A 115,343-nucleotide genomic window follows, 5' to 3' on the forward strand; every position below is an offset into this window, starting at 1 on the left:
CGTGGGAGGCCGAATCTGAGTTTGGCGATCGCGTTGAAGCGCTCGATCAACAGTTCAATAATCGTCTCCGAATTCGCTACAACAACTTCACGGCTCCATTCAACTTTGCTCAACTAAACTGATGGCTGCTTCAGCCAAATTTAGCTGATCAATATATAGTTGCTGCCCTCCCTTTTTTTCCTTTGGGAGTATGTTTAATTCAAACGATTTCTCAACCTTAGTTGTTACTCTTATTTCCCAACTGCCCCATCGGAGCTGACGATCATGTTTTTAGATCTTCTCATCGCCCCATTGACTGCGCCGCTTTCTGGAATTGCCTGGATTGGTGAAAAAATTATGGAGCAAGCCGATACAGAGCTTGACGAAACCGAAAACCTGGGCAAGCGGCTGTTAGCATTACAGCTCTCGTTTGATATGGGTGAAATGTCGGAAGCAGAATTTGAACTGCAAGAAGAGGAATTATTGTTGGCTATTCAGGCTGCCAACGACCAGGCTAAAGCCGAGGCTACCCAGATCGTAGATGAATAAACGAACAACCCCGAACCACGCGCCGTTTCACTGCTGGTTCGGGGACTGTTGCTTCAACTAGGCTTCAATGACCACTCTCAGGTTGCCTCGCTTTCTGACAACCTGACATGAAGCAGGGCTGCTGAAGTTACCCTCAGTGGACTGACCTCGCACGAATTCTAAATCCAGTAGGGTTGTGCCTACTCTCAAGTTTTGAATCGAGAGACGGTTGATTGACTCTGGTAAGGCTGGATCAATCACCCGCAAGTGGTTGTTGGGCGCATCGGGTACAAGATTAATCATCATCCGCAAAAGCTGGAAAATGGTTCCTGTTGCCCATGCCTGGGGAGAACACGCCACTGGATATTGAATGGGTTTGCCTTCACTGTTGCGCTCGTAGCCACAAAATAGCTCTGGTGGGCGCTGATAAGGTTGCTGTAAGGTCATGTCAATCAACCCTTGTGCTACTTCTAGCGCTTGTTCAACCAAACCGATCGATCGCAATCCCAGCACAATCAAGCCGTTGTCGTGGGGCCACACCGAACCCGTATGGTAGCCCATGGGGTTGTAAGCCGGAGAAAGGCTGCTCAGGGTTCGAATGCCCCAACCGTTAAACATATCGGGTGCATGTAATCGCTCGGCAACACTTTGAGCTTTTTCGGGCGAGAGAATTCCTAACTGTAAACAGTGTCCAGGGTTAGAGGAAATGCCGTCTACTTGCTTTCCGTCTCCATCAAGCGCCAGAGCACAATAGTCTTGCTCTGGGAGCCAAAAGTCTCGGTTGAAGCGAAGTTTCAACTCTCTAGCTTCTTCTTGCCACCGATCGGCTAAGTCGAGACGCTTCTTCATACGGGCGATTTCGCTGAGCCGCACCTTGGCAGCATAGACATAGGCTTGGACTTCACACAAAGCGATCGAGCCAGTTGCTAATTTGCCAAAGCGATCAACAATGCAGTCGTCGGAATCCTTCCACCCCTGATTCGCTAACCCGCCACTGGAGAGGCGATAGTAGCTGAGATATCCGGTCTGCTGGCAGTTGCGATCGACCCACTCCATCGCAGCCAGAGCATTGTCCCACAGCTTTTCCAAGGTTTCGTAGTCGTGCGTCCAGGCATAATATTCGGCATAGAGCATTAACCACAGCGGCGTGGCATCAATGGTGCCGTAATAGGGGGTATGCGGTACCTCCTGGCAACGTGCCATTTCACCCAAGCGCAGTTCGTGTAAGATTTTGCCTGGTTCCTCCTCGCGCCATTCATCGTAGGTTTTGCCCTGATAGTGAGCCAGGATGATCAGCGTTTGACGGGCAATCGATGGGTCTAAAATCAGCGTTTGCGCTGCTGCAATGATAGAGTCGCGCCCAAACAAAGCTGAAAACCACGGTACCCCGGCAGAAAGAGCTTTATCTTTGCCGAACGTTTGGCGCAGCAAGTAAACATCCTGCTCGGCTCGCTCAAGTACTTCGTTGATGGCTTTGTTGTCTGTGCGAATCTTGGTGGCGGTTGATTGCCATGCCTGCTCCTCCATCAGTTCCGCTGCTTTCGCCTGCATCAATGTGGTTGGAGCGCTGACGGTAGAGGCAGGACGGTTATTGCTCAACGGCTGCAACCGATATCCAACACGCTGCGTCTCGTGAGAACCCAACTCTATCTGCCAAATGGCGGTATGGCCCTTCAAAAAGTCAGGCAATTGATGCAGAAATTGGATGTGGGATTCCATCAACACATTGTCCACCCCTAAATAGGCCATGAGTAGCTCAGTTGGGGCGGATAAGGTGTCCACTTCTGGTGCTTCTAAGACCGTGGCTCCTTCTGAACCTTCCGTCTCTGTTTCTCCGGTAGCTTCGGTCTGCTTGTTCGGCAGTGGGCGAAGCAGCTTACCTCGTCGCGATCGCTTAGCTCCCCTGACTTCAAACAGATCGATAAAGTCAGCATCGAAACTAAGCGTCATTTCAAAGCGGATCGGGCTGGTGCTGTAATTGGTAATGGTCAGCTCTTCAAACAGACCGCCGTTGATGACAATCTCTCGTTCAATGCCGATCGTATCCGCAGCAATATGGTCAATACGAGGATTGGTACACAAAACGGACAGGACAAATCCTCTACGAGCATCACTGCTTAGCAAGACAGGCGATCGCCCTTCGAGTTGTAATTCCAGTCGGCTCAAGAATCGGGTATCCCGGCAAAATAGACCCAAGCTGGCTGCCGTATCTCCATCGGAACAAGAAATATTGCCGAGCGTATCAGCAATAAAAAACAGGTCGTCGTCTTTGAGGGTAAGCGTCGGTAGAGGACGTTCTGCGTTAACACAGGGCCACTCTGGTATTGGAAGTTGCTCTGCCGGAGCAAACGTTTTACCGTCCAGTTCAATCGTCTCTGGCATGGTTAAATAAGATCCGTCATGGTCTTCAAAACAGTTGAGCCGCTTGCATTATGAACAACAAGCCTTGAATGAGTCTAGCTACCCGATCGCCCCTACGAATTGTATTTAAGGTTTAACCCTGTTTTGGAAGGGCGATTGCTAGAAGAGCGCTCAGTATCTAGCCACCAAGAACCGAATGTTCGGCGATGAGCGGTGCTAAGCGGAGCAAAATATCAGTTAGATATTTCTCACATTATCTGATTTTATAAACCCTGACATCCACCACTGACTAGGGCTGTTCACCCTGATTCTCTGAGTTGTCCCAGGGCGAGAGTAAGGAGTTCTCACTCTTTGCTTGCCGCTATCGTTACGGCCACCCTCAGTACAATTTTGCAGGAATAACCCGCCCCCAGCCTTCTCAGGAAACCCTGGTAAAGCCCTTCGCTGTAACTGGTTGCCGATGTGGCTCAATCAGGGTGATTGCCTCTCGTGAGCGGGATGGGCGATCGCCCCACAACGATTCCTGGCTCAGGGATTGCGCTAACAAATACCGATATAAGTCGCTGAGCTGTGCGGCTACACCCATCCAGCTAAAGTTTTGTTGCACTCTCACCGATGCCTGTCGTCTCAGTTTTCTAGCCCATAGCTCATCAGCCAGAATGCGGTTAATAGCATTAGCGAAGGCATTAACATCCTGGGGTGGTGCCAGTAACCCAGTTTCTTCAGGGACGACCGTAAACTTCAATCCACCTACAGCAGAGGCAACGACGGGGGTGCCGCACGCCATCGCTTCAATCGCAACTAAGCCAAATGGCTCGTAGTGGCTGGGAATAACACAAACATCAGCCGCCGTGTAGTACAGTGGCAGGCGATCGTGCCCGATCCGACCAGCGAAAACGGTTTGCTTGCCCAAGTCTAGCGCTTGCACAAGCTGTTCAATGCGTTGCCGTTCTTGACCGTCCGCTTGATCGGGGTCGCTGCCGCCTACAATGACTAACCGGAAGTCGGCAGGATCAGATGTAGAGTCAACCTGGCTCGTTTTAATTTGAGCGCACGCTCGTACCAGCGTTTCAATTCCCTTGCGTGGATCAAACCGTCCTACGTACAGCACAACTGGCACATTCGGCTTCAATCCAAGTATTGCTTTGGCTTCTGCTTTGGGCATGACGCGAAAATTTTCGATATCGGTGCCACAGGGAATAATTTCGAGGTTGCCCTTGGTTGAGACGAGCGATCGCAGATGCTCTTGTTCCTGCGGGCTTGTTGCGACAACGCAATCCGCTTGCTCCAAAATTTGCTGCTCTACAGCCAGTCGGGTTGGGGCGATCGGTGGGCGTTTGGCGATCGCTCGATATTTAATGGCACCTAGAGAATGATAGGTATGAACAAGCTGAATGTTGCTTAACGCTTTGATTTGTAACCCAACCCAGCCTGACATCCAATAATTGGTATGAATCAGAGGGTAGTTGGAGCCATCTTGACTCTGAAATTTAAGAAAAGCCTGGACAAACTGCGGCATGTATTGATACAGCTCGTCGCGGGGCACAAACGTTTCTGGCCCAGCGATTAAGCGAATGGTGCGGCAATGGGGCGAATGTTCAACGATCGCCGCCTCATCAGGATGGGTCTTACGGGTGAACATATCCACCTGCCACCCAAGCTTTGCCAGGGCTTCACCCACTTGACGCACATAAACATTCTGCCCCCCTGCCTCTTCTTTGCCAATCTCAGCGGCTGGATCGCCATGTTCAGAAATGAGAGCGATCGCTTGTCTTCCAGGAACAAGTGGACGCGAGGATGCAAACGGAGACATTGGTTGATTGGCTGGAAGCGCAACCGATTTCAAGGTGGGGTGGGACATACTTTCACCTCATCAAATTTTAGAAGTTGGTGGCTCCCGGTTGTGGTTGGAAGGGATGGCAGCCGAGAGCCATAAAAGAACAGAAAAAAAAGGTGGAACGCTACTCGCTCCACCTAGCCACGCTCGGCAAGCGTTTTAGCTACTCCAGACATATGACCATTCTGCATAAATCGCTCTGCTAGAAGCGCTTGATAGGCTGACTCGTAGCCATTTACCATTGTTTGAACGCTGAAATGCTGGGTAACATGCTCTCGACACGCCGCTCGATCGATCTGTTCGACCTGGCCTAATGCCGTAATGCACTCATCCACGCTGTGGCACAAAAACCCTGTTTGATTGTGAACAATGATCTCTGGAGCCGCCCCCATTTCGATCGCAATCACTGGGGTTCCTGCCGCCATCGATTCCACCATGACTAAGCCAAACGGTTCCCGCCAGGTAATAGGAAATAAAGTGGCAACTGCACGTCCCATCAGCTCATTTTTTTGCTGGTGGTTCGCTTCACCCAGATACTCGATTTGCTTGCCATCGATGTGAGGCAAGATTTCTTGCTCGTAGTAGTTGCGATCGACCACATCGATCTTACCGGCAATTTTTAAGTGCCATCCTGTTTGCTTGGCGATTTGAATAGCTAAATGCGTTCCTTTCTCTGGAGAAATCCGACCTAAAAAGGCTAAGTAAGGAGGTTCATCCGGTTCAGGAAAAAACGTGTAGCTGTCTACATCAATACCGTTGTAAACGGTTGCAACACAGTTCAAACCCAGCCTGGGTTCACGCTGGGAATGAGAAATACTGACAAACGGCAGGTGACGTGCGTGGGTAAACAGCTTTTCGTTGTCTGGGGTGAAAATCCCGTGAAGCGTGCTGATGGTTGGGGTTTTCACTAGCCTGGCGTAGGGCAACGCTGAACAACCCATGTGAGAGTGAATGATATCAAACTCGTCTGCCCGCTCGTAAACTTGAGCCAGTTGCAGCATTTCGTAGATACCATACTCCTTGACGGTAGAGTCCAGGCGCAGAGCGCGAGGATGCACTGATTCCAGCTTAGCCAGCGTGATTGAGTCTCCTGATGCGAATAGCGTTACGTCGTGGCCGCGTCGGACGAGTTCGTCGGATAGCAACCCTACTACCAGCTCAACGCCACCATAGGCGGGCGGCGGCACTCTCTCCCACAGTGGGGCAATTTGAGCAATCCGCATATAGACCTCCTACTAAATGAAGAAAATAGATGTCGGATGAATCGATCGCCTTCTCAGCGCAGCGATCGCTCAGGCGATTTAACTTGCTTGAAATATAAAATTCTTAAACAGAATGTAACGAACATAGTATTTTTATAACAACCGAAATTCTTCTACCTGGCGGAGTAGAAAAATCCGAACTTCGCTAACCGATAAAATTTGTTTCTATTAGCTGAAATCTTTGATAAAGCAGATCCGTGCTGACATTCGCTCAGTGAATCGTGTCGAAAGAGTTACACAGTATACAAAGTGGCATCTCAGCTATGACAAGGTTTTGCTGCTGAAGCACATCCAGTCAACGGTGGCATCCTCTGGGAAATAACTAATACTTATATACGAAATAGTCGAACCCAATAATTGAGTTCGACTACGGATACTAAGGTGTCAAATTGTTGTTAATGCTGACTTGGCCTGGCTTAAAACGGCCTCATTCCGGGCAATTAGTCTTCACCTAAAACACCCTTAATCAACTGTTAGTACTCCAGAAAAAGAGTCTCAAAGTTTTCAGGCACAGACGGCAGAAAAGACCCTGGCGTTTCTGCATTTGTAGGGCGGTTCGCTTCGGTCTGGCGGATGGTTTGTACGGTGTGTTCCAGGTTCGCTACCTGCTGATCCAACAAAGCCATGCGCTTGCAGATTTGATTGCGACGCTGGTCGAGTTGGTGCAATTCTTCCTGGAGCCGTTTTTGTTCAACGACCAGTTTGTAAATATCTAAAAAGGCAGATGCTTCGGTTTGCGGTCGGGGCATCGTGCTGATTTTGGGGCGGATCTCGCTTTTGTTTGAAATACGGCGCATAGGGATATGGCTCGCTAGATTGCTCCTATTGTTCCCAGTTTTAGTTCCTCTTATCTTTTCCTGTGAGGGAGGCGCGATCGCAACTTAACGCAACCCTCACACAAACCTGTCCTTTACCCCTTGGCAAACCCGCTTGGGCATTGGAGATAATAGGGGAGCTAGAAGGTCATCTTCCACATGTTTTGCAGCTTGAAAGATGGAGAAGACTTAATGAGCAATCAGATTTCATCACAGGCCGCTCAGTTGTGGCGCACGATTTCAGCCCAGGAAACAGGGCACACGTATCAGCAGACATTGGCCGTTACATGGACGATTCTCAAGGAAACGGTGGTGTTAGTCTGGCTGGTGATGTGCCTTGCTGTTGTTGCGGTGGATTGGTTCTGGAACGGTTCCATTGCTGCGGGTCAGCAAGCTCGAACATGGTTCAACCATTTTGAGCAGCCCGATACCCGGTTGATGGCATCTGAAGCAGGTCGAGCAGTACTTTCGGCAGGTAAATCCGGCGTGGCATTCACCCTGTCGCAGGCGCGAGAACAGCTTGGCTTGCCGGATAAGAAGGCAGCACCAATGCTGCCTGACCGCCAAGAACTCAATCACTTAAAGCCGGTCGCCACATCTGCTGTCTCGTCGCCAGCGGTGGTTCAAGGCTCGGCTCAAGAAACAGAACGACCCGCTCCAGCACCCGCTCAGGCTCCTGATCCTTCCGAGGTGAGCGACGGCAACTCTCAGTAGTTGGAGGACGCACGATCGACCTATATCGACCTATGGGGCTGACTTTTTCACTCGAAGGCGAATAAAGTATTCTTCATTTTGCTGATGCGAAGGAGAGTCAGGCACAAGGGATAGAGACCGGATATCGAAACCTGGTGAAAACTGTTGACGAAGCTCATCCAGGCTGGTGCCAAATGGTGGGCCACCCGGTCTGTCATGTGCCCAAAAGACGGCGATTAGCTCGCCCTGGGGACGCAGCAGGGTGTGTACTAGCTGGACATAGGCAGGACGTTGTGCAGGGGCGATCGCACAAAAGCAGGTGTGTTCCAGCACGTAATCGAAGCGATTGGCAAATTCTGGCTCTAGAGCAAAAATGTCGCGCTGCAAAAACTGAGCCGACAGACCTTGTGCCTGGGCGTTTGCTGTGGCAACAGCGATCGCCGACGCCGCAAAGTCAAAACCAGTGACCTCAAACCCATGAGCGGCAAACAACAACGCATCGTGCCCACGTCCGGCACCCAGAACCGCAATGGTTCCCGGTTTGGGCGCATCGGGCGATGTGAGCAAGTGGACGAAGGATGGAGCTGGCTGTCCTAAATCCCACCGGGTTGTTCCTTCCTGGTAGCGCTGTTCCCAAAACTCGGCGTTGAGGGTAGGGGGGTGTTCTGCTGGTTGATGCTCTGGCACCGTATCACTCTGGTTTAACGTCTTGAGGCTGTTGGCGGAGGCAATTCCTGGAGAATGGTAAATCTGACGTGGTTGATGGCTAAATCACCAATCGAAACATCTTCTGGCAAGTCCTCGGCTTTGATCGTTTCGAAGGAAATGCCCTTGCCAATTTCAGCATGATACCAGGGCAGCCCCATGAAGAATCGGGTGGGATAAGGCCCTCGTTCGATGACATCATCGACGTTTGACTCCATTGGTACCCAGCCATAGTCGGGAATATAAAATTCGATCCAGACATGGTTGAAGTCGGGCTGGAGCGGAAATCCCTGCTGTTCGGCATGGGGAGGACACTTGTATCGCCCTACTGTGCGGCAGGCGATGCCGTTCAACCGAGCCAGCGCCAGCAACACGCCAACATATTCGCCGCAGGAGCCAACCCCCCGCTCCAGGGCGACATCGGGAGTATCAATGTGGGGTTTAATGCCATAGGAGAGGCGATCGTACACATAATTCCGAATCTTCAGCATTTTGCGGAGAAGGTTGGTTTCGGTACCCTTGGCTTCCCGTGCGGCTTCCAGAATAACCGGAGTGTCCATTGCCAGATCGTCGTCATCGACCAGATACCGGGTTTGAAATTCTGGCGGCAAGTCTGGAATCGCTTCTAGCTGTTGTGGGGTGAACTGATACTTAATCCCTCGCACTTCGAGTAATGCTTTCCACCCAAAAATTCGGCCTTCGTGTGCCGCTAACGTGTCGAACCGGAAGCAGGCCACTCGCTGCCCATCTTTGATCTCTTCTGTAAACGGCACTCCAATCCAATCTACCTGGCGTACCTTTTGCCGTGGCGTTTCGGTGGGCAGTGCAACTCGCCATTCCAAATGAGTTAACGGTACTTCTTCTAAGGGTGAGATTTCTTCCACATACGACATTTCAATCAGGTAGCCGTTTGAGGTGGTGTAGCGATCGCCTTCATAATAGTGAAAATGCAGGGGGTGAATAAAGGTGCGATCGCGGAACGTCAATTGGTACGGATCTTCTATGTTGTTTGGATCGTCTCGAATGTAGGGTTCTTCCCCGGCGTAGGAGACGTAGAGGATATCTTCGCCGGTGGTTGGATCGGGTCGAAAGGCTAAACCGCTCGGAGAGCTAAACGGAGTGAGTATACTGAAGCGAATCTCTCCTGTAGCGCGATCGATGCAGTAGACGGTTTGTTCCAGGCGATCGCTCACCCACAGTTCTTCCTCCCGCACCGTCAAATTTTCTTCCCCCACGCCAGGTGCGTAGAACCGAGTGATTAAGCGCGCAGACTCACGTTCGTAAACAAAGATAGAGCCAGATTTTTGGCAGGTAACGTAAATCGTCGATCGCCACACAGCTACCCCATTCGCCGGATAGGGCAACGTCACAAACAGTTGCGGTATGAAATCGGTGGTGCTGCACCAGTAAACGTTGTGCTCCTTGACAAACCAAACCGTGTCTTCCCATATGGACAACCCCACTGCGTCGATAAAGTCTGCAACCCGGTAGGGGTTGAGAATTGTGGTGTTGTCGGTAGCCCAATCAATTTCTAGCAAGTAGCCCCGCACCGAATCGAGCGTTACCAGCGTGTCGTTAGCATAGGCAACACCCTGCAATGCATAAACCCCAATGGGACGAATGGTACGATGTTGGGGATTTGGGGAAGGCAGGACGAGATCGGACTCGCCTGGGTTGGAGGCAGAAACACTCGAATCTAGCAACATGAATCGAAAGCCGTGGGGGAAGTCACCCTCATGATAAACAAAACTCTTCGTCGCTACTGTATCAATGAGCCAATCATCTCAAAATCCCTATCTTTGGGTTGAGCGATCGCTGCAAACGATTCATCAGGCAAACTGGTATCGCTCCGTGCAAACGATACAAAGCGCCCCAGGCTCACACATCCGGCTAGACGGGCACGATCTTCTCAATTTTGCCAGCAATGACTACCTGGGATTAGCGGGTGACCATCGCCTGATTCAAGCGGCGGTCGAGGCTGCCCAAAGCTTTGGTACGGGCAGCACTGGCTCGCGGCTACTGTCGGGACATCGGCAGTTACACCATCAGCTAGAAACGGCAATCGCTACTCTGAAACAAACCGAAGATGCTCTAGTGTTTAGCTCCGGCTATTTAGCTAACCTGGGTGCGATCGCTGCTCTGGTGGATCGGCGTGACCTGGTTTTGACCGATGAATATAACCACTCCAGTTTGAGAAATGGGGCAATTCTGAGCAAGGCCACCGTTATGCCCTATTCCCACTGCAATCTAAACGACTTGCAGGTGAAACTGGCTCAGCACCGTTCCCAGCATCGCCGTAGCTTGATTGTGACCGACAGCGTTTTTAGCATGGATGGAGATTTGTGTCCCCTGCCTCAACTGTTGGATCTGGCCGAACAGTACGAGTGCATGGTTCTAGTGGACGAAGCCCACGCCACCGGGGTATTGGGGCAAACAGGCGCAGGCAGTGTTGAACACCTGGGTTGCACCGGGCGACCGCTGGTTCAGGTGGGCACCCTTAGCAAGGCGTTGGGTAGCCTGGGAGGGTATGTGGCTGGCAGTAAAGTGATAATTGACTGGTTGCGAAACCGTTCACCCACCTGGATCTACACCACCGGGTTATCGCCTGCCGATACAGCTGCTGCTTTAGCCGCGATCGCTGTCATTCGGCAAGAACCTGAGCGGCGGGCGAACCTGTGGCAAAACGTTGCCTACCTGCATCAACAGCTTGACCAGCACCCGATTTTTAATCAGGCTACCTCACCCTATCGACCGCTGCCCTCTGCTTCTCCTATTCTCTGCCTTCAAATGGCGCACCCCTCGGCGGTAATGGCCGCAAGTCAACAATTGAGAACGGCTGGAATTTGGGTAGCTGCCATTCGGCCTCCTACAGTTCCTACCAGCCGTCTCCGCATCACTGTTATGGCAACCCATCAGCAGAGCGATCTCGATCAGTTGCTAAAGTCATTAACTGCCATAGCCGCATAACTCTATAGCCGCATGACTCAGCGCATCGTTCTATTCAAACTGCAATTAAACTGCAATCAGTAGCGATCGACTGACCCTACACGCCGATCGCCCGGAGTTCCTGGAATGCCAAAAATATCCCAATCCCGAATACCGCGATCGCTCAAAACGGCCTGAGCTGAATTGATTTCGGCCTCCGTACCTTCGAGCATCACCAGATAACTACCTTGCTCAACCTGGGTGTTGTAGTACGCCGCTTGCTCTTCGGGCACACCCCAGCCCACCAGGGCACCGATGAGGCTACCGCCCGCCGCGCCGATACCGCTACCCAACAAGGTATTAGCCAGCACAATGCCCACTTCGGCAACTGGGCCAACGCCAGGGATAGCCAACACGCCCAAGCTCCCCACCAGCCCAAGCAGTCCGCCTGTTGCTGTTCCAGCCACGGCTCCGGCTCCGGCACCTCCTCGAATTTGTTCGCCTTTATCGAGGCTGGCACCCGCCATATGGTCACTACTTCCTGTATTTTTAGCAACTACAGAGACATTGTCCATGTTGAAACCGGCATCTCTCAAGCGATACAGGGCTTGTTCGGCATCTTGACGGTTGGCGAACAGCCCCACAGCACGCCTGTTTTGGCTTGAATTCATAACCATAGATTCCTCCTAACTGAGGATGACTTCAATACTGCATCTGGGTTGATGATCAATTCCTGCACTGACCGCTCTGAACCCCACTTTCTAGAATCATTTCAAACGATTCATACAAAACAATGCAGTAATGCCTCCATCCTGTTTAGCAGATGGGTTAGCTACATCGATCTGCAGAGGTAGGAGAATCTCTTTATGTAGGTAGAGGATGTAGGCAGAGGGCTGGTAGAGTGGGCAACCGAGGCAAGTAGAAGAACCATGTACCCATGAACTTAATTCTGTACCTGAAATTGACTGGCAATGTAGTTGAAGAGCGGATAGTACTCTGAAAATTGGTCACTTGGCGATTGTCCTTCCCAGTTATATTCCACTCCGTTTAGCGTCAGGGTTAGGCGCATCAGGCTCACCTCTTCCCCCACATCCACCTGAAGCAGAGCCGCTAATCCTTGGGCAGTGGTGAAGTTCACACCGGACGCGGGTGGACGTGCTGATGGAGAAGTTAACCCCTCGGTGTCGAGGGGCAGGCGAAGTTGACTGGCCCACCCTCGAATTTGCACATCAGGGTTGCGCGGATCCACAAATGCCTCCCCATCCCGGTTTGTTGGCATCAAGACAGGCTCCCAGTTTTCAGGACGTGGAAACTGAAAGTTGTAGCGCTCGTTTTGGTAAACGATCCAGCCAACGTTCTGCTGTGGCAAAAGGGGGCGATCGCAACCCGTTATCAGCGTCAGTCCAACCATTCCTATCAACAGCCACCCTGTTACCAGCCACACGGCTCTAAACCGCCATTTCATGCGCTTTTTCAAGGGTCGCACCATAAAACGCCGAATTCTGCCTGTAAAGAAGTGTAACAATATTGCCGTCATAGCGTCATGCTGTCTTGACAGCTACCCAACTTGGCAACTATTCTGACATCCATACCCGGGTATTAATCATGTAGTTGTTATATGCAAGACAAGCACAAGGTTACGCTGTATCTCCCCCCAGAACTGCACCGCCAGTTAAAGATTCGCTCAGCGGTAGATGCAGAACCAATGTCAGCCATTGCTGAACGCGCAATTGTTTTTTATCTGTCCCATCCGGATATGGTAGATGAGGTGGAAATGTCACAGCATGGTCAGGTCTATCAAGTCTATCGTTGTCCAGATTGTTCCAGTTCGGTTGTGCTACAAGATGGGGATATGATCTCCCTGCGAGACCAGCCCAGCATTCTCTCCGACGAGGAAATTCCGGTCGGCAGCAGGGTACCAGAGGAACGCCCCGGTTCCAGTCAGCAAGGAGAAGAGGAGTTAGTTCCCTGTTAAGTCAGGTCACCGTTTAACTCCCGTTGAGCTGGTGCTTATTGGTTACAAAAAATTGTTGGTTTGTAGCGTTAAGATTCAGCAAGATTCAGCGATGTCTGCACCGTTTTTAGTAGGTCGATGATCATGAAAGAAGAGCTAAGTGTATTAGTTCAAGCTCAATATCCTCTGATCTATCTCGTGACCTCCGAGGAGGAGCGGACTGAGCAGGCTATTGCAGCTCTGGCTCAGGTCAAACCCCAAAAACGAGTTTTCGTATGGACAGTAACCCACGGCATTGTTGAGTACGGTCAGCCTCGCAACATCACACAGCATAATACCGTTTCTCCAGAAGCGGCGGTTGAATGGGTCATTCGTCAACGGGAATCTGGCATCTTCGTTTTCAAGGATCTTCATCCGTTTATTGATTCTCCAGCCGTAACGCGATGGCTGCGAGATGCGATCGCTAGCTTTAAAGAGTCCAATAAGCGAGACTCTTTGAAAACGATTGTTTTAATGTCTCCGGTGCAGCAAATTCCAATTGAGCTTGAGAAAGAAATTGCTGTTTTAGACTATCCGTTGCCCGACATGACAGAGTTAAACGATGTCTTGTCTCAGCAGCTCGACTCGATGCGAGGTCGTCGCATTACAACCGAAACCCGTGAAAAGTTGTTGAAAGCCGCCTTGGGCTTGACGCGGGATGAAGCAGAAAAGGTGTATCGCAAGGCTCAGGTAACCGCTGGTCGCTTGACTGAGACAGAAGTCGATATTGTCCTCTCAGAAAAGAAGCAGCTTATTCGCCGTAACGGAATTTTAGAGTATCTTGAAGAAGATGGAACGCTAAACGATGTGGGCGGTTCCGAAGACTTAAAGCAATGGCTCTCACAGCGATCGGCAGCTTTTACCGAGCGAGCCAGAGAGTATGGGCTTCCCCAACCCAAGGGTTTGCTTCTTCTGGGGGTTCCAGGTTGCGGTAAGTCACTCATTGCCAAGGTGACCTCGCGCCTCTGGAGCTTGCCTCTGCTCCGGTTAGATTTAGGTCGCGTGTACGACGGTTCAACCGTTGGGCGATCGGAAGCAAACTTAAGAAACGCCCTAAAAACGGCTGAGTCGATTTCTCCGGCTATTCTCTTCATTGATGAGCTAGACAAAGCGTTTGCAGGCAGTGCAGGTTCCGCCGATTCCGATGCAGGCACCTCAAGCCGGATCTTTGGTACTTTTCTTACCTGGATGCAGGAAAAGCGATCGCCTGTATTTGTAATGGCTACCGCTAACCGGGTCGAACGGCTTCCTGGAGAGTTTCTACGAAAAGGGCGTTTCGACGAGATCTTCTTTGTTGATCTCCCCAACGAAGACGAGCGTAAGCAAATTTTCTCAATTCACCTCGCGAAGCGGCGGAAAGAAATTGACCGCTTTGACATCGATCAGCTATCCAAAATGTCAGATGGTTATTCTGGCGCAGAGATAGAACAGGCCGTCATTGCTGCAATGTATGACGCGTTTGCTCAAGATAGAGAGTTTACGCAGCTAGACATTATTGCAGCGATTAAGGCCACGTTCCCACTCTCCAGAACCATGACAGAGCAGGTCGCAGCCCTTAGGGATTGGGCTCGGCAGCGTGCGCGACCTGCATCGGACACCGGCGCTGAATATCAGCGACTGGAGTTCTAACAGGCTTTCTTTCCTGCTCCCAACAGGAAGAAAGGCTAGCTTCACGGCTAGCAGTATGACAAAAAGTCGCCTTGAGCGGCATTATCCAATAGATCACAACCGTTGTCGTTTCTCTCAACTTCTCTACAGGAGGAAATCCGAAATGTCTCACTTTAGCACTCTGCGTACCAAGATCACCGATGCTGAAATTCTAAAGTCTTCTCTTCGTGATCTCGGTATCAACGTTAAGTCCGAAGCTGATGTTCGCGGTTACAACGGCCAGCGTGTTCGCGCCGACCTGGTAGCTGTTCTCGAAGGTGAGTATGATCTCGGTTGGTCTCGCAATGCTGATGGTTCCTTTGACCTGATTGCTGACCTCTGGGGTGTTGCTAAGAAGCACAACCAAACCGAATTAATCAACTCCATTAACCAAAAGTACGCTGTTAACAAGACTCTGGCAGAAGTTAAGCGCCCTGGCCTACAGAACGCTAACGTTAAGCTGGTTCTTCAAAAGTAGTTTCCTTGAGCGTTCCCAAATTAATGGGCTAATCCGAACAAAACGGGTTAGCCCGTTTTTTAGTTTCAACTTTTGTTTGCAAGAATAGGGAGTGATATCCGTGTATTACCGTTGAGTTCAGAATGGAGCTAGAAGCAGTGGGTTCTACGTTCATTCTGTTTGTCCTTACTCGGTGTTCTGTTCCCTATGCTTTAAACCCTCATGACCCATTTATCGACTGATCAACTGCTCAAGATTCAGTGGCTCCTACATGATTGTGGTAATCAAGTTCATCAAATGACCAATGAGCAGTTGCAGGTGTTTGAGAAGGGGCGAGATGATTATGTCACAAATGTCGATCGCGCCTTGGATCGACGCCTCACCTCCACCTTTTCGACACTGTTTCCTCAAGATGGAGTCATCACTGAAGAAAACGTTCAGTCCAGACAAGAGTTTTTTTCCAACTATCAACGACTCTGGCTCATAGATCCTCTGGATGGAACCGATGCCTTTATTCAGGGCGGTTCGCACTATGCCATCATGGTAGGCTTGCTAGAAGCGAACCAACCTGTTGCCGGATGGATTTATGCTCCTGCCCTCAGCCAGGGGTATTATGGCAGCGCCGAACGGGGACTGTTTCAGTCGGTGGAACCTCCGTTTGGTTCAGTGAACCCACCGCGATCGTCGCAGCCTTTAGCCGTAAAAGAACCTGAACCGCCGTCTCTTCAGTTCTGCCCTATTTTAATTGGTTACAAGGATCGACAGCGCTATGGTGAGCTGATCGCCGATCTGATTCCAGGAGTGCAGTTTAGCAATATCGGTAGCTTTGGCTTGAAAGTGATGCAGGTGGTAACAGGTCGTGCGGGTCTGTATGTGTACCTGAACCGTCGAGTGAAGCTGTGGGATACCGTTGGGCCTGTGGCGTTGGCCAAAGCGGCAGGGCTAGTGTGTTGCGATTTAGACGGTGAACCGTTACGATTTACGCTTGATGTTCTTAACCCTGAAACATTGGCACACTCTCAGCCAATTGTGATCGGTTGGCCTCGTTATGTTGAGCTGTTGCGATCGCGCCTGCAATGGGCTGTTGCACTAAAAGACGGGATGCGATCGCAACTGAAATAAGTCACTGGCTAGTGGAAACAGGCCGCAGGTGCACGTTTAAAGTATGCAATTGGGTTGATGAGATCGGGGATAACCTTGATAGAGAATCAGTGGGCGCTCAAAAAATCACGCTTGGGTTTTAGACCTTATACAGTGAAGAGTTATGTTTGAAGTTGGTGCCTTGATTCTTTGGTTAACCTTGCTTACTCTGCTTCCTTCACCTCCGGAGCGTTAAGGACTCCAACAACTGCATAAGAACTGCCCTGCTAACGATCTGGCTGCCAACCTGAATCTTCGTCCTATCAATAACAGGTTTGGCGATCGAGGATAAACTCAGGCGTAGGTTACGCCGTTGGGCAAGATGGCTCCCGTCAGCTTGGCGTTGTGTAGGTTGGCCTGGTTGAGGCTGGCGTTGATCAAAACTGCTTCAGTGAGGTTGGCTTCACTCAAATTTGCCCAGCTAAACTTTGCTTTGTACAGGTTGGCTTTGTGCAAATTCACCCCTCGAAGTGATGTCCAGCAGAAGTTAGCGCTTCTGCCGCTAATGCGGCTAAGAACAGCATTCGTTAAGATAGCTCCAGTTAATTTGGCACGGCTGATGTCGGCCTCTCGTAAATCTGCTTCTTCCAGGTTGGTGCCGTGCAAAATCGCGTTCGTTAAATTGGCACTTTCTAGAATCGCTGCACTTAAGATTGCATTCGTTAAGTTGGCACTTTCCAGAATGGCTTTAGTTAGATCGGCCTCAATTAACTTGGCTCGAATCAAACTGGCCTCACCTAAATTGGCTTCAGACAAATTGGCTCGAATTAAACTGGCCTCACCTAGATTGGCTTCTAGCAAGATGGCGTGGCTCAGGTTGGCATGGGTGAGTTTGGCTCCCCTTAACCCGGCTTCACTTAAATCTGCTTTGCAAAGCTTTGCTTCACTTAAGTCTGCTCCAATCAGATTGGTTTCAATGAGAGTGGCCTGACTCAGATCGGCAGAGGCCAGTGTCGTTTCGCGCAAATTAGCAGAGCTTAAATCTATACCATGTAAGTTTGCTCCACGAAGATTAGCTCCCCGTAAATTGATTTGGCAAAGCGTTTTTCCAGCTAAATTGACACCTACCAAATTAGCTTCTCGAAAATCCCGCTCGCCTGCTGCGTATTTGCTGAGCAGTTCTTCAACTTGCATGGTGACGGCACTCTTGAATGGTTGATTCAATTCTGTCTGATTTAGGTTGCCCGAATCGGGTTGTGAATACCCATTGTTGGCTTTTATTACGTCTTACGGCTCGGTGACGGTGTGGTACCGTTAGCCAGCGTTGCAGGACAAAATGGAATGGCGATCGCCGCGTGCCCCTATCAACATGAAGTGAGGGCGTAGGCGCACAACGGCATAATCATTCATGCGGTTTGAGAAAATGATTGAGTAGCGTTTTGGAATTAGCGGTAGGTTGTTGGTAAAGGCAGAAAGGTGCAGTCGAGGTTGTCTGTAGAAGTAGCAAACCTTCTGCGTTAGCTCCCTCCATTTCCCAACCCCGGGCTTTGGCACTGCTCATCCTGCTCTCTTGCTGCAACAGCTCACTATATTGACTAGGGACGGTTTAGATGCCTGAAAATCTTAGAAGCCAGATTGTGACCCAGGGTGTACAGCGGACTCCCAACCGTGCCATGTTACGAGCCGTTGGGTTTGCTGACGGAGATTTTACTAAACCCATCGTGGGGATTGCTAATGGATTTAGCACCATTACCCCCTGTAATTTTGGTCTAAACGACCTGGCCAAACGAGCTGAAGGCGGTATTCGTGTTGCCGGGGCAATGCCACAACTGTTTGGCACGATTACAATCAGCGATGGAATTTCAATGGGTACAGAAGGGATGAAGTACTCGTTGGTGTCGCGTGAGGTGATCGCTGATTCGATTGAGACGGTCTGTAATGGTCAAAGCATGGATGGCGTGTTGGCGATCGGTGGCTGTGATAAGAATATGCCGGGAGCGATGCTGGCGATCGCTCGTATGAATATTCCAGCCGTGTTTGTCTACGGTGGCACGATCAAGCCCGGTCATCACAATGGACAAGATTTGACGGTAGTTAGCGCTTTTGAAGCGGTTGGGCAACACAGTGCGGGCAAAATCGATGCAGCGGAACTGTTAGAAGTCGAGCGCAAATCTTGTCCAGGAGCGGGTTCCTGTGGCGGCATGTATACAGCAAACACTATGTCGTCTGCATTTGAAGCGATGGGCATGAGCCTGATGTATTCGTCCACAATGGCCGCAGAAGACGCAGAAAAGGCAGACAGCGCTGAAACATCGGCGCAGGTGTTGGTTGCTGCCATTCGTAGACAAATTTTGCCCCGGCAAATTTTGACGCGCAAGGCTTTTGAAAATGCCATTTCGGTGATTATGGCGGTCGGTGGGTCTACCAATGCGGTACTGCATCTGTTGGCGATCGCCCATGCTGTTGGGGTTGATCTGACACTTGATGATTTTGAAATCATTCGCGATCGGGTGCCTGTCTTGTGTGACCTGAAACCATCAGGACGATACGTCGCTACGGATTTGCACCGAGCTGGTGGCATTCCGCAAGTGATGAAAATGCTGCTATCTCGTGGTTTGCTGCATGGAGATGCGTTGACCATAACCGGGCAAACCATTGCCGAACTGCTAGAAGGTGTTTCAGAGTTCCCTCGCGCCGATCAAGACGTGATTCGCCCCTGGGACAATCCACTCTATCCCCAGGGACATCTCGGCGTTTTGCGAGGCAACCTGGCGACCGAAGGCTCTGTGGCAAAGCTCACCGGAATCAAGCATCGCAAAATTACTGGGCCAGCGCGAGTCTTTGAATCTGAAGAAGCTTGCCTTGCGGCTATCCTGGCCAAAAAAATTCAAGCAGGCGATGTGATTGTTATCCGCTATGAGGGGCCTAAAGGTGGGCCGGGAATGCGCGAAATGCTGGCTCCCACTTCAGCCATTATTGGGGCGGGTTTGGGTGATTCCGTTGGGTTAATTACGGATGGACGATTTTCTGGTGGCACCTATGGCATGGTAGTGGGTCATGTTGCTCCGGAGGCGGCAGTGGGGGGGAATATTGCTCTTGTTCAAGAAGGAGACAGCATTACTATTGATGCCGACCAGCGGTTGCTGCAACTGTTGGTCGCGGATGAAGAACTGGCTCAGCGTCGTGCTCAATGGCACCCCCCTAAACCTCGATACACCAAAGGGGTGTTAGCAAAATATGCCAAATTGGTTTCATCCAGCAGTGTTGGTGCTGTCACTGATTTGAACCTGTAGGCTTCCGCTTTTGGCCGCTATTCGTCTGTCTTTATCACTGGGGCGATCGGGGGGCGATCGAGTCGATTGGAATGGCGCGATCGTTCCCTTTCACCTCAGGCATAGCGATGGATGCTCTGTTTGAACGCTACAAGGTGTAACCATTGTGCTGAATAACCTTGACCAAGGTATTGGCGATCGCTAATCGCTGCCGTGGTGCCCACTGGGAAAAATTGTAGTGATATCTGTCTCCGCATGATCGAGGTCGGCCAGGAGCGCACGGAACAACGTGCAGCCAAATAACTTGGTTTTAATAAGCTGTGCTTGCGCTAATTGAGCGTTGCTTAAGTTGGCATGGCTCAAATCGGCAAAGTTAAGGTTAGCATAACGAAAATCGGCACTGCGACAGTTGGCATAGGTCAAATGAGTGCCAACCAACTTGCAGTAGTATAAATCCGAGCGAGACAGACTAGCGTGCTGTAAATCGGCATTTGACAGGTTGGCAAACTGAAGATTGGCATTATTCAAGTCAGCCTCCTGAAGCTGAGCATCTTGCAGATTAGCTTCGCTCAAATTGGCATAGGGCAAGTAGGCCTGGTTGAGGTTGCTGCCTTGAAGATTGATTCCTTTGAGATTGCACTCAAACAAATCTGCTTGGCTCAAATCCACGTTGCTGAAGTCACGCCGACCCTGCGCGTATTCAGCCAATAACGTTTCAACACTGATCCTGTGCATATCTAGCGCGTTTCGTGCCGCTGAACGTTGCTATTCCCTGCTAAGAGTGCAAAATTCAGTGAGCATTTATACTTAAACTTCTAATAAGTTTACAAACAGGTGATGCATAGGCTTTGCAGTTTAACCTTCTCTTAGGAATTAGAACGGAGCAACGTTAGACTCAAGTGTGCTGGATGCAACGGTAGTGGGATACCTGGCCGCACCACCCGCCACCCCACGATCAGGATGTAGAGTGTCGGCTTCTAATCCTATATCCTTCAAGATGCTGAGAACTGCCGCCTCCGCCGTTTCACACGCGCCGTTGATATACCCCTGTGATGCAGTGGAACAGTGTTCTCCGGCAAACCAGAGATTTCCCACTCTTTCTGCCTCTGCCCCAGCGAGTTGTGTCCATTGGCCTGGGCGATAGCACGAGTAAGACCCTTTGGCGTGGGGATTGGCTGCCCAAAATGCCCGGAGCGATCGCCCCCGTTGCACCTGACCAATACCGGGTAGAAGCGGTTCCAGGCTGAGCGCCAGAGCCTGGGCATGGCGTTCCGGATCACCCACTCCCAAGGCTAACCCTTCAGTTCCACCTCGCAAGTTGGTTAACCAGCCGCCGTGCCCAGTTTGGTAACGAGCGCTCTCCCAGGTATTTTGAAAATCCCGATCGGTATAAATACTGGCGGTAGAGCCATAGCGCGATCGCCAAATTCGCTCCTGGTAAGGCATCACCAGTTTTGTGCTGTTGCCATAGCCCAAGGTATTAATGACCGTGCGCTTAATCGGCGGTAAGTCTACTGCAAACTCGACCTGCCGCAACACACCAAACGGCACGGTCAACAGAATGCGGTCATAACTGCGTTCAATACTGGTGGAGTCTGCTTGCAAACTGACGCGATAGTTGCCGCCCGGGGAAAAGCGAATCGACTCTAAGACGGTGCTGGTTTCGATCGCGCCCTCCAGGTGCGCGGCTAATCGGCGGGGAATTTGCTCATTTCCCCCAACTACGTGGTAGCGCTCATCGCTAATCCCATAGGTACTCCACTCGCCCGTTTCGGTACCAATTAAGAACAGCAAATTCAAGCAGGATTGCTCTTCCGCATCCAGGCCATACTCGGTGACATAGGCCACTCGCACCAGCGATTCAATGATTGGATCAACCGGAGTTTGGGCTAAATACTCCGCTAAGGAAAGGCGATCGAGGGCGATCGCATGGGGATTGTGATTGTGATAACTCAGGGACTGCTCACCGTCACGTAGCTGCTGCAAATCTGCCGCAATGCGCTTAGCTAATGGGGCAAAGGCTGCAATGACCTGCGTATGGCTGATGGTGTTGCCTTGAAAATAGAGAGTCTCTGGGATTAACCCTGCATCTGCCACTTTAAGGTCGGCGACGCTTAGCCCTAATTCTGCGGCTAACGATAGAACCGCCGTATGCCGAGTATCAATAAACTCGCCGCCAAGTTCTACGGTTCCAGGGGCATTGGGCACGTCAGTCAGGCTCAGCACTCGCCCCCCGATCCGCTGGCTGGCTTCAACCAGATCGACAGGGACACCTGCTTGTCGTAAACGATAGGCGGCTGTTAACCCTGCAACTCCAGCCCCAACTACCAGAACGGTAGAGTCGGTAGCCTGTCGTATGTTGCTTTGGGAGAAGGGCGTTTGGGCTAGACGATGGTGGGTAACGCTCGGGCGATCGCCCATTTCCCTCCTCAGTCCCAACCCACCCATCAGGGCAAACCCGCTCAATAACTGCCGACGTGAAACAGGTTCGCTCAGCAAACCGTAGACCTCGGCTGAGGGAATATCGGTTTTTACAGCAAGGGTAGAAATGGCACACGCTCGACGCAACAGGTCGAATAACACCGTTCTCGACATACATGAAAGAGTGAAGTTGAAAGGGAACGTATCCCCAGAGAGATTCCCAATGGTGAAAGATGCAACCGATTGAGACGACGCAATAGGGGCTTTATCCTAGCCCAACCATCGCCACCTGCTGCAAAATCTTCCACATCCCTACAGGTGCGATAAGACTGCTCGGCCATTTATCCTCTAACTGCCATTTATTCAGTTCATTCAGTCTGTAACGACCGATTCCTGAACCGCCTGCTGGGTCGGTTGAGTGCCATTGAAGTATGCGTCTAGCACCTGACGCACCATCGGTGCCGCAACTGACCCCCCACCCCCACCTGAGTTTTCGCCAAAGGCAACCACTACAATTTCAGGCGTATCGGCTGGAGCATAAGCTCCAAACCAGGTATGCGACTCACGAGGCGGGTCTTCTGCCGTACCGCTCTTGCCCGCAATAGGCGGCAGATTTGGCACGTTTAGAGCCGTTCCGGTTCCAGTTGTAATTACCTGCCGTAACCCCTGCTGTAATATGCGAAGGGTGGAGGGGCTGATGCCAATTGATTGCCGCCAACTTTCTGCTGGCTCATTATCTCGCAACAGATGAGGCTTAACGCGATCGCCACCGTTGGCGGCTACGGCAAACATGATGGCGACTTGTAGCGGTGAGCTTTGTAAATAACCCTGACCAATGGACATATTAATGGTGTCGCCCTGGTACCACGGTTCACTGAGTTCCTTCAGCTTCCAGGCTTCGTCTGGAACAAGACCACTCGCTTCTTCTGTCGATAGCTCGATGCCAGTTTTTTGGCCAAAACCGTATTTGCGGGTCCACTGAATGAGCGGACTTTCTCCCATTCGCATGGCCGTTTGGTAGAAAAATGTGTCGCTGCTCCACGCCATGGCTCCGGTAAAGCTGAGAGGTCCAAATCCAGCACGGTTCCAGTCCCAAAACTGAATTCCCCCTGCCGTAACGTAGGGATAGGTTGGTAACACAGTGCTGGGCGAAAAACGGCCAGATTCGATCGCGGCTGTTGTAGTGACAATTTTGAAGGTACTGGCGGGCGGATATCCTTGCAGCGCTCGGTTGACAAATGGAAACTCTAGCCCCTGAAGTTGTTGCCATTGGGCATCGGTGATGTAAGTTGAAAACAAATTGGGATCAAAGGCAGGACGGCTTACCATTGCTAACACCGCTCCATTGCGCGGGTCGATCGCCACAATGGCTCCTTTACGACTGCCTAGCGCCTGCTCTGCCGCCCGTTGCACATCTAAGTCAATTGTGAGCTGCACATCGTTTCCGGCTCGGGCGGTCTTCTCGCCCAGAATGCGTAAGACTCTTCCCGCTCCATCCACTTCAACCTGCTGCCCACCCCATTCGCCCCGGAGCTGGCGTTCAAACGATGCTTCTACACCCATTTGCCCAACGACATCACCCAGCCGATACCCCTGGTCTTTGCGTCGTTCTAAATCTTCATCACTCATTTCGCCGGTGTAACCCAGGACATGTGCCCCTAAATCGCCGTAGGGATAATTTCGCACGGCTTCCGCTTCGACCTGGACTCCTTTGAGTTCATGGCTAAATTCAGCCAGGGCGGTCACCTGTGCTGGGCTAATTCCCCGGGCAATGCGAACCAGAAGTGGAGAGGTATAGCCAGCTTGCTCTAACCGACTGGAAATTTCCTCAGCCGGAATGTTAAGAAGCTCTGAAAGCTGCGGTAGCAGTTGCGCCCATTCGTGTGGTTGATTGGCGATCGGCCACAGAAATACCGCATACGACAGACGGCTACCGGCCAAAATTCTGCCCTTGCGATCGAGAATTTTGCCACGTTCTGGCTGCCTCGGAATCAGCCGGATGCGGTTGTTATCTGCAAGCTGGCGGTTGCGATCGCCCTCAACGAGCTGTAGATATGCCAATCGACTGCCGATGCCACCCAACAAGGCGATCGTGATCATCAGCATCACCACTAGCGACTGATACCGCCGTCCTACCGTACGAGCATTACCACGAGCGTTATGCGATTGAGCGATCGGGGAATGTTGAGTTAAAGCCATAGCTAAATCAGTCAACCCTCAACGGCTTGAACTGAAAAAATACCTCCTTAGTTTACCGTTACCATTGCCCGTTCAACAGCCAATCCCATCGTTGGCATCATGGATTGGGGATCGCTCAGCAGTATCCGTTCATTATGCGTACGTTTATGCTTTAAAGCCAAGCTATACATAAAGCCATCTATGCGCTCAAGCCGCATAGCATCATAATAGTGTTCAGCGGCTAGCTCATTGGCGAATCGGGCTGGCCAACTCTAACCTCTCGACGGACGATCACTCTAAAGCAATTTGGTAATCTTAATCTCATTCAATTCGTCAAAAATTGAGTCGTGGCATCATGCTATAACCACAATCCTGCCACTGGTGAGTGGTTCAGGGTGCCTGGGGAGTGTAAGGACCGTTCAAGGACAACGAACGCCTCTTGTCCTGCGATCGCCAAAGTGTCACTATTTCGAGTCTATTTGAAGTCTGTGAACTGTTTGAATCGTTCGATGTTTCTGACCAAAATTAATGTGTATCGTACTTAACGATTGATTTTTAGTAACTGCCCAAAGATAAGCTAAGTCGAGCCTTTGTTGGAACTCTAAAGAACTGCGCTATGTCTCAGACTGTCATCCAAGATCCATCCGCTGCTATAGACATCAAAGTTGATGTAGAACTCAGAAACGTGTTTAAGGTATTCAATGGAGACACGGCAGTCCGAGGGATTGACATCAGCATTTGCCAGGGTGAATTTTTTAGCATTCTGGGGCCTTCTGGTTGCGGCAAGACGACAACCTTGCGGCTGATTGCTGGATTTGAGGAACCCACCGGCGGAGAGATTCTAATTCGAGGAAAGTCGGTTGCCCATGTTCCTCCCTACTTACGCCCGGTTAATACGGTCTTCCAAAGCTACGCGCTGTTTAATCACATGACCGTTTTAGACAACATTGCGTTTGGGTTGCGGATCAAACGATTGGGAAAAGCCGAGATTCAGCAGCGAGTTTCAGAGGCGTTGCGGTTAGTCAAAATGGAATCATTTGCCCGTCGCTTTCCTTCGCAGTTGTCGGGGGGGCAACAGCAACGGGTTGCCCTTGCTCGGGCATTGGTTAATCGGCCTGCCGTCGTTCTGCTGGATGAACCGCTAGGGGCACTCGATTTGAAGCTGCGTAAGGAAATGCAGGTCGAGCTTTCCAACCTGCATCAAACCCTGGGCGTGACATTTATTATGGTGACTCACGACCAGGAAGAAGCCTTGAGCTTGTCCGACCGAATTGCAGTTATGCATGAGGGGCGAATCGAGCAAATTGGTACACCAAGCGACATCTACGAAAATCCCCAAACTCCTTTTGTGGCCGATTTCATCGGAGACACCAACCTGTTTCAGGGCTATGTTGAAGCGTCTGACCCAGCCGCGTTACAGATTACAACGGATAAGGGGTTGAAGATGGTGGTTCAACCGCAAGAAACATGGAACGGTGCGACCTCTCAACCTGTTGTTGTCAGTGTTCGCCCCGAAAAAATTCAGGTCAGTCTCAACGAGTTGGACAATCAGCCGAACTGCTACTCCGGACGCTTGAAGCATGTTATGTACCTTGGAACTCACGTTCACTATCTGGTCGAGCTGTCGTCGGGTGATTGCCTGACTGTGCTTCAGCCGAATCGCGCCGAAAGTCTGCCCGCACTACACACGCCCATCCATGTGTACTGGTCTGCAACTGATTGTCTGGCACTGACGGCTTAACACCGATCGTGTAAACTGCGGTTGGAATCTGGAATATGAAATCTTAATAGCGGCTGACGCTAACTTCTTGAACCGTTTTACTTCATAGTATTTAGAAGTGTTTTATCGCGCTGTCAGCAGGTTGACCGCTGACCCTGTCCAGCAACATTAGGAGAGAATGATGCCTCCGACAAACTTCCGCAACTCCCGGTTTCTAAAGCGATCGCCTCAATTTTCGATGACAACCAGACGGCGATTTCTGCAAGCGTCAGCGGCGGCGACCACTGGAGTCATTCTCGCAAACTGCCAGCGGAACCTGAGCGATGTTGGTTCTTCTGATGGGGGTAATACGGCTTCGCCTACCAGTGGCAGCACAGACACTCTGCACGTCTATACATGGGCAGACTACACCGATCAGGAATTGGCCGATAGCTTCACTCAAAAAACCGGTATTCGGGTGGTTTCTGACACGTATGACTCCAACGAAACCATGCTGGCAAAACTGCAAGCAGGTGGTGGCAACATCTATAGCGTCATCTACCCGTCCGATTACATGGTGCAGAAGATGATCGGCATGGGAATGCTAACCGAGTTAGACAAGTCGCAAATTGAAGGGGTCGATAATTTACGCGATAAGTGGTCTAACCCAGGGTATGACCCTGGTAATGCCCACAGTATTCCAACGACCTGGGGCACCACAGGTTTAATCTACAATTCCACTGTTCTCAATCCTAATCCCGAAGACTGGGCTTATCTCTGGGATGAGCAGCGCCAAATTTCTCGAAAAATGACGCTGCTGGATGATGTGCGCGAAGTGATGGGTGCGTCGCTGCGATCGCTGGGTTATTCCTACAACTCAGTCGATCCAGCCGAAATTGAAGCTGCACATCAGCGGCTGGTTGAGTTAAAGCCAGCGATCGCCTCCTTCAAATCGTTTGGTTGGGAAGACCAGCTAATGACAGGGGATACGGTGCTATCGATGGTTTATTCCGTTGATGCGATCTCGGCTACATTGGAAAATCCTGACCTGAATTACATCATTCCCGCCAGCGGCTCGTCAGTTTGGACAGACACGATGGCAATTCCCACAACGGCTCCCAACCCAGAAGCTGCCTATGCCTGGATCAACTTCTTGCTGGAACCGGAAAATGCGGCTAGAGCGGTAGAGCGACTCAAATTTGCCACTCCCAATCAGCCAGCATTTGAGCTGTTGTCTAATGAACTCAAGGAAAACACCGATCTATTTCCTCCCGACGACGTTTTGAAAAACTGTGAGGGAATTGCGCCTATTTCCCAGGAAATTAGCGAACTGTACGATCGCTACTGGACTGAATTGCGTAGCGCTTAAGTGTGCCTGTCCATCTTCCTCTGGTTCGCAGGGCTTTAGTGTAATTGAATGGGTAACCGTATGCCTGCCTCAACGTCAGCGCCTTCTTCTATTTCAGGCCGGCTAAAACCTGGTTCAGAATGGAAGCGTAAATTGAAGCGTTCACTAGAGCCGCTGATGTTGCTGGTACCTGCCGGTGCCTGGCTGCTGCTGCTGTTAGTAGCGCCTTCTTTAATGATTTTGGAATTTAGCCTGCATCCAGGATTGCGTCCTGGTCAAGCGTTTGGAGCCTATGGGTTAGGCAACTACCTGCAAATTTTTCAGCCAATTTACCTGCAAGTCATTGGGCGATCGCTCTATTTTGCGATCAGTAGCACCCTGACATGCTTGCTGTTAGGGTTTCCAGTGGCCTACTGGATTGCGGTCATGGCTCCTAAACGCTGGCAAAATTTGCTGCTGGTTGGGTTCGTTTTGCCGTTGTGGACATCATCTCTGCTCCGCTCTTACGCCTGGATTACGATCCTTCGACCAACGGGTGTACTCAATACTCTCCTGAGTACGATCGGGCTACCCACGCTGGATCTGCTCAATCAGCAGAGTGCGGTTTTGATTGGGCTGAGCTATAACTTCTTGCCCTACATGGTTTTAATTCTCTATGCCTCATTAGAAAAGCTGGACAAGCGGTTGTTAGAAGCTGCTGCCGATTTAGGAGCCAACCCGCAACAGGTCTTCTGGAAGGTTACAGTTCCCCAAACGTTACCCGGCATTGCGGCTGGGTGTTTGCTTGTCTTTATTACCAGCCTGGGCGATTTTGTGGTTCCGGAACTGTTGGGCGGAGCCTCTAGTATGACCGCTGCCCGCTTAATCTATAACCAGTTTCTGGGGGCAACCCGCAACTGGGGCTTTGGTTCGAGCTTGAGTATGCTGCTAATTTTGGCCGTTAGCGTTTCGATCGCTCTACTGATTAAATACGGCGACCAAGAGCCTGAACGGTACTGATGGTGCTTTTGCAAGCAAGACTGTGCAGCAAGATTTTGCAGCAAACCAATGGCTCTTTAATGCGGTCGCTTTGGCGTTACGGTCTGACGGCTGATGCACGTTTCCCCTCTCTTTCGACGTTGACATTTTATGAATAAGCCTCAACTCAGTCAAAAACGCCCGTCGTGGCAGCTCATGCTGACGCTGCTGATGTTTGGGTTTATGTACTTGCCCATTCTGGTGCTGGCGTTCTATAGCTTCAACGAATCGCGTTACAGTGCGGGTTGGGGTGGGTTTAGCCTGCGGTGGTACAAGAGCTTATTCAACGATTCGCGGATTTTAGCAGCATTGCAAGACAGTTTAACGGTGGCGATCGGTGCTGTTGCGGTTTCGGCCGTTTTAGGAACGCTTATGGCGGTTGGCTTAGCCCGATACGAGTTTTTTGGGAAAGGGTTGTACCGAGGGGTTTCCTATCTGCCGCTGATCATTCCAGATATTGCGATCGCCGTTGCTACCCTGGTATTTCTGGCCTCCTTTGCCATTCCCTTGAGCCTGTGGACGGTCATTGCCGCTCACATCGTTTTCTGTCTAGCCTACATTGCTCTTGTGGTCTCGACCCGGTTAGCCGGTTTGAACCCGCATCTAGAAGAAGCCGCTCTGGATCTGGGTGCCAACCCACGGCAGGCTTTTGTTCAAGTATTAATGCCTGAATTAATGCCTGCGGTTATTTCGGGATGTTTGCTGGCGTTTGTCCTCAGTATGGATGACTTCTTGATCTCCAGCTTCACCGCTGGCGGTGGTACCAACACGTTGCCAATGGAAATTTTTAGCCGGGTTCGTACTGGAGTCAAACCGGATATTAATGCGCTCAGCGTTGTTTTGATCCTGGCATCCGGCACGATCGCTTTTATCGCTGAGTATATTCGCTTTCGCAGCAGTCAAAGACGGCTGAATCAATGATCGGTTTAACAGTTGGCTCAAGGATTTTGCTCTAACCGCGACCACGGGATCAGAGGTTCTGCCGCAATTGCCTGTGCTACGGCACGGGCACCCTCCTGATTGAGATGGCTAGGATCGGCAAAGTAATCATTTTGGTCGAGCCATCGCAGGCTCAAGTCATAAAAGACAAAATTCTCCTGCGCGGCCAGTTGCCGCATGTATCGCTGGAACTGTTGCTCATAGTTACGACGGTCTGCATCCAGGTAATCTTGAGTCAGGGGCAAACTAACAAAGACTAAGGGAATTGTTTGGGCGTTTGCAAAGCGGGCGATCGACACGGTGGCAGCAGTCTGGGTTCCATTGAGGCGAAAGGAACTGTAGTTTGTGTCGTACTGCCCTGAAACCCTCGGACGTTGCTGATAATACGTGGTCGGATCAAACCGCTCTGCTACAGACTGAAACCCAACTGCACTCAGATCGCTAACCCCCCGGAGACGGCCAGCTAAACGCACCTCAGGCGTTTCTACGGTAGGCAAGGGACGATCGCCTGTTTCTAAGCGCTTGTACCCTTCCGATGCGACGATGCCGTTATAGGTCACATCCAACCGACCACTGTTGAAGGCGCGAGAACCATCTGCCCAAATCAGCAGTTTTGGTAAATGGTCTGGTAACAAAATCCGTTGCAGCACCAGATCGATCACCTGAGCTGTTGCGCCGTTGATGCTAAAGTTGTAGACCCTTGACTCCGGGTAACCGCGATCGCCCAATGCCTGCTGTAATACCACTGGATCAACGCCTTGCAACGCACGGGAACTGCCCACCACCAGAACATCTGGTGCCCCAACAGCATTAAGGTAGCTGGCATAAATTTGCAGTTGCTGATCGAGCCGCTGGCTGTTGAACGAGGGGTAAACCGGAACATCGGGCAGGAAGCGATCGGCTGGCAGCAAGGGCGGCAGCGGGCTATTTAACCCTGAGCGAACCGTTGGCGATCGCTTCATTCCTGTTGCTTCAGCCAGCCCACTGCTGCCAACGAACCCTACTAGGATCAAGACGCTGGTGGGTAGAACTATGAGACGTTTCATCATGTCTTACACCCTCACAACTGGCGCACTGACATGCTCCAATGGCAGTGTGCCAGCTCTCTTTGCGGTTTGAGAACTGGTTTTTAAACTAGCTACCACCCGTCATTCAGGCTACTGATGCCGATTTAGGAAACCGAAGGGTTTTCCTTTGGCCCCACTACCATTTGCAGAATGAACGGAAACCCACCAACTTTATGATAACGGTCAGCCCAAGCTCGAATCACTTCATCCAATTCCTCAAGCGCCTGCTCCAGGCGTTCGGGCGGAATGTCTAATTCCTCTAAGATCCGAACGGCTGTAGATTGCCGCTCTGCCCAGTCTCTCATTAAGCGGAAATAACGAGCCGTATCTTCCACCATGATATAGGTGCGCTCTTCTTCATCGGCTGGAGAGTACGATGCACGGGTCAGCGCGTAAAAGGGCATTCCCCAGGGAGAATCAATCCGAGTGACTGTACCAGAGTAAATCAAGCGACGTTTGATGTGTTCTGCTAACGCCTCGCTCAGGGGCATCTGCCGTTCGGTGGGCAAGTCTTCCTGAGAACGAGCGTGCAAAAACTCAATGATGTCCATGAACTGAAACGAGTTGATCAGCTGGGCATCGGGCAGATTGGGGGGCAGTTTTTCCTCGATTTGCCGCTTCTCTTCAGAGGTAAGGCTAGAACTGGAAATGCGCGATCGCCCCGGTTGCCACGAAAATTGTTCAAGCCAAACATAGGGTAGCTGAATCAGATAGCGTGGTTCCTGCGACCCCAGCATCTTCATCAATTTGCCTTCAGTCAGCGCCTGGCGCACTTCTTCGACAATGACTTTGACCCGTTTAGGCTCAATGTGGTGCAGGTGCCCCGTCATACGCAAATTTTGATCCTGCTCCAGATACGTCATGTAAATGGCGCACTTTGCAGCCGTTGCAGCCGCATCCAAGAATGCACCATGTCGATGCCCACCAGTACGCATGGCACTAAAAGCCAGATAAAGCATGATCTGATCCATTGCACTGGGACTAAGGCGTTTGATCAGATCGACGTCGTTGGTCATTTTGATGACAATCGTGAGGAGTGTATGGACAAAGAAAATTTGCTACAGGGAACAGCTTAATCTTACGGCTTCTTCTGCGGATTAGAGAGACTACCAGTAAAGATCACTCGACTACTTCGGCTACTGAAACCCCTTTTAATTAGTTTTCCCAGAAGGAAATCAGAGCCAAGGGTCAAATCGTATGATTCAGCCAAAAAGCTGAGTTTTGTTCTAAAATTGCTCTAATTCTACCCTAACGTGTGATTGACAGCCTAAGCACACTGTGACAGGTCACGACGGCCGCTGCCTCGATGCGAGTACTGATTATCCATAGATGTTTCAGACGCGAGTTCCACGGGCGACGAATTGGATGCAAGGGCAGCCACAACATTGGTAGAAGATGTACAAGAACTTCCCTGGGGGCTGATAGAAATTGAAGAAACTAGCAAACTTGCTGCAATAATAGAAAAGTAGGTAGGCATGAAAGGTTTCCGTGTCAGCATTACTACTTCTTGATACGGAACCTCCAAGGGTGGATCAGGAAAACCAAATAATATTTGCCAGGGCAGGCTCGCAAAAGGGCTTGTGTCCTGGATTTTAGGCTCTAAATTAGAGGTTTAGAATTGTTTCTAGCGGCTTAACTTGCAGAAGCTAGAGTAGATCTGTTCGCATTCCTGTTTCCTAATGGATTCAGGATGTATCAACTTACGGCAGGTCTCAACCGAGTCAGCCACAGTCTCGCCAAGATGGATGTGGGGTGTAGGGTTTGAGGCGTGGCGAATGCAACTGAAAATGGCTGTATGTGCTGTTCTAGAGCGCGGCTGCATTGTCCGCGAACTCTCTGCTTCCGCGAGGCGTTGAGTGGTATCCGGGCTGTCCAACCGCGGAGGTTGAGGAAGCGTCTGAAGTTACTCAAAAGCCAGGGCGGTCATTCGACGCAGCTATCAACTCGGTTCATAGCACAGGACTGATTCTGGAGAACTAATTGGCTCAATTCGGTTGACGACGATCCACTTACCGGAGCGACTTAGGTTTCCCCATGCCCGAACGGGTTGGGATGTTACACATCTTTGCAGTTGTTGATCAATCTCTGCATCCAGTGTGACTAAAGCAAAGGATTGCTCTCTGAACGGTTCAGGCTCGGCCAGAATGAGTTGATAGGTTTGCTCCCCTTGTCGCTGAAAAAGACCTGAAAAGACCTGACATCGGGGCGTTGGAGCGATCGCCTTCTGTTGAACGGGCTGTAAGTTAGCGCAATATCCATTGCTGGGGTACTGATCTGGATGGTGCAAATAATGCTGCTGCCAGCTCGCCCAATCGGGATGGTTTGGCGGCAGGTTGAATAGAGGCACCACGGCGGCGGGCGCAGTTGGTTCTGCCAGCAGAGCAGCCTGCAAGGCAGTCACAGATAATTCTCTTGGTTGGCAACCCTGTTCGACACATAACGCTGCTGCCATGCCTGCGGCTTGACCCACTCCCAAAACAACAGGCTGAAGCCGAGTGGCACCGTTGGCGATGTGAGACACCGATATATTTTTGTCGCACGCCAGCAACCCATCTATGTGGGCAGGAACTAAACTGCCGTAGGGAATGGTGAACGGTGTTCCTGTCCAGCGTCCTCCCCAACGGATGGACTTCGCGGCTAAGGCAAAGCTAAACCCTGGATAGTGATGGTCGTTGGGATAGTTGCCAATGGCGATCGCCGTTACCTGGTCTTTGGTGAATGGTAGGGGCGCTATATTCGTTTCCGGTAATGGCAGGATGTGCGGCTCTGTGACGGTTGTTAATCCTTGCAGACGGCGGCTTTCTCGATAGTAGGGGTGTAGCGCATAGGCTCCTCCCCCCAGTGCCGATGGCGTTGGAAAGGTGCTACTGGCTAAACCATACCGTTGCCCCAGTTGGGCTTGAATAAACCGGGCAAAGCTTTGGGAGTGCCAGCGAGCCTCTTGCAGAAATTCGTGTCGTGCCGTGGCCGATCGCACCAATCGGTCTAACTCAACGCCGTAGTCGTTGCCGTGTTGAGGCCAGTTCAGCATGAAGCGATCGCCCGGTAGCCGCCCATAGTTGAGAAACTGCTCAGGGCTATACCCTTGCCACGCGGCTGTAAATTGCTCTGGACAGTCGGTTGGTGGGGCTGAGATGGTCGGCACAGCCGCTGCTTCACCAAAATCTTGCAGCACGACGACCCAGGTGGGAGCCTGAACCGGGTAGCGCTCAGTCATGGGAGTGGGCTGTGGTGGAGCGCTCGGCTCTTCCCATTCTGGCTGCCATTCCCATCCCCAGCGGTAGGGAACATCCGCTAGAGCCAGTAAATCCCCCAATTCCGTGCCATCGAGTGTAATGGCTGCTTCTACAGTGAGATTGGCGAAACGAACTCCGGTGACGCGATCGCCCCGCTTTAGAACCTCTAATGGTGCCTGTCCAGCAATCCAATGCAGGTTGGGCAGCGCTTGCACCCAATCGGCAAAAATCTCGGCACCCATTTGGGGATCGTAGGTGAAAAAGCTTACCCAGGCGTGATCCAATCCCTGGGGCTGTCGTCGCTGCAATTCGTGCAAAAACGCGCCCCAAATCCCGGTTTGAAACGCAAGTAACTCATTACCATCGGGGGCACTGACCCCTGCGGCGGTCAGCATTCCGCCTAACCACGCAAATTCGCTAACCAACACGGTATTTGCGCCGCGCCGTGCGGCTTGAATGGCCGCTGCCGTTCCTCCGGTGCCGCCCCCCACCACTAAAACGTCTGCCTTAAGAATCTCGCTGCTTCCCATGCTGACTCCCTACACCCCACTGCTTAACAGTGGTACAGTCTATCGCAGGAGGGTAAAGGAGCAGTATGAAAGCGCAGGTTTTTAGAGGGGTTAATCAACTGAGCTATGAGGAGATCCCCACTCCAGAAATTGGCTCAGACGAAGTGCTGGTGCAGGTGCAGGTTGTCGGGCTGTGTCAGTCAGATATTAAAAAGATTCGCTACCCGCTATATGAACCGCCTCGCATTTTTGGGCATGAGACCGCCGGGGTTATTGCAGCCGTTGGCGCAGATGTTAAACACTGGCACGTAGGGCAACGGGTGGTTGTGCTGCATCATATACCGTGTATGCACTGCGGCTATTGTCTGAACGACAACTTCTCGATGTGTGACGTGTACAAAACGATTACAACAACAGCAGGGTTTGCACCCAGCGGCGGCGGATTTGCCGAGTACGTCAAGGTGCCGGGGCATATTGTTCAGCATGGTGGCTTGCTCTCTATTCCCGATCACATTAGTTTTGAGCAGGCCAGTTTTGTGGAACCCACAAACTGCTGCCTGAAAGCGGTTAAAAAAGCAGACATTACTCCGGGGCAAACGGTTCTGGTGACGGGAGCAGGGCCAATTGGGCTGATGTTTATTATGCTGGTGAAGTATTTTGGGGCGAAGGCGATCGCCACTGACCTGCTGCCGTCGCGAATTGAGAAAGCGCTCAACGTGGGTGCCGATGCCGCCTTTGATGCCCGTGACCCTGATCTGTCTGCCAAGGTGCAAGACCTGACCCAGGGCATGGGAGTCGATACCAGCTTACTGGCTGTTCCCAGTGAAAAAGCATTCTTTCAAGCGCTGGACTGCACCCGCAAAGGCGGCAAGATCCTATTCTTTGCCGAGTTTCCAGACGAAGTTGAAATTCCGATCAATCCCAATATCCTCTACCGTCGAGAAATTGACTTGATGGGAAGCTACAGCTCATCCTATCGGGTGCAAGCCCTGGCGGCTGATATTGTGTTTAGCCAAAAGATTGATGTAGACGCACTGGTGAGCGATCGCTACCCGCTGCGAGAATTGGCGGCTGCGGTTGAACGAGCGGTGACTCCAACTCCAGAAACACTGAAGATTTTAATCTATCCTCATGAGTCGTCGGCTGTGAGCCTGGACTAGCAGTGGGAGTGAGAGCATTCAGTTGCTTGAATGCTCTCGCTGCTGCACTCTGGCTAAATTACACTCTGGCTAAATTAAATATAGGGAGAGACATCTTCCTGGCACTCATCGGCCAGGTAAGACAACGCGCGGAACCGCAAGCCTACCAACTGTTCATACAGCGGGTTGAGTTTACACAGGGGTGGAATGTGAACCACCTTGCGACCAAATAGCTTAATGTTCCGTTCAAACGGGCACTGAGACGGAATCATTTTGCAGAGAAAGCGGGCAACGCGGGGATCTTGCACTTCTAGTTCGTCCAGCCAATCCTTCACGGGATGGAGCGGATTGGGAGAAAGGGGCGGCCTGAATAAGGCTGGCGATGCCACTCTGGTTTCAGTCGTCGTAGACGCGGTTCCTGTCGGTTGTTGCAGGGTTGAGCGCAGCGACTCTAAAATAGCGGGACTTTGCCCCAGTGCATGACAGAACTGCTGAATCACTTGATCTTCGGCAGCGGTGTAGATTCCGTCTGCGATCGCCACCATGACGGCCGTTCTAAAAAAGTTTTCGACTAGCGTGGCATCGCTGCCTAAATCGGCTACTAGATCCTCAGGTGAGATGGGTTCTAGTGTCCCCAGATCGGTTTTGGGCGCGAGTTCATCCTGTGTCAGATCGGCAATCAAGCGTTGCTCAGTTTCATCAAAATCTCCGTCTGCCCAAGCAATGGTCAAGAGACCTCTTAGCCAAGCTGCAACTTGCTCGCTTGTGTAGGGAGATTGAATAGTAGTAGCCATGAATTTCCTACCTGACTAAACTTCTCTTAATTGCACCTCAGTTAAATTCTAGCCTTCGTCTCAACTTAACTTGTTGTAACACGATGCACATTACAAAAATTGCCGCAAGACTTCAGCCGTCTGTTGCCCGGTTTTTCTCCAGCTAAATTGGCTGGCTCTGGCTAAACCAGCGGCATGAAGCTGCGCTCGTACTCCGCTATCCTCTACTAGCGATCGCATTGCGGCTGTGATCTCAGTCGTGTTGTACGGATCGATCAGGATGGCAGCATCCCCTACCACTTCGGGCAGGGAGGAAAGATTGGACGTGATGACGGGAGTGCCACAGGCCATTGCTTCGAGAGCCGGAAAGCCAAACCCTTCCCACAGGCTGGGAAAGACTAGCGCGATCGCCCGGTTCAGCAAAACGGGCAGTTGGTCATAGGCCACGTAATTTAAGAACTTAACCCGCTGATTCACCCCTAACTCGTCTGCCTGAGCTGCCAGCGTTGGCGTGTAGCGTGGGTCGGCAGGGCCAGCCAGCCACAGTTCACAATCCTGGTGGGGGAGATGGGCAAAGGCTGTGAGCAAACGCTGTACATTTTTGTAGGGATCGTGGCGACCAATGTAGAGGAAATAGGGGGTAACGGCGGCATCATCCGGTTGATCGAGGTTGAGCGATCGAAAGTTTTGCTCATCGTATGCCAGCAAAATTGGAGTGATTTGGCTATGGCTTAAACCGAAGTGGTTTTTAACATCTTGCGCGGTCGATTCGGAATTGCAAATAACATGTTCAGCCTGCGCTAATACCTGAGGAATGTAATAGCGACAGTAATAGGTTAACGGTGATTTCCAGTTAGGAAACCGCAGCGGAATTAAATCGTGCATCATGACAACATAGCGGCATGATGAGGCGATCGGTGCTTCTGGTACAGGTGAGAAAATCAGGCGCGATCGCAGCTCACGGTAAATGTTCGGCAGTTGAAACTGAGTCCAGAGCAAGCGCCGCAGGTGCCCTGCCCGGCCATGTTCTGCACTGAGGTGAGTGGGAATCAAATATGGGTTGTGTTGCGCTAACGTCGGCTGTGGAGTCAGGAACGTTGTTTCTGGAATGTGCCAGTGGGCAACGAGATTTTGAGCATAGGTTGCTATGCCTGTTGGCTTCGTGCCCACCACTGACAAATTGACAAGTAAAGAATTTGTCACATCACTCGCTGCCGTTGCGCCGTTAATCGCGTCTGCTTACTTCGACTTTTTCAACCGTTGTTTTACGGCTTGTCGCTCTTTTTGCTGCTTGATAGAGGCTCGGCGAGCAAAATATCTGGCGTAGATTGGTTTGACTCGCTTCTCTAAATAGAATTTGAGGCGATCGACATACACCGAGCGAACGTGAGCAGAGAGATACGATAATCGCGGTAAATCTTGACGATTGGAGAAAACAACAAAGACTTCGTTCGCAAAAACGGGCGTAAACCGACGCAAAATCAGCTTGAGCAGAATGGAACTAATTTTGTCCATCATGCCCTTGTGTAGAACAACCCAGTCAAAATCCATCTTGCCGTTGAAGATGGCGCTATAGTCTTCTACTGGGTTCGGCACCGCCATACTAAAGGCCAGAGGCGCCAGGACTTGCTCCTGGGGTTTGAGGTTGTTTTTGATGAAACTGGCAACGTCTTGCCAGGGACCGTTGTTAAACAGATGAGCCAGGATGCTTTTTTCTCGCTCTTGCCCCACTGGGAAAACATTGACGCTGTTAATCGCTAAACCGACTAAACGAGCGTCATTTCCAAGTGGATTGGCATCTTTTAGGGAGATAACGCGATCGATTTGAAACTTGAATTCGGTAAAGACCTTGCCCGTATCCAGCAGCGTTTGGGATAGCTTGCCCCGCAGAATTCGTTCGCCCAAATCGCTGTGTAAAACGCCTAGCTCAATGGGATGACCATTCACTTCCAGGGTCAGACCGTCTAAAACATCAGCGCCCGTTACCCAGGTGCAAATGACGCGAAATTCCACAATCCGATCGCCTGTAGTGGTCACGGGCAAATCGAGCGTTGATACTGTACCTGGCCCCATCCAGCGATAGGCTAACCCGTCGCGGGGACACTCGCGGCGATGCCATCCGGTTCCTTTTAGCGGCTCGCAAAAGTCGTAACATACCGCATCTGCAACGGGGACTTGCTGCTCCAGGTACCGTTGCTCGTAGTGGTTTTCTAGCAGATGGCGCAGCGTTTCAAAAGGCAAGGGTTCAGCAGGCGGTTCAGCAGATGTGGCGATCGCATTCAACACCAGCGAATCATCGGACGGGCTGGCATATCGACTCAGCAAATTCTGCGTCATGTCAGTGAATCGCTCGTTGAAGATCTCCTTGGCATACTCGTAGATTTGAATATCTAACTGAGAATGCTCCTGGATCACTTCAAGCGTGCCGGCGGGAAGCTGCTCACGGGGCGTTTTAGACTTCGCGGCATTTTCTTTGCGGCTGTTTAAAATAGGTTTCCAGCCAAAGATATAAGACAGTAAGAATAGTGAATCCTGGAACCGCTCCAGCAACCCCACATAGGCAAACTTTTTCAGGCTCTCTTTGGCAATTTCGAATGCCTCGTCGGGCGGCACTCGCTCAATATCAAACTTCGCAGTTTTTGCTAAATAGTAGGTTTGAATATTTTTGCCAACCCGTCCGGCGGTCATCTTGGTGGTGTACTCTTCTAGCGTCATATTCTTGACTGCCGCATAGTGAGGATCACCTGGCGTTCTACGAATGTATTCGTAGTGCGAAATCACTCTAGAAACGGGTTCTCTTAAGACCGTGACATTGACAAAGTTCTTATTGGGTAAGAGGCTATGCAAATCAACAAACGCTAAATGGCCTCTGAACAGTTTGTAGGTTTGTAATGCTTCTGGAGAAATATCAGCAACCTGAGCGGTGAGGGTGGCAGGGCAGATATCCTTACAGTCAAAATAGTCTTCAACGATCGTTCTAAATGTCATTCCGGCTGTTTTGGGGATATGACAAAAATAGAAGACATCTTCTTCTTTGAGATTGTATTGTGCCGGAAAGTCTTTCATATTCGCCAGCGCAGTTTGCCCTTTACACCAAAAGTTTGCGATTTTCAGTTAGCGTCTTCAACCCAACAGAACCAACAGTTATTAGCTACTGCTAAATTCAACGTTCTGGGGTATGTCGCCTAGATCAACTTCTACCCCTGCTGCCTTGCAATATTGTGCTGCAATTTCATAGGGATGACCCACCATTTTAACGGTGTGGTCTTCTATCCACATGGCGCGATCGCAAATACTGATCACGCTGGAAATAGAATGCGACACTAAAACCATAGTGATGCCACTTTCTTTGAATGCCATCATCTTGTCAAGGCACTTTTGCTGGAATTTGATATCTCCAACGCCTAGCACTTCATCGATTAAGAGAATTTCCGGATCGAGATGAGCGACGACAGAAAACCCTAACCTGGCAAGCATACCGCTGGAATAAATTCGGATCGGATGGTTGATAAAATCACCCAACTCTGAGAAGTCAATAATTTCATCGAGCTTACTCAGAACTTCTCGCCGAGTTAACCCCATTAAAATGCCGTTGAGTACAATGTTTTCGCGACCCGATAATTCAGGATTAAATCCGGCTCCGAGTGCCAATAAGGGAGAAATTCTCCCCCGCACAACGACCCTACCTTCATTAGGGCGAAGGACACCTGCAATTAAGCCCAACGTTGTACTTTTTCCCGCTCCATTGCGACCAATGATGCCAAACTTCTCGCCCCGGTACACATCAAAGGAAATGTCGCGAAGTGCTTCAAATCGCTGCGATCGCATTGCTCTCAAGTTTCGAGGAAAATTGAAGAGAACGTTCTTAATTCCTCTGACATTAGTGTAGAGCGGATAATGTTTACTAACGTTATCAAAACTAATCACCGGCTCTCTCATACTACTTCGGCAAATCTCCAAGAGAGTTTTCTATAAACAAAATAGCCCAACGCCAAAAAGGCGAGAGCGTAAGCAAAACTAATGGCTGTGTAAGCTAGATTGAACGTACCGAACAGAAACAGTTCTCTCCAGCTAATAATGAGGGGGGCAACTGGGTTAAGTGGAATAAACGCCTGAAAGCGCTCAGGAATTAATTCAATGGGGTAAATAATAGGCGTGAAGTAGAAAACGAAGCGCATGACAACATCGACCAGCCGTTCGATATCGCGCAAGAACAAATTTAATGAAGAGAGAACCAGAGATATACCATACACCATCATCAAATGAACGGCGAGCAGAATGGGAATACCAATGATCCAACTGAGGGTAGGTGCCCCACCGTAAATAAATACAAAAAGCAAAATAACGGGCAGTGATAGGATGAAATGAATCATATGATTCAAGATCATAGAAAGCGGAATAATAATTCGAGGAAATTTGACCTTTTTAATTAAAGGAGCATTGCCTAAAAACAACCTTGGAGATGACCCAACCGAGTTAGCAAACCACTGCCAGGGAAAGATACCGGAAATCAGCATTAATGGGTAGTTAGCTACATCTACCCGCATCACAATTCTGAAGGCAAAAAAATAAACGCAGGCAAAGGCTAAGGGGCTGGCGATCGACCACAAATACCCTAATATTTTGCTTTTATATCGAACCTTGATGTCTTTTTGAACAAGGACAAAGAGAAGGTCTCTATAGTTTTCAAGTTCTCTACGGCTTCCTAGATGTTTTACTCTACTCATGTTCAATAACTAGTCCGTTCTCATTCCTCATTCACTCGTCTCAGATATCATGCCCCGGTTGAGCCTGAACTAATCCGGAACTGAACCCAACCCTGCATTGATAGCAGCCATCTTGCCGAAATCAATTTCTACGAACGAACTGTAAACGGTTGATTGCAAGATGCCAATCCCCAAAGCCTGATAATACTCTACTCTGCCAAGATACAAAACAGTTCAAGCATGGAAGGGGTTTATCAGGAGGCGATCGCCCGCAACTCTGCTACTGCTCACTGGCTTTACTGCCCTGTTTGACGACCACTCCAGGAAGGAGTTCCGTGCTGCTCTTTGCCGAGAACTGCATCTGTTTTAGAGCCAGGAACCGTATCTATACTAAGAGGTTGCTTTAAAGGTGTTGATGGTCACTCGAACCGCTCTCTTTTCTGGCTGGCCGCAGGCGCTCTGTCCCCACTTTTGAAGGGCTTTGAAATAGAGCGGGTTCGCAAGTGAATTGGGGAATTTGGGGACGAGTGCAGCGCATTTACCACTTTGCAAACATCTACCACTTTGCAAACATCTTATAAATTGTCAGCTTGTCAGCCTGGATAAACCAGGATGCCCATTGGCTTTGCTCACACTATTTCGCTGCTGATTCGCCGCTGATATGGACTGTTAGCGGTTGTGCTTCAGGTTGAAAGCTGCGGCAATTCTTACCCGGAGGTGGCTCCAATCTCTGGGAGAATCAACTTGCTGCCAAAATCAGCGGTGCCAGTCGAGGTTGACTAAATTAGAGCGGGTGTTAGCAGAGAGGACTAAGTGCAGTGAAGACGGCGATCGTCCATGAGTGGTTGGTTACATACGCTGGTTCAGAGCGGGTGGTTGAGCAGTTGCTAGCCCTCTACCCGCACGCCGACCTTTTTAGCCTGGTTGATTTCCTGCCGCAGGAGGGTCGAGATTTTATTCAGCACAAGCCCGTTAGCACCTCGTTCATTCAAACTCTGCCGTTTGCCAGGAAGCACTTTCGCCAGTATTTGCCGCTGATGCCGCTGGCGATCGAACAATTGGATGTGTCTGGTTATGACCTTGTTCTGTCCAGCAATCATGCTGTTGCCAAGGGCGTGCTAACGCGTGCCGACCAGCTACACATCAGCTACATCCACACCCCCATTCGCTATGCCTGGGACTTGCAGCAGCAGTATCTTCAAGGAGCCAGCTTAACGCAAGGATTTCGTTCGGCACTGGCTAACCTTGTACTTCATTACCTGCGCCTGTGGGATTTGGCCTGTTCAAATCGAGTCGATTATTTCATTGCCAACTCGCAATTTGTTGCTCGACGCGTCTGGAAAACCTATCGGCGTAAGGCGCAAGTGATTTACCCACCTGTGGCGATCGATCGGTTCTATCCCAAACCGCAGCGAGACGACTTTTACTTCACCCTCTCCCGATTCGTACCCTACAAGCGTGTAGAACTAATTGTGGCCGCCTTTACCCGCATGGGCTTACCGCTCGTCGTGATTGGTGACGGCTCAAACCGAAGGCAGATTCAGCAGTTGGCTGGTTCAAATGTTCACCTGTTGGGGCAACAGCCCGATGCCGTTGTTGAAGACCACATGCAGCGCTGTAAAGCGTTTGTGTTTGCCGCCGCCGAGGATTTTGGCATTGCTCCGGTCGAAGCTCAAGCCGCAGGAGCGCCAGTCATTGCCTATGGCAAAGGGGGGGTCACTGAAACCGTTATCCCCGGTAAAACTGGTTTATTTTTCCCAGAACAAACTGTAGAAAGCCTGATTGAAGCCGTTCAACAATTTGAGTCCGGCCAACTTCTTGTTGATCCCGCCCGCTTAAGGGAACATGCCGAACGGTTTTCTCCCGATCGCTTTCGTCAGGAACTATTTCGCTTTATTGATCAAAAATGGACACTATTTCAGCGGAGGGATGGCATACAGTAATAGCGTGAGGAGTCATGAATTGAAATGCAGCTTAACCGAACGTTACGACCTGCCATTTCGGCGCTGAGCGTAACCACACGCTCTTGGCCAACTGTCGCCATTATGGTCGGGTCAGACCTGCTAGCGTTAGGGCTTGCGGGTGTATTAAGTGTCTACATCAGATTGTTTTTGGATGGTAAATATCACCCCATGTTGTACTGGCAACTGTATCCAGTGCTGGGGTTGTTCATTTTGGCGTATGCCACAGTAGGGCTATATCCCGGTGTTGCCCTTAGCCCCGTGGACGAACTGCGCTGGATTAGTTTGGCGAGCAGCTTGATCTATCTGGCGTTGGGGTCAGCGACGTTTTTACGGCGAGAAGGGGAAGTTTACTCCAGGGGTGTGTTTTTAATTGCCTGGGGGCTTTCGATTATTCTGGTGTTGCTGGGGCGAACGCTGATGCGTCGCCTGTTTGCCTCTAAACGATGGTGGGGCTATCCAGTCATGGTGCTTGGCGCAGGGCAAACGGGTGAAATGGTAATTCGAACCCTCAAGCGCCGCCCTGGTATTGGCTTGAAACCCGTGTTGGTGCTGGATGACGACCCGGCTAAACACGGAACGCTGTATGGAGTTCCGGTGGTAGGCGGGGTGGAACTGGCACCGGCTCTGGCGCGATCGCGCCACATTCCCTATGCCATTGTCGCTATGCCAGGTGTACCGCGCCATCGGCTGTTGATGCTGCTCGATCGCTACGGCCACAGCTTTGCTCACCTGCTCATCATCCCCGATCTGTTTGGCTTCTCCAGCCTGTGGGTGGCGGCAAAAGACATGGGCGGCATTTTGGGCTTAGAGGTGCGGCAGCAGCTATTACTGCCGGGGCCACGACTGGCTAAACTTCTGATGGACTTAACGTGTACGCTCATTGGCGGACTCCTCGTCTTACCTTTGATTGTGATCATTGCCGTGCTGATCCGGTTCGATTCTCCAGGCCCCGTTTTTTATGGACAAACCCGGATTGGCCAGAACGGCAAACCATTCAAGGCATGGAAGTTTCGCTCTATGGTGCGAGATGCCGACAAAAAACTGCATGACTATCTCCAGAGCCATCCCGAACTACGCGAGTCCTGGGAGAAGGAACACAAGCTGCGCTACGATCCGCGCGTTACAGGAATAGGGCGATTTTTGCGGCGAACCAGTTTAGATGAACTGCCTCAGCTCTGGAATATTTTGCGAGGAGAAATGAGTTTAGTGGGGCCGCGTCCCATTGTTGACGAAGAGATCTGGCGCTATGGCGAAAAATTTAACCTGTTTACCAAGGTCACTCCCGGATTAACGGGGCTGTGGCAGGTGTCAGGGCGCAATAATATTACCTATGAGGATCGGGTGAACCTGGATGCCTACTACGTGCAAAACTGGTCGGTTTGGCTCGATGTTTATATTCTGATTCGTACGGTTTGGGTCGTGATATCGGGAGAGGGAGCCTACTAAATGTGAATGGTTAAAGCTTCAAGTCCGTCTCAGCTTCCCTACCGCTTATTTCGGTTTAGTCTGGCAAGTCTCCCGTTTCTGTACTACGCCAGCCTGGTTGGATTGGCGATCGTGATTGCGGTTCTGTTCAGAAGGTTTAAGCACACGGCACTTGATCCAATCACCCGTAATGGGCTGTTGGCGATTAGCGTATTGCTCGTGTTGAGTGCCTCGGTTGCGTTTAATCGCGGTGAGGCGTTTTTGCAACTGACTAACTTTCTACCGTTTTTTGTCTTGTTTGGTGTCCTGCCGTTTGTGTTCAACAGCGTCAATCGCCTGGAGCGTGTGGCGATCGACCTCGTTTTAACGTCTATTCCCATTAACATCATTGCGTTTTTTGAATACCTGCTGAAGTTGCCGCACCTGTCGCCGTCGATTCGCCGCATTCCGTTCGTTCACTGGGTGCGATCGGCTCCCCATAAAGGTCGCGCTATGGTGATGTTTGATCACCCCAACGCCCTGGCTAGCTACTTAGTTCTGGTTTTTGGTTTAGGGTTGGGCTTAATTCTTGGGGGGTTAGCCGAGCAGCAAGCCAATGCCGAGGCGCAACCCTCCAGGCCACCCACACAACCCTGGACGATGCTGCTGTTCTGCGGTACCTTTCTCAATCTGGTGGGAATCTTCAGCTCTGGATCAAGGAACGGTATTCTGGTCGCTATTTCCCAGCTTGTGATTTTTACCCTGTGCGTTAAGGCAAGCCGCCATGTTTTACTCACTGCGCTGTTTAGCATTGCCAGTGTCTTAATTGGGGCTGCGCTGTTTGGCATTGGTGGCCGCGCCCTCTCCCTGGTTGGTTGGGCAGATGATCCAAGGGTTGGGGTATGGCGCGTGGCGCTTGGGTTGATCCACGATCGCCCCTGGCTGGGATGGGGGTTAGGCAATTACAAGTTTTTGTACCCCCTGCGTCGCTCAGCCTACGACTTTCCGCATGTGTTCCATCCCCACAATTTCTGGCTGTTGCTCAGCTCCGAAGCTGGACTGTTAGTTATGGTTGGGTTAACTGCCCTGGTGGGCTACATTTGCTGCAAAGCCGCCAGTTCTATCCTTTCAAGTACAACGCCACTGCCCCATCGGGGCGTTGGCATTGGCTATTTGCTGTCGTTCTGGGGCTGTATGGCGTTTGCTCTATTCGATGTCACGTTTTATGATGCGCGAATTAACGTGTTGAACTGGGCGATTTTAGCTGGACTTTACTCAATTGCAGTCAGGTCACTGTCTGCCAAATCAATTGCAGCCGAATCTACATCTGGCTGAGCGATCGCCCGTTTCATGGCTTGCTGAATCACCAACCGCTGCTCTGCATCGTAACCCCAGCGGTCTAAAAATGCTTGATAAGAGCCAACTCCAGTCACGGCGCTCTCAAGCAGTTTGCTGGCTTTTTCTGCGACGAGCGGCAGTTGGGTCAGTTGAATCAGGTTGAATGTGCGCGATCGCACCTGCTCAGACCCTTGTGCCATCTCTGCGTTTTGGTTGCGACGGTGAGTGATCGCCATTGCCGATGACATAGCCAGGTTCTTGACTAGCAGTTCGGCAACGGTTTCTGGAGCAGACTGCAAGGCTCGGATCACTGCCGGAGAAGGATGGTCGGCCAGCGATCGCTCCCCCGACAAGTAGGTGACAAAAAATCCGCGTGCCCCGTTTTGGCTGCTAACCAGGGCGGCGATCGCCTGTTCTATCTCCGCATCCGAACAGGCACCCTGCTCGATCTGCGCCAACAATGAGTCGGTGAGGGCGATCGCCTGTTCAAACGTTACAGATTCGGGAACATGAAACGTCGGTTCAGCCATAGATTAAACAGCACTCAAACGGTGATGATGTAGACTCTAACTGTAAAAACGGTTAATCAACCTTCCTCAAGAGGCAATCTGGTTGTAATTTTGCTGGGTTGCAACGGGCTGGTACTTTTATTAATACAGATGTTCAATAATACGGGTGTTTCATCTCTAAGTTGGGCTTTAATTTGAATAGCGTTTATGGCTGTTTTAGATAAGCAATTAAGAGGGTGTCTGAGAATGGCTCAACATTCTAAATTAGCCCCCTAAATCCCCCAAAAATGGGGGACTTTGAAACAGAATTGATTCGGAAGTACCCCAATTCTGGGGGATTAGGGGGCGGTTCGAGTTGGAGCTTAGCACTTTTAAGACATCCTCTAAGGCCGTTCATTGCTTGAGCGAGCCAGTTTGGACGGTTAAGAAGCCCCAATTCATTAATGCTGCATTTACCTTAGTAGTCTAAAGCGTAAAATCGCCCTATGTAAGGCTGGCTCATGGCAATTATTTCCTCAAAGCAACCGCCCTTAGATCCCGATAATCGGCCAGGTACCGATCGACCAGAGCGATCGGTACCTGGCCGCGAGTTTCGGCTGCCGCAAACCGAGGAGGCGTTACTGCAAGCAGAGGGCAACGTTGACGAATACGGCAAACAAGAGGAAAGCCTTCGGCCAAAGCGGCTGGCCGATTATGTGGGGCAAAAAGATTTAAAAGACGTATTGGATATTGCCATTCGTGCCGCTCAAGGCCGCAAAGAAACGCTAGATCATCTGCTGCTATATGGCCCTCCCGGTCTGGGAAAAACCACCATGTCTCTAATTTTGGCGGCAGAGATGCAGGTGAATTGCAAAATTACGTCGGCTCCGGCATTAGAGCGTCCCAGAGATATTGTGGGCTTACTCGTCAATTTGCAACCGGGCGATGTTTTGTTTATTGACGAAATTCACCGTTTGCCACGCGTGACTGAAGAGATTCTTTACCCGGCGATGGAAGACTTTCGGCTGGATGTCACCATTGGTAAAGGGCAAAGTGCCCGTACACGCAGCATTCCACTGCAACGATTTACCCTCGTTGGCGCAACGACAAGGGTAGGGGCGTTAACGTCGCCATTACGCGATCGCTTTGGGTTGATTCAGCGCTTGCGGTTCTACGAGTTGGATGAACTCACCCTGATTGTGCAGCGAACGGCAGAGATTTTGAACACGCCAACTACCCAGGAAGGAGCCGAAGAGATTGCCCGACGCGCCAGGGGCACCCCCCGAATTGCAAACCGCTTGCTGAAGCGAGTCCGAGACTATGTTGAGGTTAAGTTAACCGGAGCTAAAATCAGCCGCACGATCGCCGCTGAAGCGTTGGAATTGTTCAACGTCGATCCGTGTGGGCTGGATTGGACCGATCGCCGCATGTTAACGGTAATGATTGAGAATTTTGGCGGTGGCCCGGTTGGGCTAGATACGATCGCCGCTGCTACCGGGGAAGACTCGCAAACTATTGAGGAGGTATACGAACCGTATCTGCTGCAAATTGGCTACCTCCAGCGTACTCCCAGAGGCCGAATTGCCACCCCAGCCGCCTGGAACCATTTGGGATATCAGCATCCGGGGCGACAGCTACCGTTGTTGTCGAAAGAGGTCAACTAACGGAATTGTCCTCTGGCTTGAAACCTGTCATGATTGACTGATGTTAAGACATTTTCTGACGCTGTTACTGGCCGCCACCCTTGTGTTGAGTTGGGCGATCGCATCTCCAGCCTATGCTCAGTCGGAGGAACCTTCGTTTATCAACTGGGTTGAAGGTTTAGAGAGTGCGAGAGATCAAGCGTTTGAGGCCACGAATCGGGGTGATTTTGCCGCCGCAGAAACCTATTGGACTCAGTTGATTGAGCAATTGCCCGAAAACCCAGCATTCTGGAGCAATCGCGGTAATGTGCGGGTCAGCCAAAACAAGCTGGATGAAGCGATCGCAGATTACAACAAGGCGATTGAACTGGCTCCTACCGCTCCCGATCCCTATCTCAACCGGGGTACAGCGCTGGAAGGGTTGAAGCGCTGGGATGAGGCGATCGCAGATTACAACAAAGTTTTAGAGCTTGATCCAGACGATCCGGCCGCCTACAACAATCGCGGTAACGCCGAAGCAGGTCGGGGCAACTGGCAACAGGCCGTTGATGACTTCAAACGCGCCAGTGAATTAGTCCGAGATTATGCCTTTGCCCGTGCCAACTATGCGCTGGCACTGTACCAGATTGGCGAAACCGACGAGGCGATTCGCACCATGCGGAATCTGGTTCGCAAATATCCTCGGTTTGCTGATATGCGGGCGGCCTTGACAGCAGCATTGTGGGTGAACGGTCAACAGGGTGAAGCAGAGAGCAACTGGGTGGCCGCAGTCGGGTTAGATTCGCGCTACAAAGATTTAGATTGGGTGGCAAACGTCCGCCGCTGGTCGCCTGCAATGGTGGATGCGCTCGGTAAGTTTCTGAGTTTGTCGGGCTGATTATCTTCTAACCAGTCTTCTAAACCGCTCGCTTCTGTTTACCCTCCTGCATTGGCTGCGCTAGATGCCGTTTGCACTATCTCTAGAATTACAGTGGGCGTGAGCTGTTCTACATTGGCAAGGACGATCGCCGCTCCCGCTTCAATTAACGTGTTGCTATACGCCTGCCGATAGTCTTCTGGCGCTTGGGCATGGGGCGGCAAAATTCCAACTCCCACCCAGAGACGATCGGGCTGGTGCGATCGCGCCTTTTCAACAGTACTCATATCGGCAACCGTATCCCCCACATACAGCACGGGGGCGGGTGATGCTGCCGCCGTTGAGCTTGCTTCCAGTTGGCTTAGTACATCAAATAGTCCTGTTGGGTCTGGTTTGCCTGGTGCGTCCTCCATTGCCACCAACACAGGTGCAGACAACCCCAACCGCTTTTCCAGGGCGTAAGTAGCCGATCCTCTAGTCGCACCGCTAAAGAAGCCCCACGCAATGTTAGCCTCGGTTAACTGCTGCAAATAAGCAGGAGTTAGCAACAGGGGTTCTTCACAGATGTACCCCGTCCAATGGTGTGGATCGGGGCCACGATAACGGCTCTGGAAAAAAGCAACCATTGCTTCATAATCCAGGAACAACTGCGATCGCCCCTGCCCCTGGGTTTCAAAATAGCGATACACCAGCTCGCGCGATGCTTCCCAGTCGTTGTTCCAAATCCCTTCAGCTTTGAGAATATCAATGTCTGCCTGAGACGGACGGTACGCGCCAGCGGTAAACTGCTCGACCGTATCTGCCAGGGCGCGGCGGTAAGACCCACCAACATCCCGCACCACTCCGTCAATATCAAAAACGGCGATCGCAGAAATGGGTTGCTTAACTTGCGGCACAATTCCTCACAGGTATTCAATTTAGTTCAGCAATCAGCCGCGATGATCTGGACGCGGCTCTGGCTCTTGTGGCAGGAGAGATTTCCAGGTCAAATCATTGCCGTATAGTCTATAATCCATAGGCTAGATCTTGGTCGTTAGCCATCCTGCAAGCCTGTAGATTAATATAGAGGGTTGTAGCGTTTTGGGAAACAGACTAGGGCTGTTCTGGAGGGTTCATTGTCAAAGTTTATTTTGAAAGTTCTCTGGTTAGATGAGAACGTCGCGCTTGCCGTCGATCAAGTCGTCGGCAAAGGTACAAGTCCGTTGACTTCCTATTTCTTTTGGCCTCGCAATGATGCCTGGGAGCAGCTAAAAACTGAATTAGAAGGCAAGCACTGGATTGCAGAAGCCGATCGCATTGAGATTCTCAATCAGGCCACTGAGGTAATCAACTACTGGCAAGAGGAAGGTAAGAACCGTCCGATGTCGGAAGCTCAGGCAAAGTTTCCGGAAGTGGCGTTTACAGGTAGCGCCTGATGCCTGGGGCCTCATAACCTGTAAATCAACAAACAAAGGGACACGATAACCGTGTCCCTTTTGTTAGAAATAAGTTGGTTGGCAATCAATGCCGCGTTGCTTCACTTTCAACTAAAGTTAAACTTTCAACTGAAGTTAAACTGAAGCCGATCCACCTGATGCCTGGAACCGCGCCCTCGCCCGCTTCAGCGCTTGCGTTGCTTGAATTAGCTCTTGACGGCTGCCGCTGCCTTGCACCTGGTTCAGACGGGCTTCTGCGTCGGAATAAGCTTTACGGGCTGTTTCGCGGTCAATTTGATCGCCCCGCTCGGCACCATTCACCAGGATTGTCACTTCATTGTTTTCAACTTCGGCAAAGCCACCCAGAAGAGCGATCGCCACCCAATCTTTGCTCGATCGAACTCGCATCACCCCCGTATCTAACGCCGATAGCAGAGGTGCGTGACCGCTCAGAATTCCTAGCTGACCGGTAGTACTCGGAAGAATGACTTCTTCAGCTTCAGAGTCCCAGACTGTCTTGTCTGGTGCGATAACACGAACGGTTAATGCCATAGTTTTGGTTCAAATTACTAAAGGTTAAGGAACAGGGGGTCGGAAACAGAGGAATCTGCTGCCTGTTCCTGTTCCCTTGTTCCTTACTTACCTTCCGACTTCATCTTCTCGGCTTTGGCGATCGCCTCGTCAATGCCGCCCACCAGGTAGAAGGCTTGCTCCGGCAGATCGTCTAGCTCACCGTTCAAAATCATCTTGAAGCCTCGGATGGAGTCTTCCAGGGAGACGTACTTACCAGGAGAACCCGTAAACACCTCTGCCACAAAGAACGGCTGGGACAAGAAACGCTCAATCTTACGGGCGCGAGCCACAGTGAGGCGGTCATCTTCAGACAATTCATCCAGACCCAAGATGGCAATGATGTCTTGCAGTTCCTTATAGCGCTGGAGGGTCGCCTGGACTGCCCGTGCCGTGTTGTAATGGTCTTCGCCTACGATCGCAGGCTGCAACATGGTTGAGGTTGAATCTAGTGGGTCTACCGCAGGGTAAATCGCTTTAGCGGCCAACGCCCGCGACAGCACTGTTGTTGCATCCAGGTGAGCAAAAGTGGTTGCCGGAGCGGGGTCTGTCAAGTCATCCGCAGGAACGTAAACGGCCTGAATGGACGTAATCGATCCTTCCGTGGTGGATGTAATCCGCTCTTGCAGGTCGCCCATCTCGGTACCCAGGGTGGGCTGGTATCCTACCGCAGACGGCATCCGTCCCAGTAGTGCCGATACCTCTGAACCCGCCTGCACAAACCGGAAGATGTTATCGATAAACAGCAGCACGTCCTGCTTGTTCACATCCCGGAAGTATTCTGCCATGGTCAAAGCAGACAAACCCACCCGCATTCTGGCTCCGGGGGGTTCGTTCATCTGACCGTACACAAGAGCAACTTTGGACTCGCCAATGTTGTCAATGTTGATAACGCCAGATTCTTTAAATTCGTTGTAAAGGTCATTTCCTTCACGGGTGCGCTCGCCCACACCGCCGAACACAGATACACCACCGTGTTCCATGGCAATGTTGTGGATGAGCTCTTGAATTAGCACGGTTTTACCCACGCCAGCACCACCAAACAGGCCGACTTTACCCCCTCTCCGGTAAGGAGCCAGCAGGTCGATAACCTTAATTCCGGTTTCAAATACAGAAGGCTTGGTTTCCAGGTCGGTTAGCTTTGGCGCAGGACGGTGAATTGAGAACTTCTCGTCCGTATTCACTGGCCCCAACTCATCGATGGGTTCGCCTAACACGTTAAAGATGCGACCCAGGGTAGGAGCACCCACCGGGACGCTAATGGGCGCTCCGGTGTCTACCACTTCCATACCGCGCACTAGGCCGTCCGTGGAACTCATGGATACCGCACGAACTTGGCTGTCTCCCAGAAGTTGCTGAACTTCACAGGTGACAGAAACTTTTTGACCAGACGAATTTTCGCCTGAAACAACAATAGCGTTGTAGATCTGGGGCAGTTGGCCGCTGGGAAATCTCACATCCACAACCGGACCAATGACCTGGGTAATAAAACCGACGTTTGTTTTCTCTGCTGTGGTGACCATGCTTGCGCCTATCGTTTGATCAGCTTTTCTAGAGACGTAAAATTAAGACAGCCTGATACTGAGCCTGACGGTTAAGAAATCGTCATCTTTCAGATTATCACTGAATAAACCCTTTACAGAAATGGGTTTGCTCTATGGGCAGTAATTAATACTTAGCTCTAATCATGCCATCGCCATCATATCGGATAGTCTGGCTTAGATGATGCGATCGCTTCAGTTAAACTTCAACCCCACCACCAAAACCCATCCGGCAGGTCTGGCGTTAACGCAGGCAAAACCTATAATTGTAGATTGCGGAGCTAACCCAACCGCTGACCTTGTTGTTTCCACCGTCCGCTAAGTGTTTCAACTATGACTGACGCGCCGCGCCGCTACCACATTACGACCTTTGGTTGTCAGATGAATAAAGCTGACTCCGAACGGATGGCTGGCATTTTAGAAGAGATGGGATTTCAGTGGTCAGACACCCCCGACCAGGCTGAACTGATTCTCTACAACACCTGTACGATTCGAGACAATGCCGAGCAAAAGGTATATTCCTACTTGGGTCGGCAGGCACGGCGTAAGCATGAGCAGCCCGATCTGACCTTAATTGTGGCGGGCTGTGTGGCGCAGCAAGAAGGGGAAGCCTTACTGCGGCGGGTTCCCGAACTGGATTTAGTCATGGGGCCACAGCACGCCAACCGCTTACAGGAGTTGCTAGAGCAGGTTTTTAACGGGAATCAAATTGCGGCAACTGAACCCGTACATATTTTTGAAGACATCACCAAGCCCCGGCGCGACAGTACCGTTACGGCCTGGGTCAACGTGATTTACGGTTGCAACGAACGATGCACCTATTGTGTTGTGCCCAATGTGCGGGGAGTAGAGCAATCTCGATCGCCCGAAGCCATTCGAGCTGAAATGGAAGAGCTGGGGCGGCAGGGCTTCAAAGAAGTGACGTTGCTGGGGCAAAACATTGATGCCTATGGCCGTGACCTACCCGGAAGTACGGCGGATGGTCGCCATCTGCACACGCTGACCGATTTGCTGTATTTCGTTCATGATGTGCCTGGTATTGAACGAATCCGTTTTGCGACGAGCCATCCTCGCTATTTTACAGAGCGGCTAATTCGTGCCTGTGCGGAACTGCCCAAGGTATGTGAGCATTTCCACATTCCGTTTCAGTCGGGCAACAACGACATCCTCAAAGCCATGTCTCGCGGGTACACCCGTGAAAGATACCTCCGAATTATTGATACCGTTCGCCGTTACATGCCCGATGCCTCGATTAGTGCCGATGCGATCGTTGGTTTTCCAGGCGAAACCGAAGCCCAATTCGAAGACACAATGCAGTTGGTGGAGGCGATCGGGTTTGACCAGCTCAATACGGCAGCCTATTCGCCGCGTCCCGGCACGCCAGCCGCTCTTTGGGATAATCAACTCAGTGAGGACGTAAAGAGCGATCGCCTCCAGCGGTTGAATCATTTAGTCTCGATTAAAGCGGCTGAGCGATCGCAGCGGTATCACGGGCGAGTCGAAGAAGTGCTGATTGAACAGCAAAACTCCAAAGATCCACAGCAAGTGATGGGACGGACGCGCGGTAATCGCCTGACTTTCTGTACGGGGGCGATCGCAGAACTCCAGGGCAAGCTGTTACCCGTTCGGATCACTGACATCAGGGCCTTTAGTTTGACGGGCGAACGGGTTGACCAACCACCCACGATCGAGTCTGTGCATTTGGCCGGGGCGGGTGTTGATTGAAGCGCGGTTAACACTGGCCGATGGGGTGCGCTTACTCCATGATTTGTCGAAATGAACCAGTGTGGTAGGCTATCTGCGATAAGCGCGACGGGAGCAAGGGCAGATGGCACTGCGGGTTGGACTCTTATTTGGGGGCTGTTCTGGAGAGCATGATGTTTCCATTAGTTCTGCCAGGGCGATCGCTCAAGCCTTAGGCACAGGTGCCAATGCCGATACTTATCAGCTCATGCCGATTTACATTCAAAAAGATGGGTGTTGGCAAGTCGGCGAGGTTCCGCAGCAGATATTGGCAGGACAACAGCCCGCTCAGTTCGCCGCAGCGCAGCCTGCACCAGGGGGTGTTGAGTCTAACGTCAGCACCACTAAAACAACGGCTCTATCCGCTCCGGCTACCACTGCACAGCGGTTACAGCGCTGGCAATCGCCATCTCAGGTGGCTGAAGTAGATGTCTGGTTTCCTGTGTTGCACGGCCCTAACGGAGAAGACGGCACCGTTCAAGGATTGCTGAAATTGATGCAGGTGCCGTTTGTGGGGGCAGGCGTTTTAGGCTCGGCTGTGGGGATGGACAAAATTGCGATGAAGATGATCTTCTCCCAGGCTGGATTGCCTCAGGTGAACTACATTGCGGTTAACCGTTCCGAGATTTGGTCTAATCCCTGTGTGTTTCCCAAACTTTGCGATCGGATTGAATTAGAACTGGGATACCCTTGCTTCATTAAACCCGCGAACCTTGGTTCATCCGTTGGCATCTCCAAAGCCAGAACTCGCGCTCAGCTTGAAGCGGCACTGGATGAAGCGGCTAGCTACGATCGCCGCCTGGTGGTAGAAGCGGGCGTGGTAGCCCGTGAGCTAGAGTGTGCGGTGCTGGGAAATGACCATCCCCAGGCATCCGTAGTGGGGGAAATTACGTTTCAAAGCGATTTTTATGACTATGAGACAAAATACGCTGGCGGATTGGCCGACCTGCTCATTCCTGCACCTGTACCCGAGGCGATCGCTTCCCAGATCCAGGAGATGTCTATTCGAGCGTTCCAGGCCGTTGATGGGGCAGGGTTAGCGCGAGTTGATTTCTTTTATGTTGAAGCCACTGGAGAGGTGCTGATTAACGAGATCAACACCTTTCCCGGGTTTACGGCTACCAGTATGTATCCTCGTCTTTGGGGTGCCAGTGGCATTACGTTTCCAGAATTAGTCGATCGCCTCATTCAACTTGCCCTAGAACGCCATGCTGGTTAAAGATTAGAACCATTGCTGCCGCCCGTCGCTAACTCTTCGGTTCGTCCTCAGGTTGGCATGTTGCAGACTTGCCCTAGCCATGATCCTCGGCAGGTCATAAAATAGCGGGTAACATGAAACGATCGTCCTATCTCCCCAAAACCGAGGTTGGCTAATGGAGAGACTTCAAGGCACCAAACAGCAATCCGTTCATCCCTATCCTGCTGAACCTATCCCGTCTTCTGGCGAATCGCAGCGATCGGCTGTTTCGTTGAACTGCAACGTCGTAATGCAATTTCTGCAACGCTACCCGATGCTCTTTTGGAGCATCGTCTGGGTTGGAGTGCTGCTAACCGCAGGCATTGCCGTATCTAGCTTGATGAGTCCCGGCTTCATTAACCAGCCCGCCCCATCCCGAGTCGAGTCGCCTCGACCAACAGTGACAACAGATCAAGGCGGCGACCAAACGATACCTGTCTGGTCGCTCGTGGCAATTTCTGCTAGTTGCGCGTTTGGCTGCTACATGATTTCGCAACGGTTGCGATCGCAACCCCAGGTGCGCCACCTGCCCCGCACCCGCAAGCCTGTGAAGCCGCGATCGCCTCGTCCCACCGCCAGAGCAGCTCTAGTGTCTGGCCACTCGTCTGGCAATTCGTCTGGCCGCTCGCAGCAGACTATCGCTGCATCTATACCTCGTGTTGCTCGGCTCAGTCAGGCTAACTCTCAGCCAGCCCCTGCTGCACAGAGCCAACCATCAACGGTCGTTCCGGCGAAACCAGTGATCACGGTTTTGCCAACCGGGCAGAGCCATCCATTGGATTGGAATCAGCCCAGCCTGGCTGACGACCTGGATTTGCGGCGGCGGCAGCCTCTATCTCACTGGCTCCAGCGTTGAGTTGCCGCCGCAAACAACAGCACTATTGCAACAGCATTAGCGCTCCAGTTTCCTAAGGTTGTGCCGCTCCTAACGCTTGCCATTCGCTGATGGCCTGCTCTGTCCACAGCCAATTCTCTGGTCTGCTTAACCCTTCGATACTGAACCCAACTGGATCGTTTTCCATCACCATTTGATAGAGCTTGACGGCTTTGCTCTGCACGTCGCGCTGCTCGGTGGGGGTGCGATCGCCACTGGCACCGGCCAATGCCTCCTGGTACAGCACCAGAGCAATTCCTGCATAGGCCGTCAGTGTGTCTTTATCCATCGTCATCTGCTCGGCATTAGACTCTTCGGCATTAGCGGTATCGCTGGCGGTTTGATTCGCCGCTTGGACTTCCAGGAGCGCAAGAGCCTGATACCATGCCTGGGTAGCATCTCTCGATCGCCCTTCGTTGTAGTAGGCAAATCCAAGCGCGTTGTAGTGACGTGGAGAGGGGGAGCGAACTCGCGTTGCCGTTTCCCAGTAGCGGCGTGCATCATCAAAGCTATAGTCTGTGTCTCCCACCTGCACCGATTGCCATGCCAGCCTGCCGAGCAAGAAGCTGACGATGGGTTGATCGCGCTGATTACTGTCAATGCTGCCAATTGCCGCTTTCGCTTCACGCAAGGCACCCCGGTCAAGCAGGGCGCTGACGGCCTTTTGCCCGTCCGTCAAATCGGGCTGGTTCAGTTGGGAAATGGCGATCCGGGTCACGTCTGATGTGGATGCTGTTGCTAAATCAACGTTATCCGCACTGCGGTTAGGAACGGTTGAGTCGATTCCGGGCAGTTCTGCCCCTCGCAACAGTTGCTCAGGCGTTGGATTGCGGGGCAGCCTGGATAACAGCGAAAACCCTAAAACGGCGATCGCTGCTACTCCAACTATGCCCAGTAGCGGTATCAAACGCGGGTGGTTGACAATGGGTTGCCAGACGGAACGATGCAGCGCCAGGGCGGCTCCCGCTGGAGCCAACTGCCAGTTGGGTTGAGCCGCGGATGGAGCCACCGAGTTGGGTTGGGTGGCCATCTGGCTCACGGTGGCTGGCACCTTGGTCGTTGTCTTCTCTGCCGATGGTCGAGAGGTGGCTCCATCCGCAGAATAGCTGGATGGTTTTTCTGCTTCTGCTGCTCTCTGATTGTTTAAACCCAGGTCAGACGCGGCGGTAGACGGCAGACCTGTGGGAGGTGGAGCCGGATACGAAAGCTGCTGAATTAAATCCGAAACCACCACCGCATCATCGTCATAGCTCAACGATTCATCGTCGTTGAACGCATCGCTAAATTCGTCGTAATATTCGACATCGTCTACCAGTGCCCCTAAGTCATCTTCTGCCAGCACGGCTTCAGACAGCTCGATCCAGTCGTCGCCATCTAAAGCGGCAGCATTGGCATAGGTATCCTCTTCTCCCGACAGCACCGGCGAGGCATCGTAAACCTGGGGCAGCAGCAGCAACCGATCGGCTGGATTATCCAGGGTGCGATCGCCCATCGTCAAATAGCCGTCAAATTCGGGATGCAGATACAGAATCGGTAGCGCCCAATAAAGCTGATTGGAACCATAGGCCGAAATCAAGCCCTGTCTGGCACGGCTGAGACTGAGATCAATCGGATAGCCCTGCTTCAGGTTGCGGTAAAACAGCCGGGTCAGCGTTAGCGCTACATCGTCAGGAATTTGTTCTGCCATCGCCAGCACCGCCGGGATACCACGGCTCACCAGTGCTTCTGCCAGATTGCGTTCTTCTTCCACGCTTGGGTCAGAAGCGGCTGTATAGGCACCCCGGCAGGAGTTAAAGACGACCATGCGAACGCCGTTATTCACCAGCAGCCCAGCTAGGTCGTCGCCATTCAAAATCTCGGTTAAGCCCGTTTTATTGTTGACGAGGTAGAGGTTTCCGCCTGCTGCTCCTAAGTTGCTGTGACCGGCATAATGCAAGACATGGTAGCGTCCTTGCTCCAGAGCTTGAGTCAACTGCTCCCGTCCTGGCTGATCCAGAATGGTAAGTTGAATATCTGGAACGCTACTAGCCATTCCTTCGGGTAATGCTGCACTTTGGCGGCGCAGTTCTTGCTGCAACTGGCTGGCTTCTCGCCTTAGATCCAGCCGCTCTTGATCGGTTGGAGCCGCAATTACCATCAAAATTCGCAACGATTGTTCTGGCTCGATCGCCACTTGAGACCCAATCGGCACTAACCCTGTACTCAACTGATAGCGAGAGAACACGATATCTGTACCAGCCGCGATCGGACGAGGAGCAGGGCCTAATGCATCTCGCTGGCGCAATTTATCGGTGGTCGATGCGCCTCCGTGCAGCACCTCCCACGGCAACCGGGGGAGAGACAATCCCTTTAAGCCCAACCGCAGCCGCAGTACTTCTCCACGATGCTGGGCAATTCCTCGCGCTGTCATCCAGCTATCGCGCAGGGTGCCTTGAAACAGGCCGCTGTAGAAATGCTGGCCTAAATCGACCAGGCTTAAGGCTGGGGTGGATGTTGTGCCGTTGGGTCTGGCCGAACCGGGTAATCCCAATCCACCAATGCGGCTAACGCTATCGCCCTGAAGCAGCCCCATGAGTGGGTCATTCATCAATTGACGAGCCTGATCTAACCATTCTTCTATGGGCCAGCTCACCTGCTCTTCGGCTAGAGGAACACCCGGTGCCACTCGCTCAGTACGCACGAGGTACTCATCGTTTCGAATGGGGGTAACAGAAATGTGAAACTCTTGGGTCACCGCTCTTGTGTTCTCCTGATTCCTATGGTTTGAAGCTGCTTATGTCAGACTGCTTTCTGCTCCTGAAAGCCCCAAGAATGATTCTTCTACTCTCATCTCACATGCTTCAGAGTGAGTTTGAGGCGCTCAGGTTACTTTGAATAACTCCTCAGTCCGATAAAACCAGTCCGATAAAATGCTCTCGGTACGGATGCTAATCTCTGTTTGGACAAGTGGTTGGAGCCAATTTCAGTTGCTACCGAGTGGAGCTACCGTGGGGCTACTTTTAAGTAACCTCATTTCATTAAGACGAGTCTAGCCGCTGAAAAGTTACAGGGTTGGCAAACTTTCCTTCCTACTGCCAATGTGCCGCAAATTTGTCCGGATAGCACTAGCTCACCACCGAAACATGGATTGGTAGATGCACCCTGATTTGACTACCCCGGCTCAAGTTTTGAGTCCGGGGTTTTTACTGATCTTTACCAAGGCTTTACCAGAAGGGCTGAGGATTTGACTCAACTCTGATATTGCCAGCTTAATCGCTAGATAGGATGGTTGGGGTTAAGTGCTTCACCCCATTTGTGTAAGGTTATTTTTCGTAATGCAGTATCCGTTCGGCACCCTTATCCAGGCTTGCAAGAAACAGGTTCAGTCCTATCCCACTATCTTGTGGCTGAATGGTGCGGCGGTTGGGTTCTTTGTCTTGCTCACCGTATACGTCAAACTTTGGAGCGATGGCAAAGTGATTGAGCGGCTGTTTAGCCCACCGTTTAATCAGGAGTTTCCCTACTTTGGCATGTTGATTACGGCATCTAACCTACTGCTGTGCCTGTCGGCTTCTATCTGCACATTTAGTGTTGTGCTAATTAAAGACTCTCGTTCCAGGGGCAAAATCAACTGGTTTTTGGCCGGGTTTGCGTTAATTTTGAGCGTAATTTTGCTCGACCGCATGTTTCGGTTCACGGTCATTCTGGTGTCGCTTGGTAGTTTGCTGAAGCTGGCTATGTTTTTGCTGTATGGTGTTGCGGCAGTCGGTTATGCTTCAGTTTTCCGGCATAAACTGCTTTCAACTCCTTATGCTGTCTTGCTAGGAGCGGTGGCTCTGTTAGTTTTTGGGGCAATCGTAGACTTAACCCAGCTAGATGGCCACGGTCTCCCTGCCATGCTAGAGGAAGGAAGCACGCTACTGGCGATGATCAACATCGCTATTTATGTCTGGATCGTCTGTCGTAAAGAGGTGCTCAAGGGGCTGTGGCAGAAGAGCTAGCCTGTTTTGAATGCTGAAACGAGCCGAATCATGCCGTCATTAGTAGACCATCAGGGGACGATGACATGTTCTATCAGCATCAGGCTGCAATTTAGCGCCCGTGTTCAACTGGTTTTAACTGAGCCACTTTGTTTTAGTTGCCCGGTAAGACCACAGAGCGACACCGAGTAAAAGCAACTGAATTTGCCACGGAGCTGCAATGAGTGTCAGAAAAATGCCAGCCAGGGCAACGGCTAAACAAGCGATCGCTATCTCCTGAGAGGACTTTTCAGACCGTTCGTACAGGTAAGCTGCTCCAACCGTAGTCATTAGTGAAAAGATGAACCACATGGTTACAACCTGCTTTTAGCAAATCTTCACATACTTAGTAAAGTAAAACACGTTTTCCCTGGCTGACCTCACACATTCAGCTAACCCGCCTGGGGGATTTACAGATGCGGAAATCCCTGAACTGACGATGGGAAGGTTATTGAGCGGTTCTTAGAACCATTAGGAAAGTTTACAAAAATTAATTACCTGATCCGGAAGAAAGGATGTAGCGGTTGGCGATCGCTCTAGCCTGGTGCGGTACAACCAACGCCAACACAGGTGATTATCTGTTTGGTGGGTCATCACCCTGTCTACGGAAGCGGTCGAATCCGCTTCATCTGACCCTGGTAATTTCTGTGATGCAAGCCGTCGTTTTACATAGGCTTTGCTTAAGGATTCATCAGTAAGGCAGTTAGTTCCTGATCGGAGTGGACAATCCTCAAGCAAAATGAGAGTATTCAGTCCTCAGTCGTTGCAGGAGGAAACTCATGCTTGCACACTTTCTGGCATTAGCTGTTGGGTTTGGCAGCTTTGGCTTATATATGGCTGCGTTCTTCTTTCCAGAAGTTCACCGCAAGTATGACTTTATCTGGAGTGGAGTCGGACTATTTTATGCGTTGGTGCTGTGGGTTTGCGCCGGGCGAATTACGGGAGGCGTGCTGCTAGGGCAAACGGCTAGTGTGTCGTTGTTGGGGTGGTTTGGGTGGCAAACGTTGAAACTGCGTCGTGAAATGACCCCGTTGAACCAGCAAACTCAAGTTTCTGGGTCGGCAAAATCGGCGGGTGAGACCATTCAGACCCAGACGGCACGCCTTCAGGCTAACTTGCAACGACAACTCAAGACGGTATCGCTTCCTGCGCCTGTGAAGCAGGTGTTTGCCAACATTGCTGATGTGGTTCAAGGGATGACAAGCCGTGCCTCGAAATCGCCGCCTAAGCCGCCCCGATCGGGTGCCAGGGCTAGCGGCGTAAAAGCTAAGCCTGCTGTGCCAGAGTCATCAGACGCGACAGTTAGTGAGATGGTGGCGACGGAGTTCGATGAGGCGATCGAAACTGCCATTCAAACCGACTCCGCTCTATCCACGGAGCAGCCTACACCAGAGACAGCGCTTCCTCTGGACGAGCGCACCGCTACAGCAATCAACCGTTCAACTGCGGTTGAAGACGCGTTCGGGGTGAACCCCGACCAGCCGGAAACGGCTTCGTCGCCCAAGTTGGGTTCACCATCTGTCACTCCCAGGATGGCCGACCGCCGCTCCGCTAACCCGATGCTCGGCAGGTTAACCTCGCTGGGAGGACGGTTACAAACCGCTTTAGGACGGGGCAAACCGGTTCAGCCGTCGCAAGCTAGCGCTGAAACCAGAGAGATTGAGCCGATTACTAGCGACGCTGATGATTTTTTTGGGGAAGACGACGAACTGGAGCTTGAAAGCCTCTCAACTGCTGACTTTGGTGATAGTGAGGCGATCGCGCCTGATCGGTTAGCTGCTTCAGCTTCAGTGGATTCAGTGGATTTAGATTCAGTAGGTTCAAACTCGGTAGATTCAACTTCAGCCCATTCAGATTCAGATCCAGCAGATAGCATTGCTCCAGAGGTAGCTGGTGCAGCGGAGCCTGATTCAACAGAGGCACCTGATTTGGAGGAAGCGATCGCTATGGAAACAGATGATACATCAATCGAAACATTGACCGAAGATGTGGAAGCCACCCTGGCTGAATTGGAAGCAGTTTCTCCGATGACTGAAGCAGAACCAGACCAGAGCCAGGACGAGATGTCGGTGGATGAGGTGTCAGTGGATGAGGTGTCAGTGGATGACAGCGTTGCTGCATCCGCCGAGATCCTAAACGAGCGGGAAGCACCTGAAACTGCTGAGGTATCTGATGCTGCCGAGACGGTTGAATTGGACGACGGCAAGCCAGAGTAGCCAGGTGCAACCTATACGGCCTTGATGCCGCTACGAACTGAAGTTGATGTCAGAATGGTTTCAACCTGAGTTGGTGTCAGGTTAGGGTTGGCGCTGAGCATCAATGCCACCACCCCAGCAACATGGGGGGTCGCCATCGATGTACCACTGTAGCGATCGTATAGCCCGTTTGGAAGGGTTGATTCGACGTTAATGCCGGGAGCCACAACAAAGTCAAGCCGCTTGTTGCCAGCCGGGTTCGAGAAATCGGCGACGGTTTTGTTTTTGCCGACTGCTCCAACCGCAATTCCTAAATCTTTCATGGCATAGAATGCTGGCTCAATGGGTCGCCTTGTTCCCGATCGCCGTTCGTTGCCAGCCGCCATGACGGCGATCGCGCCTACCTGTCTGGCATATTTAAGAGCCGCTTCTGTCTGGCGCATAGGGGCATTGCCGGGATTGCTGCCAATGCTCATGCTGATGACGTTAGCCCCATTTTGCACCGCATAGCGAATGCCAGCCGCAACGTTAGCGTCAAATTTTGCTAATGAACGGTCATCCTTACCGCCAATGGCTCGAATGGGCATAATCTTGGCATCGTAGGCAATGCCAGTCACTCCAAAGCCGTTATTGGCTGCTGCGATCGTACCCGCGACATGGGTACCGTGGCTGTCCAGATCCATCGGGTTATTGCTATCTGTATCAACAAAACTCCAGCCGCGAACATCGTCGATGAAGCCATTGCTGTCGTCATCAATACCGTTATCGGGAATTTCGTTTCGGTTGACCCAGATATTGCTTTGGAGATCAGGATGCGTATAGTCGATGCCGCTGTCGATTACAGCCACAACAATGCCCTGACCCGTATATCCTTGTGCCCAAACTTCGGGAGCGTTGATCAGGTCTGCCCCCCAGTAGTTACCTCCCCGATCGGCCAGGTTAGCAAAGCGGGAAAGACCAATACTCTGAGCGACTGCTGCTGCCGCGTCTACTAAACCATATCCATAGCTGAACCCAAACGAGCGAGAGGCTCTCAACGTTGCCTTTTTGGACGCTTTGGGGGTTTGTTGGGCATAACCAGAGGCATTGCCGTTCGTTTGCTTGGCTGGGTACGTGTCTGCTTGAGGAGGACGCTCCAGCGCTAACGGAGCCGTTGTGTTGAACCTGCTGCTGTGGCGATCGCCCTGGGAGGTGCGGCTGAGAATTGCCAATTGCTCTCTGTCCAGGTTGCCCCATTGTTGAAAGTGAACTGGCTGCGCTGGAGTCGGCGTGAAGCGATAGCGGGATAGCCATCGGGGTGGTGTCGTCAGGAAGGGCGCGAGGGAGGATGACGCTGTTGCACGGGCTGCACGAATTGGGGCAAGGGAGTTCGTTTCCTCGCATGATGCAGAACGCTTTTCCTGGAGAGGGGATTTTAACCAAACAGAGAGATGGGGTTTTAGCGATGCAGCCATACCGTGGTGTTAGAGCAAGTTCTCTGGATCATTCCGATTTGTATCCCTAACCAGGATGGGCTGTCATCACGGGAAAAACGGAAACTGAACGAATGGCGGTTCCAGTGTTCTTAGGAATTACGGTGGTTTGGGAGGCAAGATGCTCGATCGCCCTCACCGCAACGAACGCCAGCCAAAAACACTACTGTTCCGGAACAGTAGTGTTTTCCAGGATTCAAGCCACTGTGTTCAGCGCTAGTTCGCTAATACTTCGACCGATTCATTTGCCGTTTCTGCTACCTGGAGCGTTGCCTCCTGCTCTAGGAAGTGAGCCAACTGTTTCTCAAGCTGGTCGCGCACGATGTAACGGTAGTCTGCAAAATGTTCGCCGTAGGCGCAGGTGACCAGGAAGCGTGTCCACAACGACGGCTTGTGCTTGATCACGCTGAACAAATGGTGCCAGAACTTCCAGCGAGTTTTGCGCTTGACCCCCTGTCGCCAAATTAAAATCATCAGCCCTCGGAGCTGCTTCAAATTAATGGGTTGCGCGGTTGACTTCGCGCGCGGCTCTCCCAGCAGCATAATGTGACGGTAGGAGCGATCGAGGTATTTTTCTGGATCGTATAGCTGCCAGAACGCCTCAATGTACTCGCGCGTAATGTCTTCAATCGGACGGGTTGGAATGAAGTTCATCAACGTCGTTTGGTTGATATCAGCATTTTTGGTGCGTAACCGTCCTTCTTTTTCCAGTCGATGCCAGAGAGCTGTGTCGGGCAGTGCTTGCAACATGCTGAAAATGGCTGTGGGAATCGTGCTTTGCTCCACAAACCGCAGGAGGCGATCGCCTGCCCCCGGCTTTTCACCGTCAAATCCAATAATGAAGCCTGCCATCACCCGCAATCCAGATGTAATGATTCTCTCAACGGAATCAGCAAGAGGACTGCGAGTATTCTGGAACTTTTTAGTCAGGGAGAGACTTTCTTCATCGGGAGTCTCAATCCCCAGGAAAACAGACCCAAAGTAGCAATCCAGCATTAGATCCATCAACTCTTGATCGTCTGCCAGGTCGATGGATGCTTCCGTGACAAAGCTAAAGGGATAACCGCGTTCTGCCTGCCAAACCTTTAATTCTTTGAGCAACAGCTTAACGTTCCGCTTGTTACCAATGAAGTTGTCATCCACCATGAAAACGCCGCCACGCCAGCCGAGTTCATAAATTCGGTCTAATTCAGCCAATAGCTGCTCTGGCGTTTTGGTGCGCGGCTTGCGACCGTATAGCACAATGATGTCGCAGAATTCGCACTGGAAGGGGCATCCCCGCGAAAACTGGACTGACATATTATCGTAGGCATTGAAGTCCAGCAAGTCGAACCGAGGCACAGGTGTGCTGGTTACATCTGGCTTAACACCGTCTGAGCGAAACACCCCACTGGTCTTCCCCTGCTGCACTGCTTCTATAAACAGCGGCAGAGTAATTTCGCCTTCGTCCAAAATTAAATAATCTGCGCCTGCTTCCCTGGCTTCGTCTGGTAAGGCCGTGGGATATGGCCCACCGACGGCAACCCGCTTGCCGCGCCGCTTGGCTGCTTGAATCTGGTCGGCGAAGTCTTTTTTCTGCACAATCATTGCAGAAAGCAGAACCAGATCAGCCCAGTGCCACTCTGCTTCAGTAATCTCCCGCACGTTGCGATCGACCAGCTTAAATTCCCATTCTTGTGGCAGCAGCGACGCAACGGTAATTAATCCCAATGGGGGAAGCAATGCCTTGCGATTGACCAGTTCTAGCGTTTTCTCAAAAGACCAAAAGCTTTTGGGAAATAAAGGATACAGCAGTAAAACACGCATGTATTCGTGCCTTTCCTAAAATAGGACTAAAAAAACAGGTAACTATGAATTGACAATCTGAATGTTATGGGAACAGTAGCATCCAGATTGGGCGTTGGGTAGGGGGATGGACTAAAAACGTCAGGTCATAAGGATAACCTGACGCCTCGCTGCCCACGTTACGCATGACCGCTGTCCGAGAAACGAGGCCAGGTCAGACTGATCCCGCTCATTTGCTGACAAAAGAATGGCGAGCTGATTTCCATCAACTCGCCACTGCTTTGGGATTACTTTCTCAGAATCGATCGCTTTAGGACTGTAGAGGAAGAACGGCGCACTAAAAACAGTGAACGCCAGAACTCACCGCAACACGCGCTATCCAGAGCGCGGCCAGAGGCAGCTAGATATCTACCTGCGAACCGTTTGCCAGGAAGTTTACTTCGTCAATCTCATACATGGGTTGAGTGAGCAACGTTTCACGAATGGCTTCAAACAAAGAATACTGGTTGGCGCTGCTTAAGCTCTGTAAGGCGTTGCCTCCACGCGGATTTTCGATATTGAAGTTGATGGCGGCTTCGTTTTCGGCTGAGTCAACACTGACCTCGTAGCCTCTTATGCCAACATCTTGTCCTTCATACGACTGCATGATTTGATCGACAGCTCCTTCTACTGGCTCCTCTGAACCCACTAACACAGAACGGGGCGTGAGTTCGTGCGTCTCTGGGTCGTGGATGTAAACGATCGCTGGCTCATAATCTCTGGTAACCGATGTATCGACTTCTGGTGCAGAACGGTTAACAGGCTCAGGTTGGGCGATCGCGCTTCCAGCAAAACCTATTCCCACTGCAATAGCCGCGATCGCGGCGGTGGCAAACTGAGCGAATGACCCGACCCTTACTTCAGGAATTGACTGGCTCAGTGCCAGCACACGAACCCGGTTTGCAGTTGAATCGTCGTTGCCTGAATGGGTTAAGGGAAAGTGCTTCATATAGCCTCCTGACAAAACAAGATGGAAGAAAATTGAGTGAGAAATTTAACTTTTTATATCTATAATTATACCTCCAAAGTTTAACTATATTGAGTCGCTATTCCATCTGAGGATCGAGAGATTTATTTCCAGAAAACTCGTTTTTATTCTAATAGGCTACCCCTTAAGATTTATCTCTTAAGACATAGCCTCTTCTACATTCCTAAGATGAAAACATGCCTCAACACTTGGATTTGAGAATCCAGACGGTTAACTACAAGGACAGACACCTCAATTCCGGAAAGAGGGAATAATTTTTTTTGGGGCTATCGACATTGTTAGGAGTTGTATGTGATTTGTCTCGATTTATTAATAGAAAATTACTGAGCTGTTTTCAAAAGAGATTTGATAATTTCAATGGTTTCGTTTGGGGTTGCTGCTATTAGAATATTTCGTTCTCCTAACTCTCTTCCCAACTCTGTAAAAAACGCCTGCACTGGTGCTGTTTGATCTAACAAAATTACTCTTTTGTTAGCTTTTAATGCGAGAGCCACTTCAGATGCCGTTCCGCTACCCATGCCGCAGGCAACCACAACATCGCTAGAGAGAATGTTGACTGCGTTTCGGGCGTTGCCCAATCCGGTCACAATCGGAATGTCAACGGCCGACGACATTCCAGCGCGATCGCTACCGGGCAAGATGCCCACGGTTAGCCCACCTGCCTGTTTTGCACCTCGGCAGGCCGCATCCATTACGCCAGCCGCTCTGCCGCCTGTTAACAACACCCAGTTTTGTTGGGCGATCAGCCGGCCCAGTTCATACGCGTTGCGCTGATTGCTAAGGCTGGATGCTGTACCAGGTCCCATTACGCCAATAATGTGTTGCGTCATTTTCGTCAATTGGTTCTGTAAGGTTCCGAACTCAACCCTTCAACTTTTCTTTAAGGCTATGCCTTTGGAGACTTGCAGCTTTTTAGACGAGTCTGATTTACTCTGGAGTCAGGGTTATCCATTCAGCAGGTTTCAGCAGCGTTGTCTAATTTCTCTCCTACCGCTGGAAACGCTGTCCGTGGAACGTTTTTTCCACGGGTTTCTGTTGTGGTACCGATTTATAACGGTGAAGCCGACTTGCCCGATCTGGTGAGCTGTCTGCTGGCTCAGAGCTATCCGGGCGATCGCGTTGAATATTTGCTAGTAGATAACGGCAGTCGCGATCGAACCTCGACCTTGCTTCAGATGGCGGTTCGGGCTGGCACCGAACAGGGGCTAACCCTGCGTTCGTTCACTGAAGCCGAGATTCAGAGTTCCTATGCTGCTCGTAATGTCGGGATTCGGGCGGCTCAGGGGGAAATTCTGGCGTTTACAGATGCCGACTGCCGCCCTATCTCCAATTGGTTAGAACAACTGGTTCAACCCTTCACTGATGCTGCCGTTGGGTTGGTGGCTGGAGAGGTAAAAGCGTTGCCAGGGAACACGCTGCTGGAGCGGTTTGCCGATCGCCAGGAAACCTTATCGCAAAAGCATACGCTGGCACATTCTTTTTTGCCGTACGGCCAAACGGCCAACCTGGCGGTGCGGCGGCATATTCTGGAGCAAAGCGGGTTATTTCGCCCCTATTTAACGACGGGTGGTGATGCAGATTTGTGTTGGCGCATTCAGCAGCAGGGGAATTGGCAATTACACTTTGCAGAAGAGGCGATCGTGCAGCATCGTCATCGTACTACCTTGCCAGAACTGCGTCGTCAGTGGCAGCGATATGGCACGTCAAACCGCTATTTGCACGAGCTACATGGGGTTGACTTGATGCGAACCTTATCACTATCAGCCTATGCACATCGCTGGATGCGCTGGTTGTTGAAAGAGTTGCCAGGTGCCGGGTTGAAGATGTTCAGCCGTAAAGCGGATCTCTCTGTTATGTTGGAAACTCCGATTAACCTGCTCTGCATTCAGGCGCGTGCATCCGGACAACGTCAAGCTGGGTTACCTGCCGCCGCTCGCGAAATTGCCTGGTTAGATCAACGCCCATCTGAACCTGAAACTGATCGTCCAAATGGATAAAGTTTTCATGTTGATCGCACGACAGCATCCTACGGGAACTATTGAGTTTGAGAAAAACAAAAGTAATGGTTGCGATCTAACCTGAATTTGCTGGCAGAACCGATCGCTGTGTGACACTTGATTGCCCCAAGCTTCGTCTACCTTTTCTGTGTGATTACTGATTTGACTATAAAGCGCCTGTGAATTTACTCCAGCCTCGGGTTTGCCCCCCCAACGTAATTTCTAACTTGAGTCGGCAACACGGCGACTCAGCACCCCGGTTAACGCAGCGAAGAGGCCAGCGTTCACGACGAATGTGGTTACTCAAAAGTATGCTTTGGGGAGTGGCAATGGGCTTAGGGTTCTCTGCCCCTGGTCTGGCTGCCGAGCGAGTGGCTGTGCGCTTTGGGCCGATTCAATATTCTGTAGCCGTTGATGACCTGGAACAGTATGCGGAAACGGGAGAGGTTCCACCCTCGCTTCAGCCAGTAGCGCCCCTGTTGAGTGAAGACGTGCAGCAAGTGCTCAGCAGCCATTTACAGCTTGATCCCAACCTGGGAGACAAAATTGTTGAGGATTTGCTGCACTCATCGGCGGGCGATCGCCTCCTAACCGTGCTGCAATCGACGATTCTAGACAGTAGCGTCGAGGAACTGAAAATTGCCCTGATGCGAGCGTCCAGAGAAGCAGATGGCTTGAGCCTGCTGGGGTTGTTGCGTGCCTACCCGGATGAGGTGATCACAATTGACATGAGTTCTGCGATCGCCCTGGCCTCTCAGCTCAACCTGCCTTATTTGCAGAGTCAAGCGCTCACTTCTATTTTGGAACGTGAACTGACTGTACCCGGCGAGCCGTTCCGTTCCGATCGAGATCCTGCTGCCCCAGGCGAACAGTGGGTGCGGCAACAAACCCTTGTGTTTCGAGATCACGATCGCGATCGCAGTATTCCAGTGGATCTGTACTGGAGCCGTCAAACCCACGGCCCATTAGTAGTTATTTCCCACGGATTTGGAGCCGATCGGCGGTTTCTAGGGTACCTGGCGTATCATCTGGCTTCCCACGGCATTACGGTGGCAGCATTAGAGCATCCGGGCAGCAACGTGGCTTGGCTCACCGAAGGAATTGCCCAGACTAGCAATAGCCGCCTGGGGAACTTACTGCCCGCCAGTGAGTTTATCGATCGCCCCAAAGATATTAGTTTTCTGCTCAACGAACTGCATCGCTTAAACCAGTTTTCTCGCACGTTGCGGGGCAAGCTGAACACCGAAAAAGTGTCGGTGATCGGTCATTCGCTGGGGGGCTATACGGCGTTGGCGTTAGCCGGAGCGCCACTCAACCTCGATCACTTGCGGCAGTTTTGCGATAATCCTGATCTGGTCACGCTTTCTCCAGCCGATTTGCTTCAGTGCAATGCCTCTGAACTGCCCGACCATCAAATTGATCTAAGAGATGAACGAGTTGCTCAAGTCGTTGCCCTAAATCCGGTGATTGGGCGACTGTTTGACGAGAATAGTCTGGCGCAGATTGAAGTGCCAACGATGATTCTGGCTGGAACCGATGATTCGATTACCCCTGCGGTGAGTCAGCAGTTTTTGCCCTTCATGCATTTGCAGATGCCGAAGTATTTGCTGACGGCGATCGGGGCAACTCACTTAAGCGTGGGCGATCCAGCCAACCTCAACCACTCCCTGACCCAAAGCGTGTTTATGAGAGAGCGTCGGGGTGAAGAAACAGAAGTGTTGCGATCGCTGCTGCGCGGGGTTAGTTTGGCGTTTGTAGAGCAGCTTACCCCCAACGCCTCAGAATATGCGCCTTTTTTAAGCTCTGCCTATGCCCAATCGTTTTCAACCGATGACCTGAAGCTGCGGCTCAACTCCCAACTGCCTCCGAACCTGGCAAACTGGCTTAGAATGGCTGCACTGCCGTTAGAGCAACTGGTGACAACAACATTGCCCCGACGTGCCCCAAGAGATTCCGTTTGCAACTCCAGCTTGAGTTGCCTGTTGAGTCAGCTTCCTCTAGCCATGTTTATCTTGCCAGGTGAATTACCGCTGTTGGGCAACCAACTTTTTCAGTTTTCCCGCCGCAAGTCGAAACGCCGAGAGCGCCTTCGCTAGTTCCGGAGATAGCAATACGCTTATCGATCCGATCTGAGACAGGATCGACCGTTTCAACGAATATTTCCCTAAACGGTGGTGCTTCTGTCTGCATGGATGCTGCATCGCTGCTGGCACTGATTCAGCAGTGATCAGAACTATAAAGAGAGGTAACGACAAGATTTTTAATGCGTGGAAGCTGACTCATCTTGAGAAACGATAAAACTTCATTAAAGTATTCTATTTATCCTAGAAGAGTGTATCTAAATATGCTGCCGGGGCTTGAGCCTGACTCTGTTTTTTCCTTCCCTTAGAGCAAGAAACGGAGACAGGTGCTTTCTAACTCGCCAGCTTTCATGGGAGTCTCTAGTGAACGTGTTGCAATTAATTTCTGAGCAGCCTGCCCATATTCTATGGTTGCTCAGCGGGTTGGCGTTTTTGGCAATAGGAATGCTGGTTGGTGAACCGGGTATTGCTGCTTTGGGCTTTGCTGCCTTTATTACCGCGATCGCGGCGTTGTCAGTACCGGCGTTTGCTACACAATTGTTAATTTGGGGGGTTCTGGCGGTTTCACTGGCGGTTCTGCTCCGCGGCATGGTGCCTCGTGAATCCCGAGAGCTTCGTCACTCAACCGAGGCTGAAGTGGTTGATGGTATTCCGCCTGGGGGACTTGGCCATGTAATTTATGAAGGGAGTTGGTGGAAGGCACGTTGTCAGTTTGCCGATATGGCGATCGTCGTGGGTCACAAAGTCCATGTGGTTGGACGCGATGGTAACACGCTGATTGTCGTTCCCAACAACTTCACGGATCACGACATTTATGACCGAACCGTTTAGAGTAGAGGCAATCCCTCTGACTCGCTTCAGCATCCACCAGGAGATGGTTAATCTATGGAGTCTATTCTTGCTGCCCTTGCGCTTCTCATCATTGGCTATACGATCGGCTCTGTAAAAATTGTGAACCAAGGCAGTGAAGCGTTAGTTGAACGACTGGGACGCTATCACCGTAAGCTAACTCCGGGGCTGAACTTCATCGTTCCCTGGCTGGATGCGATCGTCCTGGAAGATACGACTCGGGAACAGGTTCTCGACATTGAGCCGCAGTCGGCTATTACTAAAGACAACGTGGCGCTTCAGGTGGATGCGGTTGTGTTCTGGCGAATTCTAGATTTAGAACGCGCCTTTTACGCGATCGAAGACATTGAAACAGCGCTGAAAAACCTGGTGCTGACGACCCTACGGGCTGAAATTGGGCAGATGGAGTTTGAAGAAACCTTTGCCTCACGCGGCAAAATCAACAAGGCATTGTTGGATCAGCTTGATGAGGCAACGGCACCCTGGGGCGTGAAGGTGACTCGGGTTGAGGTGCAGGACATTGAGCCAGCAGCGGCGGTATTAGAGTCGATGCAGTTGCAGCGAGCGGCGGAGATTAAACGACGGGCGGCTGTACTTGAAGCAGAAGGCGACCAGGAAGCCACCATTAAAAAAGCAGAAGCAACGGTTCGTTCGATCGAAATGCTCTCGAAGGTGATGAAGCCCACGGATGAACGCGATCGCTCTGTGTTGAACTTTTTGCTGATGCAGCGTTATGTGGATGCTAACCAGAAGTTGGGCGAAAGCGATAACTCCAAAATTATCTTCATGAACCCACGAGATTTAAGCGAAGCGCTGGGAGAGTTAATGTCCTCGGACACCAACACTAAGCCCAAGAATGGAGATTCGGGGAACGGGTTGAGTCCAGATTAGCCATTGGATGTATTGTGCCGCCAAATGGCATCAGCAACCCGACACACATCTCGCATGGCTGGCACGTCATGCACCCGCACAATATCGGCTCCACCGGCGATTGCGGCACAGCAAGCGGCGGCGGTGCCCCACACGCGTTGTTGTGGATCGGGCTGGTTCAAAATGTGTCCAATAAAGCGTTTGCGTGACGCGCCAACTAGCACCGGGTAACCGAGCGCTTTGAGTTCGGGAACTCGGCGTAGAATCTCTAGATTCTGAGCATAGGTTTTAGCAAAGCCAATTCCCGGATCGAGGATGATGTTGTGGCGATCGATGCCAGCGGCAATCGCTGCTTCTACCCGTGCTGCCAAAAAGGTGTTGATTGCCCGAACTACGTCTGCATAGTCCGTTAGCTGCTGCATTGTTTTGGGTGTTCCCCGGATGTGCATTAATACGATGGGAACCTTTAATTCCGCCACGGCACTCAGCATGTCTGGGTCGTACGTTGCTCCAGAAATATCGTTAACCAGATTGGCTCCTGCGGCAATGGCGGCGATCGCCACGGCAGCACGGGTGGTGTCAACTGAAATTGGGATCTGGCGAAGGGTTGCTGTCGCATCAGAGCGAATGGCCTGGACAACAGGCACCACCCGCCGCAATTCTTCCTCTAACGACACGTCTTCGGCTTGAGGCCGGGTGGACTGTCCCCCAATATCTAAAATATCTGCCCCAGATGTAGCCATCGCTCGCGCCTGCGCCACAGCCGACTCAACCGTATCAAACTGCCCACCGTCGCTAAAGCTGTCGGGTGTGACGTTCAACACGCCCATGATGTAGGTGCGATCGCCCCAGGTTAGCCCTGGATAGTCGCCAGCTAGAGGCACACTGAATGGCGGAACGCTTGAAGGGTTGGGTTCTGGCATCTGGCGTTGTGCGGTGAAGGGTTTAATAGGGCAGCCGACTCAAATTGTACGCCTTGGGATTGTTGTCTATCACCCCGTTCACCCGGTATTGAAGAAGTAGGGGCAATGCTGCGATTGTTGCAACTGAATATCATCGTCAGTTGATGCCGTTGCATTAGCAGGGTTGTGGCGTATTGCACCGTTCAATTAGTTGTTTAGGCAGGCGCATGAGTACAAAAATAGCCGTGGTTACAGGTGGCAATCGGGGCATTGGCTTTGAAGCCTGTCGGCAGTTGGCAAGCCACGAGATGCGGGTGGTTTTGGCGAGCCGGGATGAGGCGAAAGGTCGAGCTGCGGCTGAACAACTCCGGGGGGAAGGGCTGGCCGTTATTGCTCACCCGCTGGATGTGGTTGATCCGGGCAGTATTGCAGCGATCGCCGCATTTTTGCGTCAGGAGTTTGGCCAGGTGGATGTTTTAGTAAACAATGCCGGAATTTATCTTGACCAGAGCGGTGACAGCATTCTCTCGGCTCAGGTTGACACAGTACGTCAGACGATGGAAACCAATGTCTATGGGCCACTTCAACTGTGTCAGGCGATCGTACCGCTGATGAAGGAACACCACTACGGCCGCATTGTTAATGTGTCTTCGGGAGCCGGACAACTGCACGATATGTCGGCAGGTCATCCTGCCTATCGGATGTCTAAAACGGCGTTGAATGCCCTCACCCGCGTTTTAGCCGCCGAACTGGACGGGACTAACATTCTGGTCAATTCCGTTTGTCCAGGTTGGGTTAAAACCGATATGGGAGGGGCAAATGCTCCGCGTACGCCAGCACAGGGAGCCGATACCATTACCTGGCTGGCAACCTTACCTGAGGGTGGCCCCAGCGGCGGGTTTTTCCGCGATCGCCAACCCATTGAATGGTAAAGCGTCCGCCGTCCGAATCAGGTGCCTAAAGCGTGATCTGAATTCCAACCGTGTCGCCCTCAGAGTCGATCGCTCGTGGCCGACAGGTGACAAAAAACTCGGCTTTAATGCTGCCAAGCTGAATGAGATCGTTGTCGCAAATGACGCGGCGTTCCATCAGGGTGAGCTTGCGCTGGTTAACCCATGTGCCGTTGCTGCTACCCACATCGGCAATATAAAACCCGTCGAGATGATGATGCCCAATGACGGCATGACAACGAGAAACGGAGCGATCCTGCACCACAATAGAGCAGGTTAAACTGCGCCCAATCGACCAACTGGAGTCAACCGTGGCAATTTCGGGGCGTTGGTTGAGTACTAATTTAGTCACCAGAAAGCTGGTGCGCCCGGTGGTTACCCCTTGAATGTAAAAGGGAGAAACCTTACAACGCTTTGATGCATCTAGAACGGGCTGTACAATCGTTGACACTTCGTGGAGGTTGTAATTGCAGTCTTCAATTAACGAATCACAAAGTGAGGGGTTTTGTTCTAGAAATTTAAGCGTAGACGACGCAAGAACACGAGAAGGGGTCAAATGTGACATGCTGGCGGACTACTATTTTGCGGTAACGAGGGAATGCATGAGGAAAATACATTTCTAGCCGTTTAAACCCCGATGGACAGTTGAGCAACAGAAATCCGACGTTTGGCAGGATGCAGCAGAATGGCGATCGCCGCCCTTCCTGGTTGATGCGTTTGATGGGGCGGTGATTCTAATACAGATTCAACTCGGTGCTGCCAGCAACGCCCGTATTTCTGCTTAGAAGAACATTAGGCATGATTAAAGGTGACAACGCTTGACTTGGCAATCGTGGATCTGAGCAAGTTCATCAGAACTTCACACAATCACCCTAACCAGCCAGGTGCATTAAAGATTTTCTAAATTAAGTTTCTTTAATCAGCAGCGTTGCCAGTGAAAGCCACGCTTCAAGCTAAAGAGCGTTGTAGGTGCTTCTAATTTTTCTAGTCTCATCCATTGAGGCCGATCGCTCACATCTCATGCCATCGTGTCGCCGTTCCAATGTTCGTTTTTGCTTCAGGGTCAGAGCTGCATAGTCTGATCAAGGGTTGTCCAATAGCGGCTTTGACGAACGATTGAAGATAGTTGAATACGTGGTTTTAAAGGATACTTTAAAGGGGCCGAGTATCGCTCAAACTGCTTTCTAAATCTCCCAGTTTTGGGCTTCGGTCTGAGCACTCAGCCGCACGAGAACTTTGCACTAGAACTGGTTGGGATATTCCCCCATGTTGGAAATTTAGAGAGCGAATGCAGCATATTTAGGCTCTTACGCAGATTTGGTGAAGTGAGATGCGATCGCTAAAAGAGCCGACATAAACTCAAGGGTTTAGAGAACTTTCAACACCAAGATCACCAAAATAGCGCAAGAGCCCATAGAGCGTGTTAAGCGACAAAAGATCGAAATTCAAGTAATTCATGGATCGCGATATGTACAAAGATTGTGACCGACCTGATGCTTTAGGAGAAAAATTTATGTATCTCGACCGAGCAAAAAAAGAGTATCAGAAAATGCTTCAAACGTTAAATTGGGCAGATGAAGCTAAACCTTGTACGGTAGATGAAGTAAAAGCTCTTGAGCAACAACTTAAACTATCGTTGCCATTAGCTTATCAAGAGTTTCTTCTCTGGATGGGACATGGTTCTGGAGAATTCATGAGAGGAGAAGATTTTCAGTTTGGTCAGCTTCAGTCTATTCGAGAGGCTGCTCTTGAATTGATGCAACTTAATAATTTTTCAGAGCCATTACGAGATGATGCCGTTATATTTACCATGCATCAAGGTTGTGCATTCGGATTCATGCAGGCATCTGAAGGATGCACTCCTCCCGTCCACTTTTACATTGAACAAGAGAGTGGAGAAGGTTTAATCATATGGAATAGGTTTGATGAAATTGAGGGTTACCTTCTAGATTACATAGCGTCACTCATAAAGTTTTTTAGTAAATCATGATGCAGCAGTAAGCACAGAATGAGAGCTAGTAGCTTTTTTGTGCTTAATAAGCACATCAGATGTCGCGTCTCTCAATGAACAGACTCTTACGCGAATTTGGTAATTTGGGATCTAGAAGCCTCTGAATAGTTGAATCTACGTTGCCTACTTTGACAATCTCGCCCCTTTTCACCAAATTCACGTAAGAGCCCATATTTACTATGTTTCAAATACCCTTCTAAAGTGAACGTCTTAATTGACCTTTCCGAACCGGGTTGACCAAAACTGAACGTAGACAATGAGGATTAAAAAGCGGACTTTGAGTTCTGTTCTAGAACTGGCTAAGAAGGTGCTGCTGCTTGAAACATAGTCAGTTAATGTTTCTGGAAGGAATGAGGTGCTGTTGTTTTTATGAAGAACAAGTTGAGATAGAAATGATAGATGATAACGTCCTTAGAGGATGTTTTAAAAGTCTAATTTATAGCCCGATACCCTTAGGGACATAGCATTTGGGCAATACTTCTGAGTCTATTTCAACGGCTATCTGCCGAATGCTACACCCTTGCAGGATACATATGATACGTTTCAAACACCCGCTTAGGTGAAAAGATGGAGCGATCGCCCCATTCTTTCCTGAAGAAAGAACTAGCCGAACAATCGATTGCTTTGGAATATTTTACAGCGTTGCTGTTATTTTCTCTGGCGAAGCGATTGCTTGAAAATCAGCTTATGCAACTTTGTTAAAAATCGGCCTGTTTTACGAGAAAATCTAATATAGATACTTTTGAATCTACTCTCCTCTACACTCAGGCTACTAGCACAATTTATGAAGTCCTATCTCGCAGCGGCAGTGCAAATGAACAGTCTGCCAGATTTGCAGAAAAATCTAGCGCAGGCGGAAGATTTGATTGACCTTGCAGTGCGGCAAGGAGCCGAACTGATTGGGTTGCCCGAAAATTTCTCATTCTTGGGTGATGAAGAATCCAAGATGACTCAAGCAGAGGCGATCGCCCAAAGTAGCGAGAAATTTCTCCGAACAATGGCGCAGCGGTATCAAGTAACGCTGTTGGGCGGTGGCTTTCCGGTCCCGACTGAAGATGGAAAGGTTTACAACACGGCTTTGTTGATTGGGCCAAACGGCGAAGAACTGGCTCGCTATCAAAAAGTTCACCTTTTTGATGTCGATCTGCCGGATGGCAATACCTATCGAGAATCCATCACCGTGTTAGCTGGGGTGCAGTTGCCGCCGGTGTACCCCTCAAAAGAGTTAGGGAATGTCGGGCTTTCGGTATGCTACGACGTGCGCTTTCCAGAGCTGTATCGGCATCTGTCGCAGATGGGTGCCGAGGTCTTGTTTGTTCCCGCTGCTTTTACGGCCTACACAGGCAAAGATCACTGGCAGATTTTGTTGCAGGCAAGAGCGATCGAAAACACTTGCTACATTATTGCCCCGGCGCAGACGGGGAAACACAATCATCTGCGTCAATCCCACGGTCATGCGGTCATTGTTGACCCCTGGGGGCTGGTACTGGCCGATGCCGGAGACAAACCGGGAGTGGCGATCGCCTCAATCGAGCCAACCCGTATTGAACAAGTTCGGCGGCAAATGCCATCGTTACAACATCGCGTTTTTATCTAAGCTTGAGCGTTCGATCGCCTAAATCTTCTGAACTCATAACTTGAAGTAGTCCTCAACCTATAAAGAAACTTGTACATTAGACAGGATGAGTTCTGCTGGATGCATGGTTAACCTGACTGCTTGGGTAACCTCCCTCACCCCTGTTCCTTCCCCATGGCTCCCTGCACACGGAGTGCCACTCGTTGCCTCGGCTCCATCTGCTGAAGCAGAGTTGGGGCCTATTGTGTTGGCTGGCGTGTTGTTGAGTTTGGTTTGCATTTACTTCGCCGCGAAACTTGGAGGCGAAATCTGTGCCCGTCTCAACTTGCCACCTGTCTTAGGCGAACTAGTGGGCGGTGTGGTTGTGGGAGTATCTGCCCTGAACCTGATTGTTTTTCCAGAGAGTACGGCAGATGGTGCTAACTCGCTGATTATGCGCTTCCTTGAAGCAACAGACGGTCTTCAACCCGAATCAGCGCTGAGCGTGTTTAAAGCTCAGAGTGAAGTGATCTCCATCCTGGCTGAGATGGGAGTCATTATTCTTTTGTTTGAAATCGGCCTGGAATCCGATTTAAAGGAGTTAATTCGGGTTGGCCCCCAGGCCGCTGTTGTGGCGGTTGTAGGGGTGGTTGCTCCGTTTGCAGCCGGAACCGCAGGTCTAATTGGCCTGTTCGGAGTACCGGCTGTTCCGGCTATCTTTGCGGGAGCGGCATTGACAGCGACCAGCATTGGCATCACGGCCAAAGTTCTAGCAGAAATCCAACGCCTCAGTTCTAAAGAAGGGCAAATTATTATTGGAGCCGCCGTCTTAGACGATGTGCTGGGCATTATTGTGCTGGCTGTGGTTTCCAGTTTGGCTAAAACTGGCGAAGTTCGGATATTCAACGTTGTTTATCTGATTGTTAGTGCCGCCGTCTTCCTAATTGGAGCCATCCTGATTGGTCGCTTGTTAAATCCCTACTTTGTGGCGCTAGTCAACCGGATGCAGACGCGAGGACAGCTAATTTTGTCGTCGCTGGTGTTTGCGTTTGTCCTGGCTTACATCGGTGCTGCAATCCAACTGGAAGCGATCTTGGGCGCATTTGCCGCCGGGTTGATTCTGGCCGAAACCGATAAGCGGGAAGAACTGGAAGAGCAAATTATTCCGATCGCCGATATGCTGGTGCCCATCTTTTTTGTTACCGTGGGCGCTCGAACCGACCTGAGCGTGCTGAACCCCGCTGTTCCCAGCAACCGAGAAGGCTTGGGTATTGCTGCATTTTTAATTGTGGTCGCCATCATCGGTAAAGTCATCACCGGATTTACCGTCTTTGGTCAACCCGGCATCAACCGCTGGGCGATTGGAGTAGGAATGGTGCCGCGAGGTGAGGTGGGACTTGTCTTTGCTGGTGTTGGCTCGGCTAGCGGTGTGCTGTCCGAATCGCTGGATGCGGCGATTATTGTGATGGTTATTCTGACGACCTTCCTGGCTCCGCCCCTGTTGCGAGTCGTCTTTCAGGATTCGGCAGATGATGTTAAAGAGCCTGAGTTATCTCCTGTGTTAGAGGGAGGAGACAGTAAAGCCTTCACGACTGGACAAGCGATTAAAGAAGCAGAAGAAATAGAATCATCTCTTCAAGAGCCTCATTAGCATTGTCTGTGAGGATCGTTGCATTCAGCAACCTGTAGTAGGGCGTGATGCCCCTACATCCTTAATCATCACAAGACGGCAGAGACCAGGTAACGGTTTCTGCCGTCTTCAGGCTAATATTCTGACGGTTAAATTTAGAGGTAAAACGGTGTTGGCGGTGTCAGTCGCCTGTGCTAAGCGAATCGATTTCAAGAATGACCCATCAATCTAAATTTCAAAATCTAAAATTGATACATAGTTCGCTGGTTGTAGCCCTCTTTCAACGCGTGGTATACCGTTGTCCGTTACGGCGTCTTCCACCGAGCTATAAGTTTATGGTTACTTCACACTAACGGTGGAAGCAGTTACAGCATCGCTTTGGTGGCTGTGCTATCAATGGACGCAGTGTTGCTGTTGAAATGGGCGATACTGGATTCGAACCAGTGACCCCTTCCGTGTGAAGGAAGTGCGCTACCACTGTGCTAATCGCCCAAGGCTTCTAAATGTAACACGGAGAGTCGATCGACAACAACTCAAAATCGAGGCAGCTCAATTTTTGCTGCTGGTTAAAGCGTAATCCTGTTAATCTGTCAGGCTTGACAGGGATGATGGCTTAACCAGTCTGCTTGGATTCAATCTGCTTAGGGCAAACAAACGCTAACGAGGCGAATAAGTGATTAGGATTTGAGAGTTGCGACGCAATTTGCTACGGTTTATTACAGTTCGTTATATGTTCTTCATATCCTTTCCTGGTGGTTCAAATTAGTGGTAGTACTTCCGTCCCATTTCTCTTGAGTCGTCTTTGGAGGTCAATGGCCTAGCACGTTCTGATCGAGCTGGCTGGGACTAACTCTTGGCTCTGTTACTCTGAAGCGATCGCCAGATGTCATTATTAATCTGCATCACTTAGCGATCGCGCAATCGGTGACGCTGTTTAAGCCCCGTTCAAAATCTCCGTTGCAGGCAATTTTTAAGGTGAGTAGTTTCATGTCGATGACCGTTACTCCAGAACAGATCGATCGCATTGTTTGGAACCAGCACCAAGACCCGTTTGAAATCTTGGGCCCCCATCAGCTTGAACAGGACGGAAAACCCGTATGGGTCGTGCGTGCATACCTCCCTAATGCTGATGCGGCATGGGTTGTTTTACCTGAAGAACGGAAAGAATACCCCATGCAGGCTGTGCATCATCCTCATTTTTATGAAAGCACTCTGGAAGTAGCGGAGTTGGCAAATTACCAGATCCGCGTCAGAGAAGGGGAACACGAACGAGTCATTTATGACCCCTACGCGTTTCGGTCGCCCCACATGACCGATTTTGATCTGCACCTGTTTGGTGAAGGAAATCACCACCGCCTCTACGAAAAACTGGGAGCGCATCTATCTGAGTTGAATGGGGTTAAAGGCGTGCTGTTTGCCGTATGGGCACCCAATGCCCGTAATGTTTCTGTCATTGGAGATTTTAACCACTGGGATGGACGCAAACATCAGATGCGGCGGATCGGTAGCGGTATCTGGGAACTGTTTATTCCAGATTTAACAGTAGGCGAGCACTATAAGTACGAAGTTAAAAATGACGCGGGTCATATTTACGAAAAGTCTGACCCCTATGGATTCCAGCAAGAGGTACGTCCCAAAACGGCCTCGATTGTTACAGATGTGGATGATTATACGTGGGGCGATCGCGACTGGATGGAACAGCGCCGCCACACCGATCCGTTAACTCAGCCCATTTCGGTTTACGAAGTTCATATGGGTTCCTGGCTCAACGCTTCTGCCTCCGAACCTGCCACCACCCCGGATGGCGAGATTATTCCTCCGGTGATTGTGGCTGAACTCAAGCCTGGTGCGCGCTTCCTCACCTATCGAGAACTGGCGGCCAAGCTAATTCCCTACGTTAAAGAGCTTGGGTTTACCCACATTGAGATGTTGCCGCTCGCCGAACATCCCTTTGATGGCTCCTGGGGATATCAGGTGACGGGTTACTATGCCGCCACTTCTCGGTATGGTACCCCCCAGGACTTGATGTATTTCATCGATCAGTGCCATCAAAACGGCATTGGTGTGATTATGGACTGGGTGCCCGGACATTTCCCAAAAGATGGGCATGGATTGGCTCACTTTGATGGCACCGCACTCTACGAACATGCCGATCCACGTCGGGGCGAACACAAAGAGTGGGGAACGCTCGTTTTTAATTACTCGCGCCACGAAGTCCGTAACTTTTTGGTTGCCAACGTTTTATTTTGGTTTGACAAATACCATATTGATGGCATTCGAGTCGATGCAGTCGCCTCGATGCTATACCTCGACTACTGCCGCAAAGAGGGCGAATGGTTGCCCAACCAGTACGGCGGGCGAGAAAATATTGAGGCGGCAGATTTTCTGCGCCAGATGAACCACGTGCTGTTTAGCCATTATCCAGGGGCACTGTCGATCGCAGAGGAGTCAACGTCCTGGCCGATGGTATCGTGGCCCACCTACGTCGGTGGATTGGGCTTTAACCTCAAGTGGAACATGGGGTGGATGCACGACATGTTGGATTATTTCAACATGGACCCGTGGTTCCGGCAGTTTCACCAAAACAACGTCACCTTTAGCATCATGTATGCGTTCAGCGAAAACTTTATGCTGGCGCTCTCCCACGATGAAGTGGTGCATGGCAAGAGCAACATGATTGGCAAGATGCCGGGAGACGAATGGCAAAAGTTTGCTAATCTGCGCTGTCTTTACTCTTACATGTTTACGCACCCCGGCAAAAAGACGCTGTTCATGAGCATGGAGTTTGGGCAGTGGAGCGAGTGGAACGTTTGGGGCGATCTGGATTGGAACTTATTGCAGTTTGAATCCCACCAAAAGTTAAAGCGGTTTGTGACCGAAATCAATCGTCTGTACTGCACAGAACCCGCTTTATATACTCAGGATTTCTCCCACGACGGCTTTGAGTGGATCGACTGTAGCGATAACCGCCATAGCGTTGTGTCATTCCTGCGTAAGGCAAAAGAGTCGGACGAGTTTGTTGTTACCGTTTGCAACTTTACCCCTCAGCCTCATTCCCACTACCGAGTTGGGGTGCCAAAACCTGGATTCTATACTGAACTATTCAACAGTGATGCCCGTGAGTATGGCGGCAGCAACATGGGTAACCTGGGGGGTAAGTGGGCAGAGGAATGGTCGTATCACAATCGTCCTTACTCGATTGATCTCTGCTTACCGCCGCTTAGTGTGCTGGTATTGAAGCTCGATTCTCAAAAATCACTGGAGGCGATGAAGGCTTAGGGACAGGAATTGCTTTTTGAGAATCACCCTATTAGATGAACCGAAAGGATGAGGTCTAATCGCGGTGAATTGCCTTAAGTTGTTACTATAAGTGACGTTCATATTTGATGACCCGGTGGGGGGCTGCCGGGTCTTTTATTTTTAAACCTTCTCCGTTGTTAGGAATTAGTTTCAACTGGAGGCGATCGCCCCACTAATTTAACGATTGGGTCTTTGCTAGAATTTGAGCGCTAAGGTGATGAAGGTAGGCGTATCTTCTTGATAGCGATATGAACCCTCAAAACAGAGAAGAAGACCTGCGGCGACGAGAGCAAGAATTGCAAGAGCGGGAGCTGGCGATGCGGCTCCGAGAGTTAGAAGCTGAGGTCGAGCAGCCGCCTCACTACAATACGGTGAAACATACTCTGGCGAAGCGCGATCCGCTGAAGCACAATACCGTGGAACATCAGAGCCGCAGAGGTTCGATGCAGCGCGGCTTCCATCAGCTCCTGGCTTTTGCAAAATTTCTGGTGGTTGTGGTGGCGGTGGCGGTGGCGTTCCGGATTGCGACCCGGTTAGCCGGAATAGTGATTGTAGTGGCACTGGCCTGGGTCGCTTACAAACTGTTTTTTGATGGCGATCGCGACGCATAGCTCTCTAGCGTCAGGGATATGTGCTGGTAGCGGAGATGCTCCAGACAAGGTTTCGTTGCGCCGAGTTAGAGCAGCACAAACAACCTGATTCAGGCAATGGGACGATTCTTACTGAAACAGTGCTGCGGGTTATCCATCCCTGGAGGACGTGTCCTCGATCGCTAATTTTTGTGCTGAGATGAATACTGGAATCAATAGTTTGAAGAGTGTGTAAAGCTTCACCAGAACCCTTGGTAGTATTACTTATTCCTGATAATTTGTAGCTAGAATTACAGACTGCTCTTCACTCGTTGTTTGTATTCCGCGACAAGCTCTTGGAGAACCAAAATGCCGCCCATCCGGATCGAAGCTGAAGATATGAGCCTGTTGGCTTATCAGGTTGAATTAGACAGAAGTCCTGCTTCGGGCGGCAAGCTTATTACTCTTCCTGCTGGTGTTCCTCAAGGGATTGCAACCACCCTGTTTTCGGGCACAAGCGGCGTTTATAACGTGGTCATTGGTTACTTCGACGAAAATGATGGGGAGTCTTCCCTGTCTGTGCAGGTGGGAGGCAACGTTTCAAGCTGGCGTTATGACCAAAACTTGAAGGACGGCGGAGTTAGCGCCAAGAACCTGGTGCAACGCACGCTGTTTGAAGGGGTACAAATTGCGACTGGCGAAATGATCACGATCGCCGGAACGGCCGACCGCAACGAGTTTGCCCGAGTCGATTATCTGGAATTTATTCCCGTTGACCGCTCGAACGCCCCCTTGCCAGTGCAACCTGCCCCCGAAGTGCCCCGCGTCTCTCCACTGGAAACCAATACGCTGTTGCAAGGCGGGGTTCGCAACAGTTCATTCCGTGGCACCGAGGCGGTAGACACTCTAACCTATGCTCAGGCAACCGGTGGTGTTGTGGTTGACCTGGGTGCTGGAGTGGCAAGGCGAGAATTCGCGCCGTCGTCTGCCCAACCGCTTAAAGTAATGGCGATCGGCGACTCCATCACCTACGGAGTGGTGAACAGCAAAACTCAACCCTATGTGACCGAGACAGGGGGGTACCGTACAGTCCTGTGGGAACAGTTCTCGCAGAGTGGCCTGAGTAGTGCGATCGACTTTGTTGGCTCCCAGAAGAACGGGCCAAGTACCATCGATACCGATCACGAAGGGCATCGGAGCAAGCCAATTAACTTCATCGCTACCCGAATCAAAGGATGGCTGAAGACCCAACAGCCAGATGTGGTGCTGCTGATGGCAGGCACGAATGATATGAAGCAGGGGGATGCTGGCACCGCTCATCGGCGCTTGAGCAAGCTAATTGACGAAATTGCCAAAGAGTCGCCCAACGTTCATGTCCTGGTCGCGTCGATTCCACCGATTCCTAGGGACGAAAAGCAGCAGCAAAATGCAATCGCTTTCAATCGAGAACTGCCTGGGATGGTGGATGAAAAGCTGGCTCAAGGCAAAAAGGTTAGTTTTGTTGATATGGCTGGTCGCCTTACCGCCAACGATATTGCCGATGGCGTGCATCCCACGACAGATGGCTACGCCAAAATGGCAGATGCCTGGTATTCCTGGTTGGCTGGCGGTCAAGATACAATCGCCCACATTGAGAATGTCACCGGAACCGCCTACGACGACACGCTGACTGGAGATGACGGCGTGAATGTACTCAAGGGTGGTGCCGGTAACGATACGTTGATTGGGGCAGGCGGTAATGATTTGCTTTATGGCCAAGCAGGCAACGATACGTTTGTGATTGCGGCGGGCAAGGGTACAGATACGATCGCCGACTTTGAAGTAGGGCGCGACTTGATTGGGCTAGCGGGTGGCTTAAGCTTTGGGCAGTTGACGATCGCACAACGCAACAGCAACGACACCGCCATTACTCTGGCAAACAATGAAGTATTGGCTGTTTTAACTGGCATCCAGCCTACCGCTATTACATCCAATGCCTTTACGGTTGTTTAACACTCATTCAACGAGCGATCGCGGCAGATGGACGTAGGGGCGAACGGCCAGCCGTTGCAACAGTGTTGCTTGCATCGCCTACAACTGCTCAATTAAGCGATCGCCCACCCGCAAAGCATTAGCAATTACCGTTAAGCCGGGGCTGACGCTGGCATGGGATGGGAAAAAGCTGCTGTCTACAACATAAAGGTTATGCACGTCGTGGGTACGGCAGTTGAGATCCAGCACAGACGTTTGCGGGTCTTCTCCAAACCGACAGGTACCGCACTGATGAGCCACGACCTGAATAGGCATATCGCTGCGAGGATGAGTGGTGCGGTTGAATACATTGGGCTGAGCCTGCTCAACGCTTTTTAAGATATCCACCCAACGGTAAACCAGGCGATCGTGTGCTTCAACATTGTTGGCAGTGTAGTCAATTCGCAGTTTGTTGCCCACATAGTGAACGCGATTGTTGGAGTTGGGCAAATCTTCTGTTTTCAGCCACCAACCGATGGAATGGGTTGCTAACTGCCGCAAACCAAAATTTGGCATGAGTCTAGACAACGCCGATAAAATCGGCGGGGCTTCTGCAAAAATGACATCTTGAAAAATGCCGCCCGAGTTTTGCACATGCCCCATCGGATACGGAAAATCCTTGTCTCCCCAGTAAAAATCATTCAACCCCAGTGTGCGGGGAAACGCCCCGGAGTTAGCACCAGAGGTTAACTGCACCACAACCGAGAGCAGTTGTTTCATCAAATTTCGCCCCACCTGGCCAGAGCGATTGGCAATGCCGTTGGGATACGTTTCGTTGCCAGACCGCAACAGCAATGCTGCCGAATTCACGGCACCACAGGCCAGCACCACAATACCGCCTAAAAATAGATAGGACTGTGCTCCAATCGTTGCCTCAACCGCTTTGATTTCGGTACCGGAGGGGTTCGTATGCAGCGCAACAACCTGAGCAGAGGTTTTGAGCGTTACATTGTCGTGGTTGAGGATTGGACTCACTCCGGTGTCTTCGGCATCGGTTCTGCCGCGATCGCCCAACCCAAGCGGCAAATGAGTAGGATGCAACCCCTGCTGCGCCAGCGTCTCGCCAATGCGTTGCACTAGCGGCTCGTGGTCAACTTCTGCAAAGGGATAGGCTTCGCTATGGGGTGGCTCAGTCGGATCAGCTCCGATCTTGCCGTGGACTTGATAGAGTTGTTCGGCTTCGGTGTAATAAGGCTCGAAGTCCTGGTAGTTCAACGGCCATGCGGGAGACAATCCACCCTGATGCTGCACTTGCTCAAAGTCACGTTCGCGCATTCGCTGTAACACGCCGCTCCAGATCTTGGTGTTGCCGCCCACCGCATAATAGGTTTGCGGATAAAACGGTTCCCCTTCGTTGTCGTACCAGGACTCTGGCGCATGAAATTGCTCTTTCTTAAAAATTTCTGTATCGACTAACTCTGAACTCTCGCGATAAATCAAGTCTCCTCGATCGAGCAGCAAGATCTTTTTGCCCGTAGGTGCTAGCTTTCGCGCCAGCGTTCCGCCGCCTGCACCCGTGCCAACAATAATGACGTCATAGTATTGGTCGTCAATGATCATAGGAATCTCCTACTGCCAAACGTAAATCAGCATGTACAACACAATCCAGATGACATCAACAAAATGCCAGAACAACGACGTGGCTTCTACACCAAAGAAACCATTGTCGTAGTTCCCAGGGATAAACGATCGCCCCAACATCCAGGTTTGCAGCAGAAGTCCGGTAAGCACATGCAAGCCATGAAATCCGGTGAGCAAAAAGAACGTGCCGCCAAATAAGCCCGATTGGTAATTAAAGGGTAAACCGCGCCACTCCACGGCTTGACCAAACAGGAAATAGCTTCCCATTGCCATCGTGGCTAACAGAAATAGGCGAAAGCCCCACAGTTTCTGGTCGTGTAAATACCGCTCAGCAACGTAGATTACAAAGCTACTGGAGACCAGCACGATCGTATTGATCAACGGCTCTCTAGTCTCTAAGCCTGTTACACCGGGGGGATACCAATCTGGTGTGGTGGTTTTGTAGATAATGTACCCCGTAAAAAAGCTGAGGAAGATGACGCTTTCCGACAGCAGAAACACAATAAAGCCGAATTTGCTGTTACCCGCTTCGTCGTGTTCCTGGTGCTGCCGAACGGTCGCTTCAACGTCTTGGGCGTTGCGTAGCTCTCCGGCGGGGTTCGCGTTTTCTGCTGTCATGATGATGTAGGTTGCTGTGTCAGAGATTCAGGAAAGTCAGTCAAGCCTGGATTGGGAATGTTCTCGACCAGAGGTTGGCTGCGACCGTAGCCATATGGTCCCGAGATCACCACTGGCGTTTCTTCAAAATTTTCGACCGTCGGCGGGGAAGAAGTGAGCCACTCTAAGCCATAGGCTCGCCAGGGATTGTTGCCTACTTTCTCACCCCGAATCCAGGAACTCAACATGTTGAGAATAAACGGTAGCGTAGACAGCCCCAACAGAAAGCCACCAATACTGGCAATGACGTTCCAGTAGGCAAATTCCAGGTCATAGGAAGCCACGCGACGGGGCATTCCCATCAGGCCAAGCGGGTGCATGGGCAGGAAGGTTAACGCCGTTCCCAGGTAGGTTAAGGCAAAGTGGAGTTTGCCTAACCCTTCGTAATACATGCGTCCGGTCATTTTAGGGAACCAGTGATAGATCCCGGCATAGATGCCCATGACGATCGCGCCATACAGGACGTAATGGAAATGCCCGACCACAAAGTAGGTGTTGTTAACGTGGATATCGATTGGCACTGAACCAAGAAAAATTCCGGTGATGCCAGCAAACACCCAGTTACTAATGCCACCCAATGCAAATAGCATCGGTGTGGTGAAGCGAATCTTGCCGCCCCAAATCGTTGCCACCCAACCAAATACCTTGATGCCAGAGGGAACAGCGACCAGCATCGTTGTCACCATAAAGAACATCCGCATCCAGCCCGGAGTGGCGCTGGCAAACATATGATGCACCCAGACAAAAGCGCTAATAATTGTGATTAGAAGGGATGATGCCGCAATCACTCGATAGCCAAACAAAGGCTTGCGGGCATGAACGGGCAACACTTCGGAAAATACGCCAAACACAGGCAGAACCATGACATAAACTGCCGGATGGGAGTAAAACCAGAAAAAGTGTTGATAGAGGATAGGATTGCCGCCCCGCTCTGGTGCAAAAAAGCTGGTGCCGATTGTGATATCCAGCAACAGCATAATTGCTCCTCCGGTTAAGGCAGGCAGCCCATACAGTTGGATTAACTGCGCCCCCAAAACCGACCAGACAAACGCCGGAGTTTTAAACCAGGTCATACCCGGTGCCCGCATCCGGAAGATAGTGGTGACAAAATTCACCGCGCCCATGATGGAGGACACCCCCGAAATAGCCACTGCTAAAATCCATAGCACCTGGCCGTTGATCAAATTCCCCGTCGGGTTTTGCAAGCTCACTGGCGGGTAGGCCCACCAGCCTGACTGCGATGGCCCTCCCGGCACCAGAAAACTGGACAGCATTAGAATGCCTACCACAGGAACCATCCAGAAAGACACTGCATTTAGCCGGGGGAAAGCCATATCCCGTGCCCCAATCATTAGCGGCACCAAATAATTTCCCAGCCCTACTAAAACGGGGAAGGTCCACATAAACAGCATGATCGAGCCATGCATGGTGAACAGCGCATTATAAACAGTGCGATCGACCAGATCCGCATCCGGAGTAATCAGTTCACCCCGCATAATCATCGAAAACGTGCCACCGATCAGGAAAAAGAAGAAAGAGGTGACGATGTATTGAATGCCGATAACTTTGTGGTCGGTGCTGAAGGTAAAAAATCGTTTCCAGTTGTCGGGCGCGCCGGGGCGGGGCTGCCCACGAACGACTTCTGGAACATCGATTGAGACATTCGTCATAGGTTGTTATCCTTGAGCGATCGCTAAATAAGAGCAAGACACGTCAGCCCGGTGGGCTATCCGGTTGATGCTTGGGAGCATAATTCACGATGGGCGGTGCTGCTGGTGGGATGGTTTCCCAACCGCGAACGGCTACCTTTTCTTTTGTTGCACCCTCCCGTTCGCTGGCTTTGCTGTATTCATATGCAGCCTGGTTAAAAGCAGGAGTGGGCGACTGTGCCGCCGCATCTGCAAGCCACTGTTGATACTCGTTAAATGGTTCAACAACAACATCTGCCTGATTCGCCGCAAAGTAAGTGCCGCTAAACATGGAATCGCGCAGCCGATAGGTTCCCGTTTTAATTGGCGTCAGTTCAAAATCAATGTCATGTTTGGGAACGACATCCTGCTTCAACCGAAAGGCCGGAATGTAAAAGCCATGCAGCACATCCTCCGATCGCAAGGTGAACCGCACCCGGCGATCGACCGGCAAATGCAGTTCGGTGCTGGTAATATCCTGTTCTGGATAGTGGAACACCCAGGCCCATTGTTTTGCCGTCACGTTGATCTGTTCCACGGGGGCGCTCTGCACGGCTTCTTGAATGTCCTGCTGAGGGGTGCTATCAAAGGGTTCAGCGTAAGCAGATTGCATCATCTGAGGCATATGCAAATGCACCAGTTCCATTGGCCCCCGCACCGCCATTTTTTCGTAAGTCCGATAGCTCACAAAGGAAAGTGTTAGGACGAGAATCAATGGCGTTGCCGTCCAGACCACCTCCAGCCAGGTGTTGCCTTCAATGTGAGGCCCATCGCTCATGTCATATTTGCTGGCTCGATGAAAGACCAACGAATAGAGAAAAGGGCCAATCACCCCCAGGTAAATGAAGGTGCCCAATCCGGTGAAGAGACTGAACAAATCATCCAGCAACTTCGCTTCTGCTGCCGCTTCGGGCGGAAACCAGGAATAGGATTGCTTCGCCATCCAAAAACTTACCAGCGTGACCAGGATGGCATAGGCTGTCATTATTAAAATTGCGCGGAGTTTCATCATGTCAGCGATCGCCAAATAAACAAGAAACTGACCGATCTAACCTAGAGTTGATTCGGATTTTCGCCCAAGTGCAGCAGTTGATCGGCTGTAATGTGAACGCCAAATTCAGCCCCCAAGTGTGCGCCCAGCGTTCCCTGCACAAACATTAGAACAAAAACAAACAAACCAGCCGCAATATAGCTCCACTGCACCTGTCTGGCCATGTCTTTGCGCCACTGATAGCGCTGAAAGCCCCGCCAAACGGTCATTGCCACAATCAACGTTAAAATAAGCACCCCACCCACGCCGTGCATAATCATGGTTTCCAGGGCATGAAACCCCCAGGCGCTGGTGACATCTGCCAGCGGTACCGCCAGAGACACTTCAAACAACCCCGCCATCACCGTAAAAAAGGTAACGACTGCGGCTGCCAACAGGTTATACCAACCGACATCAAACAGGGCAGAGCGGGTCACGGGGATGGCAAGATACTTAAACGCTGCTTTGTCCAGGGGAAATAGCGCTCCTACAATGTCAAAGGCGATCGCCACAATAAACAACCCCAGGGTTAGGTGCACCAGATTGGGATGGATAGGAATGATGTAGGGCAACCCATTTACCCCCAGGCTATCCCACTGTTGCAATAGCTCTGGATTCATGACAGACCTCTTCTAATGGCATCTACGACAGGAATGGTATGCAGACCATACACCCAAACGAGTAAACTGCCCAGGTAGGACTGAATACAAACTAGCCCAACCAGCAGCACACTCGCTGCAAGGTAAGGAAGGGGTAAATCGGGTCTTTCCTGCAACCGCAGCACATACCGCCATGCAGTGACGATCGCCAAAATGCCTGAGAGCGACCACCCCAAAACAGTGTGGATATTCAGCGTTGAAACAGATGCAGCATAAGGCTCTGCCAGCCCCGCTTCAATCTGTCCAAAAATGATGGCAATGAAGATCGAAACCGTGGCAAAGGCAAGATTCCACCAACTGACTTCGTATAGTTTGGAGTTTTTCGTAAAATATCCCAGGATATCGCAGAACACTGCAAACAGCACCATCGCAATCACGAAATGCACCACGATTGGGTGAATGGTATCGGGATAGGGAAGGTTATGCTCGTTGAGCGGTGGAAGGTATTTAAACACGGGTTTTCAAAAAATCAGGGACAGTGACAGGGGGCGTACTTGATAGATTATGTTGGCAATTCAACTGTTCAAGAGCGTATTTAACAAAGATCTAACAGAGTCGTCACGTTTGAGTTTTCACGTTTGAGTTTCAAGAGTTCCTGTTTGGAGGGTATCTCAAAAATTGGTTTAAAGGTGTGACACACCACTCAAGCGACCTTCAAGATTTCCCATGCATCTCGGTATTCAACGGTCTGCTTCCGTAGACCTCTCAACTGTATAGAGAACGGTATAAAAAAATTGCCCCCTAATCCCATCATGGGATTAGGGGACGCAGATGGTTTGCTACGCTTTAAATAACGTCTGAACGGTGGAGAGCGATCGGCAGGTTGTTCAGCACAAACACTCCCCTACCAATCAGTCTCTCAGACCTAAATATCCAGATCTTCCAGATTTAACCTGGGTCCGTGGGTTTCAATGAATTCGCGCCGGGGCGCAACGCGATCGCCCATTAGCACCGTAAAGATCCGATCGGCTTCTGCCGCATCTTCAATCTCCACTCGCTTTAACGTCCGGGTTTCTGGATTCATCGTGGTTTCCCACAACTGCTGTGGCATCATTTCGCCTAAGCCCTTAAACCGCTGAATTTCGTACTTGGCGTTGTCTGGGAAGTTTGAAATGATGGTGTTCCGTTCGCGATCGCTGTAGCAGTATTGGTGGCTGCGTCCACGCTCAATCTTATACAGGGGAGGACAAGCAATGTAGACAAACCCCTGATCGACCATGGCGCGTTGGTACCGATAAAAGAAGGTGAGCAACAGGGTGCGGATATGCGCCCCGTCTACGTCTGCATCCGTCATGATGATGATGCGATGGTAGCGAAGCTGAGACGAATCAAACTCCTCGCCTTTAATCCCCAATCCCAGAGCCGTAATTAATGCCTGAATTTCGGTGTTTTTGTAGATCTTGGCATCATCGGTCTTTTCAATGTTGAGGATCTTGCCTCGCAACGGCAAAATTGCCTGGAAACGGCGATCGCGTCCTTGCTTAGCGCTGCCTCCAGCCGAATCGCCCTCAACGATATAAATCTCCGATTCCGACGGGTCGCGTGAGCTACAGTCGGCCAGCTTGCCGGGAAGCGTAGACGACTCTAACACCGACTTCCGCCGCACCAATTCTCTGGCTCGTCGAGCCGCTTCTGCGGCGTTGAAGGCTTGAATGGCCTTCTCCAGAATGGCATCCGCTACGTTAGGCCGAAAATCTAGGTATTCGGTTAACGCTTCCCCCACTAACGAATCAACGATGCCGCGAACCTCGGTGTTGCCCAGCTTCGTCTTCGTTTGACCTTCAAACTCAGGGTCAGGAACTTTGACCGATATCACACCTGTCAATCCTTCCCGGACGTTCTCTCCAGCCAGATTGGATTCGTGTTCCTTAATCTTGTTGCGTTTACGGGCAATGGCATTCATGGTTCGGGTCAACACCGCTTTCAACCCTTCCAGGTGCGTTCCCCCATCAATCGTGCGGATGTTATTGGCAAACCCCAACAGGTTATCGCTGTAGGCATCGACGCACCACTGCAACGACACCTCCACCTGCACGTTATTTCGCTCCCCCTGCACGAAGATGATTTCTTCATGCAACGGTTGCTTATCTTTGTTCATGTAGGCAACGTATTCTTTAATGCCGCCAGCATAATGGAACACGTCTACTCGGGGTTCGCTGCTTTTGAGCAGTTCAAGCCGATTGTCTGTAAAGGAAATTTCAACGCCCGCGTTGAGGTAGGCCAGTTCTCGCAGCCGTCCAGCCAGCGTAGCGTAGTCAAACTCAATGCCTACTGTGAAGATTTCACTATCCGGCTTAAACGAAACCGAGGTGCCCGTCCGGTTTTCCGAACTGGGTTTGACCTGAAGCTCACCGATGGGAACACCGCGTTCAAACCGCTGTAGGTGAACTCGCTTGTCTCGCCAAACGGTGACTTCAACCCACTCGGACAAGGCGTTGACGACCGAAATCCCAACCCCGTGTAAACCGCCCGATACCTTGTAGCCGCCACCACCAAACTTACCGCCAGCGTGTAGTACGGTCATAACGGTTTCCAGCGCCGATTTACCGGTTCGAGGATGAATATCGGTAGGAATACCACGACCATCATCTGTAACCGTAACTGAGCCGTCAGCTTCAAGGCTAATTTGGATGTTTTTGCAGTATCCGGCGAGTGCTTCATCCACCGAGTTGTCTACAACTTCGTACACCAAATGATGAAGCCCGCGAGGACCAGTGGTGCCAATGTACATACCCGGACGCTTGCGAACAGGCTCCAATCCTTCCAGGACTTGAATTTGATCGGCACCGTAGTTTGTCGTCATGTGATGAAGCGCTCCTATAACTGGCTTGAAGCCGTCTAGACTCCATATCACCAAAATCTATCAAAATTATAGCATACAAGGCTTTGAGGCGATTTTAGCCAACTCTCAAGCGGATTTTATGATAGGGATGGAGCAACCTTGATGCGATAAGTTGAAGCATTTTGTGACTAACGATAGTAATACATTTGTACTGAAGTCTGCTGTTCCTATTCTAATCGTTATTTGTGGCCCAACGGCAACTGGTAAGTCTGGTTTGGCGATCGCTCTATCACACCATCTTCCGGCTGTGATCTTAAGTGCCGATTCTCGTCAAGTGTATCGGGAGTTTAATATTGGTACGGCCAAGCCCTCCATCAGCGATCGGCTGCGCGTGCCGCATTATTTGATAGATAGTTGCAACCCTACAGAAACATTGACATTGGCAGAGTATCAAGCGCAGGCGCAGGCACTCATCCGTCAATGCCACGAAAAATGTGGCCGCGTTGGCGATCGCCCAACGGTCAACTACGGTGGCGCAGAACCCTGGAGCGGGAGCGCTCCTATTCCGCTGTTGGTGGGTGGAACTGGACTCTATATCCGTTCTATTGTGCGTGGAATGCAGATTCCCAGAGTTGCCCCGCAGCCAGAGTTGCGATCGCAGCTCCAGAACCTCGGTCAACCGCAGTGCTATTCCTTGCTGCGGCAGGTGGATGCTGCATCGGCTCAAAAAATTCACCCAAACGATCAGGTGCGAACCTTGCGGGCGCTGGAAGTGTTCTACACCACGGGGCGATCGATCACCGTGCAGCAGGGAGAGCGTCCACCTCTCTATCCAATTTTGCAAATTGGTTTGGACTGCCTTGCTGCCACAGATGGCTCTTCTCGATCGATGGTTGATGATCCCCTGACTGCTCGAATTAAACAGCGTACGCATCAAATGATTGCCGACGGATTTGTTGAGGAAGTTGAAACCCTTTGTCAAACCTATGGAGCGGATCTGCCGTTGCTGAACACGCTGGGCTACCAGGAGGTAAAACAATACCTGGCTGGAGACCTTTCGTTGCCAGAGGCGATCGATCTTACCGTTCTGCATACGCGTCAGTTTGCGAAGCGCCAACGAACCTGGTTTCGAGCCGATCGCCAAATTGAGTGGTTTGATGCCGACCACCCCGATCTGGTGGCTCAGGTTTGGCAGCGAGTCCAGCAGTTCCTCACGATGCATTCTGCCCGGTTGTGAGAGCCACGGATGTCTGGCAAAGAACTATACAAAAGGGGCAATTGGCAACAGGCAGGATGTCTCTTGCCAATTGCCAATGCCCCGCGTCACTCAACATCAACCCGATACAGTTCGGCAACCTCAATAGCGGCCAGTGGCCTACTGATAAGCCCGCCGATTCGCATCCATTGTTGTCTCTGGACTGCGCTCAGAAACCTGTTGGTTTTGACTGGGCAGGGTGCGGTTTGCCAACACGCTTTGCCGCAATGAGTCTACTGCACCCGCATACTGCGGATCGGATGGAGTAGCCAGCAGATTGGGATTGCTGGTCAGTTGTTGCCGCTGTTGATCCGTGAGATCAATTTGAACGTGGGGCGTGATCCCACGGTGGCTGATGTCGGTTCCGCCCGGTGTGTAGTAGTGGGCGATCGTCACGGCTAAGCCCGATCCATCCGACAGCGCATGTACCGATTGCACCAACGCTTTACCAAATGTGCGGCTACCTACAATGGTGGCACGCTGGTTATCCATCAATGCCCCAGTCAAGATTTCGCTGGAACTGGCCGAGTTACCGTTCACCAACACAGCGAGCGGTAGGTTGGTCAGGGCTGTGTGGTTCGCGGTTGTTTCTTTGCTATTGCCTGCTCGATCGACGGTTCGCACGATCGCCCCCTGCTCCATCCACATGCGCGAAATATCAATACTGGCTTGCAGCAAACCACCCGGATTACCGCGCAAATCCAAAACAAATGCTTCAGCACCCTGTTTGGTTAGCTCTTCAATCGCCTGTTGCATTTGCTCAGACGCATGACCACTGAACTCTGCCAGACGGATGTAGCCCACCTGGACATTTCCTTCACGCTTCAAGGCGTAGTTAACCGTACGCAGTTGAATGCGCTCACGGGTTAACGGTAAATCAAAGGCACCCGTTCCGGTGCGGTCAATTCGCAGCGTGATGCGAGTGCCGATTTCACCTCGGATTAGCTCAGATGCTTCATCAACGGTCATCCCCTGAGTCGGCTTGCCATCGATGGCTAAAATGCGATCGCCCGCCTGAACGCCTGCCACCATTGCTGGAGAGTTTTGAATCGGTTCGACTACCGTTAACGACTGGGTGTTGTCGTCTAGCCGCAACCGAATACCAATGCCAGACAGTTCTCCAGACGTTTGACTGGTGAGGGCGCGATATTGTCTGGGATCAAGAAAGCGAGTGTAGGGATCTTCCAGGCGCTCTAGCGATTCTCTGAGTGCCGTGTAGGCTTCTTCGCGAGACGTATATTCTCGTCCAAGCAATTCCTGCCGAACCTGTTGCCAGTCAACCCGATTAAAGGTCGTGTCAACGTATTCTCGATTCACAATCTGCCAGGCTTCGTCCAATAGGGCTTTTGGACTATCTTCTAGTGCTGCATTTACAGCAGGACTTAAGACTGGACTCAGAAAAGACAGCGTAGTGGTTGTAGCGATCGCCCCACCAAACAGGGCTACTTGCAGCAGGTGTGGAAGAGAAGGGTGCTTCATTGTGACAACCAGGGCTAGTTAAGAACAGATGTGGGGTTAAGTTTGGGGGAATGGATAACAGATTGAGCCGAACCAATTGAGCAGAAACAGAGTTGAAGAAACGCCAGGGTCAATGAATGGTGGGTCTATCTGGCTTGATGCAATAACTTGCCATAGCATGATTCCCGAAATAGCTCCACTCCTCACACAACCAAAACTATTTCTTGAAATGAGCTGGATTCTAGGATAGTCAAGCCGTTCAGTTAACCTGGAACAACTCTGTGCCAGTTTGCTTCAGTGTCTTCCAGGCAAGACGAGGAAAATTTTCCTCGGTTGCCGCACAGCATGGCAGCGTAAAACCCCCTGATGCGGAATTCGGACAGATCAGGCTGAACTCTCCAACTTTTCCTGCTAATTTAACGTCCTCATTCTCTTTTTCCTGATAAATCGATGCATAAATTTACCAACTCTCCGATAATTTGGCATAGGAATCCCTTCTAATGCCACACTAATGGCGCGAAGGGTTGCAGTAAGAGGATGTTTGATAAGTAAAAAATGTCTCTTGTAATGTCTCCTGTGATGGTGTAGCATTCCGGCCATACTTCTGGTTTTATTTCGAGGGTTGTTTGCCGAATGCTATGCCCCTACGGGTGTTGGGCTACCAATCAGACTTCTAAAACATCCTCTAAGAGCAACGGGATGCCTTGCCGCAGGTGCCTTCGGCTTAGCGGTTTTACCTAACTCAATCCATGTCTTATGCTCAACAGAGTGCAGCGGCGGTGGCTTAAACGCCGAGCTAAACGAGCTGGTCTGCTGGTGTTCGGGGTTTTATTGGGCGGTTGGTTGCTCATCAACAGCGCCATGCTTCGCTCTGCGGCCAGCCAACCAGTTGATGCGTTCCTGGTTCTGGGTGGCAGCATTCAACGGGAAATTCATGTGGCAGAGTTAGCCAGGCAGCATCCTGAAACGCCAATCTTGATTTCGACTGGTTCTCCAGTGCCCTGTGTCTGGCTAATTTTTCAGCGAGCCAATGCCCCAATCCAGAAAGTTTGGCTAGAAAATTGCGCTCACTCTACGTTTGATAACTTTTTCTTTGGCCTGCCTGTTTTGCAGCATTGGCAGACCCGCAAGGTTCAGTTAATTACCTCGCCCACCCATCTTCCCAGAGCCGTGTGGATGGCTAAGATTCTGCTGGGCGCTCATGGAATCTGGGTTGAGCCAGATATTGTGGTAGAAACAGGGACTCCTGCTAATCGGGAATTTTGGTGGAAAACAGGCTTGGATGTAACTCGCAGTTTGGTGTGGGCGGCGGTTAGTCAGGTTTATCGACCGTCCTGTTCATCTCTGTATCCGTTAGCGGCGATCGACATGCAGCAATGGCAACATCATAATTTTCACTGCGAACGTCAGGGACACCTTGAGAACCAGTTGCTTAAGACCCAGTAGGATGTCATTCGCAGCGGTGAACTGTCGGTGCTGTAGAGCGAGCGTGGGGTTATATGTACCTCCAAGTGGGGGCGATCGCTATTTTGCCCTGCCAATATTGAGTGTGTTTCCCAAATCGTGGCTGGAGATCATGCTGGAGTGGTTCGAGCTGGCTAACCTGAATCGAGGTTATGAAATAAATCAGTAATTCTTTAAAAGCAGGACAACTTGCCTGCAAAAGTGATAGGCAGATGGAGACGCTTGCCATACAAGAGGAAATGCCGACTTGCGTCATGCCGATCTTGGGACGAACGTCCTGCGAATTGGATAGCTGAGTTAACAGCTAATTGTTCTGTATGCACTGTCTCATCACGATTTGAGAGGTTATACCTGGAGTGAGAAACTACCGAGACGGCTATGTGTCACAATGTAAACGGTTTTGCCAACTCGGTGAAAGGTTTGGAGTAGGCGTGAGTCATGGAACCGATTTATAAGTATGCCTGGTTGATTCCGGTTCTGCCGCTGGCAGGAGCGATGTTAGTCGGCTTAGGTTTAATTTCGTACAGCAAAGCAACAAGCCATTTACGTAGAGTATGCGCTGGCTTTATCGTGTCGTTGATCGGAGCGGCAATGACCCTGTCATTTGCCCTTCTGTGGAGCCAAATTCAGGGGCACGAAACATACACTCAAGCAATTGAATGGGCTGCGGCAGGAGATTTTCGCCTGACGATGGGATACACCATCGATCACTTAACGGCATTGATGCTGGTGATTGTGACTACCGTGGCGTTTCTGGTCATGGTTTACACCGATGGCTACATGGCTCATGATCCAGGCTATGTTCGCTTCTATGCCTATCTGAGTCTATTTAGCTCGTCTATGTTGGGGTTGGTTATTAGCCCCAACCTGGTTCAGGTATATATTTTCTGGGAACTGGTCGGCATGTGTTCTTACTTGCTGATTGGGTTCTGGTATGACCGAAAAGCGGCGGCAGATGCATGTCAAAAGGCATTTGTCACAAACCGTGTGGGAGACTTTGGGTTACTGCTGGGCATTTTGGCGCTGTATTGGGCTACTGGAAGCTTTGAGTTTGTTGAAATTGGCGATCGCCTTCAGCAACTGGTTGAATCGGGTGCCCTTAGTGCTGGTCTGGCCTCGTTTTTTGCCATCCTGGTGTTTTTAGGGCCGGTGGCAAAGTCGGCTCAGTTTCCGCTGCATGTGTGGTTGCCCGATGCGATGGAAGGTCCAACGCCAATCTCAGCCTTGATTCATGCGGCCACGATGGTGGCTGCCGGGGTCTTTCTCATTGCGCGGATGTTCCCGATGTTCGAGCATCTGCCGATGGCGATGGATACGATCGCCTGGACAGGAGCCGTCACCGCTTTCCTGGGAGCGTCGATCGCGATTACCCAAAACGACATCAAAAAGGGGTTGGCTTACTCCACCATGTCGCAGTTGGGTTACATGGTGATGGCAATGGGAGTGGGCGCGTATGGCGCTGGTCTTTTTCACTTGATGACCCATGCCTACTTCAAGGCAATGCTGTTTTTGGGTTCCGGTTCGGTGATTCACGGCATGGAGTCTGTGGTGGGTCACGATCCAGCCTATGCTCAGGACATGCGCTTGATGGGTGGGTTGCGTCGCTATATGCCTGCTACCGCCATTACCTTTTTAATTGGCACCCTGGCTATTTCTGGGATTCCTCCTTTTGCGGGGTTCTGGTCAAAGGATGAAATTTTAGGCTCAACCTTTGCTGTTAATCCTTTTTTGTGGATCATTGGCTGGCTAACCGCCGGGGTTACGGCTTTCTACATGTTCCGGATGTACTTCATGACCTTTGAGGGACCATTCCGGGGAAATGAGGCGGAGATTAAGCAACAGCTTAAGAATGAAAAGTTGCAGCGTTTGGGGCTGGCCTTTGGCCCTGGGGCGATGAACCCGCAGGAACTAACGGCTGGGGTCGAGCATCATGACGAGCCTGATCATGACGCTCATGGGGATCATCACCACAGCCACGAACCACACGAATCGCCGTTGAGTATGACACTGCCGCTGGTGGTGCTGGCGATTCCATCTATGGTAATTGGGTTGGTGGGTACTCCGTTTGCGAATTACTTTGAGGACTTCATCCATCCCCCTGGAGAAGCGGTACACGAAACCTCGATGGCGTTGGAAACCTTCGACTGGACAGAGTTTCTAACGATGGGCGGTAGTTCCGTTGGCATTGCGCTAATTGGTATTACCCTGGCATCGCTGATGTATCTCAGACACAAGATTGACCCTGCGGCGATCGCCAAGTCCGTTGAGCCGTTGTACAAGCTGTCACTGAACAAGTGGTACTTTGACGAGATTTATGATGCTCTCTTCGTGCGGGGCAGCCGTCGTCTGGCACGACAAGTGCTAGAGGTGGATGTGCGGATCGTGGATGGCATTGTGAACCTGGCGGGTTTTGTCACCCTGGTGACTGGGGAAGGACTGAAGTATCTGGAAAACGGACGGGCACAGTTCTATGCCCTGATCGTATTTGGGGCTGTTCTTGGTTTAGTTCTGCTTTCTGGAGTCACCTGATTTTGGCGCTATCAGCTCTGTGGACATGGGCGGTTGCCCTGGCTCACGGCCGATCGTCCTTCAATGGGAGCTTTGGCTCCTTGCAAAATCTCATCGCTTATAACAATTGGCTGATGAATGCTGATGAATATTGATAATTTTCCCTGGCTAACCACAGTCATTCTGTTTCCTCTACTGGCGTCGCTGCTGATCCCGTTCTTGCCAGATAAAGATGGCAAAACCATTCGCTGGTATGCCCTGACGGTTGGACTGATTGATTTTGCGGTTTTGGTCTATGCCTTCTACACGCAGTACGATTTTTCTGACCCTGGTTTGCAGTTGGTTGAGAGTTATTCCTGGGTTCCGTCTCTCGACTTGAGGTGGTCAGTGGGTGCAGATGGCCTATCGATGCCGCTGATTTTGTTAACTGGTTTTATTACCACGTTGGCTATTCTGGCATCCTGGCCTGTGACGCTAAAACCGCGACTGTTTTATTTTCTGATGCTGGCGATGTACGGTGGGCAAATTGCCGTTTTTGCCGTTCAGGATATGCTGCTGTTCTTCCTGGTATGGGAGTTGGAGCTAATTCCGGTTTACCTGCTGCTGGCGATTTGGGGTGGTAAAAAGCGGCTGTATGCTGCGACAAAATTCATCCTGTACACCGCAGGCGGTTCGCTGTTTATCCTGGTCTGCGCTCTGGCGATGGCGTTTTATGGTGACACCGTTACCTTTGATATGCGATCGCTGATGGCAAAGGATTTTCCGATAAACTTCCAGCTTCTGGTGTATGGAGGCTTCCTGATTGCCTATGCGGTTAAGTTGCCGATCTTTCCACTGCATACCTGGTTGCCGGACGCACACGGTGAAGCCACTGCCCCAGTCCACATGTTGCTGGCTGGCATTCTGCTAAAGATGGGTGGGTATGCCCTGGTTCGGATGAACTGCGAAATGTTGCCCGATGCCCATGCTGTAGTTGCTCCAGCGTTGGTAATTTTGGGGGTGGTAAACATCATCTATGCCGCTCTAACCTCGTTTGCCCAACGAAACTTGAAACGGAAGATTGCCTACTCCTCTATTTCCCACATGGGATTTGTTCTAATCGGGATCGGCTCATTTACCGACCTGGGGTTGAGCGGTGCTGTGTTGCAAATGGTGTCGCACGGGCTGATCGGAGCCAGTTTGTTCTTCCTGGTTGGGGCAACCTATGACCGGACTCACACCTTGATTCTGGAGGAAATGGGCGGCGTTGGCCGGAAGATGCCCAAGATCTTTGCGATGTTCACGACCTGTTCCCTGGCTTCGCTGGCGTTACCGGGAATGAGCGGGTTTGTAGCTGAGATCATGGTGTTTGTTGGTTTTTCGACCAGCGATGCCTACGAGCTTCCGTTTAAGCTGATTGTGGTCATTCTGGCCGCGGTGGGTGTGATTTTGACCCCCATTTACCTGCTGTCGATGTTGCGGCAGATCTTTTATGGCCCCGAAAACAAGGAGCTAACCTCGCATGAGGTGTTAGTGGATGCCGAACCGCGTGAGGTGTTTATCATTGCTTGCTTGCTCATCCCAATCATTGGCATTGGTCTTTATCCAAAGCTGCTGACTCAGGTGTATGATGCCAAGACGATTCAGCTTACGGCTCGATTGCGCGATTCGATTCCGGCACTGGTGAAGACACCAGAGGCTCCAGAGCCACTGGCAATGTACTCGCTGCAAGCGCCGGAACTGCTCCCTAGCTAAATCAGCATTGTCGGATTATGGCGATCGCCAGTCCCATGGCTGGCGATTTCTGTGTTTAAAACCGTTGATAAAACAGCGCAACCCGCTCTTGCCACTGCTGCCAGTAATCTCGCATTGCGTCTGAAGAGAACCAAAACACTTCAGCGGGTTGATCTGGAATGGCTACTGCCAGTAGGGCATGGCTTAGGGTGGTTCCGGCAGCAGCATAGAGATGATTGACCGCTCCACAATAGGCGGCAAGCTGAAGCGGCCCGTCATATAACCGTTCAATAGAGCCTTTGGGGCGATCGGCGGTCTTCCAGTCGCAAATGCAGGGCACTCCCTGATAGCTGGCAACACAATCGACCTTCCCGGCATAGCCCAGGTCATAGTGAAACACCTTGCTCTCCACTAACTGCACGTCGTGAATTCGGCCTAAAACGGGTTTGAAGCTCTCCCAGTAAGGTTTAGCATCCTCTGGGCAGGGAATCTCTTCACCGATCAAATAGCTTTTAATTTGCTTGTGGGTGAGTGTCCCTCGTCTGCTAGCCGATCCGGAAATTCGCATGGCCTCAGCCGTTCCAACTCGTTGCCGCCATTGCTGAAGCGAGTCGCGATCGGCCTGTGGTTTCGTCGCATTCAGGATAGTTGTGACGCTGGGTAGGCGAACGCCATGATCATCCACAAGGTATCCGCGTCCGGCACTGCGTTTGGCTGAGTTGGTCATCGGCTAGCCTAATTACCGCTCAAACTGTTCAGTATAGATGAGATACAACGGCAGCATTGGGAATAGCAGACAGCCATCTGCTAATTGGAGATGATACAGTCGTGCTAGGGTGCTTTAGCCCGTCTGGTTAATGCCACTCGTTCACGCAGATCAACCCCACCTTTAACTATTATTAATTATGACGGCGGCTGTAGAATCCTCACCTAGACTCGCTTCTACCCTGATCAACGGCATCTTGTCCATCAAGCCGCTGGCTCACCTGGCCAAGCATCAGGCTCGCAGCATGATGATCAAACGGGCTGAATCGATTGGGGTCTATTGGCGCAATGAAGTAAAAACGCTGCGATCGCGCGGCAGTGCTGCCGAGTTTGCGCCGGAGTGGGATGCCGAACTTGCTACGCTGCAAAATCCAGCGTTGGTTTATCCCGACTATTATTTACGCACGTTTCACGCCTACGAGCAGGGCAACCTGAGTTGGGATGCGGCGATGGAAGTGGAAGTGGCTGCTCATGCGGTTCATGCTCGAATTTGGCAAGATGCCGGAGCAGAAGGGGATGCCATGCTGCGGCAGAGCTATCACAACCTGTTGCGTCAGCAGATTCCAGGTTCGCCCAATGCGATTTTAGATATCGGTTGCAGCGTTGGCATGAGCACATTTTCCCTGCATACGACCTATCCAGAAGCGCAAATTACGGGGGTTGACCTGTCGCCCTATTTTTTGGCGATCGCCCAATATCGTTCCCAGCAACGCAGCTCTTTACCCTCCGCCATGAGCTATGCATCGACGGCTCATGCCCCCACGTGGATTCATGCGGCAGCAGAGCAAACAGGCTTGCCAGAGGCATCCTTTGACCTGGTTTCTGCCTTTTTAGTCTTCCACGAACTGCCTCAAACAGCGGCGATCGCCATCTTGCAAGAGGCGCGTCGAGTGCTGCGTCCCGGTGGTTGTTTTGCCATGATGGACATGAATCCCAAGTCGGAGATCTATGCCAAAATGCCGCCCTACATCTTAACGCTGCTCAAGAGTACGGAGCCGTATTTAGATGAATACTTTGGGCTGGAACTGGAACAGGCCATCTACGAGGCGGGTTTTACCCAACCAACGGCGATTTGCAATAGCCCTCGCCACCGCACGGTGATTGCTCAGGCGCGGTAACTACAATTCAAACTGGGAAAAGAGAGGGCGATCACCCTCTCTGCTGTTTATACCTCAACTAGGTTAGGTTCTTCTATGCCAGACTCAACGGGTTGAGCCTCAGGCTCAACACAGTACACCTCGCAGGAATTGTTGGGGCTTTCAATTAGCTTCACCTTGTGCAGTGTTGCTCCGGTTGCGCGGATTGGAGCACGCAACAAATCGCGAATGTGAACGGCAATATTTTCTGCGGTGGGCACAACTTCGGCAAAGTGAGGAATATCTTTGTTGAGGAAGGTGTGATCGAACGGTTCAACGACGTGGGTATCGATCGCGTTTTGCACGGCTGTCAGGTCAGCAATCATACCTGTTCGCGGATCGATCTTTCCCGTGACCGTTACTTCCAGGTGATAGTTGTGTCCGTGGCCGTTGACGCGAGCGCACTTGCCGTAAATTTCGCTGTTTTGCTCTAGCGTTAGATGCGGCAGGGCTAAGCGATGAGCCGCGCTAAAGTGAGTACTAATGGTTAAATAAGCGTTCATAGCGTTTCCTTCGTATTCAGCCCACAGTTCCGGACTTTCAAAGAGTTGGATGCGAACCAGCGGCAGGTGTGAAGCCAGACGCTGCCAGATGACCCGCGCTAAGTTTTCGGTTGTCGGCAGCGTTTGCTGTAGCTCAGGCCAGGTGTCGTTTAAGTAAGAAAAGTCGAGCTGACTTGTGACTTCTCGCTTAATCACCTGCTTCACATCTGAGAGGTTCAGCACCATGCCATAGTCATCTAGCTCTCCTAGCATCGAGACATACAACACGTAGTTGTGTCCGTGTCCAGGGAAGCGAGCGCCTAGCCCAAATTTCTCGGCGTTTTCAGTCTCGCTCAGCTCTGGTAGCCAATAGCGATGGCTGGCCGCGAACTGCGCTCGACGGTTAATGATACATTTCATAGGAAAATGTTTAAGTTCTGTGAACCTGCGCTCCTTATCAGGATAGCAAGAATCCCGATTCGTTTCTGTTTTGCGCCAGGTCAGCCAATTTTAAGCCGGGCTGGGAAAGCCAAGTCTTGCTGACTCTACCGATCGCCACTCACTGTTTGACCGACTGTTCTGAGCTTAACTCTTGCTTGGAGTAGAGATTCAGTAGCACCACTTCTCGATGGCGAATGGTAGCGATCGCCATTTCCCAGGTAAAAGCAAACGACTGAAACGATTGGGGCGAAATCCGGTCTTCGTCCAAATCCACAACGACTTTGTGCAAAATCTCGAACAAATAGCGACGAAGCTGGTTGAGCTGTTCCAACTCGACCGACTTTTGCACGTCATCAATTAAACCGAGAATTTCTAAGTTGTACATATCGGCGCGATTTTTTTGGCGCTCCTTCAACCACAGGCGAAACTGCCAGACGCCGGAAAAGATCAGGATCGACACCGACAGCAGCAGCCCGATCGGCTCGGCATATTCGACTAAAAAACTGGGTTCGTCCTGGTCGTAATAAGCTCGCGCTCCCGGATGCATCGGCAAGCCTAAATTCATGCTCGATTCGGGCAGGGTAATGTTGGCCGCTCTGGGATATTGCGCCACCAGCTCATTACGAAATTCAAACAGGGTTTGCGCGATCGCCCGCACCACTTCGGGGTTAACATCCGCATGGGATACTAGCACAGCTCGCACCCCCACCACGGGCAGGTCAGTGGGTGGGGTTGGAATGGCTCCATCGTAGGTACCTTTCGGAATTTGAGTCGCTTCCAAATATGGAAAGGATAGCCGTAACGCGGTCGCCTGATCGATCGGAATTAGGCGGGCTTGCGTATTGCTGAGCAGTTCACTAATTGAAGGATTGCCAAGAGCCAGCACGCGAAATAGGGCATCGACCTCCCCGGCGCGAAAGGCTGTATGCGCTTCTGCTGCCCCAAGTGAGACAAATTCAAAATCGGTTTCGGCTAAACCATAATGCCGACTGAGCGGCCAAAACAGAGCATAGGAACCGCTGCCTTCTGGCATGAGCGCGATCCGCTTTCCTTTCAAATCGGCGACGGTTTGAATGTCTGTATCCGCAGCGGCAACCAGATGAAATACTTCAGGAAACAGATAGGCGATCGCGCGAACCGACGGAGTCACAGGGGTATCGTTTTGCACGATCGCTAAATTGACTCGCCCTTGCTCCAGCAGTTGCATGTTTTCAGGCGATCCTTTAGTTTCTAATACAGTGATATCAATTTTGGGATCGTGCCGTTCCACCACATTTGCCAGTGCTTGGGCAAAGGCATAATATTCTCCGTCTTTGCTAGCGGTTGCGATCGTCAACTGATAGGTCTGCTTTTGTTCAAGCGCCCACAACACGGCAAAGGCGATCGCCGCACCAACGCTTAGCAGTACCACTGGAAACGTAAACCTGCTTTGCATCGATATACCGAGAGACTCTCTCAGAATTAGAGCATTAGCTTCTTAACGGTAATAGTAATCTGTTTCTGCGGCACCACTTTCTAGTCCAGAAATAGGGCTAGTCGAGAAATAGGGCTAATAGAGAAGTAGGGGTGGGGGTGTTCTCACTCACAAAATCACTTCAACGCAAAAGGGCATCCACTAAGGGATGCCCCCAGACATGATTGAAACGAGCTTGAATGCCGTGGGTGCTGATCCAGCGGGTGCCGATCTGCTTAGCGACGAACGCGATCGAACGAAACCGTTGCTAATGCTTCAACCAGGCTGCGAACTACGGCTACCATTGCCACTTCGCTGTTGAGCTGATGAATCGCAGAACCAACCCCAATACCAGACGCTCCTGCGGCGATCGCCATCGGAGCGGTAACGCTAGACAAGCCAGACGCGCACAGCACCGGCACCGTAACCGCACGAGATATTTCAGAAGCGGCAGCCAGGGTGGGTGCTGCTTTTTCAATCAACCCCAGGGTGCCAGCGTGGGTTGGGTTACTGCTGGTACCGCCTTCGGTTTGAATGATATCCGCCCCGGCATTGACCAGTTCTTCGGCCAGTTGTACCTGCTGGTCTAACGGTAGAATGTGCGGCACTGTGACCGAAAGGGGGATTGCCGGCAGCAGCGATCGGGTTTTGCGGGTCAGTTCCAGGACTTCCGCCGCTTCAAAGCGACGACCCTGGGCATAGAACGCATCAAAATTGCCAATTTCAATCAGGTCTGCTCCAGCTTTGACGGCAGCAACGAACCGCTCAGGCTCCACGGCTGAGACGCACACGGGCAGTTGGGTGAGCTGCTTGGCGAGGGTCACTAATGCTGGATCGGCTGCAATATCTACAAAGGTGGCACCACCGCGATCGGCAGCTTTCACCGTTGCCGCAACCCGATCGGCATCAAAATTAGTTAAACCACTGATGATTTTGAGCGCATTCCGTTGAGTAAAAGCGGTCTGTAGAGTGGGATGGATGGTCATGAGTCTTTTTGTGTTGAGCAAATCGTACGGATCATTTTGCCACTCCCTGACCGGAGATACCAGCGTTTAGCGGAAACGTTAATCCGGAAAGCGGCTGTGGGGAAACAAATAGCCAACCATTCCCCACCCAACGAACAGTGAAAGCCCGATCGCCAGTAGGGCTAAAGAAAGGAGAGACATAGGCTAAATCTCATGCACAACGCTATTACTGTAGAGCGTTGGTTTGACATCCCTATGGCTGCAATGTCGCAAAGCGTTTACGTTCGGCTAGCGGCAGCGAAAACCGGAAGGTGCTGCCCCGGCCTACCTCGCTTTCTGCCTCAATTTTGCCGCCTTGCAGCTCAACCAGCCGTCGAGAAATCGCCAAACCAATTCCGGTGCCGCCAGAGGTGCGATCGCGCGATCGATCGGCGCGCCAAAACCGCTCAAACACGTGGGGCAAATCCTCCGGCGCAATGCCCTGCCCGGTATCAATCACAGCCAGCCACACCTTGTCGGTTTCTGGGGTCACCTGAACACTAACCGAACCAGAGGAGGTGTAGCGCAAGGCATTGCCAATCAGGTTAACTAATATTTGTTCTACTCGTCCCGGATCGGCTAAAACAGGCGGTGTCTCAGGCGGGTAATGAAGGCGCAGTTCAATCCCTTCGGAGAGCTGGTCGGAAAACCTTTGAATCAAGGCCGTCAGCAGCGGATGCAGATCGACTGGCCTTGCATCAATTGGCAGGTAGCCCGCTTCCATTTTCGAGAGTTCCTGCAAATCGTTGACCAATCGCTGCATCCGTCTGGTTTCATTGGACAGCAGTTGGTAAATGGCGGGCGATGCGTCCACCGTTCCGTCTGCCAAGCCTTCCAGATAGCCGCCAATTACCGTTAACGGCGTTCGCAGTTCATGGGTCAGATCGCTAACCAGATCGCGGCGGCGCTGCTCTACATTTTCGAGATCGATCGCCATCCGGTTAAAGCTGGCGGCTAACTGGTCTAGTTCTGGAATTTCGTTCGGTGGCACCCTGGCATCCATTTGCCCTGCGGCAAACTTTTTGGTAATTTCCTCCATCTGGATTAGCGGCTGCACGATACGCTTGGACACCAGATAACTCAACCCTCCGGCTGCCGTTGCCCCCACCACCACCGACCAGATGGCTCCACGGCTCCACGCTTGCTCAAAGCCGCGAACCAGTTCGGTGCGAATTTGACGAACTCGAAAGCCCGCCACCTCAATTTGCTCTAAATACACCCGGAAAAAGCGGGGGGATGATACTTTGCCAATGACCGTCAAGGTTGATAGCCCCACCAGCATCACAATGACGTGGGAGAGGAACAGCCGCGATCGCAGTCCAATTTTTGCCACTCGCGCCCCTAGCCTCCCGTACCGTCTTCGAACTTGTAGCCTACCCCAATCACCGTTTTCACAAAGGTTGGGTTCGCCGGATCTGGTTCAACCTTCTTCCGCAGCCGAGCAATGTGCGTATCCACAACTCGCTCATCCCCAAAAAAATCGTTGCCCCACAGTTTCTCAATCAACTGGGTTCGGCTCCAAACTCGCCCCGGATAGCTCATAAACGTGGTCAGCAGGTCAAATTCGAGCGTGGTTAAGTCGAGCGGTTCCGCTGTACCAGAGTCTACCAGGCGATGTGCTACTCGCTGATCGACATCAATCGAAAAATGCTGGGTTTGATAACTCTGGCTCTGCCCTCCCTGGCGCAGCGTCCGCCGCAACAGTGCCCGCACTCTGGCAACCAGTTCTCTGGGGCTGAATGGCTTCACCATGTAGTCATCGGCTCCGGTCGAAAGCCCAATGATCCGATCCATTTCTTCCCCTTTAGCCGTCAGCATCAGAATATAAGGATCTTTGCTGCCCGGTTTCTGGCGAATGCGAGCGCAGACTTCTAACCCATCTAATTGGGGAATCATTAAATCGAGGATGATTAAATCTGGTTTCTGCTCTTGAAAAATTTGGATGGCGGTGAGACCATCTCGACAGACACGACAGGAAAATCCTTCTTTTTCAAGATAGAGCTGAATTAACTGGGCAATTTCGGCTTCATCTTCAACGATTAAGATGTCCATGAGTTTCCTGTTATATCCTGGTCACCTGGTAGGTACGTATAACTAGATGTGGTCAGATGATGTAGTCAGATTAGTACAGGCAAATTAACTAACGTGCAACTGTAGGATTGATAACGACTGGTTCGATGCCCCTATTGTGCCAAATCTTCCCCCAACCGTCGGTCGGTGATCTAATCTTATGAAAACAGCTACGCGCCAGAATGAGCTACAGATTCTAGAGCAGCAGCTACAGCAAGCGCTACAGGCTCAACTACCTCACGTTCCGCTCTTAAAGCTGAGGTGTGCGTTAAAGCAGGGAGTGTTGCTGGTTCTGGTGCAGCATCGTCCGAAGGAGACGCTCAACGCTCAGCAAATTTTTTCGACACTGGCAGGCACAATTCAGCGGCTACAGCCTCAGGCTAACCTGGAGGCATCGCAGGATGCAGAGTTGCTTCCGGTGCGGCTGTATCTGCGGTTGACGGGGCAGCGCCATCCCTACGCGGTTCATCCCTTCATTTTGGAACCCAATCTTGTGTTGTTGGACGTGGAGGCGACGATCGATCGCGCCGCACCAGAGGCGATCGTCTCCCCTGCTGTGCAGCAGCCCTCCGACCCGGCAACCCCCAGCACCAGCGGCAACATTATTCTGGCCTCGGAATGGGCTAACACGGCTCACGACCTGGCTGAAGCCAACGATTTGCTTGACTTTGACCAGGGGTATGGAAGGCAAATTCCTATTTTGTCGCGTTTGCCGCTGCCGGTGGCGGTGCTGGCGATCGCCGTTGGGGTAGCGGCCTTTACCGGGTCTTTTTATGCAATGACTCGACCCTGTGTAATGGGTGCCTGCCCTCCACTGCAAACGGCTCAGCGGTTACAGCAAGACGCAGATCAAACGCTGCAAAACACGACCTCTGCCCAACAAGTCGTTGAAACGTACGACAATCTGGCTGAAGCCGCCTATCTGCTCGATACGATTCCACTGTGGTCGAAATACTACCAAACCGCGCAGAGCCTGTTGACCAGCTACGAAGCTCAGTCTCAAGTGTTGGGTCAGGTGGTGTCGGCGTTGGAGTTAGGAAACCAGGCAGCGTTGAGCAGCCAAAACCCTCCCCATCCCCTCTCCGATTGGGAAGATATTCAGCGGTTGTGGCGTAAGGCGATCGCCCGTTTGGAGCGTGTGCCGACCGATAGCCCGGTGTTTCCGCTGGCGCAACGCAAGCAGCAAGACTACACTGCTAACCTTGCTGCCATCAATCAGCGCATCCTGGTTGAGCAAAAAGCACAAGATAAGATGAACCTGGCGAAGTCAACCGCTGAAACAGCGGCGGCTCGCTCGAGTGCAGCCGTTTCGTTAGAGCAGTGGCAGGTTGCCGGTTCAACCTGGCAAGTGGCGATCAATTTGCTCAACGAAATTCCGAATGGGACGATGGCCTATGCAGAAGGGCAGCAGTTGTTGTCGATTTATCAGCCTAAGTTAGCCGCCGCCCGCGATCGCCAGCGCCGTGAAGACATTGCCGCTACTGCCTATAACCAGGCGCTGAACCTGGGAGACGAAGCCCGCCGCCTGGAGCAGCAGAACCAGTGGGGCGACGCAGTGACTCAATGGCGTAATGCGCTGGCTAATGCCCAGCAAGTACCCACTTCAACCTCTTACTATACGCTGGCTCAACCGCTGGTGAGTGCCTACAGTCGAGCGTTAACCGTTGCCCAGGAAACGTTGCAGCAGGTAGAGGCACGGCAAACCGCACAAACCAACTTAGCGCGAACCTGCGAAGGCACCCCTCGCGTCTGCACGTTTACGATGAGTCGAGACAAAATTCAGGTGCGGGTGACCAGCGATTATGACCAGGCTGTGAGAACGGCGATCGCCAATACCGAGCTAACAGGCGACTACAACACCCGAGCCGAGGTGACGAATCACGTCAACACGCTGTTGCGAGCGCTAGCCGCCATTAGCGAAAACACAGATATTCCGATTGAGTTATACAACTCCGACGGCTCGGTGTTTGGCACGTATGTTCCTAGCCTTTCTGGCTACGTTCCCCGCTAGGTCAAATCTGTTTGCGTGTGGTGCTGGATGTCTCGGCGCGGTTGTGATGCAGTTTAAACCGCTATCATGAACCTGTTAACCCTGCGCCGGACTTAGCCATCCAGCAGGATTCGCTTTTGGGGACAAGTAGCTGTGCTAAACTACTCTCCCTCAACAGACTTCAACCAGGCCGTTCCTGATGAGCAGCCTCAGTCCTTTTCCGATTGGCCTACCTTTAAACGGTTGCTGCAACGGCTTCATGCTGAGGGCATTTATATCCACTCCGATCAGCTTGCCGAGTTTTTGATTGTTCACGGGTTGCCGGTTGATTTGTGCCATGTACCCCACCACTTGCACGCTAAAGCAAGAGTCATTAACCAAAACTATCGGGGCGACATGGCGCAGCTAGCGGACGATGTTGACCAAGATGTAACGTTAGATTTTTGACGAACCGTAGCGATCGCCCCAGTTTTGCGCGATTCTGTATAGATGTTGCTGAATGTCGCCTTCTATGGAAACACACTCTATGCCCACGCCTGATGCCGAACAAACCGCAACAGCGCTACCAGATGAACAGTACCGCCGCAAAATGCAGCGGCGTAAGGAAGTGCAAGAGCAGCGGTTGGCAGAGCGCACCAATAAAAAAGGCTTGATTATTGTCAATACAGGCAACGGCAAAGGCAAAACGACTGCTGCGCTGGGCATGGTGATGCGATCGCTGGGGCATGGCTACCGCGTGGCGATTGTGCAGTTCATTAAAGGAGCCTGGGAACCCGCCGAAAAAGCGGTTTTAGACTACTGGACGGTTGCCACGGACGGGAATGCCCCGCAACTGGAATTTCACGCGATGGGTGAGGGCTTTACCTGGGAAACGCAGGATCGCGATCGCGACATTGCCGTTGCCCAAACTGCCTGGGAAAAAGCATTGAGCTTTATTGGTAACGCCGATTTTCGCACCGTGCTGCTAGATGAAGTGAACGTGGCGCTAAAGTTGGGCTACCTGCAAGTCGAACAGGTGTTGGCCGGACTCGACCAGAAACCCGACGATTCGCACATCATCTTGACGGGACGCGGTGCCCCCCAGGCGTTGATCGATCGCGCCGATCTGGTCACAGAAATGACCCTGATCAAGCACCCGTTTCGAGAGCAAGGCGTGAAGGCGCAACCGGGCATTGAATATTGAGCCGAAAGAGCCATTCATCGTATTGTGTACTTTAGTAACAGGACGTGAATCGCTAGCATCAAGACTCTAATGACCCACCTCAGCGTCAATCTCAACCGTGTCGCCTTATTGAGAAACTCGCGCAACATCGGTATCCCAAGCGTAACCAGAGCCGCCAAAATTGTTCTCGATGCCGGAGCCTACGGCGTGACTGTGCATCCCCGTCCGGATCAGCGGCATATTCGACCCGGTGATGTGGATGAGCTGGCTGCCTTATTAGCCAGTGAGTATCCCCAGGCGGAGTACAACATTGAGGGCAACCCGTTTGAATCGCCGTTTATGGATATTGTTTGCCGGGTGAAGCCAACCCAGTGTACGCTGGTGCCCGATTCTCCCGATGCTTTGACGTCGGATCACGGTTGGAATTTAGAGCAAGACAGCGATCGCCTCATTCCCATCATTGAGCAGCTTCAGGCCAGTGGCATTCGCGTCAGCTTGTTTATGGATGCCGATCCGGCTGCAATGGCAGCGGCGCAAAAAATCGGAGCCGATCGCGTTGAACTCTACACAGAGCCATATGCTGCTGCCTTTCGGGCGGGAACGGTTGACTCCATCTTGCCTCAGTATGCCGAAGCGGCCAGGGCGGCTCAAGTCGTTGGGTTAGGGGTTAATGCAGGGCATGACTTGAACCTGGAAAACCTGAGTCGGTTCTGCACTATTCCTCATGTTTTAGAAGTCTCGATCGGCCATGCCCTTATGGCAGAAGCGTTAGAAATGGGCTTGTTTCATACGATCAAAGCCTACCTGGAGATTTTGTCTCACGGCCAGCCCGCCTGACGATTCTGGGTTGCAATCGAGCGGAGCGATCGGCTTAAATGGTGCAACTGTTCTACTCTAGATAGAATGACGGCTGGAAACTAAAGGCGAGCGGCATGGAAATCCTCTCGGTTACGCTTAAGAACTTTAAATCTCATAGCGATCGCCACTTCCAGTTCCAACCCGGAACCAATGCCATCTGTGGCGAAAATGGTGCAGGTAAAACCAGCATTTTAGAGGCGATCGCCTGGACGCTGTTTAATTACCGGGGGGCTTACAAAATTGAAGACCTGATTCGCAACGGCGCGGGTAGCGCTCAGGCCACTATTGCCTTTATTTCTAGCCGGGACGGGCGCACCTACGAAATTCAGCGGTGTACTACAAAGGGCTACACCGTTTATGACCCCCAGCTTGGCTCAAAGCTCGACTATAAGCATATCGAAGACGAGATCATGCCGTGGTTGCGGCAGCAGATGGGCGTACCCATTGGCACCGATTTGGGCAAACTGTTTGCTAACACCATTGGAGTGCCGCAAGGCACCTTTACCGCTGACTTTTTGCAACCGCCTGAAAATCGCAAAAAGATTTTTGATACGGTGCTTAAAGTCGAGGAATACCGCCAAACTACTCAGCAAATGCTGTCGCTGGAGAAGTATGGCAAGGTGGAAGTAGATAAGCTGGAGTGCACGATCGCTCAATACGACGAAAGGCTGCAAGACTGGGAACCGCTCCAGCAACGGCGGCAGCAACTGAGGCAGGACATTGCCACCGCCGAATCGTCTCTACAGCAGCTTCGGGCAGAACTGGCTACCTTACAAACCGAAAAGGAGCGGTTAGCAGGACAAACGCAACACGTCCAACGGCTAGAGGCACAGCGGCAGCAGTTAGAGGCACAGATCGCCGGACAGCAACAGGCGACCGTGCTGTTGCAGCAAAGCGTGACGCGATCGCAGCAAGCGGTGCAAACCTGTACCGTCAACCGCGAACACTATCAGGCGGTGCTACAAGCCGAGGCCACCCTGGAGCAGCTAGAGCAGCAGATGAGGCAACGGCAAGCTTTGCTCCAACAGCGAGAAACGCACCAAATTCGCCTGGCCGAACGCCAAACCGAGCTAACAAAACTCTCGCTTCAGCTAGAGTCGATCGCCAACGCGCAAGCCGAGATCGAGCGGTTCCAACCTACCGTGATGCAGCAAGGTGAACTAGAACAGCAGCAAGCCAGCCTTGCCGAGCAGTTGCAGCAGATTCAAGCGCTGAAGCTAGAGCAGAAAACCTTACTCAAACAGCAATCGACCGTACAGGCGCACCTGGCTCAGCTCGATCGCGAGATTCAGCGGGTGCAAGCCCTGGCTGCCAGCGTTGACCAGATGGCAGAACTGGAGCAAAAACGCGATCGCCTCCAGGAACAGCTCAGCCGGGTAGAAGCGGCTCGCCAGTTTGAAGCAGAACTGCGGCAGTTGGTTACCGAGGGCGAAGAAAAGCGCGATCGCCATCAAGACAAGGCAGAATCGGCGATTGATATTCTGCGGGATATGCAGAAAGAAGTGCCGCTGCTGGCGGCGGATTCTGTATCGTCGGCACTGTTTGCAATTCAGGCTGGCGTTGACCTGAACACAGAACTGCTGAATGCACTCTGGCAAATTCTGGCCGATTTATCTGAGCAAATTTCTGCCCCTAAACTCAAGCAACAGCTCCACCAACTCAAGCTTCAGCTAGAAACTACCTATCAACATCGAGCAGAATTTGCCACCCTGGATGCTAAAACAGCGCACTATACCCAGCTAAAAGATGACCTGGAGCCATTGCAAACTCGGCTCAGCCATTTGCAATCACAGCTTGCAGCCGAGCCAGCATTACAACAGCAATGGATGCAGGTGGCTGAGACATTAAAGCAGTTGGGCAACCCCAGAGGTCGCTGTCAGCTTTTAGCACAGGAACTTCAGCAGCACTCGCGGCTTCAGGCTGCCCATACTCAACTTCAACAGGCGCAGACTGCCATTCAGCAAGATATTGCCGACTGCGATCGCCAGTTGGAGCCATTTGCCGCGCTAGAGAGTCAAATCGCCGAACAGCAGCGGGTTCGGCAAACGCATCAGCCTGGTTATCTGGTGTATTTGCAGCATCAAAACGATGCCAATCAGTTAGCAACAGTAGAAGCCGAGTTACAAGCGGCGATCGCCCAACTACAAACGGTGGAAGCGAAACGAGCGGAGGTGCAAGCGCAGTATGAGGCGTTACTGCAAACCTACGACCCTGACCAATGGCAGCAGGTTGAAACGGCGTACAACCAAACTCGTAGCCGCGCCGACCAACTTGCTGGAGGTTTACCCCAACAGCAAACGCTGTTAACCGAACTGGACAACCGCTCA

At 51.4% G+C, this 115,343-nt stretch carries 94 protein-coding genes and 1 tRNA gene (2 of these 95 cut by a window edge); 47 read left to right on the top strand and 48 right to left on the bottom strand.

Features of this window, described 5'->3' with window-relative positions:
* On the top strand, nt 1–122 hold the 3' portion of the coding sequence (locus IQ268_RS04460) for a GvpL/GvpF family gas vesicle protein (protein WP_193875974.1). The gene continues 613 nt to the left of window position 1, outside the view; the window shows 122 of its 735 coding nt (coding positions 614–735); its start codon lies off the left edge, out of view; the stop codon is at nt 120–122.
* 142 nt (nt 123–264) lie between these two features.
* Nucleotides 265–528, top strand: coding sequence for a gas vesicle protein GvpG (locus tag IQ268_RS04465; RefSeq protein ID WP_193875976.1), 264 nt, complete (start codon nt 265–267; stop codon nt 526–528).
* Nucleotides 529–585: 57 nt separating this feature from the next.
* Here IQ268_RS04465 and IQ268_RS04470 read toward each other — a convergent pair whose 3' ends face one another.
* The 4 genes from IQ268_RS04470 to IQ268_RS04485 form a co-directional block, all read right to left on the bottom strand.
* Entirely contained in the window at nt 586–2,889 is a 2,304-nt protein-coding gene (locus tag IQ268_RS04470) for an amylo-alpha-1,6-glucosidase (RefSeq protein ID WP_193875978.1), read from the bottom strand.
* Between the two features lie 397 nt (nt 2,890–3,286).
* The gene (locus IQ268_RS04475; RefSeq protein ID WP_193875979.1) at nt 3,287–4,729 is read right to left on the bottom strand and encodes a glycosyltransferase family 1 protein; all 1,443 of its coding nucleotides are present in this window, start codon (nt 4,727–4,729) and stop codon (nt 3,287–3,289) included.
* Between the two features lie 113 nt (nt 4,730–4,842).
* Nucleotides 4,843–5,928, bottom strand: coding sequence for a glycosyltransferase family 4 protein (locus IQ268_RS04480; RefSeq protein ID WP_193875981.1), 1,086 nt, complete (start codon nt 5,926–5,928; stop codon nt 4,843–4,845).
* A 512-nt stretch (nt 5,929–6,440) separates the two neighbouring features.
* Nucleotides 6,441–6,764 (bottom strand): hypothetical protein, encoded by a 324-nt coding sequence (locus tag IQ268_RS04485; RefSeq protein ID WP_193875983.1) that lies wholly within the window; start codon nt 6,762–6,764, stop codon nt 6,441–6,443.
* A 210-nt stretch (nt 6,765–6,974) separates the two neighbouring features.
* Here IQ268_RS04485 and IQ268_RS04490 point away from each other — a divergent pair, with 210 nt between their 5' ends.
* Nucleotides 6,975–7,496, top strand: a complete 522-nt coding sequence (locus IQ268_RS04490; protein WP_193875985.1) for a hypothetical protein — start codon at nt 6,975–6,977, stop codon at nt 7,494–7,496.
* Between the two features lie 30 nt (nt 7,497–7,526).
* Here the strand turns inward: IQ268_RS04490 and IQ268_RS04495 are convergent, their stop codons facing one another.
* Together IQ268_RS04495 and IQ268_RS04500 are read right to left on the bottom strand one after the other, a co-directional pair.
* Nucleotides 7,527–8,162, bottom strand: coding sequence for a methyltransferase domain-containing protein (locus IQ268_RS04495; RefSeq protein WP_193875987.1), 636 nt, complete (start codon nt 8,160–8,162; stop codon nt 7,527–7,529).
* Between the two features lie 14 nt (nt 8,163–8,176).
* A complete protein-coding gene (locus IQ268_RS04500) occupies nt 8,177–9,886 on the bottom strand; it encodes a transglutaminase domain-containing protein (protein ID WP_193875989.1) in 1,710 nt (569 codons plus the stop codon).
* A 64-nt stretch (nt 9,887–9,950) separates the two neighbouring features.
* Between IQ268_RS04500 and bioF the strand changes: the two genes are divergently transcribed.
* Nucleotides 9,951–11,147 (top strand): 8-amino-7-oxononanoate synthase, encoded by a 1,197-nt coding sequence (gene bioF, locus IQ268_RS04505; protein WP_193875991.1) that lies wholly within the window; start codon nt 9,951–9,953, stop codon nt 11,145–11,147.
* A gap of 56 nt (nt 11,148–11,203) precedes the next feature.
* Here the strand turns inward: bioF and IQ268_RS04510 are convergent, their stop codons facing one another.
* Nucleotides 11,204–11,782 carry a general stress protein gene (locus tag IQ268_RS04510; protein WP_228035090.1) on the bottom strand — a complete coding sequence of 193 codons (579 nt, stop codon included), beginning with the start codon at nt 11,780–11,782 and terminating at the stop codon, nt 11,204–11,206.
* Nucleotides 11,783–12,048: 266 nt separating this feature from the next.
* Entirely contained in the window at nt 12,049–12,642 is a 594-nt protein-coding gene (locus IQ268_RS04515) for a hypothetical protein (protein ID WP_193875993.1), read from the bottom strand.
* Nucleotides 12,643–12,723: 81 nt separating this feature from the next.
* Between IQ268_RS04515 and IQ268_RS04520 the strand changes: the two genes are divergently transcribed.
* From IQ268_RS04520 to IQ268_RS04535, 4 genes are all read left to right on the top strand, one after another.
* Nucleotides 12,724–13,080, top strand: coding sequence for a hypothetical protein (locus IQ268_RS04520; RefSeq protein ID WP_193875995.1), 357 nt, complete (start codon nt 12,724–12,726; stop codon nt 13,078–13,080).
* Between the two features lie 123 nt (nt 13,081–13,203).
* Nucleotides 13,204–14,727 carry an AAA family ATPase gene (locus IQ268_RS04525; protein WP_193875997.1) on the top strand — a complete coding sequence of 508 codons (1,524 nt, stop codon included), beginning with the start codon at nt 13,204–13,206 and terminating at the stop codon, nt 14,725–14,727.
* 142 nt (nt 14,728–14,869) lie between these two features.
* Nucleotides 14,870–15,223 carry a DUF1257 domain-containing protein gene (locus IQ268_RS04530; RefSeq protein WP_193875999.1) on the top strand — a complete coding sequence of 118 codons (354 nt, stop codon included), beginning with the start codon at nt 14,870–14,872 and terminating at the stop codon, nt 15,221–15,223.
* Between the two features lie 201 nt (nt 15,224–15,424).
* Nucleotides 15,425–16,324, top strand: a complete 900-nt coding sequence (locus tag IQ268_RS04535; RefSeq protein ID WP_193876001.1) for a 3'(2'),5'-bisphosphate nucleotidase CysQ — start codon at nt 15,425–15,427, stop codon at nt 16,322–16,324.
* Between the two features lie 312 nt (nt 16,325–16,636).
* Here IQ268_RS04535 and IQ268_RS04540 read toward each other — a convergent pair whose 3' ends face one another.
* Together IQ268_RS04540 and IQ268_RS04545 are read right to left on the bottom strand one after the other, a co-directional pair.
* Nucleotides 16,637–17,506 carry a pentapeptide repeat-containing protein gene (locus tag IQ268_RS04540; protein ID WP_228035091.1) on the bottom strand — a complete coding sequence of 290 codons (870 nt, stop codon included), beginning with the start codon at nt 17,504–17,506 and terminating at the stop codon, nt 16,637–16,639.
* Between the two features lie 90 nt (nt 17,507–17,596).
* A complete protein-coding gene (locus IQ268_RS04545) occupies nt 17,597–17,836 on the bottom strand; it encodes a hypothetical protein (protein WP_193876004.1) in 240 nt (79 codons plus the stop codon).
* Nucleotides 17,837–17,892: 56 nt separating this feature from the next.
* On the opposite strand from IQ268_RS04545, the gene ilvD reads away from it, so the two are divergent.
* On the top strand, nt 17,893–19,575 hold the full coding sequence (gene ilvD, locus IQ268_RS04550) for a dihydroxy-acid dehydratase (RefSeq protein ID WP_193876006.1): 1,683 nt from the start codon (nt 17,893–17,895) through the stop codon (nt 19,573–19,575).
* A 180-nt stretch (nt 19,576–19,755) separates the two neighbouring features.
* On the opposite strand, the gene IQ268_RS04555 is transcribed toward ilvD, so the two are convergent.
* The 3 genes from IQ268_RS04555 to mrdA form a co-directional block, all read right to left on the bottom strand.
* Nucleotides 19,756–20,289, bottom strand: a complete 534-nt coding sequence (locus IQ268_RS04555) for a pentapeptide repeat-containing protein (protein ID WP_193876008.1) — start codon at nt 20,287–20,289, stop codon at nt 19,756–19,758.
* A gap of 138 nt (nt 20,290–20,427) precedes the next feature.
* Nucleotides 20,428–22,149 carry an NAD(P)/FAD-dependent oxidoreductase gene (locus IQ268_RS04560; RefSeq protein WP_193876010.1) on the bottom strand — a complete coding sequence of 574 codons (1,722 nt, stop codon included), beginning with the start codon at nt 22,147–22,149 and terminating at the stop codon, nt 20,428–20,430.
* Nucleotides 22,150–22,347: 198 nt separating this feature from the next.
* Complete coding sequence (gene mrdA / locus IQ268_RS04565) at nt 22,348–24,174, bottom strand: penicillin-binding protein 2 (RefSeq protein ID WP_193876012.1); 1,827 nt, start codon at nt 24,172–24,174, stop codon at nt 22,348–22,350.
* A 595-nt stretch (nt 24,175–24,769) separates the two neighbouring features.
* Between mrdA and IQ268_RS04570 the strand changes: the two genes are divergently transcribed.
* From IQ268_RS04570 to IQ268_RS04585, 4 genes are all read left to right on the top strand, one after another.
* Nucleotides 24,770–25,894, top strand: coding sequence for an ABC transporter ATP-binding protein (locus IQ268_RS04570; protein ID WP_193876014.1), 1,125 nt, complete (start codon nt 24,770–24,772; stop codon nt 25,892–25,894).
* Nucleotides 25,895–26,054: 160 nt separating this feature from the next.
* Entirely contained in the window at nt 26,055–27,221 is a 1,167-nt protein-coding gene (locus IQ268_RS04575) for a spermidine/putrescine ABC transporter substrate-binding protein (RefSeq protein WP_228035102.1), read from the top strand.
* Nucleotides 27,222–27,377: 156 nt separating this feature from the next.
* Nucleotides 27,378–28,199, top strand: coding sequence for an ABC transporter permease (locus tag IQ268_RS04580; RefSeq protein ID WP_370584645.1), 822 nt, complete (start codon nt 27,378–27,380; stop codon nt 28,197–28,199).
* Nucleotides 28,200–28,328: 129 nt separating this feature from the next.
* Nucleotides 28,329–29,138 (top strand): ABC transporter permease, encoded by an 810-nt coding sequence (locus IQ268_RS04585; RefSeq protein WP_193876018.1) that lies wholly within the window; start codon nt 28,329–28,331, stop codon nt 29,136–29,138.
* A 17-nt stretch (nt 29,139–29,155) separates the two neighbouring features.
* On the opposite strand, the gene IQ268_RS04590 is transcribed toward IQ268_RS04585, so the two are convergent.
* The 3 genes from IQ268_RS04590 to IQ268_RS04600 form a co-directional block, all read right to left on the bottom strand.
* Nucleotides 29,156–30,205 (bottom strand): hypothetical protein, encoded by a 1,050-nt coding sequence (locus tag IQ268_RS04590; RefSeq protein ID WP_193876020.1) that lies wholly within the window; start codon nt 30,203–30,205, stop codon nt 29,156–29,158.
* 122 nt (nt 30,206–30,327) lie between these two features.
* On the bottom strand, nt 30,328–31,239 hold the full coding sequence (gene hetR, locus IQ268_RS04595) for a heterocyst differentiation master regulator HetR (protein WP_193876022.1): 912 nt from the start codon (nt 31,237–31,239) through the stop codon (nt 30,328–30,330).
* A gap of 923 nt (nt 31,240–32,162) precedes the next feature.
* Nucleotides 32,163–33,989, bottom strand: a complete 1,827-nt coding sequence (locus tag IQ268_RS04600) for an FAD-dependent oxidoreductase (protein WP_193876024.1) — start codon at nt 33,987–33,989, stop codon at nt 32,163–32,165.
* 65 nt (nt 33,990–34,054) lie between these two features.
* Here IQ268_RS04600 and IQ268_RS04605 point away from each other — a divergent pair, with 65 nt between their 5' ends.
* Nucleotides 34,055–35,128, top strand: coding sequence for a zinc-dependent dehydrogenase (locus IQ268_RS04605; protein WP_193876026.1), 1,074 nt, complete (start codon nt 34,055–34,057; stop codon nt 35,126–35,128).
* A 74-nt stretch (nt 35,129–35,202) separates the two neighbouring features.
* Here IQ268_RS04605 and IQ268_RS04610 read toward each other — a convergent pair whose 3' ends face one another.
* The 5 genes from IQ268_RS04610 to IQ268_RS04630 form a co-directional block, all read right to left on the bottom strand.
* Nucleotides 35,203–35,901, bottom strand: coding sequence for a Mo-dependent nitrogenase C-terminal domain-containing protein (locus IQ268_RS04610; protein WP_193876028.1), 699 nt, complete (start codon nt 35,899–35,901; stop codon nt 35,203–35,205).
* A 90-nt stretch (nt 35,902–35,991) separates the two neighbouring features.
* Nucleotides 35,992–37,083, bottom strand: coding sequence for a glycosyltransferase family 1 protein (locus IQ268_RS04615; RefSeq protein ID WP_193876030.1), 1,092 nt, complete (start codon nt 37,081–37,083; stop codon nt 35,992–35,994).
* A 36-nt stretch (nt 37,084–37,119) separates the two neighbouring features.
* Nucleotides 37,120–38,946, bottom strand: coding sequence for a sulfotransferase family 2 domain-containing protein (locus IQ268_RS04620; RefSeq protein WP_193876032.1), 1,827 nt, complete (start codon nt 38,944–38,946; stop codon nt 37,120–37,122).
* An 81-nt stretch (nt 38,947–39,027) separates the two neighbouring features.
* Nucleotides 39,028–39,819, bottom strand: coding sequence for an ABC transporter ATP-binding protein (locus IQ268_RS04625; RefSeq protein WP_193876034.1), 792 nt, complete (start codon nt 39,817–39,819; stop codon nt 39,028–39,030).
* Entirely contained in the window at nt 39,816–40,607 is a 792-nt protein-coding gene (locus tag IQ268_RS04630) for an ABC transporter permease (protein ID WP_193876036.1), read from the bottom strand. Before IQ268_RS04630 ends, IQ268_RS04625 begins: the two co-directional genes overlap by 4 nt.
* A 797-nt stretch (nt 40,608–41,404) precedes the next feature.
* Here IQ268_RS04630 and IQ268_RS04635 point away from each other — a divergent pair.
* The 3 genes from IQ268_RS04635 to IQ268_RS04645 are packed head-to-tail and all read left to right on the top strand — an operon-like array spanning nt 41,405 to nt 45,289.
* Nucleotides 41,405–42,529: a glycosyltransferase family 4 protein gene (locus IQ268_RS04635; RefSeq protein WP_193876038.1), complete on the top strand. Its 1,125-nt coding sequence runs from the start codon at nt 41,405–41,407 to the stop codon at nt 42,527–42,529.
* A gap of 24 nt (nt 42,530–42,553) precedes the next feature.
* Nucleotides 42,554–43,996, top strand: coding sequence for an undecaprenyl-phosphate galactose phosphotransferase WbaP (gene wbaP, locus IQ268_RS04640; RefSeq protein WP_193876040.1), 1,443 nt, complete (start codon nt 42,554–42,556; stop codon nt 43,994–43,996).
* Between the two features lie 6 nt (nt 43,997–44,002).
* Nucleotides 44,003–45,289: an O-antigen ligase gene (locus IQ268_RS04645; RefSeq protein ID WP_193876042.1), complete on the top strand. Its 1,287-nt coding sequence runs from the start codon at nt 44,003–44,005 to the stop codon at nt 45,287–45,289.
* Here IQ268_RS04645 and IQ268_RS04650 read toward each other — a convergent pair.
* Nucleotides 45,226–45,822, bottom strand: a complete 597-nt coding sequence (locus tag IQ268_RS04650) for a hypothetical protein (RefSeq protein ID WP_193876044.1) — start codon at nt 45,820–45,822, stop codon at nt 45,226–45,228. The two genes, IQ268_RS04645 and IQ268_RS04650, sit on opposite strands and share 64 nt — an antisense overlap.
* Before the next feature lie 479 nt (nt 45,823–46,301).
* On the opposite strand from IQ268_RS04650, the gene ruvB reads away from it, so the two are divergent.
* Complete coding sequence (gene ruvB, locus IQ268_RS04655; RefSeq protein ID WP_193876046.1) at nt 46,302–47,444, top strand: Holliday junction branch migration DNA helicase RuvB; 1,143 nt, start codon at nt 46,302–46,304, stop codon at nt 47,442–47,444.
* Nucleotides 47,445–47,484: 40 nt separating this feature from the next.
* Nucleotides 47,485–48,300: a tetratricopeptide repeat protein gene (locus tag IQ268_RS04660; RefSeq protein ID WP_193876048.1), complete on the top strand. Its 816-nt coding sequence runs from the start codon at nt 47,485–47,487 to the stop codon at nt 48,298–48,300.
* 38 nt (nt 48,301–48,338) lie between these two features.
* On the opposite strand, the gene IQ268_RS04665 is transcribed toward IQ268_RS04660, so the two are convergent.
* Complete coding sequence (locus IQ268_RS04665; protein ID WP_339383548.1) at nt 48,339–49,175, bottom strand: TIGR01548 family HAD-type hydrolase; 837 nt, start codon at nt 49,173–49,175, stop codon at nt 48,339–48,341.
* Between the two features lie 207 nt (nt 49,176–49,382).
* Between IQ268_RS04665 and IQ268_RS04670 the strand changes: the two genes are divergently transcribed.
* The gene (locus IQ268_RS04670) at nt 49,383–49,694 is read left to right on the top strand and encodes a 30S ribosomal protein PSRP-3 (RefSeq protein ID WP_255527143.1); all 312 of its coding nucleotides are present in this window, start codon (nt 49,383–49,385) and stop codon (nt 49,692–49,694) included.
* 135 nt (nt 49,695–49,829) lie between these two features.
* Here the strand turns inward: IQ268_RS04670 and atpC are convergent, their stop codons facing one another.
* Together atpC and atpD are read right to left on the bottom strand one after the other, a co-directional pair.
* Nucleotides 49,830–50,246 (bottom strand): ATP synthase F1 subunit epsilon, encoded by a 417-nt coding sequence (gene atpC / locus IQ268_RS04675; protein WP_193876052.1) that lies wholly within the window; start codon nt 50,244–50,246, stop codon nt 49,830–49,832.
* 83 nt (nt 50,247–50,329) lie between these two features.
* A complete protein-coding gene (gene atpD / locus IQ268_RS04680; protein WP_193876054.1) occupies nt 50,330–51,787 on the bottom strand; it encodes a F0F1 ATP synthase subunit beta in 1,458 nt (485 codons plus the stop codon).
* A 351-nt stretch (nt 51,788–52,138) separates the two neighbouring features.
* On the opposite strand from atpD, the gene miaB reads away from it, so the two are divergent.
* The 3 genes from miaB to IQ268_RS04695 all read left to right on the top strand — a co-directional run bounded on the left by miaB (nt 52,139) and on the right by IQ268_RS04695 (nt 55,641).
* On the top strand, nt 52,139–53,530 hold the full coding sequence (gene miaB, locus IQ268_RS04685) for a tRNA (N6-isopentenyl adenosine(37)-C2)-methylthiotransferase MiaB (protein WP_193876056.1): 1,392 nt from the start codon (nt 52,139–52,141) through the stop codon (nt 53,528–53,530).
* A gap of 103 nt (nt 53,531–53,633) precedes the next feature.
* The gene (locus IQ268_RS04690; protein ID WP_193876058.1) at nt 53,634–54,767 is read left to right on the top strand and encodes a D-alanine--D-alanine ligase family protein; all 1,134 of its coding nucleotides are present in this window, start codon (nt 53,634–53,636) and stop codon (nt 54,765–54,767) included.
* A gap of 154 nt (nt 54,768–54,921) precedes the next feature.
* On the top strand, nt 54,922–55,641 hold the full coding sequence (locus tag IQ268_RS04695) for a hypothetical protein (protein WP_193876059.1): 720 nt from the start codon (nt 54,922–54,924) through the stop codon (nt 55,639–55,641).
* Nucleotides 55,642–55,693: 52 nt separating this feature from the next.
* Here IQ268_RS04695 and IQ268_RS04700 read toward each other — a convergent pair whose 3' ends face one another.
* Nucleotides 55,694–58,393, bottom strand: coding sequence for a CHAT domain-containing protein (locus IQ268_RS04700; protein WP_193876061.1), 2,700 nt, complete (start codon nt 58,391–58,393; stop codon nt 55,694–55,696).
* A gap of 580 nt (nt 58,394–58,973) precedes the next feature.
* On the opposite strand from IQ268_RS04700, the gene IQ268_RS04705 reads away from it, so the two are divergent.
* On the top strand, nt 58,974–59,639 hold the full coding sequence (locus tag IQ268_RS04705) for a hypothetical protein (protein WP_193876063.1): 666 nt from the start codon (nt 58,974–58,976) through the stop codon (nt 59,637–59,639).
* Between the two features lie 114 nt (nt 59,640–59,753).
* Here the strand turns inward: IQ268_RS04705 and IQ268_RS04710 are convergent, their stop codons facing one another.
* Entirely contained in the window at nt 59,754–59,948 is a 195-nt protein-coding gene (locus IQ268_RS04710) for a hypothetical protein (protein WP_193876065.1), read from the bottom strand.
* A 488-nt stretch (nt 59,949–60,436) separates the two neighbouring features.
* Between IQ268_RS04710 and IQ268_RS04715 the strand changes: the two genes are divergently transcribed.
* Entirely contained in the window at nt 60,437–61,873 is a 1,437-nt protein-coding gene (locus IQ268_RS04715; protein ID WP_193876067.1) for a Ycf66 family protein, read from the top strand.
* A gap of 11 nt (nt 61,874–61,884) precedes the next feature.
* Here the strand turns inward: IQ268_RS04715 and IQ268_RS04720 are convergent, their stop codons facing one another.
* The 4 genes from IQ268_RS04720 to IQ268_RS04735 all read right to left on the bottom strand — a co-directional run bounded on the left by IQ268_RS04720 (nt 61,885) and on the right by IQ268_RS04735 (nt 66,966).
* Nucleotides 61,885–63,306 (bottom strand): S8 family peptidase, encoded by a 1,422-nt coding sequence (locus IQ268_RS04720; protein ID WP_193876069.1) that lies wholly within the window; start codon nt 63,304–63,306, stop codon nt 61,885–61,887.
* Nucleotides 63,307–63,540: 234 nt separating this feature from the next.
* Entirely contained in the window at nt 63,541–65,130 is a 1,590-nt protein-coding gene (locus tag IQ268_RS04725; RefSeq protein ID WP_193876071.1) for a B12-binding domain-containing radical SAM protein, read from the bottom strand.
* A 379-nt stretch (nt 65,131–65,509) separates the two neighbouring features.
* Nucleotides 65,510–66,097 carry a hypothetical protein gene (locus tag IQ268_RS04730; protein ID WP_193876073.1) on the bottom strand — a complete coding sequence of 196 codons (588 nt, stop codon included), beginning with the start codon at nt 66,095–66,097 and terminating at the stop codon, nt 65,510–65,512.
* A gap of 359 nt (nt 66,098–66,456) precedes the next feature.
* Nucleotides 66,457–66,966 (bottom strand): TIGR00725 family protein, encoded by a 510-nt coding sequence (locus IQ268_RS04735; RefSeq protein ID WP_193876075.1) that lies wholly within the window; start codon nt 66,964–66,966, stop codon nt 66,457–66,459.
* A 141-nt stretch (nt 66,967–67,107) separates the two neighbouring features.
* Between IQ268_RS04735 and IQ268_RS04740 the strand changes: the two genes are divergently transcribed.
* The 4 genes from IQ268_RS04740 to IQ268_RS04755 all read left to right on the top strand — a co-directional run bounded on the left by IQ268_RS04740 (nt 67,108) and on the right by IQ268_RS04755 (nt 71,954).
* Nucleotides 67,108–68,133: a glycosyltransferase gene (locus IQ268_RS04740; protein ID WP_193876077.1), complete on the top strand. Its 1,026-nt coding sequence runs from the start codon at nt 67,108–67,110 to the stop codon at nt 68,131–68,133.
* Nucleotides 68,134–68,426: 293 nt separating this feature from the next.
* The gene (locus IQ268_RS04745; protein ID WP_228035093.1) at nt 68,427–70,229 is read left to right on the top strand and encodes an alpha/beta hydrolase; all 1,803 of its coding nucleotides are present in this window, start codon (nt 68,427–68,429) and stop codon (nt 70,227–70,229) included.
* A gap of 348 nt (nt 70,230–70,577) precedes the next feature.
* Complete coding sequence (locus IQ268_RS04750; RefSeq protein ID WP_193876079.1) at nt 70,578–71,045, top strand: NfeD family protein; 468 nt, start codon at nt 70,578–70,580, stop codon at nt 71,043–71,045.
* Nucleotides 71,046–71,099: 54 nt separating this feature from the next.
* The gene (locus IQ268_RS04755) at nt 71,100–71,954 is read left to right on the top strand and encodes an SPFH domain-containing protein (protein WP_193876081.1); all 855 of its coding nucleotides are present in this window, start codon (nt 71,100–71,102) and stop codon (nt 71,952–71,954) included.
* Here IQ268_RS04755 and folP read toward each other — a convergent pair.
* Complete coding sequence (gene folP, locus IQ268_RS04760; protein ID WP_228035108.1) at nt 71,951–72,763, bottom strand: dihydropteroate synthase; 813 nt, start codon at nt 72,761–72,763, stop codon at nt 71,951–71,953. The two genes, IQ268_RS04755 and folP, sit on opposite strands and share 4 nt — an antisense overlap.
* 299 nt (nt 72,764–73,062) lie before the next feature.
* Here folP and IQ268_RS04765 point away from each other — a divergent pair, with 299 nt between their 5' ends.
* Nucleotides 73,063–73,767: an SDR family oxidoreductase gene (locus IQ268_RS04765; RefSeq protein WP_193876085.1), complete on the top strand. Its 705-nt coding sequence runs from the start codon at nt 73,063–73,065 to the stop codon at nt 73,765–73,767.
* 25 nt (nt 73,768–73,792) lie between these two features.
* Here IQ268_RS04765 and IQ268_RS04770 read toward each other — a convergent pair whose 3' ends face one another.
* A complete protein-coding gene (locus IQ268_RS04770; RefSeq protein ID WP_193876087.1) occupies nt 73,793–74,350 on the bottom strand; it encodes an FHA domain-containing protein in 558 nt (185 codons plus the stop codon).
* A gap of 891 nt (nt 74,351–75,241) precedes the next feature.
* Here IQ268_RS04770 and IQ268_RS04775 point away from each other — a divergent pair.
* From IQ268_RS04775 to IQ268_RS04785, 3 genes are all read left to right on the top strand, one after another.
* On the top strand, nt 75,242–75,775 hold the full coding sequence (locus tag IQ268_RS04775; protein WP_193876089.1) for an SMI1/KNR4 family protein: 534 nt from the start codon (nt 75,242–75,244) through the stop codon (nt 75,773–75,775).
* Nucleotides 75,776–76,580: 805 nt separating this feature from the next.
* The gene (locus IQ268_RS04780) at nt 76,581–77,393 is read left to right on the top strand and encodes a carbon-nitrogen hydrolase family protein (protein WP_193876091.1); all 813 of its coding nucleotides are present in this window, start codon (nt 76,581–76,583) and stop codon (nt 77,391–77,393) included.
* Between the two features lie 85 nt (nt 77,394–77,478).
* Complete coding sequence (locus IQ268_RS04785; RefSeq protein ID WP_193876093.1) at nt 77,479–79,002, top strand: cation:proton antiporter; 1,524 nt, start codon at nt 77,479–77,481, stop codon at nt 79,000–79,002.
* 399 nt (nt 79,003–79,401) lie between these two features.
* Here IQ268_RS04785 and IQ268_RS04790 read toward each other — a convergent pair.
* A tRNA-Val gene (locus IQ268_RS04790) sits at nt 79,402–79,473 on the bottom strand.
* Between the two features lie 495 nt (nt 79,474–79,968).
* Between IQ268_RS04790 and glgB the strand changes: the two genes are divergently transcribed.
* The 3 genes from glgB (at nt 79,969) to IQ268_RS04805 (ending at nt 84,842) form a co-directional block, all read left to right on the top strand.
* Nucleotides 79,969–82,260, top strand: coding sequence for a 1,4-alpha-glucan branching enzyme (glgB, locus tag IQ268_RS04795; protein WP_193876095.1), 2,292 nt, complete (start codon nt 79,969–79,971; stop codon nt 82,258–82,260).
* Between the two features lie 269 nt (nt 82,261–82,529).
* Nucleotides 82,530–82,892, top strand: a complete 363-nt coding sequence (locus IQ268_RS04800) for a hypothetical protein (RefSeq protein ID WP_193876098.1) — start codon at nt 82,530–82,532, stop codon at nt 82,890–82,892.
* Between the two features lie 327 nt (nt 82,893–83,219).
* Nucleotides 83,220–84,842 carry a GDSL-type esterase/lipase family protein gene (locus IQ268_RS04805; RefSeq protein ID WP_193876100.1) on the top strand — a complete coding sequence of 541 codons (1,623 nt, stop codon included), beginning with the start codon at nt 83,220–83,222 and terminating at the stop codon, nt 84,840–84,842.
* A gap of 78 nt (nt 84,843–84,920) precedes the next feature.
* On the opposite strand, the gene IQ268_RS04810 is transcribed toward IQ268_RS04805, so the two are convergent.
* The 7 genes from IQ268_RS04810 to gyrB form a co-directional block, all read right to left on the bottom strand.
* Nucleotides 84,921–86,420 (bottom strand): GMC oxidoreductase, encoded by a 1,500-nt coding sequence (locus IQ268_RS04810; RefSeq protein WP_193876102.1) that lies wholly within the window; start codon nt 86,418–86,420, stop codon nt 84,921–84,923.
* Between the two features lie 9 nt (nt 86,421–86,429).
* Nucleotides 86,430–87,059 (bottom strand): heme-copper oxidase subunit III, encoded by a 630-nt coding sequence (locus IQ268_RS04815; protein WP_193876104.1) that lies wholly within the window; start codon nt 87,057–87,059, stop codon nt 86,430–86,432.
* Nucleotides 87,056–88,768 (bottom strand): cytochrome c oxidase subunit I, encoded by a 1,713-nt coding sequence (ctaD, locus tag IQ268_RS04820; RefSeq protein ID WP_193876106.1) that lies wholly within the window; start codon nt 88,766–88,768, stop codon nt 87,056–87,058. Before ctaD ends, IQ268_RS04815 begins: the two co-directional genes overlap by 4 nt.
* Before the next feature lie 43 nt (nt 88,769–88,811).
* Nucleotides 88,812–89,798, bottom strand: coding sequence for a cytochrome c oxidase subunit II (locus tag IQ268_RS04825; protein ID WP_193876108.1), 987 nt, complete (start codon nt 89,796–89,798; stop codon nt 88,812–88,814).
* Between the two features lie 41 nt (nt 89,799–89,839).
* Nucleotides 89,840–90,436 carry a DUF2231 domain-containing protein gene (locus IQ268_RS04830; RefSeq protein ID WP_193876110.1) on the bottom strand — a complete coding sequence of 199 codons (597 nt, stop codon included), beginning with the start codon at nt 90,434–90,436 and terminating at the stop codon, nt 89,840–89,842.
* Nucleotides 90,433–90,930 carry a DUF2231 domain-containing protein gene (locus IQ268_RS04835; protein WP_193876112.1) on the bottom strand — a complete coding sequence of 166 codons (498 nt, stop codon included), beginning with the start codon at nt 90,928–90,930 and terminating at the stop codon, nt 90,433–90,435. Before IQ268_RS04835 ends, IQ268_RS04830 begins: the two co-directional genes overlap by 4 nt.
* A 410-nt stretch (nt 90,931–91,340) precedes the next feature.
* The gene (gyrB, locus tag IQ268_RS04840; RefSeq protein ID WP_193876114.1) at nt 91,341–93,278 is read right to left on the bottom strand and encodes a DNA topoisomerase (ATP-hydrolyzing) subunit B; all 1,938 of its coding nucleotides are present in this window, start codon (nt 93,276–93,278) and stop codon (nt 91,341–91,343) included.
* Nucleotides 93,279–93,441: 163 nt separating this feature from the next.
* Between gyrB and miaA the strand changes: the two genes are divergently transcribed.
* Nucleotides 93,442–94,494, top strand: a complete 1,053-nt coding sequence (gene miaA, locus IQ268_RS04845; protein WP_339383552.1) for a tRNA (adenosine(37)-N6)-dimethylallyltransferase MiaA — start codon at nt 93,442–93,444, stop codon at nt 94,492–94,494.
* A 138-nt stretch (nt 94,495–94,632) separates the two neighbouring features.
* On the opposite strand, the gene ctpB is transcribed toward miaA, so the two are convergent.
* Nucleotides 94,633–95,991 carry a carboxyl-terminal processing protease CtpB gene (ctpB, locus tag IQ268_RS04850; RefSeq protein WP_193876116.1) on the bottom strand — a complete coding sequence of 453 codons (1,359 nt, stop codon included), beginning with the start codon at nt 95,989–95,991 and terminating at the stop codon, nt 94,633–94,635.
* A gap of 735 nt (nt 95,992–96,726) precedes the next feature.
* On the opposite strand from ctpB, the gene IQ268_RS04855 reads away from it, so the two are divergent.
* The 4 genes from IQ268_RS04855 (at nt 96,727) to ndhD1 (ending at nt 101,676) form a co-directional block, all read left to right on the top strand.
* A complete protein-coding gene (locus tag IQ268_RS04855; protein ID WP_193876118.1) occupies nt 96,727–97,416 on the top strand; it encodes a YdcF family protein in 690 nt (229 codons plus the stop codon).
* Nucleotides 97,417–97,459: 43 nt separating this feature from the next.
* Nucleotides 97,460–97,603 carry a hypothetical protein gene (locus tag IQ268_RS04860; protein ID WP_193876120.1) on the top strand — a complete coding sequence of 48 codons (144 nt, stop codon included), beginning with the start codon at nt 97,460–97,462 and terminating at the stop codon, nt 97,601–97,603.
* Nucleotides 97,604–97,872: 269 nt separating this feature from the next.
* Nucleotides 97,873–99,963 (top strand): NAD(P)H-quinone oxidoreductase subunit 5, encoded by a 2,091-nt coding sequence (locus tag IQ268_RS04865; protein ID WP_193876122.1) that lies wholly within the window; start codon nt 97,873–97,875, stop codon nt 99,961–99,963.
* Nucleotides 99,964–100,092: 129 nt separating this feature from the next.
* On the top strand, nt 100,093–101,676 hold the full coding sequence (gene ndhD1 / locus IQ268_RS04870; RefSeq protein ID WP_193876282.1) for a photosynthetic/respiratory NAD(P)H-quinone oxidoreductase subunit D1: 1,584 nt from the start codon (nt 100,093–100,095) through the stop codon (nt 101,674–101,676).
* Nucleotides 101,677–101,731: 55 nt separating this feature from the next.
* Here the strand turns inward: ndhD1 and IQ268_RS04875 are convergent, their stop codons facing one another.
* Entirely contained in the window at nt 101,732–102,382 is a 651-nt protein-coding gene (locus tag IQ268_RS04875) for a PD-(D/E)XK nuclease family protein (RefSeq protein ID WP_193876123.1), read from the bottom strand.
* A gap of 178 nt (nt 102,383–102,560) precedes the next feature.
* Between IQ268_RS04875 and IQ268_RS04880 the strand changes: the two genes are divergently transcribed.
* Nucleotides 102,561–103,538 carry a class I SAM-dependent methyltransferase gene (locus tag IQ268_RS04880; RefSeq protein ID WP_193876125.1) on the top strand — a complete coding sequence of 326 codons (978 nt, stop codon included), beginning with the start codon at nt 102,561–102,563 and terminating at the stop codon, nt 103,536–103,538.
* Between the two features lie 47 nt (nt 103,539–103,585).
* Here IQ268_RS04880 and IQ268_RS04885 read toward each other — a convergent pair whose 3' ends face one another.
* From IQ268_RS04885 to IQ268_RS04905, 5 genes are all read right to left on the bottom strand, one after another.
* The gene (locus tag IQ268_RS04885; RefSeq protein WP_193876127.1) at nt 103,586–104,458 is read right to left on the bottom strand and encodes a 6-carboxytetrahydropterin synthase; all 873 of its coding nucleotides are present in this window, start codon (nt 104,456–104,458) and stop codon (nt 103,586–103,588) included.
* 139 nt (nt 104,459–104,597) lie between these two features.
* Nucleotides 104,598–105,914 carry a TAXI family TRAP transporter solute-binding subunit gene (locus tag IQ268_RS04890; RefSeq protein WP_193876129.1) on the bottom strand — a complete coding sequence of 439 codons (1,317 nt, stop codon included), beginning with the start codon at nt 105,912–105,914 and terminating at the stop codon, nt 104,598–104,600.
* 254 nt (nt 105,915–106,168) lie between these two features.
* Nucleotides 106,169–106,918: a DUF561 domain-containing protein gene (locus tag IQ268_RS04895; protein WP_193876131.1), complete on the bottom strand. Its 750-nt coding sequence runs from the start codon at nt 106,916–106,918 to the stop codon at nt 106,169–106,171.
* A 232-nt stretch (nt 106,919–107,150) separates the two neighbouring features.
* Entirely contained in the window at nt 107,151–108,269 is a 1,119-nt protein-coding gene (locus tag IQ268_RS04900; RefSeq protein WP_339383553.1) for a HAMP domain-containing sensor histidine kinase, read from the bottom strand.
* An 8-nt stretch (nt 108,270–108,277) separates the two neighbouring features.
* Nucleotides 108,278–108,988, bottom strand: a complete 711-nt coding sequence (locus IQ268_RS04905) for a response regulator (protein ID WP_193876133.1) — start codon at nt 108,986–108,988, stop codon at nt 108,278–108,280.
* A 178-nt stretch (nt 108,989–109,166) separates the two neighbouring features.
* Between IQ268_RS04905 and IQ268_RS04910 the strand changes: the two genes are divergently transcribed.
* From IQ268_RS04910 to IQ268_RS04930, 5 genes are all read left to right on the top strand, one after another.
* Nucleotides 109,167–111,017, top strand: a complete 1,851-nt coding sequence (locus tag IQ268_RS04910; RefSeq protein WP_193876135.1) for a hypothetical protein — start codon at nt 109,167–109,169, stop codon at nt 111,015–111,017.
* A 132-nt stretch (nt 111,018–111,149) separates the two neighbouring features.
* Complete coding sequence (locus tag IQ268_RS04915; protein WP_193876137.1) at nt 111,150–111,443, top strand: hypothetical protein; 294 nt, start codon at nt 111,150–111,152, stop codon at nt 111,441–111,443.
* 79 nt (nt 111,444–111,522) lie between these two features.
* Entirely contained in the window at nt 111,523–112,179 is a 657-nt protein-coding gene (cobO, locus tag IQ268_RS04920; RefSeq protein WP_193876139.1) for a cob(I)yrinic acid a,c-diamide adenosyltransferase, read from the top strand.
* Nucleotides 112,180–112,248: 69 nt separating this feature from the next.
* Nucleotides 112,249–112,995: a pyridoxine 5'-phosphate synthase gene (locus tag IQ268_RS04925; protein ID WP_193876141.1), complete on the top strand. Its 747-nt coding sequence runs from the start codon at nt 112,249–112,251 to the stop codon at nt 112,993–112,995.
* Between the two features lie 95 nt (nt 112,996–113,090).
* On the top strand, nt 113,091–115,343 hold the 5' portion of the coding sequence (locus IQ268_RS04930) for an AAA family ATPase (protein WP_193876143.1). The gene runs 513 nt beyond the window's last position; the window shows 2,253 of its 2,766 coding nt (coding positions 1–2,253); the start codon lies at nt 113,091–113,093; its stop codon lies off the right edge, out of view.

The organism is Oculatella sp. LEGE 06141, assembly GCF_015207605.1.
Lineage (GTDB): Bacteria > Cyanobacteriota > Cyanobacteriia > Elainellales > Elainellaceae > Oculatella.

Bases quoted from the DNA above. Each gene is read 5' to 3' on its own strand.
- IQ268_RS04580 (WP_370584645.1), top strand. From the start codon at position 27,378: ATGTTGCTGGTACCTGCCGGTGCCTGGCTGCTGCTGCTGTTAGTAGCG.
- IQ268_RS04815 (WP_193876104.1), bottom strand. From the start codon at position 87,059: ATGACAGCAGAAAACGCGAACCCCGCCGGAGAGCTACGCAACGCCCAA.
- gyrB (WP_193876114.1), bottom strand. From the start codon at position 93,278: ATGACGACAAACTACGGTGCCGATCAAATTCAAGTCCTGGAAGGATTG.
- IQ268_RS04490 (WP_193875985.1), top strand. From the start codon at position 6,975: ATGAGCAATCAGATTTCATCACAGGCCGCTCAGTTGTGGCGCACGATT.
- IQ268_RS04825 (WP_193876108.1), bottom strand. From the start codon at position 89,798: ATGATGAAACTCCGCGCAATTTTAATAATGACAGCCTATGCCATCCTG.
- IQ268_RS04475 (WP_193875979.1), bottom strand. From the start codon at position 4,729: ATGTCCCACCCCACCTTGAAATCGGTTGCGCTTCCAGCCAATCAACCA.
- IQ268_RS04605 (WP_193876026.1), top strand. From the start codon at position 34,055: ATGAAAGCGCAGGTTTTTAGAGGGGTTAATCAACTGAGCTATGAGGAG.
- atpD (WP_193876054.1), bottom strand. From the start codon at position 51,787: ATGGTCACCACAGCAGAGAAAACAAACGTCGGTTTTATTACCCAGGTC.
- IQ268_RS04875 (WP_193876123.1), bottom strand. From the start codon at position 102,382: ATGACCAACTCAGCCAAACGCAGTGCCGGACGCGGATACCTTGTGGAT.
- IQ268_RS04885 (WP_193876127.1), bottom strand. From the start codon at position 104,458: ATGAAATGTATCATTAACCGTCGAGCGCAGTTCGCGGCCAGCCATCGC.
- ctaD (WP_193876106.1), bottom strand. From the start codon at position 88,768: ATGACGAATGTCTCAATCGATGTTCCAGAAGTCGTTCGTGGGCAGCCC.
- hetR (WP_193876022.1), bottom strand. From the start codon at position 31,239: ATGACCAACGACGTCGATCTGATCAAACGCCTTAGTCCCAGTGCAATG.
- IQ268_RS04515 (WP_193875993.1), bottom strand. From the start codon at position 12,642: ATGACGGCAATATTGTTACACTTCTTTACAGGCAGAATTCGGCGTTTT.
- IQ268_RS04695 (WP_193876059.1), top strand. From the start codon at position 54,922: ATGGAGAGACTTCAAGGCACCAAACAGCAATCCGTTCATCCCTATCCT.
- IQ268_RS04730 (WP_193876073.1), bottom strand. From the start codon at position 66,097: ATGAAGCACTTTCCCTTAACCCATTCAGGCAACGACGATTCAACTGCA.
- IQ268_RS04620 (WP_193876032.1), bottom strand. From the start codon at position 38,946: ATGAAAGACTTTCCGGCACAATACAATCTCAAAGAAGAAGATGTCTTC.
- atpC (WP_193876052.1), bottom strand. From the start codon at position 50,246: ATGGCATTAACCGTTCGTGTTATCGCACCAGACAAGACAGTCTGGGAC.
- IQ268_RS04785 (WP_193876093.1), top strand. From the start codon at position 77,479: ATGAGTTCTGCTGGATGCATGGTTAACCTGACTGCTTGGGTAACCTCC.
- cobO (WP_193876139.1), top strand. From the start codon at position 111,523: ATGCCCACGCCTGATGCCGAACAAACCGCAACAGCGCTACCAGATGAA.
- IQ268_RS04560 (WP_193876010.1), bottom strand. From the start codon at position 22,149: ATGTCGAGAACGGTGTTATTCGACCTGTTGCGTCGAGCGTGTGCCATT.
- IQ268_RS04895 (WP_193876131.1), bottom strand. From the start codon at position 106,918: ATGACCATCCATCCCACTCTACAGACCGCTTTTACTCAACGGAATGCG.
- IQ268_RS04905 (WP_193876133.1), bottom strand. From the start codon at position 108,988: ATGGACATCTTAATCGTTGAAGATGAAGCCGAAATTGCCCAGTTAATT.
- IQ268_RS04535 (WP_193876001.1), top strand. From the start codon at position 15,425: ATGACCCATTTATCGACTGATCAACTGCTCAAGATTCAGTGGCTCCTA.
- mrdA (WP_193876012.1), bottom strand. From the start codon at position 24,174: ATGGCTTTAACTCAACATTCCCCGATCGCTCAATCGCATAACGCTCGT.
- wbaP (WP_193876040.1), top strand. From the start codon at position 42,554: ATGCAGCTTAACCGAACGTTACGACCTGCCATTTCGGCGCTGAGCGTA.
- IQ268_RS04890 (WP_193876129.1), bottom strand. From the start codon at position 105,914: ATGCAAAGCAGGTTTACGTTTCCAGTGGTACTGCTAAGCGTTGGTGCG.
- IQ268_RS04925 (WP_193876141.1), top strand. From the start codon at position 112,249: ATGACCCACCTCAGCGTCAATCTCAACCGTGTCGCCTTATTGAGAAAC.
- IQ268_RS04775 (WP_193876089.1), top strand. From the start codon at position 75,242: ATGGATCGCGATATGTACAAAGATTGTGACCGACCTGATGCTTTAGGA.
- IQ268_RS04660 (WP_193876048.1), top strand. From the start codon at position 47,485: ATGTTAAGACATTTTCTGACGCTGTTACTGGCCGCCACCCTTGTGTTG.
- glgB (WP_193876095.1), top strand. From the start codon at position 79,969: ATGTCGATGACCGTTACTCCAGAACAGATCGATCGCATTGTTTGGAAC.
- IQ268_RS04520 (WP_193875995.1), top strand. From the start codon at position 12,724: ATGCAAGACAAGCACAAGGTTACGCTGTATCTCCCCCCAGAACTGCAC.
- IQ268_RS04525 (WP_193875997.1), top strand. From the start codon at position 13,204: ATGAAAGAAGAGCTAAGTGTATTAGTTCAAGCTCAATATCCTCTGATC.
- IQ268_RS04470 (WP_193875978.1), bottom strand. From the start codon at position 2,889: ATGCCAGAGACGATTGAACTGGACGGTAAAACGTTTGCTCCGGCAGAG.
- IQ268_RS04720 (WP_193876069.1), bottom strand. From the start codon at position 63,306: ATGGCTGCATCGCTAAAACCCCATCTCTCTGTTTGGTTAAAATCCCCT.
- IQ268_RS04625 (WP_193876034.1), bottom strand. From the start codon at position 39,819: ATGAGAGAGCCGGTGATTAGTTTTGATAACGTTAGTAAACATTATCCG.
- IQ268_RS04600 (WP_193876024.1), bottom strand. From the start codon at position 33,989: ATGGGAAGCAGCGAGATTCTTAAGGCAGACGTTTTAGTGGTGGGGGGC.
- IQ268_RS04510 (WP_228035090.1), bottom strand. From the start codon at position 11,782: ATGGTTATGAATTCAAGCCAAAACAGGCGTGCTGTGGGGCTGTTCGCC.
- ctpB (WP_193876116.1), bottom strand. From the start codon at position 95,991: ATGAAGCACCCTTCTCTTCCACACCTGCTGCAAGTAGCCCTGTTTGGT.
- IQ268_RS04555 (WP_193876008.1), bottom strand. From the start codon at position 20,289: ATGCACAGGATCAGTGTTGAAACGTTATTGGCTGAATACGCGCAGGGT.
- IQ268_RS04480 (WP_193875981.1), bottom strand. From the start codon at position 5,928: ATGCGGATTGCTCAAATTGCCCCACTGTGGGAGAGAGTGCCGCCGCCC.
- ilvD (WP_193876006.1), top strand. From the start codon at position 17,893: ATGCCTGAAAATCTTAGAAGCCAGATTGTGACCCAGGGTGTACAGCGG.
- IQ268_RS04755 (WP_193876081.1), top strand. From the start codon at position 71,100: ATGGAGTCTATTCTTGCTGCCCTTGCGCTTCTCATCATTGGCTATACG.
- IQ268_RS04805 (WP_193876100.1), top strand. From the start codon at position 83,220: ATGCCGCCCATCCGGATCGAAGCTGAAGATATGAGCCTGTTGGCTTAT.
- IQ268_RS04465 (WP_193875976.1), top strand. From the start codon at position 265: ATGTTTTTAGATCTTCTCATCGCCCCATTGACTGCGCCGCTTTCTGGA.
- IQ268_RS04780 (WP_193876091.1), top strand. From the start codon at position 76,581: ATGAAGTCCTATCTCGCAGCGGCAGTGCAAATGAACAGTCTGCCAGAT.
- IQ268_RS04645 (WP_193876042.1), top strand. From the start codon at position 44,003: ATGGTTAAAGCTTCAAGTCCGTCTCAGCTTCCCTACCGCTTATTTCGG.
- IQ268_RS04770 (WP_193876087.1), bottom strand. From the start codon at position 74,350: ATGTCACATTTGACCCCTTCTCGTGTTCTTGCGTCGTCTACGCTTAAA.
- IQ268_RS04745 (WP_228035093.1), top strand. From the start codon at position 68,427: ATGTGGTTACTCAAAAGTATGCTTTGGGGAGTGGCAATGGGCTTAGGG.
- IQ268_RS04800 (WP_193876098.1), top strand. From the start codon at position 82,530: ATGAACCCTCAAAACAGAGAAGAAGACCTGCGGCGACGAGAGCAAGAA.
- IQ268_RS04830 (WP_193876110.1), bottom strand. From the start codon at position 90,436: ATGAATCCAGAGCTATTGCAACAGTGGGATAGCCTGGGGGTAAATGGG.
- ruvB (WP_193876046.1), top strand. From the start codon at position 46,302: ATGGCAATTATTTCCTCAAAGCAACCGCCCTTAGATCCCGATAATCGG.
- IQ268_RS04630 (WP_193876036.1), bottom strand. From the start codon at position 40,607: ATGAGTAGAGTAAAACATCTAGGAAGCCGTAGAGAACTTGAAAACTAT.
- IQ268_RS04590 (WP_193876020.1), bottom strand. From the start codon at position 30,205: ATGATGAAACGTCTCATAGTTCTACCCACCAGCGTCTTGATCCTAGTA.
- IQ268_RS04570 (WP_193876014.1), top strand. From the start codon at position 24,770: ATGTCTCAGACTGTCATCCAAGATCCATCCGCTGCTATAGACATCAAA.
- IQ268_RS04810 (WP_193876102.1), bottom strand. From the start codon at position 86,420: ATGATCATTGACGACCAATACTATGACGTCATTATTGTTGGCACGGGT.
- IQ268_RS04690 (WP_193876058.1), top strand. From the start codon at position 53,634: ATGGCACTGCGGGTTGGACTCTTATTTGGGGGCTGTTCTGGAGAGCAT.
- IQ268_RS04880 (WP_193876125.1), top strand. From the start codon at position 102,561: ATGACGGCGGCTGTAGAATCCTCACCTAGACTCGCTTCTACCCTGATC.
- IQ268_RS04500 (WP_193875989.1), bottom strand. From the start codon at position 9,886: ATGTTGCTAGATTCGAGTGTTTCTGCCTCCAACCCAGGCGAGTCCGAT.
- IQ268_RS04725 (WP_193876071.1), bottom strand. From the start codon at position 65,130: ATGCGTGTTTTACTGCTGTATCCTTTATTTCCCAAAAGCTTTTGGTCT.
- IQ268_RS04855 (WP_193876118.1), top strand. From the start codon at position 96,727: ATGCTCAACAGAGTGCAGCGGCGGTGGCTTAAACGCCGAGCTAAACGA.
- IQ268_RS04705 (WP_193876063.1), top strand. From the start codon at position 58,974: ATGCAGTATCCGTTCGGCACCCTTATCCAGGCTTGCAAGAAACAGGTT.
- IQ268_RS04650 (WP_193876044.1), bottom strand. From the start codon at position 45,822: ATGGCTGAACCGACGTTTCATGTTCCCGAATCTGTAACGTTTGAACAG.
- IQ268_RS04735 (WP_193876075.1), bottom strand. From the start codon at position 66,966: ATGACGCAACACATTATTGGCGTAATGGGACCTGGTACAGCATCCAGC.
- IQ268_RS04575 (WP_228035102.1), top strand. From the start codon at position 26,055: ATGCCTCCGACAAACTTCCGCAACTCCCGGTTTCTAAAGCGATCGCCT.
- IQ268_RS04910 (WP_193876135.1), top strand. From the start codon at position 109,167: ATGAAAACAGCTACGCGCCAGAATGAGCTACAGATTCTAGAGCAGCAG.
- IQ268_RS04715 (WP_193876067.1), top strand. From the start codon at position 60,437: ATGCTTGCACACTTTCTGGCATTAGCTGTTGGGTTTGGCAGCTTTGGC.
- IQ268_RS04710 (WP_193876065.1), bottom strand. From the start codon at position 59,948: ATGACTACGGTTGGAGCAGCTTACCTGTACGAACGGTCTGAAAAGTCC.
- IQ268_RS04610 (WP_193876028.1), bottom strand. From the start codon at position 35,901: ATGGCTACTACTATTCAATCTCCCTACACAAGCGAGCAAGTTGCAGCT.
- bioF (WP_193875991.1), top strand. From the start codon at position 9,951: ATGAGCCAATCATCTCAAAATCCCTATCTTTGGGTTGAGCGATCGCTG.
- IQ268_RS04865 (WP_193876122.1), top strand. From the start codon at position 97,873: ATGGAACCGATTTATAAGTATGCCTGGTTGATTCCGGTTCTGCCGCTG.
- miaB (WP_193876056.1), top strand. From the start codon at position 52,139: ATGACTGACGCGCCGCGCCGCTACCACATTACGACCTTTGGTTGTCAG.
- IQ268_RS04765 (WP_193876085.1), top strand. From the start codon at position 73,063: ATGAGTACAAAAATAGCCGTGGTTACAGGTGGCAATCGGGGCATTGGC.
- IQ268_RS04485 (WP_193875983.1), bottom strand. From the start codon at position 6,764: ATGCGCCGTATTTCAAACAAAAGCGAGATCCGCCCCAAAATCAGCACG.
- folP (WP_228035108.1), bottom strand. From the start codon at position 72,763: ATGGGCGTGTTGAACGTCACACCCGACAGCTTTAGCGACGGTGGGCAG.
- IQ268_RS04585 (WP_193876018.1), top strand. From the start codon at position 28,329: ATGAATAAGCCTCAACTCAGTCAAAAACGCCCGTCGTGGCAGCTCATG.
- IQ268_RS04530 (WP_193875999.1), top strand. From the start codon at position 14,870: ATGTCTCACTTTAGCACTCTGCGTACCAAGATCACCGATGCTGAAATT.